At 65.4% G+C, this 115,343-nt stretch carries 81 protein-coding genes, 1 tRNA gene, 2 other RNA genes and 8 pseudogenes (1 of these 92 running past the window's edge); 53 read left to right on the top strand and 39 right to left on the bottom strand.

The window, feature by feature from the left end; genetic code table 11:
* The 6 genes from XBLMG947_RS06780 to XBLMG947_RS06755 all read right to left on the bottom strand — a co-directional run.
* Positions 1-1,566: the 5' portion of an IucA/IucC family protein gene (locus XBLMG947_RS06780; protein WP_065467135.1), read on the bottom strand. It extends 204 nt beyond the left edge of the window; 1,566 of the gene's 1,770 nt are visible here — the first part of the coding sequence; its start codon is at positions 1,564-1,566; its stop codon lies off the left edge, out of view.
* A complete protein-coding gene (locus tag XBLMG947_RS06775; protein WP_065467133.1) occupies positions 1,544-2,740 on the bottom strand; it encodes an MFS transporter in 1,197 nt (398 codons plus the stop codon). The genes XBLMG947_RS06780 and XBLMG947_RS06775 overlap by 23 nt, the downstream gene beginning before the upstream one ends.
* Positions 2,737-4,539, bottom strand: coding sequence for an IucA/IucC family protein (locus tag XBLMG947_RS06770; RefSeq protein WP_065467132.1), 1,803 nt, complete (start codon positions 4,537-4,539; stop codon positions 2,737-2,739). The genes XBLMG947_RS06775 and XBLMG947_RS06770 overlap by 4 nt, the downstream gene beginning before the upstream one ends.
* The gene (locus XBLMG947_RS06765; RefSeq protein ID WP_065467131.1) at positions 4,536-5,762 is read right to left on the bottom strand and encodes an ATP-grasp domain-containing protein; all 1,227 of its coding nucleotides are present in this window, start codon (positions 5,760-5,762) and stop codon (positions 4,536-4,538) included. The genes XBLMG947_RS06770 and XBLMG947_RS06765 overlap by 4 nt, the downstream gene beginning before the upstream one ends.
* Positions 5,763-5,997: 235 nt before the next feature.
* The gene (locus XBLMG947_RS06760; protein WP_065467128.1) at positions 5,998-8,139 is read right to left on the bottom strand and encodes a TonB-dependent receptor family protein; all 2,142 of its coding nucleotides are present in this window, start codon (positions 8,137-8,139) and stop codon (positions 5,998-6,000) included.
* Entirely contained in the window at positions 8,140-8,901 is a 762-nt protein-coding gene (locus XBLMG947_RS06755; RefSeq protein WP_065467126.1) for an HpcH/HpaI aldolase family protein, read from the bottom strand.
* A gap of 596 nt (positions 8,902-9,497) precedes the next feature.
* Between XBLMG947_RS06755 and XBLMG947_RS06750 the strand changes: the two genes are divergently transcribed.
* The 6 genes and pseudogenes from XBLMG947_RS06750 to XBLMG947_RS06735 all read left to right on the top strand — a co-directional run bounded on the left by XBLMG947_RS06750 (position 9,498) and on the right by XBLMG947_RS06735 (position 12,251).
* Positions 9,498-10,073 (top strand): hypothetical protein, encoded by a 576-nt coding sequence (locus tag XBLMG947_RS06750; RefSeq protein WP_065467217.1) that lies wholly within the window; start codon positions 9,498-9,500, stop codon positions 10,071-10,073.
* Positions 10,074-10,098: 25 nt separating this feature from the next.
* Positions 10,099-10,236 (top strand): hypothetical protein, encoded by a 138-nt coding sequence (locus XBLMG947_RS23530; protein WP_245228114.1) that lies wholly within the window; start codon positions 10,099-10,101, stop codon positions 10,234-10,236.
* A 24-nt stretch (positions 10,237-10,260) separates the two neighbouring features.
* The gene (locus XBLMG947_RS23525; protein ID WP_245228112.1) at positions 10,261-10,482 is read left to right on the top strand and encodes a phospholipase effector Tle1 domain-containing protein; all 222 of its coding nucleotides are present in this window, start codon (positions 10,261-10,263) and stop codon (positions 10,480-10,482) included.
* On the top strand, positions 10,483-10,635 hold the full coding sequence (locus XBLMG947_RS23150) for a hypothetical protein (protein WP_167352007.1): 153 nt from the start codon (positions 10,483-10,485) through the stop codon (positions 10,633-10,635). It begins immediately after the preceding gene.
* Positions 10,632-11,651, top strand: coding sequence for a DUF2235 domain-containing protein (locus tag XBLMG947_RS24020; protein WP_306345525.1), 1,020 nt, complete (start codon positions 10,632-10,634; stop codon positions 11,649-11,651). Before XBLMG947_RS23150 ends, XBLMG947_RS24020 begins: the two co-directional genes overlap by 4 nt.
* Before the next feature lie 28 nt (positions 11,652-11,679).
* Positions 11,680-12,251: pseudogene (locus XBLMG947_RS06735) on the top strand (relaxation protein).
* A gap of 142 nt (positions 12,252-12,393) precedes the next feature.
* On the opposite strand, the gene ybaL reads toward XBLMG947_RS06735, so the two are convergent.
* On the bottom strand, positions 12,394-14,091 hold the full coding sequence (gene ybaL, locus XBLMG947_RS06730; RefSeq protein WP_065467124.1) for a YbaL family putative K(+) efflux transporter: 1,698 nt from the start codon (positions 14,089-14,091) through the stop codon (positions 12,394-12,396).
* A gap of 770 nt (positions 14,092-14,861) precedes the next feature.
* Between ybaL and XBLMG947_RS06725 the strand changes: the two genes are divergently transcribed.
* Positions 14,862-16,055, top strand: a complete 1,194-nt coding sequence (locus XBLMG947_RS06725) for a cytochrome P450 (RefSeq protein WP_065467122.1) — start codon at positions 14,862-14,864, stop codon at positions 16,053-16,055.
* Positions 16,056-16,262: 207 nt separating this feature from the next.
* On the opposite strand, the gene XBLMG947_RS06720 is transcribed toward XBLMG947_RS06725, so the two are convergent.
* The 4 genes and pseudogenes from XBLMG947_RS06720 to XBLMG947_RS06705 form a co-directional block, all read right to left on the bottom strand.
* Entirely contained in the window at positions 16,263-18,662 is a 2,400-nt protein-coding gene (locus XBLMG947_RS06720) for a TonB-dependent receptor plug domain-containing protein (RefSeq protein ID WP_065467120.1), read from the bottom strand.
* Between the two features lie 341 nt (positions 18,663-19,003).
* A complete protein-coding gene (locus XBLMG947_RS06715; protein WP_065467118.1) occupies positions 19,004-21,391 on the bottom strand; it encodes a TonB-dependent receptor plug domain-containing protein in 2,388 nt (795 codons plus the stop codon).
* 274 nt (positions 21,392-21,665) lie between these two features.
* Positions 21,666-22,087: pseudogene (locus tag XBLMG947_RS06710) on the bottom strand (VOC family protein).
* A 572-nt stretch (positions 22,088-22,659) separates the two neighbouring features.
* Positions 22,660-25,053: a TonB-dependent receptor plug domain-containing protein gene (locus XBLMG947_RS06705; protein WP_065467116.1), complete on the bottom strand. Its 2,394-nt coding sequence runs from the start codon at positions 25,051-25,053 to the stop codon at positions 22,660-22,662.
* A 180-nt stretch (positions 25,054-25,233) separates the two neighbouring features.
* On the opposite strand from XBLMG947_RS06705, the gene XBLMG947_RS06700 reads away from it, so the two are divergent.
* Positions 25,234-27,153 (top strand): ABC-F family ATP-binding cassette domain-containing protein, encoded by a 1,920-nt coding sequence (locus XBLMG947_RS06700; protein WP_065467115.1) that lies wholly within the window; start codon positions 25,234-25,236, stop codon positions 27,151-27,153.
* A 98-nt stretch (positions 27,154-27,251) separates the two neighbouring features.
* Positions 27,252-27,705 (top strand): annotated as a pseudogene (locus XBLMG947_RS06695) (YcxB family protein).
* Positions 27,706-27,756: 51 nt separating this feature from the next.
* Here the strand turns inward: XBLMG947_RS06695 and XBLMG947_RS06690 are convergent.
* Positions 27,757-29,022 carry a lytic murein transglycosylase gene (locus tag XBLMG947_RS06690; RefSeq protein ID WP_065467113.1) on the bottom strand — a complete coding sequence of 422 codons (1,266 nt, stop codon included), beginning with the start codon at positions 29,020-29,022 and terminating at the stop codon, positions 27,757-27,759.
* A 130-nt stretch (positions 29,023-29,152) separates the two neighbouring features.
* Complete coding sequence (gene ampR / locus XBLMG947_RS06685) at positions 29,153-30,022, bottom strand: LysR family transcriptional regulator AmpR (RefSeq protein WP_065467111.1); 870 nt, start codon at positions 30,020-30,022, stop codon at positions 29,153-29,155.
* Positions 30,023-30,122: 100 nt separating this feature from the next.
* Here ampR and bla point away from each other — a divergent pair, with 100 nt between their 5' ends.
* From bla to XBLMG947_RS06670, 3 genes are all read left to right on the top strand, one after another.
* The gene (gene bla, locus XBLMG947_RS06680) at positions 30,123-31,016 is read left to right on the top strand and encodes a class A beta-lactamase (protein ID WP_065467109.1); all 894 of its coding nucleotides are present in this window, start codon (positions 30,123-30,125) and stop codon (positions 31,014-31,016) included.
* 115 nt (positions 31,017-31,131) lie between these two features.
* The gene (locus XBLMG947_RS06675; protein WP_065467107.1) at positions 31,132-32,079 is read left to right on the top strand and encodes an alpha/beta hydrolase; all 948 of its coding nucleotides are present in this window, start codon (positions 31,132-31,134) and stop codon (positions 32,077-32,079) included.
* A gap of 164 nt (positions 32,080-32,243) precedes the next feature.
* Positions 32,244-32,319, top strand: a non-coding RNA gene (locus XBLMG947_RS06670) — sX9 sRNA.
* 4 nt (positions 32,320-32,323) lie between these two features.
* On the opposite strand, the gene XBLMG947_RS06665 is transcribed toward XBLMG947_RS06670, so the two are convergent.
* From XBLMG947_RS06665 to XBLMG947_RS06655, 3 genes are all read right to left on the bottom strand, one after another.
* On the bottom strand, positions 32,324-34,471 hold the full coding sequence (locus XBLMG947_RS06665; RefSeq protein WP_065467105.1) for a phosphocholine-specific phospholipase C: 2,148 nt from the start codon (positions 34,469-34,471) through the stop codon (positions 32,324-32,326).
* 339 nt (positions 34,472-34,810) lie between these two features.
* Positions 34,811-37,222 (bottom strand): TonB-dependent receptor, encoded by a 2,412-nt coding sequence (locus XBLMG947_RS06660; RefSeq protein WP_065467103.1) that lies wholly within the window; start codon positions 37,220-37,222, stop codon positions 34,811-34,813.
* Positions 37,223-37,835: 613 nt separating this feature from the next.
* Positions 37,836-39,080 carry an MFS transporter gene (locus XBLMG947_RS06655; RefSeq protein WP_065467101.1) on the bottom strand — a complete coding sequence of 415 codons (1,245 nt, stop codon included), beginning with the start codon at positions 39,078-39,080 and terminating at the stop codon, positions 37,836-37,838.
* Positions 39,081-39,514: 434 nt separating this feature from the next.
* Between XBLMG947_RS06655 and XBLMG947_RS06645 the strand changes: the two genes are divergently transcribed.
* Complete coding sequence (locus XBLMG947_RS06645; protein ID WP_065467097.1) at positions 39,515-39,808, top strand: FmdB family zinc ribbon protein; 294 nt, start codon at positions 39,515-39,517, stop codon at positions 39,806-39,808.
* Positions 39,809-39,977: 169 nt separating this feature from the next.
* Here the strand turns inward: XBLMG947_RS06645 and XBLMG947_RS06640 are convergent, their stop codons facing one another.
* Positions 39,978-40,757, bottom strand: a complete 780-nt coding sequence (locus XBLMG947_RS06640) for a DUF3011 domain-containing protein (protein ID WP_065467095.1) — start codon at positions 40,755-40,757, stop codon at positions 39,978-39,980.
* A 157-nt stretch (positions 40,758-40,914) separates the two neighbouring features.
* Here XBLMG947_RS06640 and aspS point away from each other — a divergent pair, with 157 nt between their 5' ends.
* From aspS to queE, 18 genes and pseudogenes are all read left to right on the top strand, one after another.
* Entirely contained in the window at positions 40,915-42,666 is a 1,752-nt protein-coding gene (aspS, locus tag XBLMG947_RS06635) for an aspartate--tRNA ligase (protein WP_065467092.1), read from the top strand.
* A gap of 584 nt (positions 42,667-43,250) precedes the next feature.
* Complete coding sequence (locus tag XBLMG947_RS06630; RefSeq protein WP_065467090.1) at positions 43,251-43,778, top strand: GNAT family N-acetyltransferase; 528 nt, start codon at positions 43,251-43,253, stop codon at positions 43,776-43,778.
* A gap of 62 nt (positions 43,779-43,840) precedes the next feature.
* Positions 43,841-43,916, top strand: a non-coding RNA gene (locus tag XBLMG947_RS06625) — sX9 sRNA.
* Positions 43,917-44,090: 174 nt separating this feature from the next.
* On the top strand, positions 44,091-44,768 hold the full coding sequence (locus XBLMG947_RS06620) for an alpha/beta hydrolase (protein ID WP_065467088.1): 678 nt from the start codon (positions 44,091-44,093) through the stop codon (positions 44,766-44,768).
* 89 nt (positions 44,769-44,857) lie between these two features.
* Positions 44,858-45,586, top strand: coding sequence for a YebC/PmpR family DNA-binding transcriptional regulator (locus XBLMG947_RS06615; protein ID WP_065467086.1), 729 nt, complete (start codon positions 44,858-44,860; stop codon positions 45,584-45,586).
* A gap of 128 nt (positions 45,587-45,714) precedes the next feature.
* Positions 45,715-46,239, top strand: a complete 525-nt coding sequence (gene ruvC, locus XBLMG947_RS06610; protein WP_065467084.1) for a crossover junction endodeoxyribonuclease RuvC — start codon at positions 45,715-45,717, stop codon at positions 46,237-46,239.
* Between the two features lie 118 nt (positions 46,240-46,357).
* Complete coding sequence (gene ruvA / locus XBLMG947_RS06605) at positions 46,358-46,942, top strand: Holliday junction branch migration protein RuvA (RefSeq protein ID WP_065467082.1); 585 nt, start codon at positions 46,358-46,360, stop codon at positions 46,940-46,942.
* 198 nt (positions 46,943-47,140) lie between these two features.
* Positions 47,141-49,048: a potassium transporter Kup gene (locus tag XBLMG947_RS06600; RefSeq protein ID WP_065467080.1), complete on the top strand. Its 1,908-nt coding sequence runs from the start codon at positions 47,141-47,143 to the stop codon at positions 49,046-49,048.
* A 2-nt stretch (positions 49,049-49,050) separates the two neighbouring features.
* Positions 49,051-50,170: pseudogene (locus tag XBLMG947_RS21225) on the top strand (SMI1/KNR4 family protein).
* A gap of 39 nt (positions 50,171-50,209) precedes the next feature.
* Positions 50,210-51,250 carry a Holliday junction branch migration DNA helicase RuvB gene (gene ruvB / locus XBLMG947_RS06590; RefSeq protein WP_065467078.1) on the top strand — a complete coding sequence of 347 codons (1,041 nt, stop codon included), beginning with the start codon at positions 50,210-50,212 and terminating at the stop codon, positions 51,248-51,250.
* 52 nt (positions 51,251-51,302) lie between these two features.
* Positions 51,303-51,761, top strand: a complete 459-nt coding sequence (gene ybgC / locus XBLMG947_RS06585; protein WP_065467076.1) for a tol-pal system-associated acyl-CoA thioesterase — start codon at positions 51,303-51,305, stop codon at positions 51,759-51,761.
* 11 nt (positions 51,762-51,772) lie between these two features.
* Positions 51,773-52,552 carry a protein TolQ gene (gene tolQ, locus XBLMG947_RS06580; protein WP_003482569.1) on the top strand — a complete coding sequence of 260 codons (780 nt, stop codon included), beginning with the start codon at positions 51,773-51,775 and terminating at the stop codon, positions 52,550-52,552.
* A 157-nt stretch (positions 52,553-52,709) separates the two neighbouring features.
* Positions 52,710-53,159 carry a protein TolR gene (gene tolR, locus XBLMG947_RS06575; protein ID WP_005913652.1) on the top strand — a complete coding sequence of 150 codons (450 nt, stop codon included), beginning with the start codon at positions 52,710-52,712 and terminating at the stop codon, positions 53,157-53,159.
* Positions 53,149-54,189, top strand: coding sequence for a cell envelope integrity protein TolA (gene tolA, locus XBLMG947_RS06570; protein ID WP_065467074.1), 1,041 nt, complete (start codon positions 53,149-53,151; stop codon positions 54,187-54,189). The genes tolR and tolA overlap by 11 nt, the downstream gene beginning before the upstream one ends.
* Before the next feature lie 253 nt (positions 54,190-54,442).
* The gene (tolB, locus tag XBLMG947_RS06565; protein WP_065467072.1) at positions 54,443-55,762 is read left to right on the top strand and encodes a Tol-Pal system beta propeller repeat protein TolB; all 1,320 of its coding nucleotides are present in this window, start codon (positions 54,443-54,445) and stop codon (positions 55,760-55,762) included.
* A 57-nt stretch (positions 55,763-55,819) separates the two neighbouring features.
* A complete protein-coding gene (gene pal, locus XBLMG947_RS06560) occupies positions 55,820-56,338 on the top strand; it encodes a peptidoglycan-associated lipoprotein Pal (RefSeq protein ID WP_029220381.1) in 519 nt (172 codons plus the stop codon).
* Between the two features lie 6 nt (positions 56,339-56,344).
* Positions 56,345-57,163: a tol-pal system protein YbgF gene (ybgF, locus tag XBLMG947_RS06555; protein WP_065467070.1), complete on the top strand. Its 819-nt coding sequence runs from the start codon at positions 56,345-56,347 to the stop codon at positions 57,161-57,163.
* 44 nt (positions 57,164-57,207) lie between these two features.
* Positions 57,208-57,891, top strand: a complete 684-nt coding sequence (gene queE / locus XBLMG947_RS06550) for a 7-carboxy-7-deazaguanine synthase QueE (protein WP_065467068.1) — start codon at positions 57,208-57,210, stop codon at positions 57,889-57,891.
* A gap of 235 nt (positions 57,892-58,126) precedes the next feature.
* Here queE and XBLMG947_RS06545 read toward each other — a convergent pair.
* Positions 58,127-58,202 (bottom strand) — tRNA-Lys (locus tag XBLMG947_RS06545).
* Positions 58,203-58,249: 47 nt separating this feature from the next.
* Positions 58,250-58,924, bottom strand: coding sequence for a 7-cyano-7-deazaguanine synthase QueC (queC, locus tag XBLMG947_RS06540; protein ID WP_065467066.1), 675 nt, complete (start codon positions 58,922-58,924; stop codon positions 58,250-58,252).
* Between the two features lie 276 nt (positions 58,925-59,200).
* Between queC and XBLMG947_RS06535 the strand changes: the two genes are divergently transcribed.
* A complete protein-coding gene (locus XBLMG947_RS06535; protein ID WP_065467065.1) occupies positions 59,201-60,208 on the top strand; it encodes a sensor histidine kinase in 1,008 nt (335 codons plus the stop codon).
* Complete coding sequence (locus XBLMG947_RS06530; RefSeq protein WP_065467064.1) at positions 60,205-60,564, top strand: response regulator; 360 nt, start codon at positions 60,205-60,207, stop codon at positions 60,562-60,564. The genes XBLMG947_RS06535 and XBLMG947_RS06530 overlap by 4 nt, the downstream gene beginning before the upstream one ends.
* A gap of 268 nt (positions 60,565-60,832) precedes the next feature.
* Here the strand turns inward: XBLMG947_RS06530 and XBLMG947_RS06525 are convergent.
* From XBLMG947_RS06525 to XBLMG947_RS06515, 4 genes and pseudogenes are all read right to left on the bottom strand, one after another.
* Positions 60,833-61,165: pseudogene (locus tag XBLMG947_RS06525) on the bottom strand (LysR substrate-binding domain-containing protein); the annotation flags it as partial.
* A 223-nt stretch (positions 61,166-61,388) separates the two neighbouring features.
* Positions 61,389-63,567, bottom strand: a pseudogene (locus XBLMG947_RS23920) (methyl-accepting chemotaxis protein).
* Between the two features lie 234 nt (positions 63,568-63,801).
* Positions 63,802-64,047 carry a hypothetical protein gene (locus tag XBLMG947_RS23345; RefSeq protein ID WP_181093167.1) on the bottom strand — a complete coding sequence of 82 codons (246 nt, stop codon included), beginning with the start codon at positions 64,045-64,047 and terminating at the stop codon, positions 63,802-63,804.
* Positions 64,048-64,069: 22 nt separating this feature from the next.
* Entirely contained in the window at positions 64,070-64,276 is a 207-nt protein-coding gene (locus XBLMG947_RS06515; RefSeq protein WP_065467063.1) for a hypothetical protein, read from the bottom strand.
* A gap of 230 nt (positions 64,277-64,506) precedes the next feature.
* On the opposite strand from XBLMG947_RS06515, the gene XBLMG947_RS06510 reads away from it, so the two are divergent.
* Complete coding sequence (locus XBLMG947_RS06510; protein ID WP_065467062.1) at positions 64,507-65,217, top strand: rRNA pseudouridine synthase; 711 nt, start codon at positions 64,507-64,509, stop codon at positions 65,215-65,217.
* A 2,015-nt stretch (positions 65,218-67,232) separates the two neighbouring features.
* Here the strand turns inward: XBLMG947_RS06510 and XBLMG947_RS06500 are convergent.
* The 4 genes from XBLMG947_RS06500 to XBLMG947_RS06485 form a co-directional block, all read right to left on the bottom strand.
* Entirely contained in the window at positions 67,233-67,637 is a 405-nt protein-coding gene (locus tag XBLMG947_RS06500) for a response regulator (protein WP_065467059.1), read from the bottom strand.
* A gap of 78 nt (positions 67,638-67,715) precedes the next feature.
* Entirely contained in the window at positions 67,716-68,198 is a 483-nt protein-coding gene (locus tag XBLMG947_RS06495) for a DUF2059 domain-containing protein (RefSeq protein ID WP_065467057.1), read from the bottom strand.
* Between the two features lie 138 nt (positions 68,199-68,336).
* Positions 68,337-70,133, bottom strand: coding sequence for a DNA helicase RecQ (gene recQ, locus XBLMG947_RS06490; protein ID WP_065467055.1), 1,797 nt, complete (start codon positions 70,131-70,133; stop codon positions 68,337-68,339).
* A gap of 292 nt (positions 70,134-70,425) precedes the next feature.
* Positions 70,426-70,974 carry a Dps family protein gene (locus XBLMG947_RS06485; protein ID WP_065467053.1) on the bottom strand — a complete coding sequence of 183 codons (549 nt, stop codon included), beginning with the start codon at positions 70,972-70,974 and terminating at the stop codon, positions 70,426-70,428.
* 105 nt (positions 70,975-71,079) lie between these two features.
* Here XBLMG947_RS06485 and hrpA point away from each other — a divergent pair, with 105 nt between their 5' ends.
* Complete coding sequence (gene hrpA / locus XBLMG947_RS06480) at positions 71,080-75,201, top strand: ATP-dependent RNA helicase HrpA (RefSeq protein ID WP_065467051.1); 4,122 nt, start codon at positions 71,080-71,082, stop codon at positions 75,199-75,201.
* Between the two features lie 158 nt (positions 75,202-75,359).
* Here the strand turns inward: hrpA and XBLMG947_RS06475 are convergent.
* From XBLMG947_RS06475 to pqqA, 7 genes and pseudogenes are all read right to left on the bottom strand, one after another.
* Positions 75,360-76,892: pseudogene (locus tag XBLMG947_RS06475) on the bottom strand (PhoPQ-activated pathogenicity-related family protein).
* 432 nt (positions 76,893-77,324) lie between these two features.
* Positions 77,325-77,837, bottom strand: a complete 513-nt coding sequence (locus XBLMG947_RS06470) for a hypothetical protein (protein WP_065467214.1) — start codon at positions 77,835-77,837, stop codon at positions 77,325-77,327.
* Between the two features lie 62 nt (positions 77,838-77,899).
* Positions 77,900-79,027 carry a pyrroloquinoline quinone biosynthesis protein PqqE gene (gene pqqE / locus XBLMG947_RS06465; protein WP_065467050.1) on the bottom strand — a complete coding sequence of 376 codons (1,128 nt, stop codon included), beginning with the start codon at positions 79,025-79,027 and terminating at the stop codon, positions 77,900-77,902.
* A complete protein-coding gene (pqqD, locus tag XBLMG947_RS06460) occupies positions 79,024-79,302 on the bottom strand; it encodes a pyrroloquinoline quinone biosynthesis peptide chaperone PqqD (protein ID WP_065467045.1) in 279 nt (92 codons plus the stop codon). Before pqqD ends, pqqE begins: the two co-directional genes overlap by 4 nt.
* Positions 79,299-80,051, bottom strand: a complete 753-nt coding sequence (gene pqqC / locus XBLMG947_RS06455) for a pyrroloquinoline-quinone synthase PqqC (protein WP_065467044.1) — start codon at positions 80,049-80,051, stop codon at positions 79,299-79,301. The genes pqqD and pqqC overlap by 4 nt, the downstream gene beginning before the upstream one ends.
* Positions 80,048-80,947 (bottom strand): pyrroloquinoline quinone biosynthesis protein PqqB, encoded by a 900-nt coding sequence (pqqB, locus tag XBLMG947_RS06450; protein ID WP_065467043.1) that lies wholly within the window; start codon positions 80,945-80,947, stop codon positions 80,048-80,050. The genes pqqC and pqqB overlap by 4 nt, the downstream gene beginning before the upstream one ends.
* Positions 80,948-81,030: 83 nt before the next feature.
* Positions 81,031-81,111, bottom strand: coding sequence for a pyrroloquinoline quinone precursor peptide PqqA (pqqA, locus tag XBLMG947_RS21215; protein ID WP_002812057.1), 81 nt, complete (start codon positions 81,109-81,111; stop codon positions 81,031-81,033).
* A 290-nt stretch (positions 81,112-81,401) separates the two neighbouring features.
* Here pqqA and XBLMG947_RS06445 point away from each other — a divergent pair, with 290 nt between their 5' ends.
* Both XBLMG947_RS06445 and XBLMG947_RS22505 read left to right on the top strand, forming a co-directional pair.
* Positions 81,402-83,588: a RelA/SpoT family protein gene (locus XBLMG947_RS06445; protein WP_065467038.1), complete on the top strand. Its 2,187-nt coding sequence runs from the start codon at positions 81,402-81,404 to the stop codon at positions 83,586-83,588.
* 282 nt (positions 83,589-83,870) lie between these two features.
* Positions 83,871-85,313, top strand: a complete 1,443-nt coding sequence (locus XBLMG947_RS22505; protein WP_065467212.1) for a hypothetical protein — start codon at positions 83,871-83,873, stop codon at positions 85,311-85,313.
* A gap of 327 nt (positions 85,314-85,640) precedes the next feature.
* On the opposite strand, the gene XBLMG947_RS06435 is transcribed toward XBLMG947_RS22505, so the two are convergent.
* Positions 85,641-87,743: a glycosyltransferase gene (locus tag XBLMG947_RS06435; RefSeq protein WP_065467036.1), complete on the bottom strand. Its 2,103-nt coding sequence runs from the start codon at positions 87,741-87,743 to the stop codon at positions 85,641-85,643.
* A 239-nt stretch (positions 87,744-87,982) separates the two neighbouring features.
* Between XBLMG947_RS06435 and mrcB the strand changes: the two genes are divergently transcribed.
* From mrcB to tsaB, 4 genes are all read left to right on the top strand, one after another.
* A complete protein-coding gene (gene mrcB, locus XBLMG947_RS06430) occupies positions 87,983-90,427 on the top strand; it encodes a penicillin-binding protein 1B (RefSeq protein ID WP_065467034.1) in 2,445 nt (814 codons plus the stop codon).
* 13 nt (positions 90,428-90,440) lie between these two features.
* Positions 90,441-90,962, top strand: a complete 522-nt coding sequence (locus XBLMG947_RS06425) for a hypothetical protein (RefSeq protein WP_065467032.1) — start codon at positions 90,441-90,443, stop codon at positions 90,960-90,962.
* A 214-nt stretch (positions 90,963-91,176) separates the two neighbouring features.
* Entirely contained in the window at positions 91,177-93,201 is a 2,025-nt protein-coding gene (gene yoaA, locus XBLMG947_RS06420) for a DNA repair helicase YoaA (protein ID WP_065467030.1), read from the top strand.
* A 12-nt stretch (positions 93,202-93,213) separates the two neighbouring features.
* Positions 93,214-93,933, top strand: coding sequence for a tRNA (adenosine(37)-N6)-threonylcarbamoyltransferase complex dimerization subunit type 1 TsaB (gene tsaB / locus XBLMG947_RS06415; RefSeq protein ID WP_065467028.1), 720 nt, complete (start codon positions 93,214-93,216; stop codon positions 93,931-93,933).
* 274 nt (positions 93,934-94,207) lie between these two features.
* Here tsaB and XBLMG947_RS06410 read toward each other — a convergent pair whose 3' ends face one another.
* Together XBLMG947_RS06410 and gshB are read right to left on the bottom strand one after the other, a co-directional pair.
* A complete protein-coding gene (locus XBLMG947_RS06410; RefSeq protein WP_065467027.1) occupies positions 94,208-95,083 on the bottom strand; it encodes an energy transducer TonB in 876 nt (291 codons plus the stop codon).
* Positions 95,080-96,030, bottom strand: coding sequence for a glutathione synthase (gshB, locus tag XBLMG947_RS06405; protein ID WP_065467026.1), 951 nt, complete (start codon positions 96,028-96,030; stop codon positions 95,080-95,082). The genes XBLMG947_RS06410 and gshB overlap by 4 nt, the downstream gene beginning before the upstream one ends.
* Before the next feature lie 236 nt (positions 96,031-96,266).
* Here gshB and pilG point away from each other — a divergent pair, with 236 nt between their 5' ends.
* The 8 genes from pilG (at position 96,267) to XBLMG947_RS06365 (ending at position 109,524) form a co-directional block, all read left to right on the top strand.
* Positions 96,267-96,668 carry a twitching motility response regulator PilG gene (gene pilG / locus XBLMG947_RS06400; protein WP_065467025.1) on the top strand — a complete coding sequence of 134 codons (402 nt, stop codon included), beginning with the start codon at positions 96,267-96,269 and terminating at the stop codon, positions 96,666-96,668.
* Between the two features lie 17 nt (positions 96,669-96,685).
* Positions 96,686-97,048: a response regulator gene (locus tag XBLMG947_RS06395; protein ID WP_065467024.1), complete on the top strand. Its 363-nt coding sequence runs from the start codon at positions 96,686-96,688 to the stop codon at positions 97,046-97,048.
* Positions 97,048-97,578: a chemotaxis protein CheW gene (locus tag XBLMG947_RS06390; protein WP_065467023.1), complete on the top strand. Its 531-nt coding sequence runs from the start codon at positions 97,048-97,050 to the stop codon at positions 97,576-97,578. The genes XBLMG947_RS06395 and XBLMG947_RS06390 overlap by 1 nt, the downstream gene beginning before the upstream one ends.
* Positions 97,579-97,617: 39 nt before the next feature.
* Entirely contained in the window at positions 97,618-99,654 is a 2,037-nt protein-coding gene (locus XBLMG947_RS06385; RefSeq protein WP_065467021.1) for a methyl-accepting chemotaxis protein, read from the top strand.
* Between the two features lie 113 nt (positions 99,655-99,767).
* Complete coding sequence (locus XBLMG947_RS06380) at positions 99,768-106,982, top strand: Hpt domain-containing protein (RefSeq protein WP_065467019.1); 7,215 nt, start codon at positions 99,768-99,770, stop codon at positions 106,980-106,982.
* A gap of 7 nt (positions 106,983-106,989) precedes the next feature.
* On the top strand, positions 106,990-108,183 hold the full coding sequence (locus XBLMG947_RS06375; protein ID WP_065467017.1) for a chemotaxis protein CheB: 1,194 nt from the start codon (positions 106,990-106,992) through the stop codon (positions 108,181-108,183).
* A gap of 33 nt (positions 108,184-108,216) precedes the next feature.
* Complete coding sequence (locus XBLMG947_RS06370; RefSeq protein ID WP_065467015.1) at positions 108,217-108,693, top strand: chemotaxis protein CheW; 477 nt, start codon at positions 108,217-108,219, stop codon at positions 108,691-108,693.
* A gap of 231 nt (positions 108,694-108,924) precedes the next feature.
* Entirely contained in the window at positions 108,925-109,524 is a 600-nt protein-coding gene (locus XBLMG947_RS06365) for a GNAT family N-acetyltransferase (protein ID WP_065467013.1), read from the top strand.
* Here the strand turns inward: XBLMG947_RS06365 and XBLMG947_RS22500 are convergent.
* Positions 109,516-110,049: a hypothetical protein gene (locus XBLMG947_RS22500; RefSeq protein WP_139074363.1), complete on the bottom strand. Its 534-nt coding sequence runs from the start codon at positions 110,047-110,049 to the stop codon at positions 109,516-109,518. The genes XBLMG947_RS06365 and XBLMG947_RS22500 overlap by 9 nt on opposite strands.
* 188 nt (positions 110,050-110,237) lie before the next feature.
* Between XBLMG947_RS22500 and XBLMG947_RS06355 the strand changes: the two genes are divergently transcribed.
* Both XBLMG947_RS06355 and XBLMG947_RS06350 read left to right on the top strand, forming a co-directional pair.
* Complete coding sequence (locus XBLMG947_RS06355) at positions 110,238-111,302, top strand: glycosylasparaginase (protein ID WP_065467012.1); 1,065 nt, start codon at positions 110,238-110,240, stop codon at positions 111,300-111,302.
* Positions 111,299-112,030 carry a copper homeostasis protein CutC gene (locus XBLMG947_RS06350; protein ID WP_065467011.1) on the top strand — a complete coding sequence of 244 codons (732 nt, stop codon included), beginning with the start codon at positions 111,299-111,301 and terminating at the stop codon, positions 112,028-112,030. Before XBLMG947_RS06355 ends, XBLMG947_RS06350 begins: the two co-directional genes overlap by 4 nt.
* A gap of 100 nt (positions 112,031-112,130) precedes the next feature.
* Here the strand turns inward: XBLMG947_RS06350 and xopL are convergent, their stop codons facing one another.
* On the bottom strand, positions 112,131-113,864 hold the full coding sequence (gene xopL, locus XBLMG947_RS06345) for a type III secretion system leucine-rich repeat domain-containing effector XopL (protein ID WP_065467010.1): 1,734 nt from the start codon (positions 113,862-113,864) through the stop codon (positions 112,131-112,133).
* 416 nt (positions 113,865-114,280) lie between these two features.
* Here xopL and XBLMG947_RS06340 point away from each other — a divergent pair.
* Together XBLMG947_RS06340 and XBLMG947_RS21200 are read left to right on the top strand one after the other, a co-directional pair.
* A pseudogene (locus XBLMG947_RS06340) lies at positions 114,281-115,008 on the top strand (copper homeostasis protein CutC).
* A 195-nt stretch (positions 115,009-115,203) separates the two neighbouring features.
* On the top strand, positions 115,204-115,343 hold a 140-nt coding region (locus XBLMG947_RS21200; RefSeq protein WP_139074362.1), incomplete at its 3' end, for a transposase.

Raw genomic sequence — 115,343 nt, 5'->3', positions numbered from 1 at the left:
CCACAGGTGTGCTTCCAGCGCGGCATCGCCTTCGGTGAGATGAAAGATCGCCTCGGCCAGGTTGTTGACCAGCGCGCAATACGCCACCCGGTTCCAGCCCTGTTCGGGCGTGTAGTACAGCGATTGCCGTGCACGCTCACCCACGCCGTGCAGGCGTGCGGCAGGCCAGTGATGGGCGAGCAGCTTGGTGCCCTCCAGGTCGCGGATCCAGACGCGCGTCGGCCAGCCGTCGGTAAAGCCAATCACGGTGTTCTGCAGGTGCGGCTCCAGCGCGATGCCGTGCTGGAACAGTGCGCTCCACACCCCCTCCAGCAGTAGTCCGGCATAGGCGCGAAACCAGAGCGCTGTCGCCGTTTGGCGGTCCATCTGCGTGCTGCCCAGCGCCTGCAAGCGTGCGGCGCACACGTGACTGCCCTGCGCATCGCAGGTGAACAAGGCCGCAGCCACCTGCGGTTGCCAACGGGCACGCTGGGCGGCGGGAATGGTGTGCCGATACAGAATGCCGAAGCTCTCCGACAAGGCGCGCGCCGCCAGCGGGTCGGCGTCGTGCAGTGCGGGGTCGACCTGGGCGATGTCCAATGAGGTGGCCGCCGGCTCCAGCATCACATCGAAACCCGGCACCTGCGCGGCCAGGGCGCGCCAGCTCGGGGCCAGCAGCTCGGTGAGCGCAACCGCACTTTCCAGCTCGTACCAGGCGTTCTTGCGCACGCAGTTGGTGAGCCGCACATGCACCGAACACTTGAGGAAATAGTCCAGTTCCGGGTGATACAGCGTGCGCACCGACGAGGTCGGCCGCACGGCATCGCCCAACGGGCCGACCGGCGTGATCATGCCGCGGGCCTGCAAGTTACGCAGCAAGGGGGCATCGAGCAGCCGCTGTGCTTCCCATGGATGGCAGGGGTAGAGTGCGTCGCTGCCGGACAATTGCTTCAAGGTGGCGCGTACATCGCGCCCCTGCATGCGTAGCAGGCGCGGGTCGATGCGGAACCAGAACAGCTGGAACGCTGCGCGCGCTTCCGGCGCGCAGGCCAGCACCTGGTCCAGATCCACGCCTTCGCGGCTCTTGGGCGTCGGGTGCAGTGCGTGCCCCCACAGCATCGATTGTTCTGCGTCGATCATCGCCTCGCCGGTGGCGGCGGTGGCTTGCGCCTGCCGCAACAACGCAGCGGTGACTGCCACGCTGTTGGCGCTTTGCGCGAGCAGCTCCGGATTGACTGCCTGCGTGCTGCCCAACGCGCGTAACAGGCAGCGTGCCAGTGCATCCGCATCCAGGCAATGCCACGGCTTGCCGGCACTCTTGAGAAACGGCGTGGAGGCGAACCGGCAGCGGCCCAGGCGATCGGCATAGGCAATCCGCACGCACAGCGCGCCGGTCTCGCCCAGATCGATGCGTAGCCAGCGGTGCTCGGCCACGCGCGGGCCGGGGCGATCCAATCCGCGATAGTCGAACGCCACGGCGCGCTGCGGAATCGCAAATTCGCGCAGATAGCAATTCAACCAGCAGCTGCACGCCTGCGCGTCGGCCATGCTGTCGTACCAGGGGTCATGCATCGTGTGCGGCGACATCGGCAGTTCTCTTCGAAGGGAAGCACACCAGAACGGTGAACGTAGCAGCGGCCGCTGCAAGCGCGCCCGCCAGGAAAGGGGTAGCGGGGCCGGACGCCTGCGCCAATGCACCGGCAGCGGCACCGGCGAGCACACCGGCCCATTTACCGCAGGCATCGAAGCGGCCGAACAGGCGCCCGGCGCCTTGCCCGTTGGCAATGCGTGCCAGGCTGCGGTTGAGCCCACGCAAGCCGAACAACATGCCGACGCCGAACAACAGCCGTGCTGCCGCCAGTGCGACGGCATCGTGCAACAGCGCCTGCCACAGGCAGGCCAGCGCGAACAACGCCAGACCCCACACCAGCCACGTTTCGCCATCGCCGCGTCGCCACCACGGCAGCACCACCAGATAGACCAGATGCGGCAGGCTGTAGAGCAGGCCGGCAAGCGCATCGTGGCCGGCGCCGCGCGCAAGCGCGTAGGGGATGAAGTAGGGAAACGTCACCACCATCGCGAAACAGAACAAAAACTGGGCGAGCAGCAAGGCCGGCCACAACGGCGCTGTGATCTTTGGCGACGCCGCGGACGATGAGGCTGTCTGCGTCGAAGACGTCGAAGCGTTGCCCGCAGGGTGTGGCCGCGCGGCTGGCTGATCGGCCGGCAACCGCCAGGTCAACGCAAACGCGATCAACGGCAGCAACGCCAGTGCGCGATACAGCGATTGCGCCGGGCCCAGCGCCAGTGCGAGGCCCAGCAACGCAGGCGCGCTCACCATGGCGAGGCGCGCCGAATACTGCGTCCAGTCCAACGCACGCGCCAACGGGCCGGCCTGCGGCTGGCTCGCCAGATACGCGTTGGCTGCCGCCAGCGAGCCACCGCAGGTGCCTTGTACCATCAGGCCGATCACCAGCCAGGTCAGCGACGGCGCGAAGCCGGCCATCGCAAAGCCCAGCGCCAGCCCCAGCTGGGCGCGCAGCAGCGAGCGCTTGCGTCCATAGCGGTCGGCCAAGCGCCCCCAGGTGCTCGCCGTCAACGCCGTGCAGAGCGTGGGAAGCACATACAGCACGCCGCTCCAGCCCACCGCGGCCGATGGCGCAAGTTCGGCCAAGACCTGGGGCAGAAACAGCGGCATGCCTAGTGCCGTGAATGCCGCCAGATAATGCGCAGCCAGCACCGGGCCAAGGATGCGCCTCATCGCTGCGCGCCCGTTTGCTTGCGCGGCATCTGCTGCGCGTCAGCGAACGCATCGCCGAATGGATTGGGCGCGCTGTTGCCGTAGAACTTGTTGATGTCGGTGGCGCCGGTCAGCTGCTTGCTGAGCAGGCTGCCGGCACTGAGCAGGTACTTCACCGGTAGCCTTGGCATAGCCCACAGGCGCCGCGCCGGGCCGGTATCGATGCCGTCGTGTTCCAGTTGCGCCAGCGTCGAAGCGAACTGGGCCTGCAACTGTGCATACAACGGCGCGCGCAGCGCGGGCTGCCATTCGGCCAGGCCTTCCAGCACCGCCTGCAGGTCCAGCTGCAACACGATGGTGCAGAACATCTGCGCCAATGCCTGTGGATCGTCCACTGCAATCCGCGCATCCTGCAGCGTGCCCAATGCATCCACCTCCGGCAGCGCTGCACGCAACTGCGGCAGTGCGATCCGCGCGGCATCGTTGTCTTTCATCAACAGGCGCGCTGGCCTGCCGTCGGCATATACCAGCACGCTGTTCTGCTGGTTGGCTTCCAGTGCGATGCCGTAACGCAGCCACAGGCGCAGATGCACGGCAAGCAGCAGCTCGATGTAGTCGCGCCACCACTGCTGCACATCGTCGTGCGCAAAACGCTCCGCCAGATGGATCGCCATCGGGCGGCCATCGGGCATCAGCGCGCCTAGCGCCGCTACGGGTACCAGCGTGGCATCGTCCAGCGCCGGGTAACGCCGCACCAGATAGGCCAGATGCCGCGTCTGACCGACATGCCCGCCGTGCGATTCATCGACGAACACGCAGCGCCCTTGCAGCGCAGGATCGATCGCATCGATATGGCGCAATGCGCGCTCCAGCCAATGCCCGTCGTACAGCGTGGACGGTTTGATCAGACGCAGATTCAGTGCGCCCAGCGTACGCATCGGGATGGGGAGCTTGAGATGCAGTTGCGGATGGTGCAGCGGCACCAGCGTGCGCACCGACAGTGTCGGACGCACGTCCAGCCAGGGCTGCGGCGCGCGCAGCACGCCCTCGGGTAGCGCGAAACCCTCCTGCTCCAATCGCTCCCACACCAGCGGATGCACCGGCCAGGCAACATGCGTGGCGGCCAGCTCGGCCGGCAGGCTCAGGCTTTCGAAATCCGGCCATAGCTCGGCCGGCGGGGCGTTGCTGCATTGTGCAAACGCCTGTGGAATCGCCAGCCAGCGCAGCGCGAAGGTGGGTGCGAATTCCGGTGCGTAGTGGCGGAGTTCGTTCGCATCCAGCCCGGCCTTGGCGCGGGCAGTGGGGTAGAACGGATGGTCGCGGTAGCTGGCCAACTGGTCGCAGCGGTATGCGCGCTCGGCGGCATCGGGGTGCTGCAGCGCATTGAGTAATGCCGGTGCCTGCGCGCGGTACGCCTGCCGCGCCAGCCCGCGATGCGCAGCGGCGCAATCGGCTTCGTCGGCGTAGGCGTGATGCAGTCGTTGCGTTTCGGCATCGAGTTCGGCGCTCATCCGCTGCAGCCACGCCGGTGCACCACGTTCGACATGTATGCCGTCGGCATTCTGCACGATCCAGCTGTCGCCGCAGGCGCCGATGTCTTGCAGCACGCCCTGCCGATGGATCGGTAGCCACACCGTGCCGTCGGGCAAGTGGGCGATGCACCACCAGCCTTCCACCGGGCTGGGGTCGGTCCACGTCGCCAGCACGCCGGCATCCGGTGTTGCGGCACTGCCGCGTGTGGCAATCCCACGCAGGTCTTCGCGCAGGCAGGCATCGATGATGCGGGTGGCGATATACGCTTGGTCGGCTGCGCTGCTCATGCGTGCAGCTCGGCGCCATCGATGCGCCACTGCAGGCCGGCTTCGGCCTGCACCACGGCCTGTTGCAGCGCCTGTGCATCGCTGGCCAGTGCGCTCAGCACACCCAGGTAATCCTTGTTGGAATGGCTCAGGCGGATGCGCTCGCCCGGTACGCGCATCCGCCGATACTGCACATCGCTGTGCGCATCGTGATGGCGGCGGTCTTCGCTGGCGGTGATCAATTCGCCATCGTGCTCGGCCACGTAATAGCGCAGCAATGCATGTGCACGCGCGCTGCGCAGTTGCGGCAATGGCAGGCCCAGATGCGGTGCCAGCGCGGCGTTGAACCATTGCCTGGAAAACATCTCGTCGAGCAGAAATTCGCGACGGTCGCCGATGCTGCGGTAATTGATCTCCACCAGCACCGGTCCATCGGCGGTGAGAATGAATTCGCTATGGCACAACCCCAAGCCGACACCGAACGCACGTAGTTGTTGCAGCGCCTGCGCGACCGCCGGCGTGTCCACATCGGCATCCCATTGCGCTTCGCATTCGACGAAATGCGGCGGTGGCGACACCCGGACCTTGAAGCCGCCGATGGCGTGCAGGGCGTTGCCATCGCCCAGCGTCTCCAGCGTAAACAGCGCACCTTCCAGCATGCTTTCCAGCAGCACGGTGCGCTGCGGGTGGCGCTGCCACACATCGTCCAGATAGGCCTGCAATTGCGTGGCGTCGGCGCAGTGGCGCACATCCAGGCTCGCGACGCCTTCGCGCGGTTTGGCCACCACCGGCCACGGCATCTGCGCCGGCAGCGCGGCGCCCGGCGCCAGTGTGCAGAACCATGGGCAGGGCAGGTCGTGTGCACGCAGGCGTTGGCGCATCGCGGCCTTGTTCTTGGCGGCGTAGCACACCTGCCAGTCCTTACCCGGCAGGCCCAGCGCTGCGGCCACCAGCGCGGTGCTGGTCTGCAGATGGTCGCTATTGCTGAACACCGCGCGCGGCGCGATGTCGGCATCGTGCAGGACATCGAGCACACCGAGCGGATTGAACACATCGCATTCGATCACCCGCTGCGGCGCATGCGCGGGATGCTCACGGAAATAGGCCAGATGATCGAGCCGGTGATCCGTCAGCAACCACACCGGCAGGCCCCGCGCGTGCGCGGCCGGGAGAAAGCCTTCGGTGATGGCCGGATGGCAGACATGGGTGAGGATCACCAACGGTGCAGCGGATGTCGCAGTCATGGCAGCTCTCGTTCAACAGGACGGTGGGAAAACCGGTACTGAAACGGGCTGCCTGGCGCCGTCGTGGCGTTGGGTGGCCTGCGATACGTCGATCGCATGCCGCGTGCTGCGGCAGTGATGCGTGCCTCATGCACGCCGTGTTGTCTGAGGCGGTCGCCAGCGCGACCGCCGGTGCTCTCAGGCGCGACCAACGCCCCTGTGCGTCGGTCGTGTGCAGCAGCCTAGTGATGCAGGCTTAAAACGTGTATTCCAGCCCGGCGGTGACGGTCCGTGCCGGTGCGGCCTGACGCCCCCACGGGCTGGTATCGACACCGCGGAACCAGTATTGCCGGTCGAACAGATTGTTGATCGCCAACGATGCGCTGAATTTTTGCCCATCGCGTTCGAACAGGGTGTGGCTCACCTGCGTATTCCACACCAGATAGGCCGGCAACTGGCCCACTGAAGCGATGGCATTTTCTTGCACGGTGTTGGCTGCGTCGCTGAAGGCCTTGCTGAAGTAATAGCCGGAAAGCGCGACAGTGGTGTGACCGAGCGCGTAGGTGCCGCCCAGGGTGATCTGGTTACGCGAGGTATAAGGCACGCGGAAGCCACGGAATGCGCCCGATTCCTGGCTCGCATCCAGATAGGCATAGCTGGCATTGAGGGTGAGCGCACGCAGTTGCTCCGGGCTCCATTGCAGTTCCAGCTCGCCACCCTGGTGGCGGGTCTTGCCCAGGTTGCGGAACACGCGCGTGGTGTTGTCCAGCTGAATCTGCTGATCGAAATCGATCAGATAACCGCCCAATTGGATGCGGGTGCGCTCATTGGGCTGGTAGCGCGTACCGGCCTCGTAATTCCATGCCAGCTCGGCGTCCAGGTTGTTGCCGAAGATGATCTGGGTGACCTGCGGCGCGCGCATCGAGCGCTGCCCGTCGGCATAGAAAAACCACTGTTCGTTGGCCTGGAAGCCCAGTGTCAGCCCCGGCAAGACATCGCGGGTCTGGTTGAGCGTGCTGACGCCGGTGGCACGGTTGAAGTAACGCGAATCCAGACGCTCGTAGCGCAAGCCCGGTGTCATCGTGACGCGCTCGTCGGGCAGGGTGATCGCGTTGCTGACGTACGCGGCCAACGCGCGGTCTTCGAACTGCCAATCGCGCACGCTGGTGAATAACCCGTCGCGCAGACGCAGATTGCCGACCAGGAAATCGATGTCCTCGCGTACCGCGCGCACCCCAGCGGTCCACTGCTGACGCACGCCACCGGTATCGCCCATGGTCCAGCTCAAACGCGGCTCGCTGCCGACCACGCGGAAGTCGCGCGGCGCGGTCTGACGCAATTGTGGCGGCAGGTCGGAACGCCAGGTTTCGGTAGAGGCCTGACGCATGCCGACAATGAAGTTACGGCTGCTGCGCGCGCTGAAGTTGGTCCAATCCAGGCGGACGTTCTGCATCGGGCCCCAATCGCCCAACAGCTGTTCGTAGCTCAGCGACGCGCGCGTGGTGCGGCCATTGAAACTGTCCAGCGGTCGCGTGGACTGGCGCGGGACGCGCTGGTAGTCGGTCGGGCTGAGCGCGCCGGCCAGATCCATGTCGACCAGATAACGCTGCACGCTGGCCTTGAGCAGCTTGGTGTCGTCCAGCCACCACTCCGCGCGCACGCGCAGATTGCTGATGTCGGTGTCGCTGTGTGCGCGCCAGTATTCGCCCCAGGTGCGGTTGGCATCGACCTGCAGGCCGAAGTTGTCGGTGAGATAGCCGCCGCCGCTGAGCGCGCTGTCGTACAGGAACTGGCCGGCGCCACCGGCGGTGACCTTCTGCGCCAGCGTGGTGCTCCACACGTTCGGGATCTCCTTGCTGACCAGGTTGATCACCCCACCCACGTTGTTCGGCCCGTACTGCACGGCCGCGCCGCCACGTACGATGTCGATGCGGTCGATCTGGTTCAACCCCACCGGGAACAACGACAGGCTGGTCTGGCCGTACGGCGCGAGTGCCAGCGCAATGCCGTCTTCCAGCACCTGCACGCGACCACTGCGGCTTTCGTACAGCCCGCGCAGCATCAGCTGCGGCAAGGCGCCGGTGCCGGTTTCATCGAAGATCTTGATGCCCGGCACGCGTTGCAGGGCATCGTCCAGCGAACGGTTGCCGCCGTTGCGCAGCTGCTCGCGGTCGATGACCTGGCGGCTGCCTGCGTAACGTTGCACATCGTCGGGTTTGGAGTGCCCGAGCAGGCTGCCTTGCACCTGGATCGCATCCAGCGCACGGATCGACGTTTCGCTACCGACGGCATCAACGGCATCGGTCGCCGCTGTGTCGGTTGCGTACGCCAGCCGCGGCATGGGCAGCGTGATCGCTGCGATGGCGATGACCAGGGCGTGGAAACGGAACGTCGACATCTACGGCGTGCTCCTGCAGGCGGTTGGTGAAGTGGGGGCGGAAAAACTGGCCAGATGGCCGCGCAATGCACGTTGAATCAGCGCGCGGTCCTCGCCGGCCAGCAGCCAGCGCAGTTCCGGTTGCTGCAGCCAATGCGCGCGTTGCGCATCGGTGCGTGGGTTGGGGCAGAACGGGACGTTGGCGGCAACGCAGTGCGCATGCAGTTGCAGCAGTCGTTCCCACACCTGCGGGTGGGTGGGCTGCGGGCCCAGGCCCAGATCCAACGCAAGATCCAGCGCGCCTTCCATCACCAGGGCCACGCCGGGCACCTCAAGAATGTGCGGAAGTGCGGCAACCCCGGCGGCACTTTCGATCATCGGCACGATGCGGATGTCGGCATTGGCCTGCGCGATGTAGGTGGGCAGATCGACAGTGCCGAAGCCGGTGACACGGCCGCCGGTGATGCCGCGCCGGCCCAGCGGCGGAAAGCGTGCCGCGGCGATCGCGTCGGCGATCTGCGCCGCAGACTCGGCGCGCGGAATCACGATCCCGCGCGCGCCGGCATCCAGCACCCGGCCGATCAGTTTTTCGTCCACCTCTGGCACGCGGACCCAGGCCTCGCAGCCGGACAGCTCGCAGGCACGGATGGCATGTTCCAGCGCTTCGGGCGCACGCAGCACATGCTCCAGATCGAGCACCACGAACCCATAGCCGATGCGGCCTAGCAATTCGCTAAGCTGCACGCTGGGCAATGCGTTGAGAATGCCGACTGCAACCGCCATGCAAGAGGCCGCCAAGGAAACGGGCGCTCATCCTGCGCTTGATGGGAATGATTATCAAGTCTGTCTGGTGGCGGTTCCCTTCTCCGGTGGTGTTTCGAGCAACGTGCGGGCAGGCTCAATGCCTGAACACGGGAATCGCCGCACAGCCTTGCTGGCGCCGAGGAATCGTCCCGCGCACGGCGTGCACGCGCGCGTGGGACGTCTGTGGAAGTGAGTGCGAAGCGGCCTGTGACGCGGTGAGGCAAGGCGCGCAACGCTGGATCGGCGCGGCATCGGCCGGTTCCGCAAGCAGTTGTCTTCAGCGCACGTCACGTGCACCGCGCGGTTTGCCCTGGCGCCAGCCAAGCCCGCGCCACGCGATACCCGCTCCACAACGCTGACGACCAACGCATCTCCTGTCGACGGGCATGACACGCTCCAGACTGCGGCAGACCGCTACCGCGCTACCCTGAGCAACTTGCCCGGCGGTAGGCTGTCCTTCCGTTTCCACAGGTGGCTCCATGGCTGTGCGACCTTCTTGCATCCCGCAGCACCGTGCAGCGCTCCCGCTGCTGCTGTGCGCCGCCTTCGCCAACTTTCTGATTGGATGTTCGCGCATGAACGCGCCTGTCAACGATCCATCAGGTATCCACCTGATCGGCAATATTCCCGTTGATGCCGATAACACCGTGCATATCGATACCCGCAAGCCGATTCCATTTGCTGATCATGCGTTCGGGGCAATGTGTTATGACACCTATGGTTGCAAGGTGCTGTATGACGGCAGGTACAAAGCCCACGATCCAGACGATGTCAAACAAATATCATCAGCGTCAGTGGGAGATGGTTACCCTGGTAACCTTGACGCTGGTACTATCGGCATACGCAATTTCCCGCACTTTTCGCCCCCCGCCGAGGTGACTTGGCGCTCCAAGGATGGTCAGTCTCATCACGCCCTGGTCGATCTCGAGGCCATCTTCAAGAATAAGGTAGTACTGCACCACGTCCCACAGGATCAGCTGCCGCCGATCCTGCAGGCCGATATCTCTCCGCACATTATCCTGGAAGTGAACGACCGCACCATCAATGTATATATGAAGGCGATGGTGCAGACGACCGTGCTGCAGAAGCCAGGTAACCAGTACAGCGATTTCCGCAACGACCTGATCCTCGCTTACACCAAGACCTACTGACGGCGTCTTCGCCCGGGAGCACGTAATGGCTAACGGTCGTGATACTGCAAAGACATGGGTCGATGGTATTGAGGCCTATCCGGCGACTGCGCAGGATTTGTCTGCCTATGAACATAGCCGCCATGCTTTGGCGCAGTTCAAGGCGCCAACGCTGGTGGGCTAGCAGTACCCGCACACGCGCTTGTTCGTGGCCTGCTTTGATGGCACCGGCAACGACAAGTACAAAGATCCTGAGCACATCACCAATATCGGCGTCATGTACGATCAATTGCAGGCTGCTAAAAAATCAGGCATTCGCAATATCGGGGGCTACTACGTCCCCGGTGTGGGGACGCAGGACAGTGCTGCGGAACGTACCTTAGACGGTATCGCTGGCTACAGCTACGGGCCACGGATGGAGAAGATGTAGTTGGAGCTCGTCAACCAAGCCAAACAATGGCGAGACGAGGACCCCAAAGCAGAGATCAGTATTGTCTCCACAGGCTTCAGCCGAGACGCGGTCACTGCCGCCATGTTCACCCGCATGGTGCACGAGCGCGGCATCCAGAATCGGCAGACATGAAGATCGAGCGTGGCCAAGACGGCGAAATCCTCAAACTCACCCCCACCCGTCCGCCGTTAGTACCACCCGGTCGCACCGCGCAGGCAGTGGGCTTGCTGGACCCGGTGGCCACTGGCGACATGAACCTGCGCGACACGCGGCTGCCGCCCTCGGTGGTGTCGGGCCTGCAACTCACCGCCCGCGACGAACGCCGCGATACCTTTCCGGTCAAGGACATCATCGATCCCGGCCGCACCCCTGATGGTCGCCTGCTCAATCTGGTCAATCCGGGCGCGCATTCGGATATCGGCGGTTCCTACCTGCTCGATGGTCTGTCGGTACGCAACGGCAACCTGCTCACCGATTACGTCAATAGCCTCAGCGACAAGCCGTTCCTGCAACCGCGCACGGTGTCCTCTGCGCCGGAAATGAACGTCATCCACCGCTCCGAACAGCACCAGTCCTTCTACACCACCGGCATGGCGACCGTGCTGGGCCAGCGTGTGCATGTGAAGGACCTGGCGGGTAGCGCGCTCAGCTTCAACCGTACCGATGCCGAAGACCTGGATACCGGGTTGCGCACACAGTTCCCCATGCGCCCGGTGGCGGTGTCGCCGGAACGCAGCGATCCCTCGGTGCCCGCGTTCGCGCTGCACAATGGTGCGGCCCACGCACCAGGCTGGCAGCAGCAGATGCATCAAATGCAGCATGAGCGCGAGCGCAGCCATGCGCCGCAGCAGTGGCAGGTGCCGATGAAGGCCGATGCGCAGCAGGCGCCTGCTGCGGCCGACAAACCGCCATCCTTGCATGACGACCCGCACGCAATCCTGGACCGCATTTTGGCTGCCGGACAGAACGGCGACCGCGATCAATTCCGTCAGATGACGCAGATCCTGGCCAACGAACCACCTGGCCGCGCGTTGCGCGCCGAATCCATCGAGGCGGTGAACCAGCAGGAGCAGCATGCAGCCCAGCAGGCGATGCAGCAGCAACAACAACAGCAAGAAACGATGCGCATCGGTGGGCGCAGCATGTAATGCTCATCAGCAGAAGGCAGGATGCACGATGAATGCGAATGACCCGCTGACGTTGGTCGGCAAGACCGCCTCGCTCATGGAGCAGTTCGAGCGCCGATGCAGTGAGATAGAACAACAGCAGCGCCGCGTGGCGCAGCAGTTGGAGCAGGTGGCGCAATCGTTGCCAAGCGTGATGACGCGTTCGGCCGAACAGACATTGCAGCGCGTGCCCGACACGTTGATTCGCAGCATCCAGCAGGGGCTGGACCAACCTGTCGCCGGTTTCGAAAAGCGGCTACAACATGCCGGTGGCTTGATCGGCGAAGGCGCGCAGTCGTTGTCCAGTCAACTCAAGCGCATCGAGCGCGGGCAGCGCCTGCTGTTGTGGAAAGGTGCTGCGGTCGTCCTGGGAGGTCTGCTGCTGGTGTTGGGCGGCGGCGCGTGGTTGTGTTGACCCAGTATCGCCATGAGATCCGCGACAATCAGTTGCGCGCCGAACTGCTACGTGCCTACAACGGCGCCGACGTCATGCTATGTGGCGACCGCTTATGCGCGAACGTGGACACCAAAGTCGCCGCTTACGGCGATCGTCGTCAGTATCGACCGGTCAAGCCACGCTGACACCGGAGGCGACTGTCGTGTGTCGTGGTGACCGCCTCGTGGCGAGGCAATTCGCGTACCGCTCCCTGGTAATGGACGCATAGCCTCATTTGCTTTCGCATTCGCGCTGAGCAGCGGCGTCATCGGATATACGTAATGGCTATTACGACGCCGGCACGTTCAACGCGCGGTACGGCGGGGTGGACATCACCATCTCGGCTAGCGAATAGGCCAGTTCGCGTTCGGCCAGGACGGCGCCGTCGGCGCCGTGGTCGAGCAGATGCTTGACCTCGGCATCGCTGTGGGCGCGCGCCAGCAATGTCAGCGAGGGATTGATCGCGCGAAGTTTGGCCAACGCTTCGCCGGCTTCCAGCGGCTGCGGAATGGCCAGGATCGCGATCTTGGCGTGCTCCGGGCGCGCCTCGGCCAGCACGCGATCGGCCGCGGCGCTGCCACGGATGCCGGGAATGCCCGCGGCATGCGCCTTGGCCACGTGCTCGCCGTTGTCGTCGATCACCAGCACCGGCACGCCGCGGCTGCGTAGCAGTTGCGCCAGCGCGCTGCCCACGCGGCCGTAGCCGATCACGATGGCATGGCCGTCCAGCGGCAGCGCCGGGCCGGGCGGCAGTTCCGGTTCCACTGCAGCCGGCGTGTCCTGGATCTGCCGGGCCTGCCAGCGATCCAGCCAGGAGAACAGGAACGGGTTGGCGATGATCGACAACAGCGCGCCGGCCAGGATCAGGTCGCGCCCGGTTTCGGGCAGGATCGCCAACTGCACGCCTAGCCCGGCCAGGATGAAAGAGAATTCGCCGATCTGCGCCAGGCTGGTGGAAATGGTCAGCGCGGTACCGGTGGGGTGGCCGAATGCGCGCACGATCACGAATGCCGCCAGCGATTTGCCCACGGTGACGGTCAGGAAGGTGGCCAGCACCTGCCACGGGTGCGCGACCAGAATCATCGGGTCGAACAACATGCCGACCGACACGAAGAACAGCACCGCGAACGCATCGCGCAACGGCAGCGAGTCGCTGGCTGCCTTGTGGCTGAGTTCCGATTCCTTGAGCAACATGCCGGCGAAGAACGCGCCCAGCGCGAACGACACGCCGAACAACTTGGCCGAGACGAACGCCACGCCCAGCGCGATGCCGAGCACGGCAAGGGTGAACAGTTCGCGCGAGCCGGTGGCGGCGACCTTTTCCAGCGACCACGGAATCACCCGCCGGCCGACCACCAGCATCACTGCAACGAATGCGACCATCTTCAGCACGGTCACACCGAGCGCGGCCAGCAGCGACGTCGACTCGCCGGTGTGTGCGGCCACCGGTGCGCCGGTGCCGAGCACCTCGGCCAACGCCGGCAGCATCACCAGCGCGATCACCATCACCAGGTCTTCGACGATCAGCCAGCCGACCGCAATGCGGCCGCGCTGGGTGTCGAGCAGGCGGCGTTCTTCCAGCGCACGCAGCAGCACCACGGTACTGGCCACCGACAACGCCAGGCCGAACACCAAGCCATGCATCAACGACCAGCCCATGCTCCAGGCCAGCGCCCAGCCGAGCAGGGTGGCGACCACGATCTGCGCCAATGCGCCGGGCACCGCGATCCACTTCACTTCCATCAAATCGTCGAGCGAGAAATGCAGGCCCACGCCGAACATCAGCAACATCACACCCAACTCGGACAGCTGGTTGGCCATGGTCTGGTCGGCCACGAAGCCAGGTGTGAATGGCCCGACGCAGACACCGGCCAGCAGATAACCGACCAGCGGCGAAAGTTTCACTTTCTGTGCAAGCGTGCCCAGCACGAAAGCGACCGCGAGGCCGACGGCGATGATGTCGATGAGGCTGGTGTCGTGATGCATTCCAATCCGTTGTGAGCGTGTCCGAAGTGATGAAACGGCGTGACCAGCCAAACGGCTACGCCGGGCAGCGCCTGCGGGCATCGCGAATGAAGTGCTGAAATCCGGCGCGGGGGAACAGGGCCGCAGGGCGGTCCGGTTGGCCGGACGACCATAGTACACAGCGCATGATTAACGCGATGCGACACGTGGCGCATGCAGGCGTGCTGGGCAAACCGCAGAAGGCTGCAGGCATATCGAACCAGTGCCGCGCAATGCCCAGCGACAGACCGAGACGGCTGCAACCTCATCCCAGCGCGCATCCACCCACAGCGGCCGCCATCGACAATGTGTTGCGACGGCGCAACAGGGCGAAACAGCGCGAAACAGCGCTCAGAACTGCACCGCCCCATGACCATACCGTGATGCACGTCCTCAGGTGACCGGCGAGGGGTGCGGATTGTGCGTGCACCTTTTTGCAGATCTCGGGCTGCAGCAGACGCGATGACTCACGGCATGGTTGCGCTCGTTGTTCGCAACGCGCGATGCGCGTGCCGTTGCGCAGGCGATGCCGCAAGCGTTGGCGCGTAGACGTGCTGCCATCGATGCGCACGCGCACTGACGCAGCTGCGCCGACGCACAGCCGTTGAAGTTTGACGACAAGGCTTCGCGCCTGCGCAGGGCAGGTGCGCGGCGACGCAGGACAATCTTCGCGTCGCTTCGCGCAAGCGATCTGCACTCCTTCCCTGACGTCCCATCGCGCATCCCGAGATCACGCCCAACGAGCCCAGATCATGCATCTCAGCGACTTCGAAACAGAACAGTTTCGCCAGGACCCGTATCCGACGTATGCACAGCTGCGCGCCGAGGGGCCGCTGGTGAAGGTCGCAGAACGTCGCTTGATGACCGGCCACTATGCGGTGGTCGACAGCCTGCTCAGCGACCGGCGCGTCGGCCGCGATTATCTGCAGAGCATCCGTCTGCGTTATGGCGCCGCGGCCGCGGAGATGCCGCTGTTTCAAGGCATGAGCCGCATGTTCCTGCTGCTCAATCCGCCGGTGCACACGCGTCTGCGCGGGCTGATGACCCAGGCATTCAGTGCGCGGCAGATGGAGTCCATGCGCGAGGTGGCAAGCGACACCGCTGCAACGTTGATTGCGGGCTTCCGCGCAAACGGCCACTGCGATTTGCTGCGTGATTTCGCTTTTCCGCTGCCCATCCGCATCATCTGCCGCATGCTGGACATCGATCCTGCCGACGCCACGACGGTCGGGCATGCGACCAGTGCGTTGGCCAAGGTATTCGACCCGATGATGACGCCCGAGCAGTTCGAGGCCACCAATGCGGCGTATCTGCAGCTGGAACGCTACTTTCATGCGGTGATCGAGGCGCGTCGAAGCAGCGACGGCGACGACCTGATCTCACGCTTCATCCGTGCAGAAGACGATGGTCACCGGCTGAGCAGCGACGAGATCGTCTCCAATGTGATCCTGCTGTTTTCCGCCGGCCACGAGACCACCTCCAACATGATCTGCAATGCCTTGGTCGCGCTGCATCGGCATCCCGAGCAGTTGGCGCAGCTGCAGGCCAACCCGGCATTGCTGCCGAATGCGGTGCTCGAATGCCTGCGCTACGACAGCTCGGTGCAGATGGTCGCACGCACGGTGCTACAGGATTTCGAGCTCGCCGGGAGCGCGTTGCACGAAGGCGAGATGGTGTATCTGATGCTGGGTGCGGCCAATCACGATACGGTGCAGTTCAGTGACCCGCAGGTGCTGGATATCCGCCGTAAACAGGGCCGCGCGCTGTCGTTCGGCGGCGGTATCCACCACTGCCTTGGCAACCGGCTTGCGTTGATCGAGATGGAAGCCGCGCTTGCGGCGTTGCTCACGCAGTTGCCGGCATTGCGGCTAGACCAGCTTGAGACGCTGATATGGAACGACCGCGCCAATCTCCGCGGCGTGGACGCCTTGCTGGCGTCCTGGTAACGCAGCATCCCCGCATGGGTTGCCGCGGCCTTCGGTGTACGCGCATCGGCGAACATATCCCAAAAAAGGCACCGCCGAGTGCTCGGTGGTGCCTGTTGCGTGCCTGCATCGGGCTCAATCGCGATCAATGCAGGCATCTGGAGTGGCGAAAAACGATGATGCGGTGGCGATGCACGCCACGCGCAGCGCTCCGGTCTGCGCGCTTTCTCAGAAGCGGTAGGTCACCCGGCCGTACCAGTAGCGACCGTTGAAGCCGAACGGCGACAGCGACGAGTACTGCAGGCCGCCGGCGCGATCGTCGTAGCCGGTGGTCAGCTGCGCCTTGGTCGGATACTGATTGGTGAGGTTGTCTGCGCCCACGGTGAAGGTGAAGGCGTTCCAGGTCTGGCTGGCAGCCAGGTTAACCAGCCAGCGTGCGTCGTAGGTCCGGTCCTGGCTGCCATCGGCCGGGTCGCTGATGCGCTTGATCGCGCCATAGCGGGTGGCGTTGAGATTGAGCGCAAAGCCGCCGATCGACCAATCCGCGCCGGCCGTGTACTTGGTGCGCGGCGTGGCATCGGTGAGCAGGCCTTGGCTTGCGCGGCCGAAGTTGGGGTTGGATAACTCCAGGATGGTGGTCTTGTTGTAGTTGGCGCTGGCGCTCAGATTGAGCTTGCCGTAGTTGCCCAGATCGGCCTGGTAGCTGTTGATCCAGTCCACGCCGCGGGTGCGGCTGGTGGCGCCGTTGACGAAGAACTGCACCGCCGCCACCTGGCCGATCGGTTGCGCCAGCTGCAACTGATCCGAATACAGGATCTGGTCCCAGATGCGGATCTGGTACACGTCCAGGCTGGAGGTGACGTTGGCGGTGGGTTGCCACACGCCGCCCAGGCCGTAGTTGGTGGATTTTTCCGGGCTCAGCGCGCGCGCGCCCAGGGCGATGGCCACTGGATCGGAGGTGCGGTAGGTACCAACCTGCACCAGCTCGCCGTCCTGTATCAGGGTCACCACCGAGGCGTAGTTCTGCTGTGCCAGTGACGGCGCGCGGAAGCCGTTGGAGACGGTGGCCCGCAGCGCGAACGTGTCGGTGAAGGCATAGCGCGCCGACAGCTTGCCCGAGCGGGTGGAGCCGGCATCGCTGTAGTTCTCGAAGCGGCCGGCAATACCGCCGGAGAGCTTGTCGGTCAGATCTGCTTCCAGGTTGGCGTACACCGCGTTGCTGTGGCGGCCAAACCTGCCGGCCACCGAAGGCTCCAGACCGGAGAACACCTGTGCGCCACCGGGGTAGGACGCGCCGGTGTCGGGGTTGATGGTGTTGGGGTCGAAGAAGTACGAGGCCGGCGAGCCGGCGGTGATCTCGTAGCGGTCCTGGCGATGCTCGGCACCGAAGGCGACATTGACCGGATACGCCAGGCCCCAATCGAAGGACTTGTTGATATCCAGATTGACCACACCCTGCTCGGTCTCGAAGCCGCCGGAGTTGAAGCTGGTCGGCGAGCTGCCGGTGGTCCAGTACAGATTGGTGTTGATGCTGTCGAGGATGTTGAAGCTCATGTCGTTCTTGCCGTAGGTGGCCGACACGTCCCAGTTCCATTCGCTGGCGGTGGTGCCCTTCAGCCCCAGCACCGCCGAGCGGTCGTTGACCGGGTTGTAGATCTGCGGCAGGAAGCCATTCGGATACACCGCCTGCACGTTGCGGCTGGTGTTGTCGTAGGCGCGGTAATAGCCGTTGGAGGTGACCTCGCGCCGGCTCGCGCTGACATGGCCGTAGAGCTCCACGTTTGGCGAGAAGTCGTAGCCGAAAGCCGCCAGCCCCTGGTAGAAGGTCGAATCCGGATCGCCGTGGCGCTGGTAGGGCACGCCGCTGGGATTGGCCGCACCGGCGAGGGTGGTGGCGCGGTTGGTGTTCTCGCTGCGATTGGTGTCCATGGTGTTCTGGTAGTTCCAGGACAGCCGCACCCAGCCCGGCGCCTTATCGCCATCGGTGCCGCCGAACGGCAACCCGATCGAGCCGTCGATGCCGTTCTGCGCGCCATCGCCCTTGTCCATGAGGCCGCCATTGACCGAAAGGCTGTTGCTGCCGGCAGCGGCACCGTGCTTGAGCACGATGTTGACCACGCCGGCAATCGCATCGGAGCCATACTGCGCCGACGCGCCGTCGCGCAGCACTTCGATGCGTGCAATCGCCGACATCGGCAGCGAGTTCAGATCGGCCGGCGCCGAGCCGCGGCCCACGTACGGGTTGTAGTTGATCAGCGAAGAGGTGTGATAGCGCTTGCCGTCCACCAGCACCAGCACCGCATCCGGCGACAGGCCGCGCAACGTGGCCGGGCGTGCGGCATCGTTACCGTCGGAAATCGCCGGGCGCGGGAAGTTCAGCGATGGCAGCAGCTTGCCCAGCGCGGTGGCGACGTCGGTAGCGCCGGTGGCCTGCAGCGATTGCTCGTTGATGATGTCGATCGGCGATTGGGATTCGGCCACGGTGCGGTCGCTGACACGGGTGCCGGTGACGATCAGGGTGTCGAGGGTTTTCTGCGGCTCGGTCGATTGCGACTGCGCACTGGCAGCGAAGGAACAGACGGTGAGTGCGACTGAAATCGCCAGCGAGAGTGCGTTGGAGGTGTGCATGGGGATCAAGGCTCAAGAGGGATGATGGACGTAGCGACGAAGCACCGTAGATACCTGGGGAATGCAACTGCGTACGGAGAATCGGTGATGCCTGCGCGCCGCATGCTGCCGGAGTGCGAAGCAGTGTGCGCAAAGAGGGCAGCAATCGACAACGCGCGGTATTGGCGCCTCGCGCACTTTGCTGCGCGCATCCTTGCTAAAGCAGTGCAGCGTGCAGCGGAGCGTCCGGCCGAGCCACCCTCACGTGCGCGAGGGTGACCAGGGACGGTGGCGTCGGCAGCACGCAAACCTGCGGTGCCGCGCGACGCAAGCGCCGGTCGTTGCCAACCGGCGCTTGAGAGTTACCACTTGTAGTTCACGTTTGCATAGACCAGCGCACCGTTGAAGCCGAACGGCGAGGCGCTGCTGTAGGGCAGATAGGTGCGCGTGCCCAGACCCGCTTGCTGGCGGTCCGGATATTCGTTGAGCACATTGTCGCCACCGACGGTGAAGTTCCACGCGCCCAGCTTGTAGGACGCGGCCAGGTCCAGCGTCCACTTGGCCGCATAGGTCTGGTCGCTGCCAGCGTTGGTGCCGAAGGTGCTGAATTCGCCCCAGCGCGTTGCGGTGCCGGTGAACGACCAATTACCCGGCGACCAGGTGCCGCCCAGGAAGAACTTGTCGCGCGGCGTACCTTCGGTGATGCGACCGAGTTCGGCACGGCCGATGCGTACCGCACCCGGGTCGATGGCTTCCAGCGCAGCCGGGTTGGCGGCGATGCGTTCGACCTCGGTCTTGTTGTAGTTGTAGCCGGAGGTCAGCTCCGCGCTGCCGCCGTCCAGTGCCCAACGATAGGTGCCGACCGCATCCACACCCTGGGTCTTGGTGTCGACCGCGTTGGTGAAGTAACGTCCGCCGCCGATGCCCGGGAAGCCATTGGCCTGCAGATAGTTGCGCGCCGCAGTCGAGGTGAGGTTCTCCGACAGCACGATGCGGTCGTCGATATCGATGCGGTAGGCATCGACGGTGATGTACAGGTTCTCCACCGGCTGCAGCACCACGCCCAGCCCGTAGTTCTTGGACTCTTCGGCCTTGAGCGGCTCGGCGCCGAGCGCGATGGCGGCCGGATTGTCGGTGCGGAAGGTGCCGATTTCGAACGGAGTCGCGGTGACCGAGCCGTTGGGCTGCGCCACGTTGAGGAACTGGGTGGAGATCGACTGGAAGTTCTGCTGCTGCAGCGAGGGCGCACGGAAGCCGGTGGATGCAGTCGCGCGCAACGCCACCTTGTCGGTGAACGCATAGCGCAGCGACAGCTTGCCGGTGGCGGTGTCGCCGAAGTCGCTGTACTTCTCGTAGCGCCCGGCCAGGCCGGCAGATAATTTCTCGCTCAGATCCGCTTCCAGATCGACGTAGGCCGAATGGCTGTTGCGGTTGTAGTAACCGGCATCGGAGAGCTTGAAGCCCGGAAACACCTGTGCACCGGGAAGCAACGCGCCATTGGCGGAGGGAATGCCGCCGTTGGCCGACGAGGCCGCGTCGCCGGGCGACTGGTTGAACTTCTCGCCACGCCATTCCGCGCCGAAGGCCAGCATGACCGGATAGGCCAGGCCCCAATCCAGCGTCTTGGTGAAATCGGCATTGAGCACGTTCTGCGTCACTTCCAGCGTACCGGCATGGAAGTCGGTGGGGCTGGTCAGGCCCAGGCTGTTGTTCAGGCTGTTGCGTACATCGAAGGTGAGATTGTTCTGGCCGTAGTTGTAGCTCAGATCGATGTTCAACCCGCCTTCGGTGGAGGTCTTCAAGCCGCCCACCCACGACACGTCCTTGCTGACGTTGTAGATCTGCGGCAGGAAGCCGTCCGGATAGATTTCCGGACGGTTACGGTTGTCGCCGGCAAAGCGGAAGTAGCCGTTGGACAACACTTCGCGCCGGCTGACCATGCCGAACGAGTAGAAGGTGAGGTAATCGGTGGGGCTGTATTCGCCGTTGAACGAGATGGCGCCCTGGTCGATATCGGGGTCGCCGTAACGCTGCTCCACACGGCCCTGGAACGGCAACGCGCGGTTGGTCTGGTCCGAATGGCCGGCCTGGGCGGCCAGATGCACCTTGCCGGTACCGGCGAAGCTGAAACCGGCATCGCCGGACAGCTGATACTGCTCGCCGTCGCCGGCGCTGTACTTGCCGTAGCGACCGTTGAGGCTGCCGCCTTCGCCGCTGCCCTTGAGTACCACGTTGATCACGCCGGCGATCGCGTCCGAGCCGTATTGCGCGGATGCGCCATCGCGCAGGACTTCGATGCGCTCCACTGCGGCGATCGGAATGGTATTGAGGTCGGCCGGCGAAGAGCCGCGCCCCTGGGTGTCGTTGAGGTTGATCAACGCGGTGCTGTGATAGCGCTTGCCGTTGACCAGCACCAGTACCTGGTCGGGAGAGAGGCCGCGCAGCTGCGCCGGGCGCACTGCGTCGGAACCGTCGGAGATGGCCGGGCGCGGGAAATTGAGCGAGGGAATCGCGCGTGAGAGCGCGGTCGCCAATTCGGTGGTGCCGGTCGATTCCAGCGCCTGCGGCGAGATGATGTCGATCGGCGATGCCGATTCGGCGACCGTGCGATCGGCCACGCGCGTGCCGGTCACGATCAGGGTGTCCAGTGTTTTCTGGGTCGGCGCCTGCGACTGTGCGGATGCCGTTGAAGCGGAAAACGATAGTGCAAGAACAACGGCAAGTGCGAGTGGACTGGTCTTGCAATTCATGCGGTGACAACTCCGAGTGGGGAACGGATGCAGCGCAGAGGACCCCCTCCCAGGCCGCGTCCATCGCGGCAGCTGCGTTGCGCTCTCAACCATTAACCACGCGTAACCACATGTCAAATTTCGGTTACGTTGCGCAAGCAACTGTCACGGCCGTTATGCTAATGACAGCGGTGTCATCGTGCACCAAAGTGATGCATTGCTTGCACCAGCCCTGTCGGCGTAAGAGCTTGCCTGCACCATAGTGGGCAGCAATACCAGCTATGAAACTTCTGCATCAAAACGTGATCTGCACCGCATTCGCACTGCGTTGCGCAACACCGTGGAAGACCGCTTCCATATTGTTTCCGTCTGGATCGAGCACGAACGCAGCGTAGTACTGGGTGATATGCGCGCAGGCCGGGCGCATCATCGTCGCGACCACCATGGGCGAGCGCAGCCCGATGGAAGGCATGCGCCATCGCCACGTCGCCGGCCTGAAATGCCAGGTGATGGCGGCCGGTCAGCACACCTTGTGCCACCATGTCGCGGTCGGAGACGAACAGTTCGTCGGCGCAGAAGAATCCTTCGCCTGCGCCGCCGATCAACACGCCGAGCACGTCGAGCACGGCCTGATAAAAACGCCGGCTTGCCGGCAGTTCCTGCACCACCAAGGGCATGGTCGATCAAGCGTCCACGGCTCAATTGCGATGTTTCCATCTGCATGCTCCGGCAAGGACAGGAACACCGGCGATAGCACTGAGCCGGCGCAGGCGTCGTCATGAGCATCGGCCTGGTCTGTGTGGCGCGCTGCGCGATGCGGGATGTAGACCAGCAGGCGAGCCCATCATGATGCGGGTTGCTGCAGCGCCTGGTGACCGCGTTGGCAGGTGCGCCATTCATGTGGTCGGTGGTGTTCGGTTGGGTGCGCGTGGTAAATGCGCAACACAACGCAAACGCCCCGGGCAAGCCGGGGCATTTGGCGGAACGAGCGTGCTGCCAATGCAACACGCACGCATTGGCTGAAATCTATTGCGCGATCATTGGACGAGGGCGGTCGTTATGCAGGGCGTACCGGCATTGATCGTGTGCCGAGGCTGCCTCTACGCCAGCCAGGCGCTGACGAACGAACAACCCGGCGGATGACGTGCTTCAAGCCCGCTCGCCGCGTGCAGTCGCATCCACAACTCACGCAATCGACCGCAGCTGGCCCAAGCCGAGGTCGGCATCACCGCCACCGACCTCACGACTGCAGCAGCTACCTGCGCAGCGCCTCTGCAAGGACGCAGTGCTTACCAACGGTAGTTGATGCGCCCATACACGTACGCACCATTGAAGCCGAACGGTGAGAGGTTGCTGTATGGAAATTGCCCGCTGGTGGAATTGGCGAAGTTGTTTTCGTCCGGGTATTCGTCCAGCACATTGTCGGCGCCCAGCGTCAGCGTCCAGCGATCGATCTTGTAGCTGGCCGAGGCATCGACTACCCACTTGGCGTCGAAGGTCTGGTCATTGATCGCGTCGGACGGGCGGGTGCTGAACTTGCCATAGCGCGTGGCGCCCAGCGCCAGCGTCCAGTGCGCGAAATTCCAGCTGCCGTTGATCAGGAACTTGTCGCGCGGGAAACCTTCTTCGATGCGGCCACGCTCGGTGCGGTCGATGCGCTCCAGGCTTAGCCCGTTGGCCGACAACGCTGCCGGGTTGGCGGCCACGCTACGCACTTCGGTTTCCGAATAGTTGTAGCCGGCGGTCAGGTCCACGCTGCTGGCGGCCAGCTGCCAGCGGTAGCTGCCCACCACGTCCACGCCGCGCGTGCGCGTATCCACCGCGTTGGTGAAGTAACGCCCGCCGTTGATGCCGAAGATGCCCTGCGTTTCCAGCAGGCTGCGCACGCCCGCACCGGTGAGGTTGGACGACAGCACGATGCGGTCGTCCACATCGATCTGGTACGCATCCACGGTGAGATAGAGCGCATCGGTGGGCTGCAGCACCAGGCCCAGGCTGTAGGACAACGAGGTTTCCGCATCCAGCGGTTCGGCACCGAAGGCGCGTGCCACGTTGCTGTCGGCCGGGAAGGTGCGGATCTCGAACGGATTCGGGTTGCCGGCCAGGAAGGTGGTGCTGGTGGACTGGAAATACTGCTGCGCCAGCGACGGCGCGCGGAAGCCCGAGGCCACCGTGCCGCGCAATGCGATCTTGTCGGTGAACGCATAGCGCGCCGACGCCTTGCCCGAGGCCTGGCTGCCGAAATCGTCATAGTCTTCGTAGCGGCCGGCCAGGCCCGCGGAAAACTTGTCGGTGAAATCGGCTTCCAGGTCGGCGTATAGCGCGTAGCTGTTGCGCGAATACTGGCCCGACACGCTGGGGGCGAATCCGCCGTAGCCCTGCGCGCCGCCGGCCAGCGTGCCGGCCTGGAAGTAGGAGCCCACTTCGCCCGGTGACTGGTTCCACTTTTCGTTGCGGTATTCGGCACCGAAGGCCACGGTCACCGGATAGGCCAGGCCCCAGTCGAAACCGCGCTTGACGTCCAGGTTGACGATGTTCTGCGTGGTTTCCAGCGCGCCGTCGTAGAAAGAGGTGGGCGAGGTCGGCCCCAGGCTCACGTTGAGCGTGTTGCGGGTGTGGAAATCGATACGGTTGTAGCCGTAGTTGTAGCTGGCATCCCAGTCCCAGCCGCCGGCGGTGGAGCCGCGCACGCCGGCCACCAGCGAGCGGTCCTTGGCGTAGCTCTGGATCTCCGGCAAAAAGCCCTGCGGGTAGACCGACAGGATGTTCTGGCTGCTGCCTGGCGCGCGGAAGAACGCGAACGAGGTGATGTCGCGGTTGCTGGCAGTGGCGAAGGCGTAGCCGGTGATGCTGTCGCTGAACTGGTATTCGGTATTGAGCGAGGCGGCCTGCGCATTGACGTCCGGGTCGCCGATCTTGAATGCCTTCTGGCCCACGGCCGGCTGCGAGACGCTGGGCGTGCCGGCATAGCCGCGTGCGCGGTCGGTCGGGTCCTGCTGGTTGAGCTGGGCGGCCACGTGCAGCCAGCCACGGTCGCCGCCGTAGGCCACGCCGGTGTCGCCGGACAGTTCGTAGTTGTTGCCGTCGCCGGCCGAATACTGGCCGAAGCCGGCCTGCAGGCTGCCGCCCTTTTCCGCGCCCTTGAGCACGATGTTGACCACGCCGGCGATGGCATCGGAGCCGTACTGCGCCGAGGCGCCGTCGCGCAGCACTTCCACCCGCGCGATGGCCGCCACCGGAATGGTGTTCAGATCCACCGCCGCCGCGCCGCGGCCGATGGTGCCGTTGAGGTTGAGCAGCGAGGAGGTGTGGCGGCGTTTGCCGTTGACCAGCACCAGCACCTGGTCCGGCGACAGGCCGCGCAGCTGCGCAGGGCGGATCGCGCTGGTGCCGTCGCTCAGCGCCGGGCGCGGGAAGTTCAGCGAGGGCAGCGCGCGTGCCAGCGCGGTGGCCAACTCCGGGGTGCCGGTGGCCTGCAGCGATTCGGCGCTGATGATGTCGATCGGCGACTGCGATTCGGCCACGGTGCGGTCGGAGACGCGGGTGCCGGTGACGATCACCGTATCCAGGGTGTTGGCGGTGCTGGCCGGTGCGGTTGCAGGCGCAGCGTCCTGCGCCAGGGCGGGAGAGGCAAGCAGTGCAGCGACCACGGCGGTCGCAAGCGCGGAAAGGGGGGTGTTCATGACAACTCCGAAAACGTGGGTCCAGGCAGGACGAGGCAAGGCTAGGCAGGAGGCGGTCGCAGGACGGCGAAGAAGGCGACGGCCAAGCTAAAGGCGCTAATTATTCGTTAACGCTAGAATGGCGTCGCAGGAATGCTGCTCATCTGCTCATTCCTTTTCGTTCTATCGGACTGTCCATCAATGATTTCCCTGCGCAACTTCTCCATGCGACGCGGCGAGCGTCTGCTGTTGTCCAACGTCGACCTGACCATGCATGCCGGCTACCGCGTCGGCGTGGTGGGCCGCAACGGTACCGGTAAATCCAGCCTGTTCGCCGCGGTAAAGGGCGAGCTGGAAGCCGACAAGGGCGACGTGGACCTGCCCGGCAAGGTGCGCACCGCCAGCGTCTCGCAGGAAACCCCGTCCTTGCCGGACCCGGCGCTGTCGTTCGTGCTCGGCGGCGATATCGAGGTCTCCGCGGTACTGCAGGAAGAGGCCGCCGCCACCGCCCGCGAGGACTGGGAGGCGGTCGCCAATGCGCACCAGAAGATGGCCGAACTCGGCGCCTACGATGCCGAGGCGCGTGCCGGCAAGCTGCTGCACGGCCTGGGCTTCCCGGCCGATACGCACCACCGCGCGGTGTCCTCGTTCTCCGGCGGCTGGCGTGTGCGGTTGAACCTGGCGCGCGCGCTGATGATGCCCAGCGACCTGCTGCTGCTCGACGAGCCGACCAACCACCTGGACATGGACGCGGTGCTGTGGCTGGAGCAGTGGCTACTCAAGTACCCGGGCACTTTGCTGTTGATTTCGCATGACCGCGAGTTTCTGGACAACGTGGCCACCCACACGCTGCACCTGCACGGCGGCACCGCCAAGCTGTACGTCGGCGGCTACACCGATTTCGAGCGCCAGCGCATCGAGCACCTGCGCCAGCAGCAGATCGCGCACGACAAGGAACAGGCCGAGCGCGCGCATCTGCAGAGCTTCATTGACCGTTTCAAGGCACAGGCCAGCAAGGCCACCCAGGCGCAGAGCCGCATGAAGCGCCTGGCCAAGATGGCCGGCACCGAGGCGGTGCGCGCCGAGCGCGAATTCCGCATCCAGTTCGCCCAGCCCAATCGACTGCCGTTTTCGTTGATCCGCTTGAATCATGTGCAGGCCGGCTATCCGGCTCCGACCTCCCTTCCCCCGCGTGCGGGGGAAGGTGCCCGAAGGGCGGATGGGGGCGACGCTGCCACGGTCATCCTGCACGATGTCGGTTTCGGCCTGGAAGCAGGCGACCGCATCGGGTTGCTGGGTCCTAATGGCGCGGGTAAGTCCACGCTGGTCAAGACTTTGGTGGGCGAGCTGGCACCGCTGGCAGGCGAGCGCAGTGCGCATCCGGACCTGCGCATTGGCTACTTCGCCCAGCACACGGTGGAATCGCTGCATGAAGGCCAGTCCCCGATGGATCACTTCCGCGATCTGTCGCCGGATGGTTCCAATCAGGCGTTCCGCGACTTCCTGGGTAAATGGAATTTCGCCGGCGACCGCGCCTTCGAAGTGGTGGACGGCTTCTCCGGCGGCGAGCGCGCGCGCCTGGCGCTGGCGCTGATCGCCTGGCAACAGCCCAACGTGCTGCTGCTCGACGAACCGACCAACCACTTGGACCTGGAAATGCGCGAGGCGCTGGCTGAGGCACTGAGCGATTTTGAGGGCGCCATCGTGATGGTTTCGCACGACCGCCACCTGATCGGCCTGGTCTGCGACAGTTTCTGGCGCGTGGCCGATGGCGTGGTCGAGCCGTTCGATGGCGATCTGGACGAATACGCCGCCTGGTTGCGCAGCCGCCCGGCCGCGCAAGGTACCAAGCAGAAGATGGCCGAAGTGGCACCGACCCCGCCGCCGCCGACCAAGCCGCTGCCGCCGAAAAAAGCCGTCAACCCGCACAAGCTGGCCAGCGCCGAAAAGCGCGTCGGCGAGCTGGAAGCCGCGCTGGCAGAGTTCGACCGCGAGCTGGCCAATCCGCGCAACTACGCCGACAGCGACAAGATGGCGGTGCTGGGCCGCGACCGCGAGGCCACCGCACAGCAGCTGGCCGCAGCGGAAGCGGCGTGGATGGAGTTGATCGAGGGCGCGTAACGCGCGGGCGTTACGCTACGCATCAGGCCAAGCACAAGGACGTAGCGAGCATAACCAGCGCCACCCTCAGTCTGGACGACCATCTGGCCGCATAGCGGCTGCATGCGCGACAGACGGCCAAGGTCTTGATCGTGATCCTGGTGGTCCTGCTCCTGATCGGGGTAGGCATGCTGCAACTGATCGGAGCTGGCGACATCCTCGGCCCGGTGCTGGTCGGTGCCGGTGGTGGCGGCTTGATCGGCCTGGCGTTGTTGCACCTGTGGGGCTTGCCGCGGAAGATCAAACGCCTGCACGCCCAGCAGGCTGCGCTGCGGCATACCTACACCTTTGGCGTGGGACCAGACCGGGCTGGAAATCACCTGGGCGGACGGGCGGCTGCGTCGGCCCTGGTCCGATGACATCCGCTACCGCGAGAACGAGCGCGTGCTGCTGCTGTATCACAACGACCGTTTGTTCGAGCTGTTCGCCCCGCACTGGTTCGCCGATCAAGCGCACTACGAGGCGTTTCGCCGCGTGGCGGTGCAGGGGATCGAGGCGTCCGCGCGCCGCTGAGCGCAGCGCGTCGCTTCGCAGCCTCCAATCACTTGGCGTGGTTTTCTGCCCTCACTTCGACCGCAGACGCGCCAGCAACGAGGTGCTGGCGTAAGCATCCTGCGGTAACCCCTGGCTGCGCTGAAACGCACGGATGCCCTGGCGCGTCTGCGGCCCCAGCGCACCGTCGACCCCGCCGACGTCGAAGCCCTTGTCGGTCAGCCGTTGCTGCAGTTCGGTAATGGCATCCACGCTGTTGAGCGGTGGATCGTCCTTAGGCCAGGGCTGTGCGATCCCGGCGGCGCCCGCATAGCCATCGGCCAACAACCCCACCGCCAGCGCATAGGCCATTGAATTGTTGTAGCGGAGAATGCTGCGGAAATTGTCGAACACCAGGAAAGCCGGCCCGCGATAGCCGGTGGGCAGCAGCACCGATGCCTGTTCCTGCGCCAAGGCCGGCGCAATCGGCTTGCCTGCACACAGCACGCCCTGGCGCTGCCAATCGGCGACGGTCTTCTTGATCGTCATATCGGCCTGCGCGTAGTCGAAGTCGGCGGCCAGGCGCACCTCCTGGCCCCAGGGCAGGCGGCTATTCCAGTTGCTCTCGTTGAGATAATTCGCGGCAGAGCCCAACGCGTCTGCACTGGAGTGCCAGACGTCGCGCGTGTGATCCCCATCGGCGTCAACGGCATAGTCGCGGTAAGTGCTGGGAATGAATTGCGTTTGCCCCATTGCACCCGCCCATGACCCCACCAGTTGTGACCGGTCGACACCTTTCTCCGTTTGCAGGATCTGCAAGGCGGCGAGCAGTTGCGTATTGCCATAGCGCGTACGCCTGCCCGAGTGGGCCAACGTTGCCAGTGAGCGGATCACGTAGCGGTCGCCGATCTGCGCGCCGTATCCGCTCTCCATACTCCAGATTGCGGTCAGGATGCGTGGATCCACGCCGTATTGTCTCTGTAGCTGCTCGAACAACGTGCGCTTGCTGACCAGCAGTTGCTGGCCCTGCTGGATGCTCGAGGGCGTGACGCGGTCGTCGAGGTATTCCCACAGGTATCGGGTGAACTCGGGTTGCTGCTGATCCAGCGCATGTACGGACGGGTCGGCGGTGACGCCGGCAAACGCGGTGTCCAGCGTGGTGGTCTCGATGCCTGCAGCAAGCGCGCGCTGGCGAAAGTCGACGAGCCATTGTTCAAAGCTTTCGGTCGCCGCAGGATTTTGCTCGGCAGCCTCGGGAGGTGCAGAGGAGGGGGCGGTGACTTGCGCAAAGGCGTGGGTCGCTGTCACGCATGTGCCGGCAAGAAGCCATACACGAAGATGCTGCAAGGGGAGTTTCATGGGCATGCCTCGGACTGACGATGGCGGTCATGTTAGTCGTCAGGATGCCGAAATAAAGCCATGGCAGCTATTCGTTTTTGTGGTGTATTTCAAAGCGGAATCAATCGCCGCGTGCGGTTGCCCGCTCCGGTCACGTCGACAGTGTGCGCACCAGCCAGCGATGAAAGCCGAGCGCAGGGCCGTCGGCCGGCCGCGAACGTAGATGCGTCAGCCAGTAACGCCCGGCGTCGATCTGGATCGGGAACGGGCACACCAGCCGCCCGGCGTCCAGATCCTGGCGAAACATCGGCAGTGGCAGCAATGCCACGCCGGCACCGGCCGCCGCTGCGCTGGCCAGCGTCAACGAGGAATCGAACATGGCCCCGCGTGCGGCGACCTCGGCCACGCCGGCCGCGCGAAACCAGTGCGGCCATTCGTCCACGCGGTACGAGCGCAATAACGGCAGCTGCGTCAGATCGGCCGGCGTGCGCAGGCCGCGCGCCATGCTGGGTGCGCACACTGGCGCAAACGGTGCTTCCATCAATGCATGCGCGATCTGGCCCTGCCAGTCGCCATCGCCGAAACGGATCGCCAGATCCAGCCCTTCGGCGGCCAGATCGACCCGGTTGTTGTGGGTGGACAGGCGCAATTCGATATCCGGATGCGCGGCATGAAAGGCCGGCAATCGCGGCAGCAGCCAGCCGGTGGCGAAGGTGCCCACCACGCCCACGCTGAGCACCTCGCGATAGCGCCCATCGGCGAAGCGCTCCAGGGTGGCGGCGATGCGGTCGAAGGCCTCGCCCAGCACCGGTGCCAGCGCCGCGCCCTCGTCGGTCAACGCCACCCCGCGTGGCAGGCGGTGGAACAGGCTGGTGCCCAGCTGTTGCTCCAGCGCCTTGATCTGGTGGCTGAGCGCGGCCTGGCTGACGCACAGCTCGTTCGCCGCACGGGTCAGGTTTTGATGGCGCGCGGCGGCTTCGAATGCGCGCAGGGCATTGAGCGGGAGGCGAGGGCGGGGCATCGGCAAAGATTAATTCAATTCATGCCTGTGATCGAAACATCGCGATGGTCGGTTGCGTCGTACGCATCGATACTGCGGGCTCCCTCAAGGAGGCAACCGCATGTTGAATCGGCGAGAGTTCTTGTACGCAACCGGCGCGGGCATGCTGTTTGCGGCGTCCAGACCAGCCCTGGCGCTCAGCCCGGCGGTGAATATGGACGACCTGCTGCGGGCACAATGGGCGGACATCGAACGTGGCACCGGTGGTCGCCTGGGTATCAGCCTGCTCGACAGCGCCACCGGCTGGCGCCTCGGGCAGCGCGAGAACGAGCGCTTTCCGATGTGCAGTACCTTCAAATTTGTATTGGCTGCCGCTGTGCTGCAGCGGGTGGATGAGGGCAAGCTCACGCTGGCGCAACCGGTCAAGATCCGTGCCTCGGACATGCTGGAGCATGCGCCGGTGACCGAGCGCCATGTCGGAGGCGCGCTGAGTGTCGGCGAACTGTGCCGGGCCACGATGATCTATAGCGACAACCCGGCCGCCAACCGGTTGTTCCCGCTGGTCGGTGGCCCGCCCGGCGTGACCACCTTCCTGCGCAGCATCGGCGACGCCCAGACCCGCAGCGATCGCCACGAGCCGGAGATGAACCGGTTCGCCCCGGATGATCCGCGCGACACCACCACGCCTGCGGCGATGGCCGCCACGCTGCGCACGCTGCTGCTTGGCGACGCGCTGCAGCCAGCCTCGCGCAAGCAGCTGACCGACTGGATGATCGACAACCGCACCGGCGACGATTGCCTGCGTGCGGGGCTCACGGCCGACTGGAAGATCGGCGACAAGACCGGCAGCAACGGCACCGATACCCGCAACGACCTCGCCATCCTCTGGCCGCCGAAGGGCCGGCCGCCGCTGCTGCTGACGACGTACTTGAACGGTGCCAAGGTCGACGATGCTGCACGCGATGCGGCGTTGAAGGCGGTGGCGGTCGCAGTGCGCGAAAACATATTGGATTGAGCGCAAAGGCCCGGATCTCCCGCATGTCACGTCGCGCCTTGGCTCACGACATGCTTCCCGTTTCCCTTCGGCTTCTTGAGGATCGACAGTGCAAATCAGGCGGTGTCAATGGTGTGTGGCAGTTGCGTTGCTGCTTGTTTACGGGCTTGCACTTGCTGGTACCTGGCAACCAGCGCCTGGCCAGGTAGAGATACCGCTCTGGCCAGGTGCGGTGCCAGACGCGGTGCGCCACGCGAAGCCCGAATCGGTGGGCACCGGCAAGGGGCGTTTCCCATGGACCAAGGTGAGCGATGTCAGCCGCCCGACGATGACGGTCTATCCGCCCAAAGGTCGCAACACCGGTGCGGCGGTGCTGGTGTTCCCCGGCGGTGGCTATCAGGTCCTGGCGATGGATCTGGAAGGGACGGACATCTGCGACTGGCTGACCGCACGCGGCATCACCTGCGTGCTGTTGAAATACCGCGTACCGAACTCGGGGCCGACCTGGCGCAACGACCGCCGCTACTACCCGAAGGTGCAAACGGCCCTGCAGGACGCCCAGCGTGCACTAGGACTGGTGCGTGCGCAGGCGGACCAGTTGGACGTGGACCCGCACAGGATCGGTGTGATGGGCTTCTCTGCCGGTGGTCATTTGGTGGCCGCGATCAGTACCCATTTTGCAACGCGCACGTATCCGCCGGTGGACGCTTCCGATGCGCAGAGTTGCCGGCCGGACTTCGCCATTGCCGTCTATCCGGGCCATTTGTGGGCGCACGAGGACGAAGACCGCGCCACCCGCGATCCAACCCATCTGTCGCTGCGGCCGGACATCACCGTCACCGCGCAAACGCCGCCGACCTTTTTGCTGCAGGCCGAGGACGATGCGATAGATGGCGTCAGCCAGTCGCTGGCCTACTACGTGGCGCTCAAGCAGGCTGGCGTACCGGCAGAAATGCATCTCTATACTGAAGGCGGGCACGCATTCGGTCTGCGCGCGGGCACGTTGCCGATCGCGCAATGGCCGCATCTGGTCGAAACCTGGTTAGGGACGATCGGCATGCTGGACGCGGCCGGCGCGCGTTGAACGCGATCATGCGCAAGCCTGCGGATCACGCAGCAACATGCGCCCGACATGGTGCTCGCCTGCGATCTGTTATTTCTCGCCTTATGCCTGTTTGCGAGGCTTAGAGCAGCTAACAAAACTACTGCGCCCACCGCCAGGCGGGCGCGGCCGGTGCTCGGTGCGGCATGTACCACTCGGACACTCCGGTTCCTCCGCGCCGTCCGCACCCAGCTGACGACCGCTCGCCACGTTCTGTTAGCCGCTCTTAGCCAAGCTCGCCGATCACCATCGGTTCGTCCTGCTGCAGTCGCGCCGGCCCACCCATGGCGGGATCGCTGACGCTCTCGGCGCCGGTTTCGATACGACCAGCCAGGCGCTGGGCCGCGCCGTCGTGGTGTACCCACAGGTCGTACCAGCCGCCGGTTGCTGCCGCTTTCCAACGGCGCTGCTCGGTCGCGCCGGGCGCAATGCTGAGACGCTCGTGCGGCTGCGCGGCTGCATAGGCACCCGGTTGTAGCTCCACCTGCACGGCAGCGCTGCCGCCATTGCGCAGCGATAGCAACACGGATGTGGCGTCGTTCGGATCTTGTGCGATCTCAGCCACCAGTAACGGTGCGCTCAGGTCGCCACGATAGTGACGATGGAATCCGTTTGGACCGATCAGCCACAGATCGTAGCGGCCATCGTCGGTGGTCCACTCGCCGTCCAGCGTGGCACCGTTACCCACCGTGTAGCGACGCGGGATCGCCGCCAGGTCGTAGCGGTTATAGACATGCAGCACCGCCGCCGCGCCGCCGTTGTGCATGCGTAGCCGGACCTCGCCACGCTCGGGCACATGCGCCAGTTGCAAGCTCGGGCGATACGGCACGGCGCGCGAACGGCGCACGCCGAACGGTTGCGCGGGCGGCTGCAAGGTGGCCGGCAGCGGCGGCAGCGTGTGCTCGCGCAGGGCTGCTGCGCGTGTTGCCGCATCGCCCACATCGGGCAGCGCCGCGACGAACGGGCGTGCATCGGCGTTGCGGAAGTCGAACGCATTGGTCAGGTCGCCACACACGGCACGCCGCCATGGCGTGATCTCCGGGGCCTGCACGCCAAACCGCCGCTCCAGCAGGCGCAGTACAGAGGTGTGGTCGTACACCTGCGAATCCACCCAGCCACCGCGGCTCCACGGCGAAATCACATACAGCGGCACGCGCGGACCCAGTCCGTAGGGACGGCCGTGCAGTTCGGGCAGATCCACTTTCTGCTCGCCCGGTGCAGGCTGGCGATGGTAGTCGTCGTCGGTGTCCACGCTGGAAGCGCCGGCAAAGCCGCCCGCCGCGCTCGGGTCCGGCGATGGCGGCGCAGGCGGCGGCATGTGATCGAAGAAGCCGTCGTTCTCGTCGAACATCAGCAGCAACGCGGTGCGGCTCCACACCTGCGGATCGGCAGTGAGCGCATCCAGCACGCGCGCGGTGTAGGCCGCGCCCTGGGCGGGGCTGGATGGATCCGGATGCTCGCTGCCGGCCGCATCGGCAATGACGAAACTCACCGACGGCAGCCGTCCGCCCACCACGTCCGCGCGTAACTGCTCCACGCCCCGCGTGCTGACGCCACGCGCGCGCAGCTGTGCATCGTGCCCCGGCGCGTTGCGGTAGGCCTGCCGAAACGTCTCGAACCCGGCCAGCGGGTTGTCGGTGAAGTTGTCGGCCATGTCCTGGTAGATCTGCCAGCTCACGCCCGCGCGCTGCAGGTGTTCGACATAGCTGGTCCAGCGATACGGATCGGCAAAACCGCCCAGTTCCGGAAAGTTGTCGTGCGAGTTGCCGATCACCGGCCCGCCCGCACGTGCGTTGGGATCGTTGCCGCCGGTCCACAGGAAAACGCGATTGGAATTGGTGCCGGTCTGGATCGAGGCGTGGTACGCATCGCAGATGGTGAACGCATCGGCGAGCGCGTACTGGAAGGGAATATCCGCACGCCCGTAGTAGCCCAGCGCGTGATTGTGCTTGGCCGCCGCCCAGTGGCCGAGCCGGCCATGGTCCCAGGCCTGCTGCGCATCCGGCCAGCTATGCGGGGTGCCCTTGATGCGCATGAAGCCAAACTGCGCGGCCGTGTCCAACGCGAACGGTGTCAGCCATTGACGGCCGTCCTCGCTGGGCTGCAGCCACACCGTGCGCGCTGGTGCGCCCGGTCGTGGCGGCGCAGGAATCGGGAAACGGTCGCCGAACCCACGCACGCCGGGCAGCGCACCGAAATAATGATCGAACGCGCGGTTTTCCTGCATCAGGATCACCACGTGTTGCAGGTCCTCCAGCGTGCCGCTGCGACGGTTCGGTGCGATGGCTGCGGCACGCGCGATGCTGGGTAGCAGTGCCGTCGTGCCGGCGCTCAGTCCGGCCTGCAGGACGCGGCGGCGGGGAAGATCGATCATCGTGTCACCTGATTGGCTGAACCCTCACGAGTCCCTTCCACCGCCTGCGGGGGAAGGTGCCCGAAGGGCGGATGGGGGCATGGTCGGCATAAGCTGCTAGTTGCAGGCGTAGGCGCGGGCTTTCTGGACCCCTGGTGTCTAAGCCCCGCCGGCCCCGCCCTCATCCGGCGCTACGCGCCACCTTCTCCCGCCAGCGGGAGAAGGGAAACGCTGCCTTCCACCGCCTGCGGGGGAAGGTGCCCGAAGGGCGGATGGGGGCGCAGCACCCGCACCTAAAAAATCTCTCACTAGCGTAAGTCAGCAGCAGCGCCCGTGCACCACGCACCGGTCGATCCGCCGTTACAGATCCAGCGTCAGCGTCAGACCGACCGTGCGCGGCGCGGCAATAAATGCACTATCGCTGCCATCCACGCCTTCCAGATACCGCTTGTCGGTGAGATTGCTGACATTGAGCGCCAACTGCATGCCCTTGAGCTGCGAGGACAGCTGGGAGAGTTCAAGGCCGAGGTTGGCATCGAAGGTGGTCACGCCGTCGAGCGCGGCACGGTTGGACGCATCCAGATAGCGTTTGCCCAGGTAACGCCCGGACACACCGAAGCGCCATGCCTGGCCGCGCCAATCGGCCGACATCACCAGCGTGTTGCGCGGCTGGCCGATCACCTGCGCACCGGGTGTGATCTCCAGCGCGGTATCGCGCGCCGCATCGCCGCTGCCGAGATAATCGGCCTTGTTGTAGGTGTAGGCGCCGTTGATGCGCCAACCGTTGTCCCAGCCGTAGCCCAGCGCCGCTTCCACGCCGCGCGCATGCACGCCGCCGAAGTTTTCATACACGCCATCGGTTTCGCCCAGGTAGTCGATGCCGGTGACGAAGTTGGCCGGCACATACACGATGCGGTTGTCGAAGCGGATGTCGTAGAGCGTGACGCTGCCGGTCATTGGCCAGCGGCTGACACGCAAGCCCAGTTCGATGTTGTCGGCGGTTTCCGGCTTCACCCGGCTCAGTGCGACCGGGTCGGTTTCGCCCAGCACACCGGACGGAATCGCTGCGAAATTCTGCGAGTAACCGGCAAAGGCTTCCATGCCTTGTACCGGCGTGGTCCAGGTCAGGCCGGCCGACAGCAATGGGTCCGAATGCGCATCCGATTCCACATGCTGCGCATCGCCGATACGGCGGTCGCGGGTCTGGTCGACGAAGAATTGCTTGACGCCCACGCGCCACGCGAACGCGCCATAACGCATCACGTCTTCCACGTAATACATCTGCTCGTCGGTCTGGTAGCTGTCCTTGAACTGCACCCAGTACGGCTGATGATCGAAGGCGATATTGGTGCCGACGTTGAGCAGGCGGTGCCAGTCGCGGGTGACGCTGCGGTCGTAACGCTCCAGCCAGGCGCCGGCACGCACGGAGTTGTCGATGGCGCCGAGATCGGTGCGCCATTCCACGTCGGCCATCGCGCCGGCACGGTGGTTGTCGTAATGGCTATGCCGATACGATTGCACCGGCACCGAACCGGCCGGATAGCAGGCCGGATTGGATTCGGCCGGTACCGCATCGCTGCCGGCGCAACCGGCCAGCATCGTGGCGGCTGCGCCGCCTGGGGTCAGGTAATACAACTTACCCAGATCGCTGCCGCCATACACGGTGTTGCCGCCGCGCGCCTCCGCTTCCGGCGCACCGGCGCCCTCGTTGGTGACGTCCACCAGATACGGCGGAATCCAGTCGCCACGACCTTGCATGCGATGCGCGTAGCCGGTGAGCGTGGTCTTGAACCCGTTGCCGCCATCGAAGGCGCCGCGCAGGTAGCCAAAGGTGTTCTTGCGCAAGGCGCGCGAGCCGGAGCGGTAGTTCTGGTCCAGATACGGAATGCCGGTGAGCGTGCCGGTCAATAGATCATGTTCGGGGGCGCGCGCGAACTGCTCGGGCGTCACGCTGGTGTATTCGGATTCGTCGGCATCGTCGTAGGACAGATAGCCGCTCAAGGTCCACTTGTCCACGGCGCTGACGAATTTGCCGGCCAGATGATCGCGGCTGGTGTGGCCGCTGCCGTCGATCCAGTCGTCGTTGCGTGCCGACGAGCCGCTGATCCAGGCGCGCGTGGTTCCGCCGAGTACGCCGGTGTCATAGCGCGCGTAGTACTTGCGCGCCTGGTTGTCGCCGATACCGCCGATCACCCGCACACGCTGTTCTTCCAGCGGCTCGCCGGTGAGGTAGTTCAGTGTGCCGCCCAACGCCTCGTTCGAGCGCGAGGCGATATCCGCGGTGCCCTGGCTCACTTCCACCGTTTCCAGGTCCGGCATGTCGATGAAGCGGTTGGCCTTGGAGCCGCCTCCGTATGCCGAACCGCCATTAGGCACGCCGTCGATGGTGGTGCCGATCTGCTGCGTGTCGCGGTTGCTGACGAAACCACGCATGCTGATCTGGGTGCCCCAATCCGACGAGCCGAACGCGTCGGCTTCGGTCACTACCACGCCCGGGAGTTCGTTGAGCGCGTCGTTGACGCTGCCCAGTACGAACTGGCGGTCGAGCATTTCCTTGCTGACGGTGGTCTTGGAATAGGTCATCGCTTGTCCGACGACCTGTACCTGATCGAGCGTGGACACCTGCTCGCCACTGGCAGGCGCTGCTGAACTTGGCGATGCCGGCGTGGTGCCATCGGGTGCCTGCTGCGCGTAGACGGGCAGGCCGAATGGAACCAGCAGCAGGGCAAGCGTGGCCGGATGGCGCACGCGTGGGCAGGTAGTCGAATCCATTGCAATCCAACGAGCGGGGAGGTGGCCGCAGACTGCCGTGCTTGCATTGCGTGATGATGACCGCGCTACAGGTGGGCTGCGATCACGCGGTGGATGTGCGCAGCTTCTCTGCTCCTGGCCGAATACGATTTGGCGCTACTTGGAGATGCGTAAGCAGCATCGTCGGGTGGTCAGGGGTGCGGTGTCCTCGCTGCGCGCGATTCAACGCTGTTTGGGGGATGCGCAAGCTGCGAGGACACCGCACCATGCAGCTAGCTGACTGTTTTATTGAACGCGGTGCACACCGATCAACTCGGCTGGTCCTTGCCCGCCCACCGTCGCGTGACCCTTGGCGGCATGGATGCCGCCAAGGACCTAACAGGGACGTACTTGCAGCGTGTCCTGCGATGGTGGGCGGCCGAGGGCCCTGCAGCAGAGTTGCAGATCTATCGCTCTGCAATCGACGCATGCAAAGCGTCCGCCCCCATGCAACGGGCGCTCACCGTTCGAAGCGGCCGACAAACCATCGCCAGCAGCTGTCATGGCGTGTAGGCAACGTAGGCCCGATATATGCGCGGGAGATGCCGCACAAGCGCACCCGCGTCGCCCGCCCGACATCCGCAGCATCGTGGTGTCAGCGGTTCTTGGCGCGCGGCGCCGCTTCGGTTTGCTGGGTTTCCGGCATCAATTCCAGTGCCGACGGCGTGGTGCGCAGCATCGGGCGGAACGCGATGGGGTGGGTGCGGCGGCGCGCAAACCGCAGCAGCCGCGTCAGCGTGAAGCCGGCCAGCGCCAGCAGCATCACCGCAAAATAGACCGGCAAGGCTGCCGGGCCGAACTTCTGCATTGCCCCGCCGGCCAGCGCCGGGCCGATCGCCGCGCCCACGCCATGCACCAGCAGCAGGCTGCTGCAGCCGGATAACAGGTCTTCGCGCGGCAGATAGTCCAGCATGTGCGCCACCGCAAACGGATACAGCGAAAACGCCAGCCCGCCATACACGAAGAACAGCACAAACAGCACCGTGGTCTGCGTCTGCACCATCGGCAGTGCGGCAGCGATGGCGACGCCGGCGGCCAGCACACTCACCGCCACCAGGGCGATGCGGCGGTCATGCCCGTCGCTGATGCGCCCGATCGGCCATTGCAGCACCGCACCGCCCACGATGGCGGTCAGCATGAACATCGCAACGCCGTCTGAATCCAGCCCGATCCGGTTGGCATACACCGGCAACAAGCCCCAGAACGCACCCATCGCCAGGCCGGAAAGGCCGGCGCCAATCGTCGCCACCGGTGCCAACGCATACAACGTGACCAATCGCAGCCGCGAGACCTGCGGTACCTCGGGCGGGATCAGCCGCGTGGTCATCACCGGCATGACCGCTGCACAGAACAGAATCGCCGTCAGCGTAAACATCGCCGGTGCGCCTGCATCGCCGATGGTGAGCAGGATTTGCCCCAGCGCCAGCGCCGACAGATTGATCGCCATGTAGAGCGAAAACACCCGGCTGCGCCGGCGCGCATCCGGCTCGGCGTTGAGCCAGCTTTCGATCACGGTGTACAGGCCGACCAGGGCCGCGCCGGTCACCAGGCGCAGCACCCCCCACCCCCAGGGGTTCAACCAGATCGGATGCAGCAACACCGCAATGGCCGCCAGTGCCGCATAAAACGCAAACGCGCGGATATGCCCGATGCGGCGAATCAGCGGTGGTGCGAAGAAGGTGCCGAGAAAGAAGCCGGCGAAGTAGCCGGACATGATCAGACCCAACGCACGCGCATCGAAGCCGGCCTGCTCGCCGCGCACGGCGAGCAGCGTGCCGAGCAGCCCGCTGCCGGTGAGCAACAGGGCAACGCCCAGCAATAAGGCAGTCAGCCGCAACATGGATGCGGCCCTGGTGGAGGGGAAGGCGCGTCGATCACGTGCGCCAGTGTACCAGCCGAGTCAGTGCAGCTCGATCGAAGCCGTGGGCGTGTGCGTCGTTTCGGCGATCGCTACGTGACGATGGAGGTGTCGACGGTGCCGGGTTTTTGCGGTTGCCCGCGCTTCGCGTCGCTGCCGCCACCCACGCACGCGTGTCGCTTGCGTGGGTGGCGGCATGCAGATCGTGCACGTGGAGGTGGGGCATCGCATCGGTGCGCGGAGCCATCAGCATGTAAGGCGCCGCAGCTGCGATCGCAGCGCTGACGTCGCCCGTCGCTCGCCGTGCACATGCATCGTCGGCTGCCTGCTGCCGGTCGCACAGGCCGCGCACTGCACCTGCCAGCCCGCATGGGTCTAGAATCTGCGCCCCTGCATCGTCTTCAGCTGATCCTGCCATGCCCATCTACGGTTTCCAGTGCACTACCTGCGGCCACGCATTCGACCGTCTGCAGAAGATGGCCGACCCGGATCCGCAGACCTGCCCGGCCTGCGCCGCGGCCACGGTCAAGCGTCAGGTGACCGCGCCGTCGTTCCGCCTGTCCGGCAGCGGCTGGTACGAGACAGACTTCAAATCGGCCGGCGAAAAAAAGAAAAACCTGACCGAGAGCAGCAGCGCCGGTGGCGATGCCAAACCGGCGGCAGCGACAGAGAGCAAGCCGGCGGCCAAACCCGCCGCCGATCCGGCATAAGTCGCCGCGACATTGCGCGTGTTCTTTTCTGCCGCACCTCTACGGTCGCTTCGGCTGGATTCGACAACTGCACCGGCCTGGATGCATACAGTCGTCGACACCAAGAGCGCCGGTGCCTTACCGACGCGCGCAGGCCGATCTCACAACGCTGGCCTGCGCGACCAGTGCATCAACGCGCTTCGAAGCGCGCCCGGCAACCATCGTTGACCCACACCGTGGCGCGGCGATCGTCATAGCCCCAACTGCGGCCTTCCTCACAGCGCGTGTCGGATAGCTGGCGGGTCAGCACCGGGCGGCCATAGCGGCCGTCCCAGGCGCAGGTGCGCAGGCGACGGTCGTCGCTGGCGCAGGTGATGGCGTAGTCGTTGCGGGGGCGGTCGTCGCGGCCGCCATCGCCGCCGTCGCCGGGATCCCATCCACCGCCACCGCGGGCCTGTGCAAATTCGCCCCGGCAGCCGTCGTCCACCCAGATCCGGCCACCTTCCTGGCGCCAGTTGCGGCCTTCCACGCAGGGCGTGTTGGACAGTTGGCGTGCCAACATGGCGCGGCGCCAGCCGGTATCGCAGATCTTCTGGCGCTGGTCGTTGCTTTCGCAGCGCACCGTCCCAGCGACCCCACCGAAGCCACCACCTGGGCCATTGCCGCCGGCCCAGCCGCCGCCGTTGCGGCCGTCGACAAAACGACCGCGACAGCCGTTGTCCACCCAGACCCGGCCGCGGTCGCTGCCCCAGTTGCGGCCCTCGATGCAGCGTGTGCCGGAGATGTTTTCCACCAGCACCGCGCGGCCGCGGAATGGCGTATCGCACTCGCGGCGGCGGTTGTCGTTGCTGGAGCAGATGATGCTGGGGCCGTCCCAGCCGCGTTCCTGCGCGCTGGCAGTGGTGCCGGCAATCGCGCCGGTCAGGGTGATCAGGCCGAAGCCGGAGAGCAGCAGGGCAGTGCGCAGCATCGTGTCGTCCTTGGTGCAGAAGGGGCGTGACGCCTATTCAGCCGGGCGCTGACTTAAGCGCCGGTGACCGTCACCACATTTGCTCCTGCCGGCCGCCGGCCCCAGAATATCCGGCTTTCCGGCGCTGCCCTGTGTCGGGTTTTCAGCGGAGCTTTCGATGCGTACCCACTTCTGCGGCCTGGTCGACGAGACCATGATCGGCCAAACCGTCACTCTCGCCGGCTGGACCGACGTGGCCCGCAATCTGGGCGGGGTGTGCTTCATCGACCTGCGCGACCACGAAGGCATCGTGCAGGTGACGGTGGAGCCGGAGAACGCCGAGGTGTTCCCGGTGGCCGCCAGCCTGGGCTACGAGGATGTGCTACAGGTCGAAGGCGTGGTGCGTGCGCGCCATGCGGTCAACGACAAGCTGCGCAGCGGCAAGGTCGAAGTGATCGCCTCGCGCATCACCATCCTCAACAAGGCCGCGCCGCTGCCGTTCCATGCGCACGAAAATCCGGGCGAAGAAACCCGCCTGAAGTATCGCTATCTGGACCTGCGCCGCCCGGAGATGCAGCGCATGCAGCGCACCCGCATCAAACTGGTGCAGGCGCTGCGCCGGCATCTGGATGCGCGCGATTTCCAGGACATCGAAACCCCGATCCTGACCAAGGCCACCCCGGAAGGCGCACGCGACTTCCTGGTGCCGGCGCGCATGCATCCGGGCGAGTTCTACGCCTTGCCGCAGAGCCCGCAGCTGTTCAAGCAGATCCTGATGGTGGCCGGCTTCGACCGCTACTACCAGATCGCGCGCTGCTTCCGCGACGAAGCGCTGCGCGCCGATCGCCAGCTGGAATTCACCCAGCTCGACATGGAATTCGCCTTCGTGCGCGAGCGCGACGTGCAGGATTTCGTCGAAGACATGATCCGCGCCATCTTCAAGGAAGTGGTGGAGGTGGACCTGGCCGCGCAGTTCCCGCGCATGACCTGGGCCGAGGCGATGCGTCGCTATGGCTCGGACAAGCCGGACCTGCGCATCGCGCTGGAACTGGTCGATGTGGCCGAGCTGGTCAAGGCGAGCGAATTCCCGGTGTTCACCGCCGCCGCCAACGATGCCGATGGCCGCGTCGCCGCGCTGCGCATCCCCGGCGGTGCCACGCTGTCGCGCAAGCAGATCGACGAATACGCCGCACACGCCGCCAAATACGGCGCCAAGGGTCTGGCCTACATCAAGCTGTCGGAGACCGGTGAGGTCAGCTCGCCGATCGCCAAGTTCTTCTCCGAAGACGCATTTGCCGCGTTGCTCAAGCACGTCGGTGCAGGTAATGGCGACATCGTGTTCTTCGGTGCCGGCGGCTACAACACCGTGTCGGACTTCATGGGCGCGCTGCGCCTGAAGGCCGGCAAGGACTTCAAGTTGATCGCCGATGGCTGGGCGCCGCTGTGGGTCACCGACTTCCCGATGTTCGAATGGGACGACCAAGCGCAGCGCTACGTCGCCCTGCATCACCCCTTCACTGCACCGGCGGTGGACGATATCGCCGACCTGCGTGCCAATGCCCGCACTGCTGTGTCGCGAGGTTACGACATGGTGCTCAACGGCAATGAAATCGGCGGCGGCTCGATTCGTATCCACCGCCCGGACATGCAGAGCGCGGTGTTCGAGTTGCTGGGCATCGGTGCAGAAGAAGCGCGCGCCAAGTTCGGCTTCTTGCTGGATGCGTTGAATTACGGTGCACCGCCGCACGGTGGCATCGCGTTCGGTATCGACCGCATTGCCGCGCTGATGGCCGGCACCGAGTCCATCCGCGACGTGATCCCGTTCCCCAAGACCACCGGCGCGCAGGACCTGATGACCGACGCCCCGTCGCCGATCGCCGCCGACCAGCTGGCCGAAGTGCACGTGCAGGTGCGCCCCAAGCAGCTCTGACCCGCGACCAGGCGAGGCCACGCCCGGCGCGTGGCCGTGTCGCGCACGATCGGCTGGCAGCGCCCTGCCGGAACCTTGGCGACCAATCCGCGCACTACGCACAAGTCCTGTCTCGAAAAGCTGGATGCGCAGCCGGCTGCGCATCGGGCGCGACCCGGCCAACAAGGCGCCGCGCTTTTGTCAGCACCGGTAGCGGTTGTGTAGAAGCTGCACGCCGATTCATGCCCCGCATCCAGACGTCAGGATGCGCATCGGCCGCATCGGCCGCTTACCCAGTCATGGCGCACTGTGACTTTTTTCGGAATCGGTAGCGCCTGTGAAGGAGCTGCGCGTTGGCTCAAACCTCCGGTGCAGCGTGCCTTTCGCTACGCCGCCGACATTCCGACGCAGGTGGTGCTCAGACTAGTGGTGCTGCGACCTACCCGCCACGCCGGCACAACCATGCCCGAATCGCAGGATGCTCTCCGATTCCCGATTCCCGATTCCCCATTCCCCATTCCCCATTCCCCATTCCCCATTCCCCATTTGCAGAATCGCCGCCGCATGCGAGAAGCTGCCACGTCCACCCGGCACGAGAGTCCCGCATGACCCGCATCCGCCGCGCCACGCCGGACGATGCCGAAGCATTGTCGCTTCTGGCCGCGCAGACCTTTACCGAAACCTTCGGGCATCTGTATCCGGAAGAAGACCTGCATGGTTTTCTGGAAGAGACCTATGCGGTGGAGCGCGCGCGCATCGTGCTGGCGCACCCGGACTATGCGATCTGGTTGCTGGAGCTGGACAAGCTGCTGGTCGGCCACGCCGCCGCCGGCCCATGCGGTCTGCCGCACGATGAGGTCCGCCAGGGCGACGGGGAACTCAAGCGCCTGTATCTGTTGAAAGACTACCAGAGCAGCGGCTGGGGGAGTCGGCTGTTCGAAACCGCATTGGACTGGCTCGAACGCGACGGCCCACGCACCTTGTGGACCGGCGTATGGTCGGAGAATTTCGGCGCACAGCGCTTCTATGCCCGCTACGGCTTCGAAAAAATCGGCGAATACGATTTCCCGGTGGGCAAGATCGTCGACCGCGAGTTCATCCTGCGGCGCAAGCCGATTGTTGCGGCCGACTAAGAGCCGCCAGCAAAACGACTGCGCTCACCGCCAGGCGGGCGCGGCCGGTGCTCGGAATCGGCATCTACCAGTCGTACACTCCGGTTCCTCCGCGCCGTCCGCACCCACCCGACGACCGCTCGCTATGTGTTGTTAGCCGCTCTGAGCCAGGCATTCGTACGAAGTGACGCCGCGTTCGCTCAGCCGTGCGCGGCGTTTACCGCACGATCGGCATAGCGCATGTACCCGTTCATGACCCGCGATGTTCACTGCACACCGTACGCGCGTCAGGCACCCGCCTGACGTTTGCCTCCCCTCCCGGTCACCACGCCTTTGTCCAGCCCATCGTCGGCCATCCCGGTCATTCCCCGTCGCAGTCCGCGCAAGCACGCGGTCACCGCCACCGCCGACGTGTTGCTGGTGCACGGCATCTGGAACACCGTGTACTGGCTGCTGCCGCTTGCATACCGGATGCGCGCCGATGGGCTGGCACCGGCGCTGTTCGGCTATGCCAGCGTGCTCGGCGGGCCGGCGCAGGCCGTGCCGCGCTTGATCGAACGCCTGCGCACCAGCCGCGCGCAATTGCTGGTCTGCCACAGCCTGGGTGGGCTGATGGCCTTGCAGGCCTTGTGCGATGCCCCCGACCTGCCGGTGCGCCGCGTGGTCTGCCTGGGCTCGCCCCTGTGCGGCAGCGCTGCCGCGCGCGGGCTGGCCCGGCGTGGCGGCGTCTGGGCGATGGGCCGTAGCGCCGCCCTGTTGCAGCAAGGGTTTGCGCGCTGGGACGGGCAGGCGCAGATCGGCCAGGTGGCCGGGTGCGTGCCGCGCGGCGTCGGCCGCTGGCTGGCGCCGCTGGCCGAGGGCTCGGACGGCACCGTGGCGCTGGCCGAAACCCGTCTGCCCGGGCTGCAGGACCATTGCGTGGTGCACGCCAGTCATAGCGGTCTGTTGCGCTCGCCCGAGGCCGCCGCCCAGGCGCTGTCCTTCCTGCGCAGCGGTCGGTTTGCGTCTTGAACATCCGCTGCCGGATGTCGCGGCTCCGGTGAGTGCAAGCAATCAGGTAAAATCCGCGCCCTGTCATCCAAGCCAGTCCGGAACCACCCATGGGTAGAGGTCCCTCGATCGAAGGCCGCAAGAACGCCTCCGACGCCAAACGCGGCAAGATGTTCACCAAGATCATCCGCGAGATCAGCGTGGCCGCGCGCGCCGGCGGCGGCGATCCGTCCAACAACCCGCGCCTGCGCACCGCCATGGACAAGGGCCTGTCGGCGAACATGTCCAAGGACGTGATCGAACGCGCCATCAAGAAGTCCACCGGCGAGCTGGAAGGCGTGGAGTACGAAGAGGTGCGCTACGAGGGCTACGCGCCCGGCGGCGTGGCGGTGATCGTGGACTGCCTGACCGATAACCGCGTGCGCACCGTGGCCGACGTGCGCCATGCCTTCAGCAAATGCGGCGGCAACATGGGCACCGAGGGCTCGGTGGCTTTCATGTTCAAGCGCCTGGGCGTGCTGAGCTTCGCAGCCGGTGCGGATGAAGACACGCTCACCGACGCGGCGATCGAAGCTGGCGCAGACGACGTGGTGGTGTACCCGGAAGACGGCGCCGTCGACGTGCTGACCGCACCGGACGCCTTCGCCCAGGTCAATGACGCCCTGGCCGCCGCCGGCCTGGAGCCGGCCCATGCCGAAATCACCTTCCGCGCCGAAAACGACATCGCCGTCGACGGCGACACCGCCGTGCAGGTCCGCAAGCTGCTCGACATGCTCGAAGACCTGGACGACGTCCAGGACGTCTATTCGAACGTCGATCAAGCGGCGCTCGGCGCGTAAGCGCCGGGAATTGGGAATGGAGAATCGGGAATCGAAAAAGCCGCTCCTGGCGAGACTGGCATGACTAGGGACGCCAACGCTCTGCTTTACCCATTCCCGATTCCCGACTCCCCAATCCCGGCCCCTCGATGACCCGCATCCTGGGCATCGATCCCGGTTCGCAGCGCACCGGCATCGGCATCATCGATATCGACGAGGGCGGTCGCAGCCGGCATGTGCATCACGCGCCGCTGATATTGCTGGGCGAAGGCGATTTCTCCCAGCGGCTCAAGCGGCTGCTGCAGGGACTGGGCGAGCTGATCGAGACCTACCGGCCGGATGAGGTGGCGATCGAAAAAGTGTTCATGGGCAAAAGTGCCGCCTCGGCGCTCAAGCTCGGCCACGCCCGCGGTGCGGCAATCTGCGCCGTGGTCATGCGCGACCTGCCGGTGCACGAGTACGCGGCCACCGAAGTCAAGCTGGCGCTGGTCGGCAAGGGCGGCGCGGACAAGGTGCAGGTGCAGCACATGGTCGGCATCATGCTCAACCTCAAGGGCAAGCTGCAGCCCGACGCCGCCGACGCACTGGCGGTCGCCATCACTCACGCCCACGTCCGCGCCACCGCGCAACGCTTGGGCGTCAATACCCAACAGGCCTGGAGCCGTAAAAGATGAGAATCGGGAATCGGGAATCGGGAATCGGGAATCCCAAACGCAGGGTCCACGACAGCGCGCGCTGTGTCGATTCCCCATTCCCGATTCCCCAATCCCGGCACCGCCGCGGCGCTGCCCAATGATCGGCCGTCTGCGCGGGATCCTGGCCTACAAGCAGCCGCCGTGGCTGGTGATCGACGTGGGCGGGGTGGGGTATGAGCTGGAGGCGCCGATGAGCACCTTCTACGACCTGCCCGATGTCGGCCGCGACGTCATCCTGTTCACCCATTACACGCAAAAGGAAGACAGCGTCGCGCTGTACGGCTTCCTGCGCGAAGGTGAGCGGCGGCTGTTCCGCGATGTACAGAAGGTTACCGGTATCGGTGCCAAGATCGCGCTGGCGGTGCTGTCCGGGGTCAGTGTGGACGAGTTCGCCCGCCTGATCACCAGCGGCGACATCACCGCGCTCACGCGTATTCCCGGCATCGGCAAGAAGACCGCCGAGCGCATGGTGGTGGAACTGCGCGACCGCGCCGCCGATTTCAGCAGCGGCGCGCCGATCACCGGCCAACTGGGTCCTGACGCCGTCTCTGAAGCCACCGTGGCCCTGCAACAACTGGGTTACAAGCCGGCCGAGGCGGCGCGCATGGCGCGCGAGGCCGGAGCAGAAGGCGACGAAGTCGCCACGGTTATTCGCAAGGCGCTGCAAGCCGCGCTGCGTTGAGCGCAGCCGCCAAAATGACTGCCTAGTCGCCAAACGGGCGCGGCCGTCACTCGGAATCAGGGGGGGCGGCTCGTACACTACGCATCCTTGCATGCGGCCGGCCCTTACGCTGGTGGCCTGCGACGTTCGTGCGGACGCCTTCGGCAGGCGCTGTGTCCCTCACCATCTTCACGCTGTCTGGCGAAAATTGCTTACCTCATGTCCCACACCCCTACATCAGCAGCCGGCTCCACCCACGCGCCCGCCAATAGCCAGACCGCCTTGGTCATCGGCGCGATCGGCGTCGTCTTCGGCGATATCGGTACCAGCCCGCTGTATACCCTGAAGGAGGCGTTTTCACCCCATTACGGGTTGACCCCGGACCACGACACTGTGCTGGGCATCCTATCGCTGGTGTTCTGGGCACTGATGCTGGTGGTCACGCTCAAATACGTCACCGTCATCATGCGCGCCGACAACGACGGCGAGGGCGGCATCATGGCGTTGACGGCGCTGGCGCAACGCACCCTGCCGGGCGGTTCGCGCTCGATGTACGTGGTCGGCATCCTCGGCATCTTCGGGGCCTCGCTGTTCTTCGGCGACGGCGTCATCACACCGGCCATCTCGGTGCTGTCGGCGGTGGAAGGCCTGGAAGTGGCCGCCCCCAAGCTGGAGCCGTTCGTGGTGCCGATCACCCTGGCGGTGCTGGGAATGCTGTTCCTGGCCCAGCGCTTCGGCACCGAGCGCGTGGGCAAGGCGTTTGGCCCGATCACCCTGGTCTGGTTCTTCGCGTTGGGCGCGATCGGCGTCTACAACATGGTGCAAGCGCCGGAAGTGCTGCATGCGCTGAACCCATGGTGGGGCGTGCGCTTCTTCGCCGAACACAACTGGCATGCGGTGTTCGTGCTTGGCGCGGTGGTGCTGGCGGTAACCGGCGGCGAGGCGCTGTACGCGGACATGGGCCACTTCGGCGCCAAGGCGATCCGCCGCTCCTGGCAGTTCGTGGTGCTGCCGATGCTGACCCTGACCTACCTGGGGCAGGGGGCGCTGGTGCTGCGCGATCCGTCCGCGGTCAGCAACCCCTTCTACGAGGCGGTGCCGGAGTGGGCCCTGTACCCGATGATCGTGCTGGCCACTGCGGCCACGGTGATCGCCTCGCAGGCGCTGATCACCGGCGCCTATTCGGTGGCCAGCCAGGCCATGCAACTGGGCTACATCCCGCGCATGCACATTCGCCACACCTCGCACTCCACCATCGGCCAGATCTACGTGCCGGCGGTGAATTGGTGCCTGCTGGCGATGGTGGCGGTGGCGGTGATCGGTTTCGGTGATTCGACCTCGCTGGCCACCGCGTACGGTGTCTCGGTGACCGGCACCATGCTGATCACCACCGTGCTGATGGTCATCTATGCGCGTACCAATCCGCGCGTGCCGGCGCCGCTGCTGTGGCTGTTCGCGCTGGTGTTCCTGGCGGTGGACTGCGCCTTCTTCTACGCCAACATCATCAAGTTCCTGGACGGCGCCTGGTTCCCGCTGCTGCTGGGCCTGATTCTGTTCACGCTGATGCGCACCTGGCGCCGCGGCCGCAAGCTGCTGCACGACGAGATCCGCAAGGACGGCATCAAGCTCGATACCTTCCTGCCCGGGCTGATGCTGGCGCCGCCGGTGCGTGTGCCCGGCACGGCGGTATTCCTGACCGCCGACCCGATGGTGGTGCCGCACGCGCTGATGCACAACCTCAAGCACAACAAGGTGCTGCACGAGCGCAACGTGTTCCTGACCGTGGAGACTCTGCAGGTGCCGTACGCGGCTGCCGGGAAACGGCTGAAGATCGATGCGATCGGCGATGAGTTCTACCGCGTGCATGTGCGCTTCGGTTTCATGGAAACCCCGGACGTGCCGCTGGCGCTGATGCGCTCCTGCGACCAGGGCGGGGCCTACTTCGATCCGATGGACACCACGTATTTCGCCAGTCGCGAAACCATCGTGGCCAGCGCCAACCGCGGCATGCCGATCTGGCGCGACAAGCTGTTCGCGCTGATGCATCGCAATGCCGCCCCGGCCACCGGGTTCTTCCGCATCCCCGGCAACCGCCTGGTCGAGTTGGGTGCGCAAGTGGAGATCTGAGCGTGGCCGCGCTCAAGTGGATGGTCTACGGGTGCTCGCCGAGCCTGGAGACCTTATGGGATGAAGCGCTCAACCTCGGGCGCGTGCCGGCAACCGAGGCCGCCTCGCCACGATGGAAGCGCGTCTCGGTGTCCGTCTGCCAGCCTGGCTATGTGAGTGTTGTACGCACGCTATGACGGCGGCGCGGTGCGGATGGCGCGTGGTCAGTCCCTTGAGGAGCCGGACAACTGGCTCAAGGCCGAATGGCTGATCCCGCGTGCCCGCCTGCTTGGCAGCACGGAGCTGTTTTCCTTTGCGCAAGTGCGCGCCTGCGAGGACTTCCGCGACGACGCCTTTGCCGGTCTTGCCAGCGGTGGTGACGATCACCGCCTGATCGTCATCGCCGCCGATGACCGTTCGCCGAGCCGGGCGCTGTGCCTGGACTATTCGGCAGCGGATGCCGAGCCCACCCTGGCCTACGTCGATGCAGCCAACAAGTGCCGGCTGGCGCTGTTCGCCAACGTGGACGCGCTGCTCTCGCAACTGGTCGATGTCCACTACTGGTCACCCGCCTTGCAGGCCACGCACGACGGAGATGTGGTGCAGTGGCAACCGCAGCCGCCCGCAATGACCACGTTCTGGAGTGGCCCCGGGCACTGGAGCGAGCACGCAGCCGCTGCCCACGCCGATGCCTTCGCCGCTGCCGAAGCGCGGCTGGGCGTGCGACTGCCGGAGCTGTTCAAGCGCCTGTATGCGGTGCAGGACGGCGGCGACACCAGCTGGTGCTGGGTGCCGCGAACCCGCTTTCCGTCCGATCGTTACGTGGATTGGGAATGCGTGCTGGTGAATCGCGATCTGCCGCCGCTGGCGCAGATCGGCAGCGTGCTGGATCTGGCCGCAGGCTTCGAAGACCCACCCGACTTCCGCGCGGCGGCCTGCCTGCACGCTGGGCTGGATCAGGTGCTGGTGCTGTCGTGTCACAACGTGGATAGCCTGTTGTGCCTGGACTACCGCGCACGCGGCCCGCAGTGCGAGCCGGAGGTGGTCTATTTCGAGCTCTGGGAGCAACTGGTGCCCACCTGGCGCCCATGCAGCTTCGACGCGTTCTTCGGTGTACTGCGGCAGGCCGAGCTGGATTGCTAGAGGCTGGGCCATCCGCGCGCAGCATGCGAAGATGGCGGGATGACCGAGCAGCGCATCATCGCCAGCAGCGCCACCCGCGAAGACGATGCCGCCGATGCGAGCATCCGCCCCAAGCGCCTGGCCGATTATCTTGGCCAGCAGCCGGTGCGCGAGCAGATGGACATCTACATCCAGGCCGCCAAGGCGCGCGGCGAGGCGATGGATCACGTGCTGATCTTCGGCCCGCCCGGGTTGGGCAAGACCACGCTCAGCCACGTCATCGCCAACGAGCTGGGCGTCAGCCTGCGCTCCACCTCCGGGCCGGTGATCGAAAAGGCCGGCGATCTGGCTGCGCTGCTGACCAACCTGCAGCCGCACGACGTATTGTTCATCGACGAAATCCATCGGCTGTCGCCGGTGGTGGAAGAAGTGCTGTACCCGGCGATGGAAGATTTCCAGATCGACATCATGATCGGCGACGGCCCGGCCGCGCGCTCGATCAAGATCGATCTGCCGCCGTTCACCCTGATCGGCGCCACCACCCGCGCCGGCCTGCTGACCGCACCGTTGCGCGACCGCTTCGGCATCGTGCAGCGGCTGGAGTTCTATTCGCCGGCAGAGCTCACCCGCATCGTGATCCGCTCGGCGGCGATTCTGGGCATCGACTGCACGCCCGAAGGCGCGGCGGAAATCGCGCGTCGCGCACGTGGCACCCCGCGTATCGCCAACCGGCTGTTGCGGCGCGTGCGCGACTACGCCCAGGTCAAGGCAGCCGGACATATCGATCTGCCGGTGGCGCAAGCGGCCATGCAGATGCTGAAAGTGGATCCGGAGGGCTTCGACGAGCTCGATCGCCGCATGTTGCGCACCATCGTCGAACACTTCGATGGTGGCCCCGTCGGCGTGGAATCGCTGGCCGCCTCGCTGTCGGAAGAGCGCGGCACGCTGGAAGATGTGATCGAGCCCTACCTGATCCAGCAAGGCTTTCTGATCCGCACCGCGCGCGGCCGCATGGTCACCACCAAGGCCTATCTGCACCTGGGACTGAAGCCCCCGCGCGACCGCGCTCCGGCCATCGGCGAACCGGGAGACCTGTTTTGATGGCGCTCCGTTGCTCACTCGCCCGGGCGGTCCCGATCGAAATTTCGTGCCCATGACCATCGAATTCCGACTCCCAACTCCCGAATCCTCGTCTGTATTCAGTTGGCCGACACGCGTCTACTGGGAAGATACCGACGCCGGCGGGGTGGTCTACCACGCGCGCTACGTCGCTTTCATGGAACGTACGCGCACGGAGTGGATGCGCGCGCTCGGTTACGGGCAGGAGCGCATGCGCCAGGAGCACGGTCTGGTGTTTGCGGTCCGCTCGATGCAATTGGATTTCCTCAAGCCGGCCCGGCTCGACGACGCGCTGTCAGTGTCGGCGGTGCTGCTGCGATGCAGACGGGCTAGCCTGCTGTTCGCGCAATCGGTCCGTCGCGAAGGCGAAGTGCTGCTGACCGCCGAGGTGCGCATTGCCGCACTGGATGCCAGCGACTTCCGCCCGCGCGGCATGGACGATGCGCTGTATGACGTGTTGAAAGCTTTAGAAACCACAGAATCCGATTACTGAGGAACGAACGGATGTCGATTGCATTGCTCCTGGCCCTGCAGGACACGGTAGTGGAAGCGCTACCGCAGGACGTCGCCGCTGCTGCGGCGCAGACCGCCAGCGTGGCGCACAACAGCAGCATCAACTATGTAGACCTGATCCTGCGCGCCAGTATCCCGGTCAAGATCATCGTGCTGCTGCTGCTGATCGGCTCGTTCATCAGCTGGGTGATCATTTTCCGCAAGGCGCGTGCATTCAAGCAGGCCAACCGCGAGGCGGACGAGTTCGAAAACCGCTTCTGGTCCGGTGCGGATCTGGCCAAGCTGTACGCCTCGGCAACCGACCGCAACCGGACCGTCGGTGGTCTGGAATCGATGTTCGAAAGCGGCTTCCGCGAGTTCTCGCGTCTGCGCGACCGTCGTCGCCTGGATGCACGCGTGCAGTTGGAAGGCGCACAGCGCGCCATGCGGACCGCGTTTACCCGCGAAGTCGATCAGCTCGAGCGCAATCTCGAACTGCTGGCCAACATCGGCTCCACCGCGCCTTATGTCGGCCTGGTCGGTACTGTGTTCGGCATCATGGTGACGATGCACGACATGGTCAGCAGCGGCGAACAGGCTGGTATCGCGGCCGTGGCGCCGGGCATCTCCGAAGCATTGTTCGCCACCGCCATCGGTCTGTTCGTCGCGATCCCGGCCGTGTGGGCGTACAACCGCTTCACCACGCGCGTGGAGCGGCTGTCGGTGCGCTACGAAACCTTCGCCGACGAGTTCAGCTCCATCCTGCAGCGCCAGGCTGGCGCGGACGAGTGATGCGCGCTCCCGGCACGCACCCGCACGGCGTTACGCGGGAAGCGGTCGGGAAAGCCAGTCGTGTCGGTGCGCAGCGCGATCTGCAGGTGTCCCTCACCCGGGCACTGTGCGACCACGCTGCCGCCCGGCGCCGAGGACTAATGAGGAACGTTTCGCGATGATCTCCGGTATTTCCCGCCGCAAGAAGCGCAAGCTCAAATCCGACATCAACGTCGTGCCGTATATCGACGTGATGCTGGTGCTGCTGATCATCTTCATGGTGACCGCACCGTTGCTGACCCTGAGCACCGACGTCAGCCTGCCCAGCTCGCGCGCCAAGGCGCTGGAGAGCAAGCAGGACCCGGTGGTGGTGGTGGTCGCCGCCGATGGCAAATTGGCCCTGCAACTGCCCAAGGGCAAGCCGCAGGCGATGGACGTGGCCGCACTGCAGGCGCAGCTGGCTGCCATCGTGGCGCAAGACAAGGATGCGCGCGTGGTGGTGGCCGGCGATCGCGCTGCGCCGTACCAGAAGATCATGGACGCCATCGATGTGCTCAAGCAGGCCAAGGTCGAGAAGGTCGGCCTGATTTCCGACTCCGGCGGCACTGCAGGCAGCGATGCACGCTGACGCACTCCCCACTCAAAGTGCGCGCGAAGACGGCTGGTTACGACCGGTCGTCCTGGCATTGGTCGTGCACGTGCTGGTCGCTCTGGTGTTCATTGCCGGCTGGCTGTGGTCGCCCGAACGCTCGGTCGAGCCGGCAGCCGGCGACCCCAGCATGGAAGCCTCGCTGGACGTGTCCGCCGCCGATGCGCGTGTTGCGCGCCAGGCACTGAAGGCCACGCCCGTCGAGACACCGCCCCCGCCCGCGCCGTTGCCCGAGCCCGCGCCGGAAGACAGCGTGCCGCCGCCGCAGCCGATCCCCGAGCCGCGGCCGCAGGATGCGCCCACGCCACAGCAGGCGCAGGCACAGGAGCGCGTCGCCCAACCCGACAAGGTCGATCAGGACAAGGTCGACGCATTGGCCATTTCCGCCGAAAAGGCCAAGCAGGAACAGGAAGCCAAGCGCCGCCAGGAACAGATCGATCTGACCGAGCGCAAACGCCAGGAAGAGGCCGAACAGAAGTTGCGTCTGGCCAAGCAGCAGGAAGAAGCCGACGCCAAGAAGAAGCAGGCGGCCGCACAGCAGGCGGCGGAAGACGCCGAGCGTCAGAAGAAGATCGCCGACATCCGCCGCCAGCGCGCGCAGGCCGATAAGGACGCGGCGCTGGCCGAGCAGAAATTGCGCCAGGTCGCCGCTGCACGTGCGCAGCAGGCCTCGGCGGCCGCTGCGACCAGCGCGCAGCCGACCGCAGGGCAGGGTGGTACCAGTACCGATCTGTCGGCCAAGTACGCCGCGGCGATCCAGCAGAAGGTGTTGGCGCAGTGGGTGCGCCCGCCGTCGGTGCCGCCGGGCCAGAAATGCACCATCAACATCCGTCAGTTGCCGGGTGGCAGCGTGATGGAGGCCAAGGTCGCGCCGGGCTGCCCCTACGACGAGGCAGGTCAGCGCTCGATCGAGGCGGCGGTATTGAGCGCGCAGCCGCTGCCGTATCGCGGATTCGAATCGGTGTTCCAGCGCAATCTGACTTTCGTGTTCACCGCGCAGGATCAGTGACTGTCGTCGTGCTGCGGCTGCCCTTGGCGCCGCAGCCTGGTGGCGGTGAGAGGGTTATTGGTCTTGGTGTGCACGCGGCTCCCCCGCGCGACAGCCTGCGAGTCGCCACGCCAACGCGACCGGGCAATGGTGCCGCCTATGTCGGTACACGATCGCTCGCTCCATTTTCACGTCACCTCATTCACGATTGCGAGTATGTTCACCCGCTGATTGCTATCCCTTGCACACTTTTCCTGCCCGATCCGAGCCGTCCATGAAAAAACCGCTGCGTTGGCTAGCTGCCTTGACCGCCCTGTTGTTGCCGCTGAGCGCGTTCGCGCAGCAGCAAGGGCTCACTATCGATATCGTCGGCGGTAGCGCCTCGGCCACGCCGATCGCTGTCATTCCGATGCCGTATCAGGGCTCCGGCACCGCGCCGCAGACCGACGTGTCAGCCGTGGTTGGCGCCGATCTGGACCGTTCCGGCCAGTTCCGTACGCTGCCGGCCGCGCAGATCGTCGAAAAGCCGACCCGTGGCACTGAGGTGCAGTTTCCGACCTGGCGCACGCTCAAGCAGAACTACATCGTGGTCGGCCGCGTCATGGACGCCGGCGACGGCGCCTATCGCGTGGAGTACGAGCTATTCGACGTGGCCAAGGGCGAGCGCATGCTGGGCCTGGCGATGACCGCGCGTGCCAACGCCATGCGCGATGTCTCGCATCAGATGGCCGATGCCATCTACGAAAAGATCACCGGCGTGCGCGGCGCGTTCTGGACCCGCATCGCGTATGTGACCGCCAGCGGCAAGGGCGGCGCCATGCGCTATGCGCTGATGGTGGCCGACTCGGATGGCTACAACCCGCAGACCATCGTGCGCTCGGCCGAGCCGTTGCTGTCGCCGAACTGGAGCCCGGACGGCAAGAAGCTGGCCTATGTGAGCTTCGAGCGCGGCAATTCGTCGATCTACCTGCAGGACATCGCCACCGGCGCACGCGAACTGGTTTCCAGCTTCCGCGGCATCAACGGCGCACCGTCGTTCTCGCCCGACGGCCGTCGCCTGGCGCTGGCGCTGTCGCGCAGCGGCAATCCGGAAATTTACGTGATGGACCTGGGCAGCAAGCAGCTGACCCAGCTCACCAACCACTTCGGCATCGACACCGAGCCGACCTGGGCGCCGGACGGTGGCAGCATCTACTTCACCTCCGATCGCGGCGGTCGTCCGCAGATCTACCAGGTCGCCGCCAGCGGCGGCAGCGCCAACAGGGTGACCTTCCAGGGTAACTACAACGCCACCGCCAGTGTGTCGTTCGACGGCAAGAAGATTGCCGTGGCGCAGGGCAGTGGTAACAGCTACCGCATCGCAATGATGGACCGCAGCCTGGGTTCGCCCAGCTGGAGCTCGCTGTCGCCGGGTTCGCTGGACGAATCGCCGAGCTTCGCGCCTAACGCCAGCATGGTGTTGTACGCCGCGCGCGAAGGCGGCCGTGGCGTGCTCTACGCCGTCTCTTCCGACGCTCGAGTGCGCCAGCGTCTGGTTCTGGCCGACGGTGATGTGAGAGAACCTGCATGGGGGCCTTACCGAACCGCGCATTAATGTTAATATTTCGCTGCGTTAAACCACTCATTGGCCCAGAGCCTCCATAGGTATCCCATGAACAAGTCCACCCGCGTCTTGCTTGTCTCCCTGTTGTCCGTCGCCGTGCTGGCTGGTTGCTCGAAGAAGGTGAAGGAAACGCCGCCTCCTGCAACCGACACCACCGCTGGTTCCTCGGTTCCCACCGGCCCGTCCACCTCCGGCCTGTACGGTCCGGGCGACCTGGATACCGATGCCTGCCTGCGCCAGCGCGTTGTTTACTTCGATCTGGATCAGGACTCCCTGAAGCCGGAATTCCAGGCCATCATGGCTTGCCACGCCAAGTACCTGCGTGACCGTCCTTCCTCGCGCATCACCCTGCAGGGCAATGCCGACGAGCGCGGTTCGCGTGAGTACAACATGGGTCTGGGCGAGCGTCGCGGCAATGCCGTGTCGTCGGCGCTACAGGCTGCCGGTGGCTCGGCCAGCCAGCTGACCGTCGTCAGCTACGGTGAAGAGCGTCCGGTCTGCACCGAAACCAGCGAAAGCTGCTGGTCGCAGAACCGTCGCGTCGAAATCGTGTACACGGCTCAGTAAGAAGCGATGCGCTTTCGAGTGACATCCCTGTTCGTCGCGGCGGCCCTTGTGGTCGCCGCGCCGGCATACGCGCAGCGAGCCAGTCTCGCTGATCGTGTGACCGTGCTTGAGCAGCAGCAGGCCAGTAGTCAGGCCAATAACGATCTCCTCAACCAGCTGCAGCAGGCGCGTTCGGACCTGCAGGCGTTGCGGGCGACCGTCGAACAACTGCAGCACGACAACGAGCAACTCAAGCAGCAGTCCAAGGACCAGTATCTGGACCTGGACGGACGTCTGAATCGGTTGGAAGGTGCAGGTGGTGCGACTCCGCCAGCGCCCCCAGCGACCGGCAGCGTCACCCCGGCCCCGGCACCTGCCGCGCGGCCTGCAGCGGCGGCAACTTCCGAGAAGCCGCCCACCGTTCATGGCGACCCAGGCACCCTGGCTGTCAGCGGCGACGAACGTACTGCCTACAATGTGGCGTTCGACGCGTTGAAGAACGGCAAGTACGACGATGCATCGCAGTTGTTCCTGAGCTTTCTGGAGCTTTATCCCAACGGCGTCTACACCCCCAATGCCCTGTACTGGCTGGGTGAGAGTTACTACGCCACCCGCAATTTCCAGCTGGCCGAGGCGCAGTTTCGCGATCTCGTCAGCCGTTATCCCACGCACGACAAGGCCGCTGGCGGCTTGTTGAAGCTCGGCCTGTCGCAGTATGGCGAAGGCAAGAGCGACGAAGCGCAGCGGACCTTGCAGCAGGTCGCCACGCAGTATCCCGGCACCGACGCAGCACGCGTTGCGCAGGAACGCGTGCAGTCCATCCGCCTCGGCCAGCAGTTGCGCTGAGCCGTGCCGCGTCGGTGCCTCTCGGCACGGCGCATACTTTGCCCATGAACGCCGCCGCCGTCCCCAGCGAGATCATCCAATCGCCATTGCCGCGATTGAAGATCACTGAAATCTTCTTGTCCCTGCAAGGCGAAGCCGACGCCGCCGGCTGGCCCACGGTCTTCGTTCGCCTGACCGGCTGTCCGTTGCGCTGCCAGTATTGCGACACCGCCTACGCCTTCCATGGCGGCGAGTGGCACGACATCGACGCCATCGTCGCCGAAGTCGCCAGTCATGGCGTGCGCCATGTCTGCGTGACCGGCGGGGAGCCATTGGCGCAGAAGCGCTGTCTGGTACTGCTGCAGAAACTCTGCGATGCCGGTTACGACGTGTCGCTGGAGACCTCCGGTGCGCTGGACGTGTCTGCAGTCGATCCACGCGTCTCGCGCGTGGTCGACATCAAAACGCCCGCATCCGGCGAGCAAGCGCGCAACCGCTGGGAAAACCTGCCGCTGCTGACTGCGCGCGACCAGATCAAATTCGTGATCTGCAGCCGCGCCGATTACGAATGGTCGCGCGAAATCGTCGCCGCGCACGCGCTGCACCGCCGCTGCACGGTGTGGTTTTCCCCCAGCAAAAGTGAGGTAAGCCCGCGACAGCTGGCCGACTGGATCGTGGCCGACCGCTTGCCCGTGCGCTTCCAGATGCAGCTGCACAAGCTGCTTTGGAATGACGAGCCTGGGCGCTGAAAGTCAAGGCGCGTAGCGCGGCGTATTAGGCTAGTGCGTCACGTTGACGAACAGATCCAGACGGTGCGTTGTTCTGCTCAGGCAGCGGGCGATCCTGCAAAGCGACAAAGACCCGGAAGCCACAGCGACGTTGACGCATTAGCGTCGCGGCACACCTGTGTCCGCGCGCTTGCACGGTCCACCTGAAACTGCGCAATTGCGGAGCAGAGAACATCGCTGAAAGCAATGCCGCGTGTGGTGGGCCGTGATGGATTCGAACCATCGACCAAAAGATTAAAAGTCTTCTGCTCTACCGACTGAGCTAACGGCCCACTGACCCGACATTGCGTCGGGGTGCGCAGTCTACCCTACGTGGGCGTCAAGACAAAATGGCGTAGTGCGTGGGATCGGGGATGCCGGCGTCGGCGAAGCCGGCGGCGCGCAGGCGGCAGGCGTCGCAGTGGCCGCAGGCGCGCCCGTCGGCGTTGGCGCGGTAGCAGGAGACGGTAAGGCCGAAGTCCACACCCAGGCGCATGCCTTCACGGACGATGTCGGCTTTGCTGAGGAACTGCAGCGGTGCGTGCACGCGCAGACCCGCGCTTTCTACGCCTGCCTTGGTTGCCAGGTTGGCCAGCACTTCAAAGGCGCGCACGAACTCGGGACGGCAATCCGGGTAGCCCGAGTAATCCACCGCATTGACGCCGCAGAACAGGTCGTTTGCACCGATGACCTCGGCCCAACCGAGCGCCAGCGACAGCATGATGGTGTTGCGCGCGGGCACATACGTGACCGGGATGCCGTCGCCGCCGGCATCGGGGACGTCGATGTCGTCGGTCAGCGCCGAGCCGCCGATGCTACGCAGATCCACGTCGACGACCTTGTGGGCGATGACGCCCTGCGCGGCGGCAACGCGTGCGGCGGCGTCCAGTTCTGACGTATGGCGCTGGCCATAGCGCACGCTCAGCGCGTAGACGGCAAAGCCCTGCTCCTGCGCAAGTGCGATGACGGCGGCGGAATCCATGCCACCGGACAACAGAACAACGGCTTTTTTCATGACAGATCGGCGATGACTGCGGAATAGGGCCGAAGGCTATCAGGGACGGCGGTGCAGGGCGACCGGGCGGTCGATCGCCGGTCCGGATTCGGCTGGTGGAGATTCGGCCTGTGCAGGCACGGACGGGTGGGATGCGCTTGCGCGATCGGGCCGATCGCTGCCCGTTTTCTCGGACGGCGGCGGGCGCTTTACGCTCCATTCGCGCGTCAAATCCGCATGATCGGGCGTTCACGTGGGTCCATTTATCGTTCGCTTCAATTTCAGGACCATGACGTAATGGCCGAGCATCAGGAAGACGCAGCGAAGTCGCGCATTTACGAGGCTCTGCTACAGGCGACACCGGATCTTTTATACGTATTCGATCTTCAGCACCGCTTCGTCTACGCCAATCAGGCACTGTTGACGATGTGGGGCATGCGTTGGGAAGACGCTTGCGGCAAGACCTGCCTGGAATTGGGGTATGAGCCCTGGCATGCGGCCATGCACGATGAGGAAATCGAGCGGGTGATCGCAACAGGCCAAACGGTGCGCGGCGAAGTGCCGTTTCCGCATACGACCAATGGCCTGCGTTTCTACGACTACATCTTTACCCCGGTATTCGGGCCCGATGGCAAGGTCGAAGCGATCGCCGGCGCCACGCGCGACATCACCGAACACAAACAGCACGAACAGCATCTGCAGTTGTTGATCAATGAGCTCAACCATCGGGTCAAGAATTCGTTGGTCATGGTGCAATCGTTGGCGCGACAGTCGTTCACCAACGCCACCAGTATTGCCGACGCACAGGAAAAGCTCGATGCACGCTTACTGGCGCTGTCGCGGGCGCACGACACGTTGACGCGCGAGAACTGGGTCAGTGCCGACATCCAGGAGCTGACCCGCGATGCTGCTGCGCTGTATGAGTCGCACGACAGTCAGCGCTTCACACTGCAGGGCGGGTCCTGTCATCTGGATCCGCGGCGCGCACTGGCGCTGTCGATGGCGTTGCACGAGCTGTGTACCAATGCGCTCAAGCACGGTGCATTGTCGGCGCCGGATGGGAATGTGCTGGTTTCCTGGAGGCGCAGCACACGCGGGGAGCAGGAGCTGCTTGAGCTCATCTGGCAAGAGGCTGGTGGGCCGCCCGTGCAGCCGCCCACGCGCAAGGGGTTCGGCACGCGTCTTCTGGAGCGTGGCTTGAAGCACGACCTCAAGGGCGAGGTGGATCTGTCCTTCGACCCGGCCGGCGTGTGCTTCCGCATCTCCATCCCGTTGCCCCTCGAGCTTGCCGAGGCACGGCCATGACCATGCGCGTGCTCCTCGTCGAAGACGAGTCGTTGGTGGCGATGCTGCTGGAGGACTGCCTGGCAGAGCTGGGCTACGAGGTGGCAGCAACCGTCGCCGACGTGGACGCCGCGCTGCAAGCGGTGCAGGCAGGCAATCTCGATCTGGCGCTGCTGGACATCAATCTCGGCGGCACCTTGTCGTTTCCGATTGCAGAAGAACTGGACGCGCGCGGCGTGCCTTACATCTTCGTGACAGGCTATGCGCAGTGCGGAATTCCTGAAAAGTACCGGCATCGGCATGGCCTGCAGAAGCCTTTCCATTTCCGCGATCTGGAACACGCGCTATCGCTGTTGCAGCAGTGCGGTGCCGAGTGATCCATCGTAGGTCGTGCCGTAGTTGAATGACATTGGTTGCGGGTGACGCGTTCGATATCGCGCACTGCCAATAGCGTCTTGGCGCACCTGACACCGCAGGCAATACACAGGCGCGGACGCCGTGCCTGGAGTAACGTCAGCGCGCGCCCTCCACACCGAGCACCCGGCTAACGAGGCGGATACCGACGACGCGTCGATTGGCACTGGCAAATGCGGCACGCCGTCGGCGCATGGCGGCCTGACGATGAGCCGGTAGTGATCCCGGCGGCTATCGTATTGATCTGCTGCCACGCAGGCTGGTGGCAGCCGCCTCGCGCAATGCCCGGCTGAGTTGCTGCAAGGCATTTGAGTGCACCGCGGCGTACTGCCAATAAAGCGGAACGTCGAGCCAGCGGGTGGAGTCGATGATGACGACCTGCTGGTTGCGCACCGCAGGCATCACCATCGCTTCGGGCGCCAGGCACCAGCCCAGCCCGCGTGCAGCGGCTTGGACAAAGCCGGTGGAGGTGGGCAGGTAATGCGTGAGCGGGGCTAACCGGGTACGCGTGATCCGCCTGACGAACCGGGCCTGCAAGGTGTCCTTGCGATTGAAAACAAGCATGCGCACGGGCGGTATGCACGTAATGGTTTTACGTCTCGGCTGTCTGCGGAGTCGCTGATGGAGCGCTACTTCTTGGGATGTCTACGGCGTAGCTGCAACCGCCCCGCGCGCCTCCGAGGGCGCGCGGTCGGCGTTAGCTGGTGTGGTGCGATTGCCGCTGACACCAGCGTCGATGCGTACACCAGCTGCGCTTTCTAGAGCAGCCAGTGCGCCGTGCAGCGGCTTATGCGTTGCGAACCTTGTTCAGTAGATGTGCAACCGGCGCAGCTGCGCGCGTGTCTGCCCGGCGTGCCTGCCGTGCCTGCCGTGCCTCGATCTTGAAGATGGCCATCGCTTCGGTGAGTTGCACGGCTTGTTCTTCCATCGAACGTGCAGCGGCAGTGGCTTCTTCCACCAGTGCCGCATTTTGCTGCGTCGCCTGGTCCATGTGGGTGATGGTGTGATTGACCTGTTCGATGCCGGCGGATTGTTCCTGCGATGCCGCCGAAATTTCGCCCATGATGTCGGTGACGCGCTGCACGCTGGCCACCACATCGCCCATGGTCTTGCCGGCGCTGTGCACCAGTGCCGAGCCTTCTGCCACGCGTTGGACCGAATCGTCGATCAGGTCCTTGATCTCCTTGGCCGCGCCGGACGAGCGCTGCGCCAGCGTGCGCACTTCAGAGGCCACCACCGCGAAGCCGCGGCCTTGTTCGCCTGCGCGGGCCGCTTCCACCGCGGCATTCAGCGCCAGGATGTTGGTCTGGAAGGCAATGCCGTCGATGACGCTGATGATGTCGGCGATCTTCTTGGATGAGGCTTCGATACCGCTCATGGTGTCCACGACCTTGCCCACCACATCGCCGCCTTGGGACGCCACGCGTGCGGCGCCGATCGCCAGCTGATTGGCCTGGCGTGCGCTCTCGGCATTCTGCTTGACGGTGGAGGTCAGCTCTTCCATCGAGGCAGCGGTTTCTTCCAGATCTGCCGCTTGCTGCTCCGTTCGCTGTGACAGGTCCTGGTTGCCGGCGGCAATCTCGCTGGCCGCCGCGTTGATCGACACCGCCGACTGTTGGATGTTGCCAACAATCTGCGCCAGCTGGAGCGCCGTTGCATTGGCGTTGTCGCGCATCTGCGCGAACACGCCGCGGAATTCGCCGCTCATGCGTGCGGTGAGGTCGCCCGCTGCGATGGATTGCAGCAAGGCCGACAGCGCTTGCAGATTGCCGTCTGCAGTGGACATCAGGTGGTTGAGGCTCTCGACCATGATGCGGAAGTCGAACTGGAAGCGTTCGACATCGCCACGCGCTCCGAAATCGCCGTTGGCCGCTGCCTGCGCAAGATGCTTGATCTCGTGATTCATCGCCGACAGGTTGAGCTTGACCTGCGACATGGTGTTGCTGAAGACGGCCTTTTCGCCCGGCAAGGGCTGCATGTCTTCTGATAGTTCGCCGATGGCATAGCGCCCCATGATGCGCGCCAGATCGTTCTGTACCGCGACATGTGAGTCGACCAACAGGTTGGTGTCGTTGGCCATGCGACCGTAATCGCCCGGAAACGCGGAGGTGTCGATGCGGAAACTGATTTGGCCGTTGTCGTGATGCCTGGCCATGTCGGTCTGTGCCGCGATCAGGTTGCGCAGCTGCAGTTGCATCTTGTCCATGGCCTGCAACAGACAGACCGGTTTCATCCGTTGCGATGGTGTGCACATCGTTGTGCAGGTTGCCTGCCGCAATGGCTTCGGCAGTGCGTGTGGCCTGGCTCAACGGCGTGGTCAGGCTGCGCGTAATCAACCACGCGAGCAGTGCGCTGATCATCAGCGCAGCGATACCGCCGCTGGCCAGGACGATTTTGCCACGGTGCATGGATGCCACCGCAGCTGCATATTCCTCCTTGCTGAGCCGACGTTCCAGTGCGGCATTGGCGCGGATGGCAGCTTGTTGTTCGTTCATCGCCGTCGCGGCAGCGCCTTGCAGCAACGCCTGCGCTTCCCGCTTCTGGTTGCGCATGCCGTCGTCGAGAATCTGGTTGTTGAATTTGACCGAGACGTCGCGCTTTTCCTGGACGCGCTTGAGTGCGGCCTTTTCCAGGTCGTTGCTCGGCATCGCTGCCAGCGCGTCGTGGGCTTGGTGATAACGCGTGCGGTTCTGCTCGATCATGGCAAGGGCTACGCGGTTGGCTGCATCGCCGGAAGCCATCACGATGTCGTGCAAGCCGATTGCCACGTTGGTGTTGGCATCGAGCATTTCGGAGGACAGCCGGATTCTTTCCATGTTGTTGTTGACGATGGCATCCAACTCGTAACGGGCATTGGACATGGTGATCAGGCCGGTCGCCACCAGCAGGCCCGAGAGCAGGATCAAGATGCCAAACGCCATTCCGAGGCGACGGCCGACATTGAGGCGTTGCAGAAAGTCATTCATGACCGCGTCCAGGTAGCGCAACTGAGCAGCTCGGTGGATGCGGGGTGCATCGACTCCAGCGTCTTACCCAGCTAGCGGCCGGATTGTGCGTGGCTAAAGGCCATTAGTCGGAAATGCTTACGGATGATTCATTACAGATAGAAATTTTCCCGACAGCAATTCCCAGGTCCTGACATACACGCTGCAATGCATGCATTCATCAGGATGTGGGTGTATCGCGGCATGCCATCGACGTCACGATTTTCCGACGTTTTGCCGACGCAGCATCACCCGAGTGACGTGCGCGACACGAATGGACCGCAACGCATGGTCGAGTTCGTCGGCGATACCGGGCAGCCCGTCCTTGCCGATCGGGCATTGCCTGAGCCATGCGGAGCGCCGGCAAGCGGACGCGCGTGCAAACCCGAAGTATTGCCGCGTCGCAGCACGATGCCATGCATCACGCGCGGCACTGCGACCCATCGCGCGCGCAAGCGGCACGGCGCGATGGGGGATCGCTCGCTCAGGCTTCGAGCGCGGCGAGCACGTCGGCATGTAGCTGCTCTGCGCCACTCTCGCTATTGAAGCGCGCAATCACCTCTTCGCCGGAGATCAGCCCGACCCGAACCGAGTGGCAGTAGGATCCGAAGCTTTCGCCTGCGTTGAACGGGTCGCTGATGACGGAGATATGGTTGAGGCGGACCCGGGAGGTCCCGAACTTGATGAACATCTGTAATCTCCTGTGTGGGCGTCAAGTTTCCCACTTTGTCGCGCGGCACAGAAGCGCTTGCCATTGTCTGGTGCACACGGCGTGCGCAGTTGCGCTGGCCACACGCAGCTGCGCGCTGTGCATGTGCGTCATCGGATGCATCGGTGGGGTGATCCATCGTGCCATGCAGCGACTCACGCAGGCGAGGATCCAGCACGTACACTGCCGTGCCCTGATGCTGAGCTCGCCCGATGTCCGAACCGATCCGTCTCGATAAATGCGTGGCTGCCGCCTTCGGCTGCTCGCGCGGCGAGGCCCAGCAGTACATCGAGGGCGGTTGGGTGAGTGTGGATGGGGTGGTCACCGAAGAACCGCAGGCACTCGCAACCGCGGCGCAGGTGACCCTGGCCGAAAATGCGGTGCTGGCGCCTGCCGAGCCCGCCACCTTGTTGCTGCACAAGCCGGCAGGCGTATCCGCCGATGCCGCGCTGGCGCTGGCCACGCCGGCAACGCGTAGCGCACTGGATCACTCCGACACGCGCATGCTGAAGCGGCACTTCCTGCGGCTCACTGCGCCGCTGCCACTGGAAGACGCGGCAAGCGGCCTGCTGATCCTGAGCCAGGACGGCCGCGTGCTGCGCAGGCTGAGCGCCGATGCCAGTTCCATCGAGCAGGAATTCCTGGTCGAAGTGCAGGGCGAATTGCGCCCTTACGGCATGGCGCGGCTGGCGCATGGGCTTGTCTACCAGCAGCGCAGTCTGTCGCCGTGCAAGGTGAGCTGGCAAAACGAAGACCGCCTGCGGTTTGCAATCAAGCACGTGCAGCCGGGCCAACTGCGCTACATGTGCGGCGAAGTGGGGCTGGAGGTGGTCAGCATTCGCCGTTTGCGCGTGGGCCGGGTGTCGCTGGGCAAACTGGCGATCGGCGAATGGCGCTATCTGCCGGCGGGCGAGCGGTTCTGAGCACAGCATCGACGTGTGCGATTGCGTCGCTTTCGTTGTCACGTTGGCTTGTATGGAGCGAGAACAGGTGCAGTGCTGTCAGCGCGGTCTTTATTGGCACTTGCGGGCTTCATGCAAGCAGGAGACGGGCGTGAGCCTGAGCGCGGCGCAAGCTTGTTCGTTGGATGAAGATGCGAAGCGACCTGTTTGATCAAGCAAAGGCCGACTAAAGTCGACCGCCGCCTGAGTGACCTGCAATGACGCCACTGCTGTGTCGGAAGCGCAATCACTCGTGCGCGTCAGTGCATGCGCGGGTTAGTCCTTGTTGCGCTTTTTCTTGGCGCGCGTGACCAGAAACAGCACAACGGCAATCACACCGATGACCAGGATGATGAAGGCCGGTGATAAAAACGAATTGTCGCCCATGAAGAACTCCTGACAGTCTTGTGCAGCCCAATGCCGCAATGACGTCAGCCTAGCGAGCAGCCTGCTTGATCGCGTGAAATGCTTGGCTTGCTGCAGTGACGAGTCGGGGTGTTCCCGCTGCGTCGTTGACGCAAGAGTGCTGTTTTCGACGATCTACGTGTCGCTCGGAATCCTGCATTGGCTTGCCGCGATCAATGCAAGCATGAACTGGCTGCCTTGCTCTATGGGGCGCGCGTGTCTGCTGTGTCATTCGAGATTGAGGACAGCTGCGCGTGAGATCGCGGCCAGGCTGACGCTTGCGGGGTGAATGCACGCAGATCAGCACGCTGCGCGGATGGAGTGTCAAGGAACTGCTACGCGACCGCGATGGCAGTTGAAGGGCGGCCACATTGCAGCACCACGCAGATCTTCCAAATATCGGACCCGGCGGCAATCGCTCCGCGCTAAGACGACTGCACGGAAGCACGCACGCGCAGATCGAAGGGAGGCTGCGACACCTTTGCATCGGGTCTACGCACAGCATCGGTGTTCCGGCAGGGGCGTGCTCAGCGCCCCACGAGTTGAGCGGCCAACTGGCCTCGCGTCCGGTGGCTGTAGTTTAAATAAGACGCTTTTCAAGTAAATCGGGGGCGCGCCGACAGGCCGTCGGGGCGTTCCCGACAGCCGTCGCACGTACGCGTAGGTGACAGCTGGCCGTGCGCATCACGCTGCTTGCTGCCGTCACTGAAACGTGGAGGTGCAACGCAAGCCCGAGCAAACGATCTGCAAGGTGCAGCGCCGAAGCGCGCGGCACTGGTGGCCTGTACAGTGCCGCACTGCAAGCCGTTGCCGATGCGCTGGGCGTGGCTCGCCGCCGGCTCGCTCGACATGGCCGGTCCCGCAGGCGTAGTGCTCACGGGTGCGGCCGTAACGCCTGCCTGTGCGGAGAGCGCCGGTTCGTTTGCCAGCGGCAGGGTGACCGGCGCGTCGTGTGCGCGGCTGTTTGAACTGGCATTTGCAACGGCAACACCTTGCGCGTTCTCGCCCTGTAACGGCTGGCTCCGGTCTTCGCGATGGCGGTCGAAACTCAGTGTTTGCCCGACACCAGCTGGACCCAACTCGGGTAGATGTAGCTGGTGCCCCTGGTGTGATCAACGATGGCGTCGATCGCCTCACCGATCAAGATGTTGCCCTAGATGCACATGCTGGCGTGGGAAATGGAACGGCCAGCGACATCGCACTAGCCGGCCGGGCAGGACCCACGTCACATCCAGATCGCGCGCGGAACGGTGTACCTGTGCGGTCTGGCCGGACTCAGCGCCAAACTGCCATAGCGTTGCAGATAAAGCAGTCTGGGCCGGCGATGAATCCCGCTCGGCCGTCTTGGTGTCGACGCGAATCTGCTGGGTTGCGTCAGTTATGACCATGGCGCAACCGCACAGCGCAGCCATGGCGACGGTCACTCGATGTTTCGTGTTTCCCCTGGCATAAGCCACGGCTGCACCAAGCCGACAGCGTGCCGCGTCGCTGGTACTGCTGTGTCATGGTCAATCCCCGTGCCAGCGCATCGCGCGACGGCTGGCATTTCGTACCGGGATTATGCGGGCGCCGCCCAGTCGCGGCCGCTAGTGCTACGCGACCGGGGTTGCCAGCACGCGGTGCTTGGCCATCACGCTGCGGATCGCGCTCAGCAATTGCTCGGGGGTATAAGGCTTTTCCAGGAAGGCGACGCCGTCGGGCAGGATCTCTTCCACGTATTCCACCGCCAGGCCGGAAGTCAGCAGCACTGGCAAGTTGTAAGGCGCATACGCTGTCTTGAGCGCCAGATCCACACCCGTCAAGCCGCCAGGGAAGTGGATGTCGGAGAACAGCACGTCGACGCGCGGGTCACTTTCGATCAGGGTCAATGCTTCTTCGACCGAGCCGGCACTGCGGCAGGTGAAACCGTAGCTCTCCAGCACAAGGCAGCTCAGTTGTCGGGTGCCATCGCCGTCTTCGACAACGAATACCACCGGCCGTTCCTTGTTCTGTGGCATGAGCAGGTCTCGTAAGGCAAGACACATTCTCAACGATGCGGCAGTGAACCCTCCGTCAACGCAGACGGAACTGTATGGCTACCAACCGAATGGGCCGGGGCCGTAGCCGCCGGGTACGTAATGCGGGCTAAAGACCGGGCCTTCGCCGCGCCCGACACTGATGCTGACGCCGATCTGATGCGCCTTGCCGTCGTCGTCGTAGTAGGTCTTGCAGGAATTCAGGTTGACCGCCTGCCAGTTGCTGTTGCCGCCGCGGTTGGAATAGCCCAGGCCGGTTTCGACCGCGCCATGCAGCTTGCCCTGGCATTGCTCGGCGCGCTCGGCAGCGATGGATGCAGCGCTTGGCCGGGCCAGCGCAGGCTTGGGGCCGCTCTTGTCGCCGTAGAAGGTGCCCGGCGGGTCGGTGCTGTATTCCGGATCCGAACGCAGCTGCACCGGGGCCTGCGGAATACTCAGGTCCAGCGAGCGCGGTGCCGCAGTCTCGGCTTTGCCATCGCTGGTTTGGGCGAGTGCGCTGCCGGTGGCGAACAGCGTGACCAGGAGAAGCAGGCTGCGTTTCATCGGTTGGACTCTACGAAGAGGGGCTGGCAGCGCGTGCCAACTCGCTGTACGAAGCTAGCAACGGCTGATTGAATGCGCGCTGTCGATCTTGCAGATCGTTGTGCCGTCTGCAGTCTTGTTTCGACACACGCCGCTGCCTCAGCCCTGTTCGCGCACGATCTCGATCAGTTGCGCGCCGTAACGCGCCAGCTTGCCGCCGCCGATGCCGCCCACCCGTGAGAGTGCGTCGATGCTGGTCGGCCGTTGTTCGGCGATGTTGCGCAACGTGCTGTCGTGGAAGATCACGAACGCCGGCACGTTCTGTTCCTTGGCCAGTTCCGCGCGCAGGCCGCGCAAGGCGTTGAACAGCACCAGATCCTGCGCCTGCACGGGCAGGCCGGTGCGTTGCGCGCTGCGGTCGCGCCCGGCAGCCGGATTTTCGCGCCGCATCATCACCTGGCGCTCGCCCTTGAGCACCTGGCGGCTGGCATCGGTGAGGCGCAGGCCGCCGTGGCCCTCGCTGTCCACTTCCAGCAGGCTGGCGGCCACCAGTTGGCGAAACACACCGCGCCAGGTGCGTTCGTCCAGGTCGCGGCCGATACCGTAGGTACTCAACTGGTGGTGGCCAAGCTGTTTGATGCGCTCGTTTTCGCTGCCGCGCAGGATGTCGATCAGATGGCCCACGCCGAAGCGCTGGCCGCTGCGATAGACGCAGCTGAGCGCCTTCTGCGAGGCCACCGTGGCGTCCCAGGCGGCAGCCGGTGTCAGGCAGTTGTCGCAGTTGCCGCAAGGTTTGGGGTAGGTCTCGCCGAAACCGGCCAGCAGCACCTGGCGGCGGCATTGCATGGATTCGCAATAGCCGAGCAGGTGATCGAGCTTGGCGCGCTCCAGGCGCTTGCGCTCTTCGGCCGCTTCGCCCTGTTCGATCATCTGCTTGAGCAGCACCACATCGCCCAGGCCGTAGCAGAGCCAGGCTTCGGCCGGGTCGCCGTCGCGTCCGGCGCGGCCGGTTTCCTGGTAGTAGCCCTCCAGCGACTTGGGCAGGTCCACATGCGCCACGAAGCGTACGTCCGGCTTGTCGATGCCCATTCCGAAGGCGATGGTGGCGGCCATGATAATGCCGTCCTCGCGCAGGAAGCGCCGCTGGTTTTCTGCGCGCACCTCGGCCGGCAGGCCGGCGTGATAGGGCAGGGCATTGAAGCCTTGCGCACACAGCTGCTGAGCGGTTTCTTCGACTTTGCGCCGCGACATTGCATAGACGATGCCGGCCGAGCCGCGATAACGCCCCAGGAACTCCTGCAGCTGCTTGCGCGCGTTGTCCTTCTGCACCACGGTGTAGCGGATGTTCGGGCGGTCGAAGGAGCTGACGAAGTGGCGTGCCTCCACCAGGTCCAGACGCTCGGCGATCTCGCGCTGGGTGGGCGGGTCTGCGGTAGCAGTGAGCGCCATGCGCGGGATGTGCGGCCAACGCTCGTGCAGCACGGTGAGCTGGCGGTATTCGGGGCGGAAGTCGTGGCCCCATTGGGAGACGCAATGCGCTTCGTCGATGGCGAACAGCGCGATGCGGCTGCGTTCCAGCAAGGAGAGAAAACGCTGGGTCAGCAGGCGCTCCGGCGCGACATACAGCAGGTCCAGATCGCCGGACAACAACGCGCGTTCGACGCGCTGGGCGTTTTCTGCATCCAGGGTGGAATTGAGAAATTCGGCGCGCACGCCGAGCTGGCGCAGGGCTTCGACCTGATCCTGCATCAGCGCGATCAGTGGCGAGACCACGATGCCGATGCCATCGCGCAATAGCGCCGGCACCTGGTAGCACAGCGATTTGCCGCCACCGGTGGGCATCAGCACCAGGGCGTCGTTACCGGCGGCGACGTGTTCGACAATGGCCTGTTGCGGGCCGCGGAAATCGTCGTAACCGAAGACGCGACTGAGCAGTTCGTGGGCGGGAGAAGACATCGGCCTAGGATACCGCGCGGGTCAAGGCCTGGTCGGGTGGCGTGGCGTCAATCGTGCGCGATGGCAGATCGGAGATTGCCGCGATGTGCTGTGTGTCGGAGCGCGGGGTACGCACTGAAGGCTTATGCGGTTGGGATGACGCGGGCTTCGCCCCGTACCCTCACCCCAACCCCTCTCCGCGCCCCGGCCCGCGCTTGCGGCGCGGGCGCTCCAAGGCACGCGCGCCAGCGGCGCGCAAGCTGTGCCTTCTCGCCCCGGCGGGAGAGGGGCTCAAACGCGAAGCCCGAAGGGTTTACTGCAGCAGCGAGCGCAGCATCCAGGCGTACTTTTCGTGGGTCTGCAGGCGCTGGGTCAGCAGGTCCACGGTCGGATCGTCGCCGGCGTCGTCGGCGGTGCCCAGTACCTTGCGCGCGGTGCGGCAAACCGCTTCGTTGCCGCTGACCAGCTGGCGCACCATCTCGCGCCAGTCGGCGCTATCGCTCAGGCCCGGTTCTTCCGGGATCGAGGTCAGGGCGACGAACTCGCGGTACGAGCCCGGTGCGTTATAGCCCAGGGCACGAATGCGCTCGGCCACTTCGTCCAGTGCCGCCCACTGCTCGGTGTACTGGGTTTCGAACATGGTGTGCAGCGAGTTGAACATCGACCCGGTGACATTCCAATGGAAGTTGTGGGTCTTCAGATACAAGGTGAAGGCGTCAGCCATGTAGCGGGCAAGGCCGTCAGAGATCTGCTTGCGATCGCTGTCCTTGATCCCGATATCGATATGCGGCGCCGATGCAGCAGCCGCCGGCAGGGCGTCGTTGACGACGACGGGCTTGTTGGCGTTCTTTTTCTTTGACATGGGATGGTCCTTACCGAGGGTTGGATGTCTGGTGGAACGGATATGGCGTCACAATAGACAGGCTAAAGGATCAAACGTCATTCACTCTTTCACACTCTTCAATCAATGAGCGCTATCGACACCGATCTTGCCAACATCTTGCGCGAGCGCCGCCGAGCCGTAGATGGCGCGATGAGCCGCGATCGTGGCCGCTTGTTGGGCCTATGGTCGCGCTGGCAGGGCAAGCCGGGCAACCCGCAGGTGCGCGACGCGTTCGAGCAGGCGCTGGCAGCGTCGCAGGCGCAGCGGCAGGCGCGGGCCGAGCAGCAGCCGGCGATCACGCTGGACACGCAACTGCCGATCGCGCGCGAAGCCGAGCGCATCATCGGGTTGATCCGCGACCATCAGGTGGTGGTGATTGCCGGCGAAACCGGCTCGGGCAAGACCACCCAGCTGCCCAAGCTGTGCCTGGCGGCCGGGCGTGGGGCTGCCGGCATGATCGGCTGCACCCAGCCGCGCCGGATCGCCGCGCGTGCGGTGGCCGCACGCGTAGCCGAGGAGTTGAAGACGCCATTGGGCACCACGGTGGGCTTCCAGGTGCGCTTCACCGACCGGGTCAGCGAGCAGTCGCGCATCAAGTTCATGACTGACGGCATCCTGCTGGCCGAGATCGCCAGCGACCGTTGGCTGTCGGCCTACGACACCATCATCGTGGACGAGGCGCACGAGCGCAGCCTCAACATCGATTTCCTGCTGGGTTATCTCAAGCAGCTGCTGCACAAGCGCTCCGATCTCAAGTTGATCGTCACCTCGGCCACCATCGATACCGAGCGCTTCGCAACGCATTTCAACGATGCGCCGGTGATCAATGTGGAAGGTCGCACCTTCCCGGTCGAGGTGCGCTACCGCCCGCTCGAAGGCGATACAGGAGAAAGCGACGACAGCGAGCACAACAACGGCCGCGACGGCGAGCGCAGCGTCAACGATGCGATCGTGGCGGCCATCGACGAGATCACCCGTATCGACCCGCGCGGCGACGTGCTGATGTTCCTGCCGGGCGAGCGCGAGATCCGCGATGCGCACCAGTCGCTGGAACGGCGCAAATACCGCGAGACCGAAGTGGTGCCGCTGTATGCGCGGCTCTCTGCCGCCGACCAGGACCGCGTGTTCAATCCCGGCCCGCGCCGGCGCCTGGTGCTGGCCACCAACGTGGCCGAAACCTCGTTGACGGTGCCGCGCATCCGCTATGTGGTGGATCCGGGCTTTGCGCGGGTCAAACGCTACAGCCCGCGCCAGAAGCTGGACCGCCTGCATATCGAGCCGATCTCGCAGGCCAGCGCCAACCAGCGCATGGGCCGTTGCGGGCGCATTGCCGAAGGCATCTGCTACCGGCTGTATGCCCAAGCCGATTTTGCCGCGCGCCCCGCGTTTACTGACCCGGAAATTCGACGTTCCTCGTTGTCCGGCGTGATCCTGCGCATGCTGCAGCTGGGGCTGGGCCGGATCGAAGATTTTCCGTTCCTGGAAGCGCCCGACGAACGCGCGGTGGCCGATGGCTGGCAGCAGCTGCTGGAGCTGGGCGCGATCGATGCCGAGCGGCGTCTGACCGCAACTGGTCGCCAGATGGCGCGCTTGCCCGTAGACGTCAAGCTGGCGCGCATGCTGGTGGCCGCGCAGCAGCACGGGTGCCTGCGCGAGATGATCGTCATTGCCGCCTTCCTGGGCATCCAGGACCCGCGCGAACGACCGCCCGAAGCGCGCGATGCCGCCGACAACGCGCATGCGCTGTTTGCCGATGCGCGCTCTGAATTTGTGGGCATCCTGCGCTTGTGGGACGCGTACCGGCAGGTCCATGAAGATCTCACCCAATCCAAGCTGCGCGATTGGTGCAACCGGCATTTCCTCGGCTTTTTACGCATGCGCGAGTGGCGCGAGCTGCATCGGCAACTGCGGTTGCTGTGCGAAGAACTCGGTTGGAGCGAAGAGCCGGCCAATGTGATGCTGGCACCGCTGTTGGCCGGTGCCAGTGCGCCCGCCCGCGAAGATGGCCACAACGCCAACCGGCCCACGCGTGGCCAGCTGCATCGTGCCGCGCGGCTGGCGCGCGAAGGCAGGCCCGATCCCAACGCAGCGCCCGCGGCACACGCGCCTGCGGCGACGAACAAGCAGGCCGACGCTGCCGACGTCTCGGCACGCAGCAGCGAGCGCGAACGTGCGGCGGCCTATCAGTCCCTGCATCGCGCGCTGCTGGCGGGGCTGCCGACGCAGATCGGTCATCGCACCGAAAAGGGCGATTATCTGGCCACGCGGCAACGCCGTTTCGTGCCGTTCCCCGGCTCGGCGTTGGCGCGCAAGCCGCCGCCGTGGATTCTGGCGGCCACGCTGTTGGACACGCAAAAAGTCTGGGGCATGACCAACGCTGCAATCGAGCCGGATTGGGCCATCGCCGAACTGGGGCATCTGCTGGCGCGCAAGCACTTCGACGCACATTGGTCGCGTGCGCAGGGGCAGGTGGTGGCGTCGGAACAGATCAGCCTGTTCGGGCTGGTGCTGGCGCCGAAGAAGCCAGTGCATTTCGGCAAGATCGATCCGGCCGCAGCGCATGACCTGTTCGTGCGACAGGGCCTGGTGACTGGCGAAATCAACACGCGTGCCGCATTCGTAGCCGATAACCTCAAGGTGCTCGATCAAGCACGCGAAGAAGAAGCCAAGCTGCGCCGTGCCGGCATCATTGCCGACGAAGGCTGGCAGGCGCGCTGGTATCTGGATCGCATTCCCGCCGAGCTGCATTCGGCCAGCGGTCTGGATGCGTGGTGGAAGACCTTGCCACCGGATAAGCGCCGTAGCCTGCATTGGTCGTTGAACGATTTGTTGCCCGGCGAAGGCAGCGAGGCCGATCGTTTCCCGAAGTATTTCCCGCTCGGCGATGCGCGCTTGCCGTTGCAGTACCGTTTCGAGCCGGGTGCCATCGACGACGGCGTGACCCTGGATGTGCCGCTGCACCTGCTCAATGCGCTGGATCCGGCGCGCCTGTCGTGGCTGGCGCCGGGTTTCGTCGCCGACAAGGCATCGGCGTTGATTCGCAGCCTGCCCAAGGTGCAGCGGCGCAATTTTGTGCCAGCACCGGATTTCGGGCGTGCGTTCTACGAGGCCTACAGCCTGCCGTCGGCCGACGATATCCGTGGCGAGCTGGCGCGCTTTCTGTCCAAGGCGACCGGTGTGCAGGTGGCGGCGCTGGAGTTCGACGAAGAATCGCTGGACACGCATCTGCTGATGAACATGCGCCTGCGCGACGACGACGGTAAGGTGCTGGCCGAGTCGCGCGATCTGGATGGGTTACGCGCGCGCTTTGGCGAACGTGCCGGACAGGCGTTTGCGGCGCGGGCCGGGCGCGCCCTGGCCGCCGAAGGCCTGCGCGATTTTCCGGCAACGCCGATTCCCGAACAGGTGGCGGGCGAGGCCGGTGTACCGGCGTACCCGGCGCTGGTGGATCAGGGCGATAACGCGGCGCTGCGTATCTTCGCCGACCGCCACGAGGCGGCGCGGGCGCATCCGCGCGGCGTGCTGCGATTGCTGGAAATCGCGTTGGCCGACAAGATCAAACAGGCACGCAAGCAACTGCCGGTGTCGCCCAAGACCGGTCTGCTGTATGCGGCCATCGAATCGCAGGAACGTCTACGGGGCGATCTGGTCGATGCCGCGCTCAATGCCGTCCTTGCCGATGGCCTGGCCGCCATTCGCGACCCCGGTGCGTTTGCGCAGCGCCGCGATGATGCGACCAAGCGGCTGTTCGGCGAAGCGATGGAGCGGTTGACGCTGGCCGAAAGCATTCTGGGCGCGGTGGCTGAACTCAAGCCATTGCTGGAAGCGCCGTTGATGGGCTGGGCACGCGGCAATCTGGACGACATGGAGCAGCAGTTGCGCGCGCTGGTGCATGCGGGCTTCCTGCGCGATACGCCGGCCGAAGCATTGGCCAATTACCCGCGCTACCTCAAGGCGATGATCCTGCGTACCGAGCGCGCAAAGCGCGATCCTGCGCGCGACCAGGCGCGCATGCTCGAGCTCAAACCGTTTGTGGATGCGGTGGATGAGGCTGCCGCACGCGGTTTGCAGAACCGCGAGGAATGGCAAGCGTTGCGCTGGGATCTGGAAGAACTGCGGGTATCGGTGTTTGCGCAGGAGCTAGGTGCCAAATCCGGCGTCTCGGCGAAGAAGCTGTCGCAACGGGTCGCTGCATTGCGCAGCTGAGCGGTGAGGTAAGGCCGTGCATGCCGCGTACGCCGCGGCAGCGGACAGGCGATGACGCGGCGTTGCGTCATGCAGCTCGCACACGGCGTTATACAGATACAGCATTGCGCTCAGCTGATTCAGACACGATCCAGTCGGCTACGCCACTCACCCATGTTTCAGCGCCTGCTTTCGCGCGCAGCAGCATCGCTGAGCACGCCAGGCACCGTGCTACAGGCCGCGTTGTCGGTGGGCGGTGCCTGGCTGGGGTAGCGCTGCTTGCCGAGAACGTAGGTCTGGCTGGTGGCAACGAATCCATCCGCATAGATCGCTTCGACGAAATACGCGCTCCAGCCGGCGTCAGGAACCTGCACCGGTACCGAGACCGTGCTGCCACCGGCGAGCGCAATGGGCGTGGCGGTGTAGCGAACGCCGCAGGCATAACGGAAGTCGCGCGCCTGCGGATTGTGTGCGCTCCACAGCTGCATGTGGGTCGGCCGCTTGGATGAGCGTAAGCGGATCTGCGGGGCTTTGCCCGTACGCAACACATCGCTCACCTGCGGTAACGGTGCAGGCGCGTGATAAACGGCGCCAAGGTGTCGACGATGGAGGCGCGGAGGTTGTGCGCGCTATTGGGCAATACGCGCAACGCCTTGCTGCCGGGTAGCGCGTTGTAGAAGAACTGGGTGTTGTCCGGCAGAAAGAAGTCGTCGCCGCTGGCATTGACGATGTACTTGGGTACCGCCAGCCGCTTGCGGTACGGCGTGCGCACATAGCTCAACGGATCCTGCAGCTGCATCAGTTGCGCGAAGGCCGGCGTCTGCAGTTGCGAGGTGATGCCCTGCTTTGCATAGGCGTTGAAGGCAATCGGCCCATTGCCGCCATAGGTGTGGGACATATGCTCCAGCACTGCCGGCATGTTGAGAACGTCGATCACGAACGGCACCACCGCCTCCACGCGCTGATCGGCGATGGTGGCGTGCCAGCTGGCCCAGCCGCGCTTGGAGGCACCGGCGAGGATGAAGCGGTGGATCTGCAAAGGAGCCAATTCGCGCTCGGCCAGGCTCATGGTGCGTGCAATTGCGGCCGCCATCGGCACGTGCAGCGGCATGGTCTTGCGCTGCTGCGGCGCCTTCAGGAACAGCGACCAGCTGTAAGCGACGCTGTCGTCTTCGCGACGTGGAGTGGCATCGCCTCGATAAGTCAGCGCCTGGTTGGGGAGATCGCTGAGCGCGATTACCACGGTGCGCGTGCGTGGCGCCAATACCGCCAGCGCCTCGGGCGTCAACTCGCTGGCCGGCTGCGCTGCGCTGCCATCCAGCGGATGACGCGTGCCGTTGGTTGAGATCAACACGGCGCGTGTGTGCAAGGCATCCTGTGGCACATAGATCGCCACGTCATGCTGCCAGCGTGCCAGCGTGCCAGCGTGCCGGCGTGACCAGTCCTTCGGGCGACCAGTCTTGCGAGGTCGGCAGGTAATCGCGCCGCTCGACACCGGCGACGCTGCTGGTCGCAATGCGTGTGTAGATCAGCGGTTGCTGTTCGATGGCATCGTGGTAACACACCAATGCTTGGCCGAAGCCAATCTCGGGTGCACTCGCGCAGCGCTCCACCGGTGATGCAGCAGAAACGGATGAAGAAGCGTGCGCGACGCCTGCGAAAAGAGTCAGGGACGCCAGCAAAGCGAGGCTGCCGCGGGTCATCGAGCGCATGCATGTTCTCCAGGGGCCGTGCGTTTGTCAGTGTGTTCTGCTGGCCAATCGCGCAGGAAAGGCGTGGACACCCGCCGCGTCGCCTACGTGTCGATGGCACGGTTTGAGCAGGAGCGTACGCGCGGTACTTATCGATACCGAGTACCGCATCTATCGCTGCCGGGCATGGGCTGCGTCAGGGCGATGCTGCGTGCGAAGATTCGATGCGCCGCTTCGCCTACGCAGAACGTGGCTGCTGCGCGGCTCCGTTTGCGGCACGTCTGCCAGGACCAGCGCTAGCTTGCCCATGCACTGCACCGCAACGAGCGAAAGAAGCAGCGGCTGCAGTTCCCATGTCGCGGGCGCACTGCTCAGCGGCGGGGTCCGCGTGGTGCGTGCCGATTCCGAACGTGGTTGCCGCGATGGGCAACCACGCAACGTTGGATGGTGCGCTTACTTGATCCGCCGCACCTTGGCCTGTGTGTTGTAGCCCTCGATCTGCAGATACCACACGCCGACCAGACCCGGCTTGATCTTGACCTTGGGTGCGTCCTTGCGCACGCCGGACAGGCTGGCCGCATCGGTCTGTTCCCACTCCTGACCGTTGGCCAGCGTATAGACGCGCCCTTTCGAAAACCCCTTGAATTCCCCAACGATCGTGCTTTCGATCGGCTCCTTGCTGCCGAAGTCGAAGAAGCCGCGGTTCTTGACGATCACTTCCTGGCGGCCGGCTTCCTTGGCCTGTTCGACCACCACCGCCGCCTCTTTGGCGACCTTGCCCTGCAGCCAGTCGTTGAGCGCGGCCAGTTCACTGGCATTGAGCTTGTCCAGGCCGGCGGCCTTGAATTGCTCGGCACTCATTTGCGACTGCAGATCGCCTTGCACCGCGCGTTGCGCCAGGGCGGGGGCGGCATGCAACGCCAGGGTCAGACAGGCCAGCAAGGGAATGCGGCGCGCGAGCGACATGGACGCCATCCGAGGAAGAAGAGACGGCTAGTGTAGACGCTGTTGGCGCCGGCCGATGCGGCCTACTCCAGCGTGTCGGCGCTGGCGGTTGCCGAGCGGTCGGAGCGGGCCGGCCGGCGGTAAACGAACTCCGGTGCCGGTGCAGCTGCCTCGCGCTCGGCGGTTGCGCGCACCTGTGCATGTGCGGGCGAACGTTCGCACACCGGGTCCAAGGTGGCGGCGTCGCCGCTCAGCGCCAGCGCCTGGCAGCGGCAGCCACCCCAGTCGATCTCGCGCTTGGGGCAGCCCTGGCACACCTCGGGCATCCACGCGGTGCCGCGGAAGCGCACGAACGCCTCGCCGTTGTTCCAGATATCGGCCAGCGAGCGCTCGCGCAGATTGTCGAAGCGCATGCCCTCGATGGTTTCGGCGGCATGGCAGGGCAGCACGTCGCCGCGCGGGGAAATATTGACGAAGCGCTGGCCCCAGCCGCCCATGCAGGGCTTGGGCTGGCGCGCGTAGTAATCGGGAGTGACGAAATCGATTGCCAGACGGTCGCCGACCTCGCGGCGTGCGGTTTCCACCGCGTCGATGGTGGCCATCAGCTGCGCGCGGCTGGGCATGAGCGCAGCGCGATTGCGCAGGCCCCAGCCGTAGTACTGGGTATGCGCCACTTCGATGCGCTCGGCCTGCCATTCCAGCGCGAGCGCGATCATGCCGTGCACGTGCTCGGCGTTATGGCGGTGCAGTACTGCGTTGATCGTCAGCGGCAGGCCGCGCGCGCGGACGGCAGCGGCGAAGCCGCGCTTCTTCGACAAGCTATTGCGATAACCGGCGATGCGGTCGGCCCCGGCTGGATCGACGTCCTGCACGCTCAGCTGCACGTGTTCGAGCCCGGCAGCCTGCAATTGGTCCAGCATCGGCTCGCCGCCAGCGACACCGGAGGTGATCAGGTTGCTGTACAGCCCCAGCGTGCGCGCATGCGCCACCAGCTCGGGCAGATCTTTGCGCAACATCGGTTCGCCACCGGAGAAATGCGCTTGCAGCACACCCATCTCGGCGGCCTGCTCCAGCAGCGAGCGCCAGCCGGCGGTGTCCATTTCCTCGCGCAGCGCCGCCAGCGCGATCGGGTTAGAGCAGTAGGGACAGGCCAACGGGCAACGGTGGGTCAGCTCCAACAAGACCGACAGCGGTGGTGGTGCGAGGCTCATAGCCGCAGCAAGCGTTTTTGATGCAGGGTGTCGGTGAGTTCGATCACGTCGGCTTCGATATCCGCCGCGTCCGTATCGAACTCTGCAGCCAGCTCCTGCGCGATCTGCGCCAGCGAGCGCGTGCCGTCGTAGCGCTGCGCTACCACCAATGCGATCTCGTCCAGCTCGACCACGCGTTCGGGCGCCAGCAGTACCCACTGGTCACGTGCGCGGTCGTGCTGCAGGCGCACGCCTGCACGCAGGGCCGGTTGGCTATCGCGGGAGATACCGCTCACGCCGCAACCTGGCTGGCGTCGCGGTCCGGCACGAAGGCGTCCGGCCACACGATGCCTGGCGTTACGTAGGCCACATGCAATGCATCCAGCTGCGCCCACAGCACCGAGCACTTGAAGTGCAGTGCGGCCTTGACCAGCGCCTGCTTTTCGACCGTATCGGCATGCTGTTTGACGTAATCCAGCGCGAAATCCGAATCGCGTGGCGCTTCGGTCAGGCGATGCTCGAAATAGGCCAACGCTTCGGACGATACGAAGTCGTAATGCTTGAGCATGCCGGCCACGCGCTGGCCGATGATGTTGGGCGCGAACAATTCGGTTAGCGACGAAGCGATCGCTTCGAGCAGGCTTTTTTCCCGTACAAACTGCAGGTACGCCTGCACCGCAAAGCCGGTGCCTGGCAGTAGCGCTCGCCCGGACTCCACCAGCGTGCGGTCCAGGCCGAGCGCGTCGGTGAGATGCAGCCAGCGCGCAATGCCGCCATCGGTGGCGCTATTGCCATCGTGATCGAGGATGCGTTGACGCCAGATCCGCCGCAGCGCCGGGTCTTCCATGCGCGCCAGGATCGCCGCATCCTTCAGCGGAATGCAGCGTTGGTATTCGAAGCGGTTCAAGGCCCAGGCCTGCACTTGTCCGCGGTCGAGCTTGCCATGGTGCAACAGCGCATGGAACGGGTGCTGGTCGTGATACAGACGCGCGCCGATGGCACGCAGGTCTGCTTCCAGTTGGTCGGGGCCGAGCAGGTCGGTCACAGGGCGATCTCCAGGCCGTCGTGCGCAACTTCCCACCCGCTGGCGCGCGCATCGGCGAACTCGGGTGAGTGGGTGTTGAGCACCGGATTGGTGGTGTTGAGATGGATGAAGATCTTGCGCGCCACGTTCAACGGCGCGAACGCAGCGATGGTGCCGTCGGGGCCATCAATGCTCATGTGGCCCATGCGTTGGCCGGTCTTCTGGCTGATGCCGAGCTGCACCATCTCGTCATCGCGCCACAGCGTGCCATCGAAGAACACCAGCTCGGCGCCTTGCAGGCGCGTACGCAAAGCGTCGGTCATTGCAGCGCAGCCCGGGATGTAATGCATGCGGTGCTGGCCATCGTCGATGGTGAGCCCGAGTGTCTCTTCATTGGAGCCAGCCAGATCCCCGCCACTGCGCGATTCCATGAACAACGGCACCTTGCCGGGCACAGAGAACGGCGTAAGCTGCAACCCGCACAGCGCCAACGGCGTCTCCAGTGCGAATGGCTGCCGGCTCACGTACTGCGGGTTGACCGCATCGAAGATTGGGTTTTGCGTGAGCAGGTCCAGCACGCGACTGCTGGCGTGCAGCGAAAATGGTTGGCTTTCACGCATGGACAGCAGTCCGGCGATGTGATCGATCTCGCCGCTGGTCAGCAGCACCGCCTCGATCGGCGAATGCCGCAGTCCCCGCTGCGGCCACAGCGCAGGCGTTGCGAGGATCTGCTGGCGGAAATCGGGTGAGGCGTTGATCAGCACCCAGCGCTCGCCATCTGCACTGACCGCAATGCTGGCCTGGGTACGACGCTGGGCACCATCTGCTTGCTGCCACGCCCGCAGACTCGCGGGGGTGTGGCAATTCCACTGCGGGTGCCCACCGCCGGCCGCCGATCCCAAAACGATGATGCGCATGGAGAACTGTTACCTAATCTGCCGGCGGGTGCCGGTCATGCATCAAGAGAAAGCGCGGCAAGGTGAGCGTGAAGCGTGCAGGATCAAAACTCGCCGGAGACGTAGCAGTTGATTTCGGCGCCACAATTGACTTCACGGACGACAGGCTTCTTCCAGGTCTTCATTCGGCTACCTCGCAGTTGGGAAAAACGTCTCCGGTTGCCGGATGCAACAAGCGACGTAGTCTGAGCATAGGCAGGTGGTCCCGCGCAGTTGTAAAGGGCATGTAAAAAGGTGCGTCGTTACCGATTTCCGTTTGCCGCACGATGCTGCTTTCCGCGCCTGGCGGTTACGAATCAACGCGTTGTCGGGTGAACCTGGCATAAGCCCAGGCGCCGTCGCGCGCACCGATCCTGCCAGTCACACGCGTTGTGAAGAAGGTGACGCGCACGTTACCGTAGTCATCAGCCCTTCGTTGTTGCCCGCCGCCGTGTCCACCGCTGTGCCCCTATCTTCACTCGATCGCCTGCAGGCCTTGCTGCAGCGTCCTGCCGTGGCCTCGGTCGCGCCCGCATTGCGCGATGCCTTGGCGCGGGCCTGGCAGGACCTGCCGCCCACGCAGACCGATAGCGTGCCTTGGGGCTTGCTTGGCGACACCCTGGATGCGCTGGCGTTGTTGTCCGCCGACGAGGCCACCCTGATCGCGGCGTTGCTGTTCGATTTGCCCGCCTTGCGCGGTGCGGTTGCCGACCTGCCGTGGCAACCCGCGGAGCGGCGGGTGGCAGTGGAAGGGTTGTTGGATGGTCTGGATGCGGCCGACCAGGTCTGGGCGCTGCACGCTGGGCGCGAGGCTGGGCGCAACAGCGAGGGGCTGCGGCGGTTGCTGCTTTCCATCATCCACGACTTGCGCGTGGTGCCGGTCCTGCTGGCACGACAGCTGGCGCGCATGCGCGTGGCCGACCGTCACAGCGAAGAACAGCGCCGCGCGCTGGCCCAGCTGACCCGCGACATCCATGCGCCGTTGGCCAACCGGCTGGGCATCTGGCAGGTGAAGTGGGAGCTGGAAGACCTGGCGTTCCGGCATCTGGAGCCGGACACCTATCGCCGCATCGCCCGCGAAGTGGATGAAACCCGCGTGGCGCGCGAGCGCTACCTGGAAGCGGTCAAGCGCACCTTGTCTTCGGCGCTCGCGCAGCAGGGACTGCGTGCAGAGGTGAGCGGGCGACCCAAACACATCTACAGCATCTGGCGGAAGATGCAGAAGAAGCGGCTGTCCTTCGACCAGTTGTACGACATCCGCGCGGTGCGGGTCATGGTCGACGACGTAGCGGCCTGCTACGCCGCGCTGGGCGCGGTGCATTCGCTGTGGACACCGGTGCCCACCGAGTTCGACGACTACATCGCCCGGCCCAAGGCCAACGACTATCGCTCGCTGCATACCGCGGTAGTCGGCCCGGAAGGGCGCACGATCGAAATCCAGATCCGTACCCACGAGATGCACGCCCAGGCCGAACTCGGCGTAGCCGCGCACTGGAAATACAAGGAAGGCGGCAAGGGCGGCGAAAAGGCGTTCGACCGCAAGATTCTATGGATGCGCCAGCTACTGGAGCAGGTGCAGGAGGGCGAGCATGGCGAGCTGGCCGGCGCGCTGGATGCCGAGCTGATCGAAGACCGCGTGTATGCGCTGACGCCCAAGGGCGAGGTGATCGATCTGCCGCAAGGCGCCACCCCGCTGGATTTTGCGTATCACGTGCACACCATGGTCGGGCACCGCTGCCGTGGCGCGCGCGTCAACGACCGCATCGTGCCGCTGACTTACCGGCTGCGCAGCGGCGACCGGGTGGAGATCATGACCGCCAAGGAAGCCGACCCGCGTCGTGACTGGCTGCTGGCATCCAACGGCTTTCTGGCCAGCGGGCGTTCGCGCGACAAGGTGCGCGCCTGGTTTCACAAGCTCGACCGCGCGCGCAATGTGCAGGCGGGCAAGGACTTGCTCGATCGCGAGCTCAAGCGCCTGGGCCTGCAGCATGCCGACCTGAGCGTGGCCACGCGTAAATTCCACGCCGACACCATCGACGATTTGTATATTCAGGTAGCGCTGGGCGATACCGGCCCGAACCAGGTCAGCCGCGCATTGCTGGAAGCCGAGCGCGCCGCCTCGCAGCCGGCGGTACCGGCGCCCCCGCGGCCGACCGCGCGGCGCGATGGGCTGGGTAAATCCAAATTCACCGTACAAGGCGTGGGCAACCTGCTGGTACAGCTGGCGCGGTGCTGCCAGCCGGTGGCCGGCGAGCCGATTGCCGGCTACCTCACCCGCGGCCGTGGCATCACCGTGCACCGCACCGACTGCGCGGCGTTGGCGCGGCTGGCGGCCACCCACCCGCAACGCGTGTTGCCAGTGGAGTGGGGCAAGGCCGGCAGCGGATACGAAGTGGATGTGCAGGTGCGCGCGGTGGATCGCCGCTGGCTGCTCAAGGACATCACCAACCTGATCGCCCAGGAAGACGCGCACGTGCTGGAAATCAATAGCGACAATGTGCGCGACACCGGCAGGGCGCAGTTGCGGTTGCGCTTGAAGGTCAGCGACTACGACCAGCTGTCCGGTCTGCTTGGCAAGCTGGACGCGCTGCCGGGCGTAAGCGAGGTGCGGCGGCTGGGCTGAGTGCGCCACACACCTTGCACGCACCATCGGTTGGAAACACACAGCACATCAGGGGCATGAGTTGTGTTTGCCTGACGATTCCCGATTCCCGATTCCCGATTCCCGATTCCCGATTCCCGATAAAGCCCACACCGTCTTCGCAACACACACCGCTACCATAAGTCGGTGAACGCGTCCCCGTCAGGTCGCGCCAAGGATGGACGCCGCCGCATGTCTCCGCTTCCTCGCTGGGCCAGATCGCCCCGCCTCTGGGCGCCATTGCGCAGTCGTGCGCTCTGTCGCGTGGTGTTGGCACTGTGCGCGTGTCTGTTGCTGACCGTGGTGGTGCTGCGCCAGCCGCTGGCCGATTGGCTGTGGCCGGACACGCGTCTGCAGCAATTGTTGCAGCGGGGCGATGCGGCGTTGGCGCGCGGCCAGCTCAGCGCCGCCAACGGTAGCGGTGCGCGCGAACTGTTCGCCGCCGCACTTGCGCTGGATAGCGACCGTGGAGAAGCCCGTGCCGGGCTCGCGCGGACCGGCGCTGCTGCAGTGGTGCAAGCACGTGCTGCAGTCGCGGCCGGCGATGCTGCAGCAGCGCAGCGTGCGCTGGCGCTGGCAACCGCCCTGGAAGCGCCGCAGGCGCAGATCGCCCCGGTGGGCGCGCGGCTGCGCGCGCTGCAGGCGCGCCGGGTCGGGCTGGATGCCTTGCTGGCGCAGGCGGCGCTTGCCCAGCAGCAAGGCCGTCTGGACGGCACGCCAGACAGCGCGCTGCCGCTGTATCAGCGCATCCTGACCCTGGCGCCGGACCGCACCGACGCACTGGAAGGCCGCGAAGATGCCTTGACCGATCTGTTGGCGCAGGCACGTCACGCATTGGCGCACGATGCGCTCGGCGACGCGTCGGCGTTGCTGGCCGCGGCCAAGCGTTACGACGCCGGGCATGTCGACATGCCGCTGACCGAAGGCCGTTACCACCGCGTGCTGGAACAGCGGCGGCAACGGGCGCAGGCCTTGCTGCGACGTGGCCGCCTGGCCCCGGCCGCGCGCGATTTCAACGCGGTGCTGGCGGCCGAGCCGGACGATGCAGTCGCCCAGCGGGGTCTCGATCAGGTGGCTGGCGAGTACGCCGCACAGGCCGGCCGGCAGGCGGCGGATTTCCACTTCGACGATGCGCTGCAATCGTTGCGGCAGGCGCAGCTCCTGGTGCCCGGCGCCGCGTCGATTGTGCAGGCCGAGCAGGCGATTGCGCGCGCGCGCGATGCTCAGCGCGGCCCAGACGCGGGTTTGTCGCGTGGCACGCGCGAGCGCCGTCTGCGTGCCTTGCTGCAGCGCGTTGCCGATGCCGAAACGCAGCAACACTGGATGACTCCGCCTGGCGCCAGCGCCTACGACGCCGTGCGCGCCGCGCAGGCGCTGGCACCGCGCGATCCGCGTGTGCTGCAGGCCGCCGCGCGCGTGGTACCGGCCAGCCAACGCTGTTTCGAGGACGAGCTGCGCAACAACCGCTTGCGTGCCGCGCGTGGCTGCCTGGATGCCTGGCAGGCGCTGACACCCAATGCCGATGCGCTGGCAGGCGCACGTCGCCGTCTTGCACAACGCTGGGTTGCGGTGGGAAGCGAACGGCTGGGCCAGGAGGACGCGGCATTCGCCCGCCGCGCGCAGGACGAGGCGCACCAGCTGGATCCCGAATTGCCGGAACTGGCCGAGTTCACGCGTCGGGTCAAGGCCGTGGCCGAGCAGCGCTGAGCGATTGCCGGCGGTGTCGGCACCTTCAGCGTGCGCCGAAGCTGCAGCGCAAACCCGCGCGTTCAAGCCGGATGTGGTTGCCCCCCGGACGCAGGGCGCGCTTGCGTTGCACGGCAGGCATGCGGTGCAGCGTCTGAACGAGGACGCGAGGACACGGCGTAATCTGCTACGCGCACTTCTTTCCCCCACCGGGAGAAGGCGCCCCGAAGGGACGGATGATGGCGCAAGCGAGGCCTGCCGATCCGGCGCGATGCTTCGTTAGGCTGATCACACAGCACGGTGCATTGCGTTGCGTGGACCGCCAACACCCTGCACCCGACCGCCTGCTCACTCAGCAATAAACAACGCACGCACGGTATCGCGCGCTGCATCCAGCGAAAAGTGCTCGGCCACGTTGCGCAAGCCGTTGTCGGCCAGGCGCTGCCATAGCGCCGCATCCTGATACAGCCGCACGATCGCATCGGCGAAGGCGTCCGCATCATCGGCCACGCACACGTCCTCGCCATCGTGCAGGTGCATGCCTTCCACCGCGCAGGTGGTACCGACCACCGGCTGGCCGTGCGCCATGCTCAGATTGATCTTGCCTTTCACGCCGGCGCCAAAACGCAGCGGTGCCACCGCAATGCGTGCGCTGTCCATGAATGGAACCAGATCCGGGACGTGACCATGCAACTGCACGCCGGGGCATTCGTCGGCCAACAATTTCAAGGCGTCGGGCAGGTCGGCACCGATGCAGTGGAACACCACATCGGGTAGCTGCGCACGGACCTGCGGAAAGACTGTGCTGATGAACCACTGCACCGCATCCACATTCGGCGGATGACGAAAGCCCCCGACGAACACCAGGTCGCGGCGTTGCGCGAAGCTGTGGCCGCTGCCGGCGACTTCATGCAGGTTGGAAAGCAGAGCCGTGCGGATGGTTGGCGCATCCGCATGCAATTGCGCTTGTTCGGCGGCCGACACCAGCAGGGTGACATCGGTGGCCGCCATGATCTGCAGTTCGCGCAGGCGGGTGCGCTCCGCGCCACGCAGCAGACTGGCATCGCCGGCCAACTCGGCGCCGCGGCGTTCGCGCAGGTAATGCAGATCGACGGTATCGAACAGGGTGCGCGCCTGTGGCGCATATTGCTTGAGTAACGGCAGGCAGGCGTGCGCCACGTGGTGGCGTACCAATAGCACCACCGCAAACCGCGCGCCATGCGTGCGCAGCCAGCTGCCGATGCCTTCGAGAAACGGTGCGTACCAGACTTCGACGCCGAGCTGCTGCAATACCTGGGTGTGGCGCCCTGCGTGTTCGCGGCGGGTCGGCACGAAGACGACATGCGCGCCTTCCTCGCGCAGCAGGCGGATCAGGTTGAACTGCCGCAGCGAGCCGGAATCGCGGTCCGGCTGCGGCACGCACTCGTCCAGGATCAAGACCTGGCGCTGGCCGCGGTGCAGCAGCGCAGGGCTGGGGACGGTGCCGACCGACAACTGTGCTTTCAGCGGCTGCTGCCATTTTTCGGCAAAGACCCCTTGATTGCGCACCTGATAGGCCTTCACCCCGGTACGCGTATCGGTGCCGTTGCTGGTGCCCTCGTCGTGCACCACCACGCTGGCCGGCTGCACCAGCACCTGATATCCGGCCGCGCGGACCGCAAACGCCAGATCGGTATCTTCGTAATACGCCGGCATGTAGCGCCGATCCAGCCCGCCCAGCGTCTGCAACAGCGCCCGCGGCATTGCAATCGCCGCACCCGAGCAGTAGTCCATCGCGCGCACATACGCATAGCGCGGGTCGTCGGCCGACTCGAAGCGCCCGTAGCTCCACGCGCTGCCGTCGTCGAACACCACGCCGCCGGATTCCTGCAGGCGTCCGTCCGGATACAGCAGTTGCGCGCCGACCAGGCCTGCAGCCGGGTGCTGGGCAAAGGTGTCGATCAACCGATCCAGCCAGCCGGGCTGCGGAATGGTGTCGTTGTTGAGCAGCACCACGAAATCGCCACGCGCCAGCGCGATGCCGTCATTGCAGGCGGCGATGAAACCGCCGTTGCTCGCACGCAGGTGATAGTGCAGGCCGGCAATCTGCGGCAGTTGTTCCGCGGTGGCGTCGCTGCTGCCGTCGTCCACGACGATGATTTCCACGTCCACCAGCGGCGGATGCGCTGCCAGCGCACGCAGGCAGGCCAACGTGTGCGCGATGTGGTTGTAGACCGGAATCACCACCGTCACGCGCGGCGTCGTGCTGTGCGGCAGCGCAAACGCAGCGAACGGGGTGGGCTGTGGCAACCATAATGGCGTGCCGAGCGCGACCGGCGGCGCTTGCGTATGCACGCGAATACGCTGCCAGGTGGCGCGCCAGCCGCGCGTGCGCATGCTGGACACGCTGCGGTGGATCAGGCCGAGGACGCGATTGAAAAGATAGCGCGCATCGGCCAAAGACATCGACATTGCGTTGGAACTCCAGCGTGGTATGGCAGTGGAACGTGGCAAGCAGGGCGCGGGTGGAGGCAATCGGTGCGTCTGCCCGCGCAGTGTACGAGCCGTGCCAGCTGCTGCCGAGAACAGGTCGCGCCAAGCGAAGCTGCATCGGCAGTTTGTTAGCCGCGCTTAACGGTCGACGGGTCCGGTGGGTCACAGCCACGACAGCGCTGCGCTAGACTCGCCGGACTCTACATTCTCGCATCCCTGTGCCCCGACGCCACGACAACGACGCTCCCGACGATTTCGAGGACGATACCCACGAGCAAGGCTCCCGCTGGCAACGCAGACTCATCGTCTGGGGATTTGCCGCGTTCGCGCTGGCGCTCGGTTTCCTGATTCCCTATACGGTGTATCTGAACAAGCAGGTCACCCAGCGCTTCGGCGAGCTGCGTTGGCAGATCCCGACCCGCGTGTACGGCCGGCCGTTGGTGCTGGTGCCCGGCACCGCGCTGGATGCGGCCACTCTGAAGACCGAGCTGGATGCAGCGTCCTACCGTGACGATGGTCAGGCGAAGTTGCCGGGCACCTATCAGCAGGACGGTAGCCGCTTCACCATCGCCAGCCGCGGCTATAACGATGTGGATGGACGTGTGCCAGCGCGCCGTATCGACGTCAGCCTGGCCGGCGGGCGCGTGGCCACGCTACGCGACGCCAGCGACCGCAAAGCGCTCAAAAGCGCACGTCTGGACCCGGCGCGCATTGCCACGCTGTACGGGCAAAAGCAGGAAGAGCGCCGTCTGGTGCGCATGGAAGAAGTGCCGGAGCTGCTGGTCACCGGCCTGCAGGCAGTGGAAGACCGCGACTTCAACCGCCACCACGGCATCGATCTGAGCGGCATGGTGCGTGCGGCCTGGATCATGGCGCGTTCCGGTGGCCAGGTTCGCCAGGGTGGCAGTACGCTGACCCAGCAGCTGGCACGCAGCGGCCTGCTCGGCATCGGCAAGGAACAGACGCTCACGCGCAAGTTCAACGAGATTCTGTACGCGGTGATCATGGAGGCGCGCTACGACAAGCGCACCATCCTGGAGGCCTATCTCAACCAGGTGTATCTGGGCCAGCGCGGTGGCCAGGCGATCCACGGTGTGTCCTCGGGCGCCGAGCTGTGGTTCGGCCGCGAGCTCAACTCGATGACCACCGAGCAGATCGCGTTGTTGATCGGGCTGGTCAAGGGGCCGTCGTACTACGACCCGCGCCGTAATCCGGAACGCGCGCTGGACCGGCGCAATTTCGTGCTCGGCAAGCTGCACGAAAACAGGCTGATCGACGACGCCGAGTTCAAGCGCGCGCTGGCTGCGCCGTTGGGCGTGCCCACCGAACCCGGTCTGGTCGCGGCCAACCGCTTCCCGGCGTATGTGGATCTGGTGCGACGCCAGCTGGCACACGATTACCCGGAAGGCGTGCTGCAAGGCGCCGGCATGAGCGTGCTCACCGGTATGTCGCCGTCTGCGCAGGCGTATGCCGAAGGGGCAGTGAACGGCACCATCAAGCGGCTGGACAACAAGAAGCGCCCACCGCTGCAGGCGGGCCTGGTGCTCACCGACGTGCATAACGGTGATGTGCTGGCGGTGGTCGGCAGCCGCGATGTGGCCAAGCCCGGCTTCAATCGCGCGGTGGAAGCGCAGCGGCAGGTGGGTTCGTTGCTCAAGCCGTTCGTCTACATGCTGGCCTTGGCCTCGCCGGACCGCTGGGCGCTGTCCAGTTGGGTCGACGATTCGCCGGTCACCGTGCAGCTCGGCCGCGGCAAGACCTGGTCGCCGGGCAATTCCGACAACCGCAGTCACGGCACGGTGCGTCTGGTCGATGCGCTGGCGCATTCCTACAACCAGGCCACGGTGCGGGTGGGCATGCAGGTCGGTGCAGACCGCATCGCGCAGCTGATCCAGGTCTTGGCCGGGATCAAGGCCGAGCCCAATCCGGCGTTGATCCTGGGCACCACCGACCAGAGCCCATATGGCATGGCGCAGCTGTATCAATTCCTGGCGGCGGGCGGCGAGATCCAGCCGCTGCACGCGGTGCGCGGCGTGCTCGACCCGCAAGGCAAGTTGCTCAAACGGTACGACAAGACCCCGGCACCGGCCCAGGAGGGCGATTCGGTCGCCGCCAACCTGATCAGCATCGGCTTGCAGCAAGTCGTCAGCGGCGGCACCGCGCGCCAGCTCATGGGCGATGGCCTGGGACGCCTGTCGCCGGCCGGCAAGACCGGCACCTCCAACGACGGTCGCGACAGCTGGTATGCCGGCTACACCGGCGACCATCTGGCAGTGATCTGGATGGGCAACGACCAGAACGCCGAGACCGGCCTGTATGGCGCCACCGGTGCGATGCGGGTGTGGTCGAGCATCTTCGCCCGTCTGCCGAGTGCGCCGTTGAAGGTCAGCGGCAAGGGACTGGATTGGCAGTGGGTGGATGCCAGCGGTGTCGGCGTGACCGACCCCGGTTGCCCGGGCGCGCGCCAGTTCCCGTTCGTGGTCGGTTTCACGCCGGCCTACGCCCCGTGCGCCGGCAATGCCCCGTCGATCGAAGCAGCGTCCGGCGAAGCGGCCGCACCTGCCGAACAATCCAGCGGCGGTGGCTGGCGCCGCTTCTTCGGTCTTGAAAAGAAGCCCGAACAACCCGCCACGGCGCCTGCCACGGCGCCACCCGCGCATTGATTGGAGTGACCCTATGAACCGAATGCACCGTTTGCTCGCCCTGAGCGGCGTCCTGGCCGCGCTCACTGCCTGCGTCAGCGCACCGCCGCCGCCGCCGCCGCCGGTGGACCCGACCACGCCGACCCAGCGCCTGTTGCTGATCGAACGCGAAGCCGGCGTGGACGACACCGAACTGTCGGTGCAGCCGCTGCGCGATCCACAGGTGGATGATTTGCGCGAGACCGCCAAGAGCAAGCGCCAGGCCGGCGATCTGGCCGGCGCCGCTGCGGCCCTGGATCAGGCGCTCGGCCTGGTGTCGGGCGACCCGGCGGTGCTGCAGGAGCGCGCCGAAGTGTCCGTGCTGCAGGCCGACTGGCCGGCGGCCGAGCGCTTCGCCAAGCAGGCGATCGAGCTTGGCTCCAAGACCGGTCCGCTGTGCCGCCGGCATTGGGCCACCATCGAGCAGTCGCGGCTGGCGCGGGGCGAGAAGGAAAACGCTGCGTCGGCCAAGACCCAGATCGCCGGTTGCACGGTGCCGGGCGTGAAGCGTTACTGAGACCGGCATCCGGCATCCGGCATCCGGCATCCGGCAATGCGCACCGCGTGCCGGCATCCCGCTGACGGAATCGCCTCTGGCGTGAGGCGGTTGTCGGAGACGCTGTGCAGGCAGCGCGCCTGCTCCTGACAGCACTCCCGCACGCACACCCAGGCCTGCATCACCGCGCACGCGCTAGGCTGTGGCGCTTCCCGTCCGCTTTCCGCTTGGTCTCATGTCCCAACTTGCCACTGCCAGCATCGAAGCGCTCAGCGAGGGCGGGGCGCTTGCGCGTCAGCTCGACGCCTTCGCGCCACGTGCTGCGCAGTTGCGGCTGACCGGGGCCATCGCCGAGGCGTTCGAGCAGCGCGACGTATTGCTGGCAGAGGCCGGCACCGGCACCGGCAAGACGTACGCCTATCTGGTGCCGGCGCTGCTGTCCGGGCTCAAGACCATCGTCTCCACCGGCACGCGCGCGCTGCAGGACCAGTTGTTCCATCGCGATCTGCCGCGTGTGCGCGCCGCGCTGGGCGTGGGGCTGCGCAGCGCGTTGCTGAAGGGGCGCGCCAACTATTTGTGCAAATACCGCACACAGCAGGCGCGTGGCGAACCGCGCTTTGCCACGCCCGAACAGGTCTCGCAGTTCCAGCGCATCGTGGCCTGGAGCGGGCGCACCCAGTTCGGCGACATGTCCGAGCTCGACGCCTTGCCGGACGACTCGCCACTGTTGCCGCTGGTGACCTCCACCGTCGACAACTGCCTGGGCACCGACTGCCCGTTCTACAGCGAATGCTTCGTGGTGCAGGCGCGCCAGCGCGCACAGGCGGCCGATCTGGTGGTGGTCAACCACCATCTGCTGCTGGCCGATCTGGCGCTCAAGCAGGAAGGCTTCGGTGAAATCCTGCCGGGTGCGCAGGCCTTCATCATCGACGAGGCGCATCAGCTGCCGGAGCTGGCAGCCAATTTCTTCGGCGAAAGTTTTGGCATGCGGCCTTGGCAGGAACTGGCGCGCGATTGCATGGTCGAAGCGCGCCTGGTCGCTGGTGCGCAAGCCAGTCTGCAGGCACCGATCCTGGCCCTGGACGAGGCCTTGCGCAGCCTGCGCGCCGGCATGGAAGGGCTGCCGCCGCGCGGCACGCAATGGCGTGCGCTGGCCAAACCGCAGGTGCGCGAAGGGTTTGATGCCGTGCTGTCGTCACTGGCGCGGTTGGGCGAATCGCTGCTGCCATTGCGCGAGGCCTCCCCCGGCTTCGATGGCTGCACGGCGCGTGCGCAGGAGGCGTTGAATCGCCTGTCGCGGTGGTTGGGCGAGGACCTGCCGGTGGCCGATTTTGCGCAGGATCTGCCCGAAGAGTCGGTCGACAACGACGTGCTCTGGTATGAGCTCAGCCCGCGCGGCTTCCGCTGCCAGCGCACGCCGCTGGATGTGTCCGGCCCGTTGCGCGACCACCGCGAAAAATCGCATGCGGCCTGGGTGTTCACCTCGGCCACGCTGGCGGTGGGCGGTGAGTTCGATCACATCGCGCAGCGTCTGGGCTTGAGCGATCCGGTGACCTTGCTGCAACCCAGCCCGTTCGACTGGGCGCGTCAGGCATTGTGCTACTTGCCGCCGAATCTGCCCGATCCGGCCGCACGCGGTTTCGGCACCGCGCTGATCGGCGCGCTGACACCGGTGCTGGACGCCTCCAACGGCCGCGCGTTTTTGCTGTTCGCCTCGCATCGCGCGCTGCGCGAAGCGGCCGAGGCCTTGCGCGGCGCACCGTGGCCGTTGTTCGTGCAGGGTGAGGCGCCGCGTGCGACCTTGCTGCAGCGCTTTCGCGATTCCGGCAACGGCGTGTTGCTCGGCTCGGCCAGTTTCCGCGAGGGCGTTGACGTGGTCGGCGATGCCTTGAGCGTGGTGGTGATCGACAAGTTGCCGTTCGCCGCGCCCGACGACCCGGTGTTCGAAGCGCGCCTGGATGCGATCCGCCGCGAGGGCGGCAACCCGTTCCGCGACGAGCAATTGCCGCAGGCGGTGATCGCGCTCAAGCAGGGCGTGGGGCGGCTGATCCGCAGCGAAACCGACCGTGGGGTGCTGGTGCTGTGCGACCCGCGGTTGGTGAACAAAAGCTACGGCCGCACCTTCATGAAATCGCTGCCGCCGTTTGCACGCACGCAGGCCATTGCCGATGTGCAGGCGTTTTTTGGCGTTGAAGAGGCAGTGGGCGACAATGGCGTGCGCGCGTTGCCGGTCGGCGACGATCGATCTTCTTCCTTCTGACTGCGGCCTGCCATGAACGTCCTCGCATTCGAGACCTCCACCGAAGCCTGTTCCGTCGCCTTGCATGTCGACGGTCGCGTGATCGAGCGCTTCGAACTGGCGCCGCGTCGCCATGCCGAACTGGCGCTGCCATGGGCCGAGCAGCTATTGGCTGAGGCAGGCATCGCGCGGCGTCAGCTCGATGCGATTGCGGTCGGCCGAGGGCCCGGTGCCTTCACCGGCGTGCGTCTGGCGATCGGCATCGCGCAAGGCATTGCGCTGGGCCTGGATCTGCCGGTCCTGGCGGTGTCCACGCTGCAGGTCCTCGCGCTGCGCGCGCCTGCCGACGCAACGCATGTCCTGTCCTGCATCGATGCACGCATGGGCGAGGTGTATGCCGGTGTCTTCGCGCGCAATGGCGACACGCTGCTGGAACTGGCGCCGGAAGTGGTGTGCGCACCGGACACGCTCGTGCTGCCCGAGATGGCGGTGCGGATGGCCGGTGTCGGCACCGGTCTGGTGGCTGCCGATGCGCTGCTGCAGCAACGTTTTGCCGCGCGCTTGAGCAGTGTCGATGCAACCGCGCTCCCGCATGCCGCCGATCTGCTCACGCTCGCGGTGCCTGCATTGCTGCGCGGCGAAGGCATCGCGCCGGAGCGGATCGCGCCGGCCTACCTGCGCGACAACGTCGCACTCACCCTGGTCGAGCAACAGGCCGCCCGCGCGGCGAAGGCGGCTGGCGCGACGCCATGACCGAGGCTGCCCAGCGCGCCCGTTTTCGCGGGTGCCTGCTTGGTCTGGCGGTCGGCGATGCGCTGGCGTTGCGCATGCTGCTCTCGATACGCAAACGATGACGCATTGAGTGCGCCGCCGGATGGATGCGTACGCCGTTGCACGTCACGTACCGGACAGCGCGAGGATCGTGTCCGTCGCCGCAACCGCGTGTCGATGTATCGCCATTTTCCGGCATGGTCAGGGCTGCTTGCCAAGCCGCCGCGCGCTGCGCAACCAATCTGGAGGCGTAGCGTCAGCGATCGTCGTGCAACTCGCCGCCGGGCAGGAACAACCAGGTGCGCGTCACCTGCAGGATGTCCACATCGTCCTTGGTCTTGGGCAGCGGCGGGAACGGCTGTGCCAGCTGCACCACGCGCAACGCGGCATCGTCCAGCAACGGAACGCCGCTGGAGACCAACACGCGGCTGCTTTCCACACTGCCGTCGCGGCGTACGCCCACGCTGATGACCACCTTGCCGCCCAGCCGGCGGCGGCGTGCGTCGTCCGGATAATTCAGATTTCCCACGCGCTCGGCGCGGTCCACCCAGGCGCGCAGATAATTGGCATAGGCGTATTCGCGGGTACTGGCAGAGACGAACTTGCGGTTCGGGCGCTTGGCGTATTGTTCCGAACGCAGATGCACCTCGGCCGCCAGTCGGGCCATTTCTGCATCGCGCTGCACGCGTTGCGCATCGGTGGGAGTGAGCGGGTCGGTCTGCGGATTCGGTTGCGGTGTCGGCACGGCCTGCTCGCCGCGACGGCTGCTCACCACGCGTGTCTGGGTCGGCTCCGGGGCCTGCACGCTGGTGGCGCGCTGCGCCTGCGGCGCCAGGCCGGTGCGATCCTGCGGCACTACGCCTGGCTGGCTGTCGCGCGGGCGCTGCGCGGTGTCGTGGTCGCCGCCGCCCTGCTGGTTGGCCTGGGCCAGGAAGTCGGCCTGCTTGGGCGTCAGCGGCGTGCTGGTCTGGCTGAAGATCACGTCCAGGGTCGGAACCAGCGGCGCATCCTTGCTGACCGCAAAACCCACGCCCAGAATCAGCGCGCCGTGCAGCAACAGCGAGATCGCCAGCGTGGTGGTCAGCCGCCGGCGTTCGTCCATCGCTGGCGGCAGGGACGCGGCCGGACTCATTGCGCGGCGCCGGCCTCGATCGCATCGAACAGCAGCCCGGCGATGTTCAAGCCGAACTGCGCATCCAGCTCGCGCACGCAGGTGGGGCTGGTGACGTTGACTTCGGTCAGGTAATCGCCGATCACGTCCAGGCCGACGAAGCGCATGCCGCGCCGGCGCATTTCCGGGCCCACCTGCGCGGCGATCCAGCGGTCGTGCTCGGACAGCGGGCGGCCTTCGCCGCGGCCGCCGGCGGCCAGGTTGCCGCGGAACTCGTCGCCCTGCGGGATGCGCGCCAGGCAATAGTCCACCGGCTCGCCGTCCACCAGCAGGATGCGCTTGTCGCCGGCGGTGATGTCCGGGATGAAGCGCTGTGCCAGGGTCAGCTTGCGATTGCCGTCTGTCAGTGTTTCCAGGATCACGTTGAGGTTGGGGTCGCCGGTACCGCTGCGGAAGATCGAACGCCCGCCCATGCCGTCCAGCGGCTTGAGCACCGCCTGGCCGTGTTCCAGTACGAAGGCTTTCAGTGCGGCCGCATCGCGGCTGACCAGGGTCGGCGGGCAGCACTGCGGGAACAGCAGTGCGGCCAGTTTCTCGTTGTAGTCGCGCAGGCCCTGCGGGTCGTTGACGATCTGCGCGCCGGCGCGCTGCGCCACGCTCAGCACCTGGGTGTCGTAGACAAATTCCGCATCCACCGGCGGGTCCTTGCGCATCAGCACCACCTGGCCGGGTCCGAACGCCAGTTCGGCGAACTCGCCCAGCGTGAACCAGTCGGTCTTGTCGTCGCGCACGCTCAGCGGCGCGACCTGTGCCACCGCGCGGCCTTCGCGCAGGCTGAGCCCGCCCGGACGCACGTAATGCAGGCGGTGACCACGGCGCTGGGCTTCCAGCAACATGGCAAACGTGGTGTCTTTGGCGATCTTGATGGAGGCGATGGGATCCATCACCACAACGACGTCGAGCGACATGGGACTAAACCTTTCGAACAGGCTGCCGATGGTAACTTCAAGCGATGGGTGATGGCGCGCCCGTTGGGTCGTAGTGCGCGACTCGCCGGCCGGGAGGCACCCAGACGTAGTCGGAACGTCCGCCTGGCGGGGCCCCGGCAATGCGCCCTTGACAGTCGATGCCGGTCTTGGGATATACATGCAGTTTCGCAGCGACGTCGGAAGGGATGAAGCGTCGCGCGCCCGGGGATATTTGCATGAGTGACAACATTGCTGCGGGTGGGGAACTCGCAGGACTGAAGGTGATGGTCATCGATGATTCGAAAACCATTCGCCGCACCGCCGAAACGCTACTGAAGCGGGAAGGGTGTGAAGTAGTGACAGCAACGGATGGTTTCGAGGCACTGGCCAAAATTGCGGACCAGCAACCTCAGATCATTTTTGTCGACATCATGATGCCGCGCCTGGATGGGTACCAGACGTGCGCGTTGATCAAGGGCAACCAGCTCTTCAAATCGACGCCGGTGATCATGTTGTCGTCCAAGGATGGCCTGTTCGACAAGGCGCGCGGCCGTATCGTCGGCTCCGAGCAATATCTGACCAAGCCGTTCACCCGTGAAGAACTACTGAGCGCGATCCGCACGTACGTCCACGCCTGACCAGGGGGAAAGGCAACATGGCTCGAATTATATTGATCGAGGACTCGCCTACCGATCGGGCAGTCTTCAGTCAATGGCTGGAAAAAGCTGGCCATACGGTCGTCGCCACCGACAACGCCGAAACGGGACTTGAGCTGATTCGCAGCCAGGCGCCCGATCTTGTGTTGATGGATGTGGTGCTGCCCGGTATGAGCGGCTTCCAGGCAACGCGTGCACTCGCGCGCGACCAGGCCACCAAGGACATCCCCGTGATGCTGGTCAGTACCAAGGGGATGGAAACGGACAAGGCCTGGGGTTTGCGACAAGGTGCCAGCGACTACATCGTCAAGCCGCCGCGCGAAGACGATCTGATCGCGCGCATCAGACAATTGGTGCGTTGATGCGCTCTCCATTCGACATTCTCGAAGACTACGAGCGTCGTAGTCTTGCGCACGCCACGCCGCTGCCGGAACGCCAGTTCTCCGCAGACATCTGGCGCGGCGTGGGTTATCGCGTCGGTACCCGGCGATTGGTCTCGGATTTTCGCGAAGTGGCGGAAATCGTGCCGATGCCGCCGGTCACCCCGGTGCCGGGCGCACAGCCCTGGCTGCTGGGCGTGGGCAACCTGCGCGGCAATCTGTTCCCGGTGATCGATCTGAAGCAGTTCCTGGAGGGCCGTCGCACGGTGCTGCAGGAAGGCCAGCGTGTGTTGATCATGCGTCAGAGCGGCGGCGACGTCGCGCTGACCATCGATGAGTTGTACGGCCAGCGCAGCTTCGAACAGTCCCAGGCGGTCGAACCCGGCGAGTTGGCCCAGGGCCGCTACGCCCACTTCATCGATCGTGCTTACCGCAACGAGACGCAGGACTGGGGTGTGTTCTCCCTGGCGTTGCTGTCGCGCACTCCTGAATTCCGGCAGGCCGCGGCCTAAGCCGCGACCCCGCCACGTCATACAGATCGAGGTCGAACCATGAGTACCGCCCCGGACGCCCGCAAGACCAACAAGCTCGGCAGCGTCAGCACCAGCTTCTGGCTTGGCTTGCTGGTGTTGTCGATGATCGTGTTTGGCGCCAACACCGGCGTCGCGACTTGGCAGGGCAGTCGTCTTGCCGGTGCCGGCACCGGCGCGGCCGACTTGCAGGTGCTCTCGCAGCAGCTGGCCAACCAGGGTCGCGAAGCGGTCTCCGGTGACGCCAAGGCGTTCGTTGCCTTCAAGGAAACCAAAAGCCGCATCGACAGCACGGTCAGCGAGCTGGATGGTCGCTACGGTCGGGAAAGCTCGGTCGCCAGTCCGATGGCTCAACTCAAGGCCACTTGGGTCCCGCTCAACAAGAATGCCGATCAGATCATCGCCAGCGAGCCGGCGGTGCTGGCGCTTGCGGGCAATGCCAAGCGCTTCTCCGACAATGTGCCGCAGCTGCAGGCGCAGTTGAACGAAGTGGTGCGCGCCATGACGGTCAGCGGCGCGCCGGCCGCACAGATCTACAACACCTTGCAGCAGGTCGTGGTGGCCGGAACCATGGCCCGTCGCGTGACCGAAATCCGCGCCGGCGAGGACAATGCCGCCGCGTCCGGCGATGCGCTGGCACGCGACTCGGTGGTGTTCACGCAGATGCTCGAAGGCCTGCGCGCAGGTAACGCGGAACTCGACATCGTCGCGGTCCGCAACCCGGCCGCGTTGTCGGCGCTTGAGCAGTCGCAGGCGCAGTGGACGACGATGAAGAAGGACGTCGACGCCATCCTCGCCAGTTCGCGCAACCTGTTCGCCGCGCAGTCCTCGGCCGCTGCGCTGACGGCTGGCTCCGGCAAGATGCTCGAGGACAGCAAGAAGCTGTTCGATGCCTTCTCCGCGTTCGGTTCGGTGCGCGACACGCGCCTGTTCCCGAACTTCTGGCTGGGCGTGGTGTCCGGTCTGGTCGCGCTGCTGGCGATCATCGGCTTCGTGTGGAGCTCGGTGCGCGTGCGGACCCGCGAGCAGGATGTGCGCTACCAGTCGCAGGTGGAATTCAACAGCCGCAACCAGCAGGCGATCATGCGGTTGCTGGACGAAATCAGTTCGCTCGGTGAGGGCGACCTGACCGTGAAAGCCTCGGTGACCGAGGACATGACCGGCGCGATCGCAGACGCGATCAACTACGCCGTGGACGAACTGCGCCACCTGGTGACCACCATCAACGACACCTCGGCGAAGGTGGCGGTGTCGACCCAGGAAACCCAGGCCACGGCGATGCAGCTGGCCGAAGCGGCCGGCCAGCAGGCCAACCAGATCACCACCGCCTCCGAGCGCATCAGCGAAATCGCCGCCAGCATCGAACAGGTGTCGCGCAACTCCACCGAGTCGGCCGAAGTGGCGCAGCGTTCGGTGGTCATCGCTGCCGAGGGTGCGGGCGTGGTGCGCGAGACGATTCAGGGCATGGACCAGATCCGCGACCAGATCCAGGAAACCTCCAAGCGTATCAAGCGGCTGGGCGAATCCTCGCAGGAGATCGGCTCGATCGTGGAACTGATCAACGACATTTCCGAGCAGACCAACATCCTGGCGCTCAACGCCGCGGTGCAGGCCGCATCGGCCGGCGAAGCCGGTCGTGGTTTCGCTGTGGTGGCCGACGAAGTGCAGCGCCTGGCCGAACGCACCTCCGGTGCGACGCGACGCATCGAAGGTCTGGTGCAGACCATTCAGGCCGACACCAACGAGGCGGTCAGCTCGATGGAGCAGACCACTTCCGAAGTGGTGTCCGGCGCGCGCCTGGCCGAAGACGCCGGTACCGCGCTGACCGAAATCGAGCGCGTGTCCAACGCCTTGAACAACCTGATCAAGAACATCTCCATCGCCGCGCACCAGCAGTCGGCTGCGGCGACGGATATCACACAGACCATGGGCGTGATCCGACAGATCACCAGCCAGACCTCGCAGGGTGCGGAGCAGACGGCCGAGTCGATCGGCAACCTGGCTCAGCTCGCTGCCGATCTGCGCCGTTCGGTCGCCGACTTCAAGCTGCCGGCGTGACCACGACGCGGAACGGGAAAGGATCAGCAGATGGCGCGTAGTCGCATTACGTCGATGCAGGAAATGACCGGTAGCCGCGCGAGCGGTGTGCCGGCCGTCGTCAGGGGGCTGCAATGAGTGCGCTTCGCGATGCGATGAGCCACGCCGCACTGGGCTGGGTCAAGCCAGAGCTGGACGAGACCTTGCGCCAGGCGCGCAACGAGATCGAGTACTTCGCCGAAGAACCGTCCGACACCAGTCGGATGCGGTTCTGCGCCGGTTACCTGCACCAGGTGCAGGGCACCTTGCGCATGGTCGAGCTATACGCGCCGGCCATGGTGGCCGAAGAACTCGAGTTGCTGGCCCAGGCCGTGCAGGCCGGCGAGGTTGCCGACCGCGACGAAGCCTGCGCCATGCTGATGCGCGGTACCGTGCTGCTGCCCGATTATCTGGAGCGCTTGCAGAACGGTCACCGCGACATTCCGATCGTGTTGTTGCCGCTGCTCAATGAGATTCGCGCCACCCGTGGCCAGCCGGGTCTCAACGAAAGCGTGTTGTTCGCGTTCGATCCGCAGGCCGGTGTCGCCACCGAGGCCGAGCTGGATCACGCACGCGGCAGCTTGAGCGGGCGCAATCGCGAATTGCTCGACACCGTCGGCAATGCGGTCAAGGAAGAATTGCTGCGCGTCAAGGACGCGCTGGACCTGCATCTGCGTACCGGTGGCGACATCGCCGAGCTGCAGGCCCAGGTCAAGGATCTGGGCAGCGTCGCCGACACCCTGGGCATGATGGGCCTGGGCGTGGCGCGCAATGTGGTCGTGCAGCAACGCGATGCGTTGGCGCGTGTGGTCGATGGCCAAGTCCAGATGGACGAAAGCGTGCTGCTGGATATCGCCGGCGCGTTGCTGTATGTGGATGCCTCGCTGGACGACCAGGTCGCCAGCCTCGGCGCCGACCCAGGCGACGGCACCGGTGCCAGCGGCAGTGCCACTTCCTCGGAAGTGCGTCGCACGGTCGATGTGCTGGCGCAGGAAGCGATCGCCAACTTCGGCGCGGCGCGTGAGCATTTCGTCGCCTTCATCGAAACCAACTGGGACCACGCCCGTCTGGCCGACGTGCCGCACCTGCTCGGCGAAGTTGGCGGTGCCTTGCGCATTCTCGAATTGCCGCAGGCCGCCGATTATCTGGAAGGTGTGCGTCGCTATGTCGATCTGGAATTGATCGGCAAGCAGCGCGTGCCCAGCGGCCGCCAGCTGGATACCCTGGCCGATGCGATGGCCAGCCTGGAGTACTACCTGGAAGCCCTGCGCGAGCGCCGTCCCGGCCGCGAAGAGATTCTGGACATCACCCGCAACAGCCTGGAAACGCTGCGTTATTGGCCGCTGCCGTCGGGCCAGCTGTCCGATCTGCCGGTCGGTGCGGATCAGCCGGGTAGCGCGTTCGAGCCGCAGCCGGTGGCCGCTGTGCCGTTGCAGCAGGCCGACACGCCGCACGCCGCCAACGATGCTGCGCCCATCCCGTCGCTGGAATGGGCCAACGACACCGTGGTCGAAACGCGGTTCGCCGCCAGCAGGGTGCACGACACCGGCGCTGCCGCGACCGACACGATGTTCTCGTTCGACCCGGTGGCTGCCGAGGAAACCGTGTCCGGGCAGTCGCATGTGCCGTTCACCGTGGCGCCGCTGGATCTATCCGACGATGGCGCGCAGGCGCCTGGCGCCTGGCAGCTGGAAACCACCGAGCAGGCCGCGCCGATCGCCATCGTCGCGTTCGACCCGGTGTCGGCCGAGCAGGATGGCAGCGAGGCCGCGCAGGTCAGCTATACCGTGGACCTGAGCGCGCTGGAGCAGGAACACGCTGCCGAGCCAGTGGTTGCCGAGGACGCGCCGTTGCAGATCGAGCAGATCGATCTGCTGGGCGATGCCGATCAGACCGAAGCGCCGTTGGATTTCATCGCCGAAAACGCGGCGTGGCGCGCGCAGACCAGCATCGAAGATGCGTTCTCGCCGCTCCCCATTCCGCGGCAGGAACTGGACGACCCGTTCGTCGAATCCGCGCAAGAGCCGCAGGACGTTCCGTCCGAAGCAGCATCCGACGCGGGCGCACCCCGCGTGCAACACGCGGTGGTCAGCGAGTTCGAACTCGACGACGCATCCGCTGCGTTCCTGGCCCAGCTCGACGCGGCTGCCGCGCAGTTCGATGTGGAGCGCCCGCAGGCGCCGACAACCGCAGCCGATGCTGAAACCGCGCAGGCACCATCGGAAGCTGTATCCAGCGACAGTGCCCAGGCCGCGAGCGCTGCCGATGCCGGCATTTTCGGAGGCTTCGGCGACAGCGATATCGACGACGATATCCGCGACGTCTTCCTGGAAGAATTCGACGAAGAACTGGTCAACCTGGGCCAACTGTTGCCGGCGTGGCGCGCTGCACCTGCCAGCCCGGAGAACCTGCGCACGATCCGCCGCGTCTTCCACACCTTGAAGGGCAGCGGGCGTCTGGTTGGTGCCAGCGTGCTCGGCGAGTTCAGTTGGAAGATCGAGAGCATGCTCAACCGCGTGCTCGATCATTCGCGACCGGCCAGCCCGGCGGTTGTGGCGATGGTCGAACTGGCCTACGACGTGCTGCCGCAATTCAACGCCGCGCTCCGCAACCAGTGCCGCATCAACGCCGATCTGCCTGAAATCCAGGCCATTGCCGAGCGCGTTGCCGCAGGCGAAGAGGTCTACTACGTGCCCGCAGCCGCGGCGCCGGTGGCGGCTGCCGTCGCGATTCCGGCAACGGCAGGCGTTTTTGCCGCCAGCGGTGGTGGAACCCCGGCCTCGGTGGACAGCGTGCTGCGCGAGATCCTGGAAGCCGAGGTCGCCACGCATCTGGACACGGTGAACGGGTGGTTGCAGGCCAGCCAGGCCGAACCGCAGCTAGCGACCGAAGAATTGCTGCGTGCCGTGCACACGATGAGTGGCGCCTTCGCGATGACCGACGTGCCGGAAATCACCTTGGTGACCACGCCGGCCGAAAGCTACGTCAAGCGTTTGCTGGCCGCTGCGGTGACGCCGTCGGCGGACGGGCTCGATGCAATCGCCGCCACCGCTGCCGCCATTGCCACCACGGTGACTGCGCTACGCGACGATGCGCCGTTGATTCCGTCGTTCGCCCCGTTGACCGAGCGCTTGCGCGTGCTTGTAGACAGCTTGCCGGAAGCGCAGTGGCCGCCGCAGGTGTTCCTGGACGAGCTGGACGATATCGACGCGCCAAGCGATACGGTGGGCGACAGCGATGCCGCGGTCGAGCTGACCGGTGCGCAGGATCTTTCGCAGTATCTGGACGCCCGTGCCCTACCGTCCGACGCGCCCGCACAGACGCCAAACGGCGAAGACGCACAGCCGCAGTCGGTCGACGCGCCGATTGCAGTGGACGAGCTGGCCGAGGCAGAAGCCGAACACGATTCGGCGCTCGCACTGGACGCACCTGCATCGCATGCGGTCGACGATGCCAGTCGCGCTGCCTCGCACGAGCACATCGACGCATTTTCCGAAGCTGGCCATGCATCGAGCGACGAGGCGCTGCTCCCGGTTGCCGCGTCCGAGCAGCTCGCCGACACGCTGCATGTCGATGCCACACAGCACGAACAGGCAGGCCTGGCCGCATCGCAGGGCACCGATGCGCACGACACGTCGGCCGACGAGCCGCTGGTCGGAGCCGATGCCTGGGACGCGACCGAGCTGCAACATGCGCAGGCCGCATCGTACGACCACGCTGTCGAGGCGCCGAATGCGGCATCCGCTGACGGCGTTTCCAGCGCGCATGACGCCACCGCGAACGGCTTGCTTGCTGACGCCACCGTGGCGGTAGACGAACTGGCCGATGCAGAAGCCGCAGTGGGCGAGACGCAGACGCTGGCTGCGGCCGATACCGAACAGGTAACGGACACGCAGGCGCACCACGCAATGACGCACGACGGGCAGTTTGCAGCGAGCGCTGACGACGCGGTCGAGAGCATCGACGCGCTGGAAGCCGTGCATGCAGACACAGCCTTGGCTGAACATGCCAACGCAACGAACGCGGAAGCGTGGACACCGGAAACAGAAGCGCTGGACAGCGTGCCGACCGCTCAGGACGGCCATGCAGGCGATCAGGTCGGCGACGAACGCGCGGATACGCAGCAACACTCCGGCGAACAGACCGCAGACGAGGCGGTGCAGCACAGCGACGCAACACTGCCGCACGCTGGCCAGACGCATGCGGACCAACAGCAGCACGCCGAAGAAGCCGCGCAGCTGGGCGAGCATGCAGACGTGGAAGCGCACGCCGCTTCGAAGCAGCAGCTGGATTCGGGCGAGTCCGCCGCTTCGGACGCGCAGCAGCACGCAGGCGAGCAGGTGCAGTCGGAGCAGGACGTCGACTCCAGCGAGCAACGGCAGACGGGCACGCACTCCTACGCACACGCGGGCGAAGCCGAGCACGCGACGGAACACGAGCGCGCCGAGGCCGAGCAGTCCGACGCACAGCACTCCGGAGCTGGGCATGCTGGAGCCGATCACGCCGACGCGCATCATGCGGAGGCCGACAGCGCGCACACCGAGCAGGCCGACACCGAAGCCATGCCCGATCACACCGTCGAATCGGTGCAGGCCTTCGAAATGGCGCATGCAGCCGATCAGGTCGAGGAGGCGGGCGATCCGCAGTCCGACACCGCGCCGGAATTGCACGATGCACAGGCCGTGACGTCCGACGACGTGGCGCACGCCGATGAGCATGCCGTGGTCGATGCGAGTGCCGTGGCCGAGCACGCAGAACATGTCGAACGCGCAGCGCAAACGGAAGCCAGCGACCAGGCCGACGCCGATCAGTACGCCGATCACGCCGCAGATCACCACGCAGCCGCCAGCGAGCACGACGCCAGCGACCACGGCGCAGTCGAGCCGGAAGACACCACCACCGCGGCCTTCAGCGCGCCGGTGGAAGAGGCTGCGCGTGCCGATACCGCAAGCAACGATATCGGCGCCGCGTTCGATATCGGCCCGCTCAACTTCGATCAGCTCGACGGCGAACTGGTCGACATCTTCGTCGAGGAAGGCCGCGACCTGCTGGACCATTGCGATGGCCTGATCGCCCGCATGCGCGAAATGCCGGAAGACCGCGATGTCCTCAACGGACTGCAGCGCGATCTGCACACGCTCAAGGGCGGTGCGCGCATGGCCGGCATCAACGCCATCGGCGACCTCGGTCACGCGATCGAATCGCTGCTCGAAGCCGTGGCGGCCAACCGTACCGATATCGATCGCGACGACGTGCGTCTGTTCGAGCGTGGCTTCGACCGGTTGCATCAGTTGCTGACCCGTACCGGCATGCACCGCGCGGTGGCAATGCCCACCGACCTGGTGGAAGCCTTCGAAACCCGCACCCGTGGCCGCGATGCCGCCCCGCCCAGCGAGGCCGATGTCCGCGCGATCGCCAAGGCGTCGGTGGAGCCGGCGCCGCTGTCGGCACCGATTCCGGTGGACGGCCAGAGCGAAGAAGACTTCCTGCCGCGCGTGCAGCAGGAGCAGGTGCGCGTGCGCGCCGACCTGCTCGACCGTCTGGTCAACCACGCCGGCGAAGTGGCGATCTACCGCTCGCGCCTGGAGCAGCAGTTGGGCGCGTTCCGCGGCGCCATGGGCGAACTGGATCGCACCAACGCGCGTTTGCGCGATCAGTTGCGGCGTCTGGATCTGGAAACCGAAGCGCAGATCGTGGCGCGTTATCAGCGCGAACAGGACCAGGGCGATCGCACCTTCGATCCGCTGGAACTGGACCGCTTCTCCACCTTGCAGCAGCTCAGCCGCGCGTTGAACGAATCGGCGGCCGACTTGGGCGGTCTGCAGGGTGTGCTGGAAGACCTCTCGCGTCAGTACGACGGCTTGCTGCAACAGCAGTCGCGCGTCAGCTCCGAGCTGCAGGACGGCCTGATGCGCGCGCGCATGGTGCCGTTCGACGGTCTGGTGCCGCGTCTGCGTCGTGTGGTGCGTCAGGCGGCCACCGATACCGGCAAGCACGTGCATCTGGTGCTGGAAGGCACCCAGGGCGAACTGGATCGCAACGTGCTCGATCGCATGGTCGCGCCGCTGGAACACATGCTGCGCAACTCGGTGGCGCACGGGCTGGAAACGCCCGAGCAACGTCGGGATGCGGGCAAGCCGGAAGAAGGCAGCATCGCGATCCGTCTGCGCCGCGAAGGCTCGGAACTCGTGCTGGAAGTGGCCGACGACGGCGCCGGGCTGGACCGCGAGGCGATCCGTCATCGCGGCGAGCAGCGCGGCCTGATCGAGCCGGGCCAGGAGCTCAGCGAGGCCGAACTGGATGGCCTGATCTTCGCCTCCGGCTTCAGCACCTCCGAGCAGGTCAGCCAACTGGCCGGCCGTGGCGTGGGCATGGACGTGGTGCGCAACGAAGTGCGTCAGCTCGGCGGCTCGGTGGATATCCACTCTGTCCGCGGCCAGGGCGTCACCTTCACCCTGCGCCTGCCGCAGACGCTGGCGGTCACCCAGGCGGTGTTCGTGCGCATCGGCGAGACCACCTTCGCGGTGCCGGTGGGGTCGGTCAGCGGTATCGGTCGTATCTCGCGCACCCGTTACGAGTCGGGTGAGGGCGGTTACCACTACGCCGGCGAAGAGTACGTGCTGCACGACCTGGGCTCGTTGGTCGGACAGCCGGTTGCGCGTGCCGATGGCCAGGCGCAGGTGCCGTTGCTGCTGGTGCGTGCGGGCGACCTGCGCGCGGCAGTGGCGATCGACCAGGTACTGGGCAACCGCGAAATCGTGGTCAAGCCGGTGGGCCTGCAGATCGCCTCGGTGCCGGGTATCTATGGCGCCACCATTACCGGCGATGGCCGCGTGGTGGTGATTCTGGACGTCGCCCCGCTGGTACGTCGCTACCTCAGCCAGCCGGCACGTCCGACACTGGAAACGCAGGCTGCAGCGCAGCGTCAGGTGCCGCTGGTGATGGTGGTCGACGATTCGCTGACCATGCGCAAGGTCACCAGCCGCGTGCTGGAACGCCACAACCTGGACGTCACCACCGCACGCGACGGTGTCGAGGCGCTGGAACTGCTCGAAGAGCGCGTGCCCGACCTGATGCTGCTGGATATCGAAATGCCGCGCATGGACGGTTACGAACTGGCGACCGCGATGCGTGCCGACCCGCGCTTCAAGGCGGTGCCGATCGTGATGATCACCTCGCGCAGTGGCGAGAAGCATCGCCAGCGCGCCTTCGAGATCGGCGTGCAGCGCTATCTGGGCAAGCCTTACCAAGAGTTGGATCTGATGCGAAACGTGTATGACCTGCTGGGGATCGCCCGTGTCCGAGACTAATGGCGCAATGGGAACGCCGGTCGCCCTGCTGGGCCGGCCGGGTGAGGCGCGCGAGCGCCTGCGCGAAGCGCTGGGTCTGGCCGGTGCGCAGGTGGTGCTGGAAGACGAGCCTTCGGCGGTCGACGTGCAGATGCTGCGCGATGCCGAGCCGGTGGCGGTGCTGGTCGCACTCGAGCCGTCGATCGAAGACGCACTCGAAGCGCTGGAGCCGGCCTTCAACATGCCTGGCGTCACGGTGATCTTCGACGAGGCCGAGCTGACCGTGCGGCGCGAAGGCTGGGAAGCGCAGCGCTGGGTGCGCCATCTGGCCGCCAAACTGCACGGCCACGCCGACGTCCTGCCGCCGGGCACCGAAAGCGAACCGGCGCTGCAGCCCGAGCCGGGTCTGGCGCTGGCTCCGCGCCAGCACTCGGACCTGCAGCTGGATCAACATCTGGAAGCGGCCGCGCATGCGTTCGAAAGCGTGCCCAGCGATGCCTTGTTCGCACGTGTATCCGCGCATGACGCTGCGCCAGCCACTGTGGAAAAACCGGGTCTGAGCCTGGGCGATTCCAGCACCTGGGGCTTGGTGGACGACGTGGCCGTGGTAGTGCGCCCGCGCGCCGAACCGGGTATGGCCGCGCTGTCGACCGGTGGATTGTCGTTGGTGGATATGGAGCACAGCGGCAACGGCAGCGTCACCGGGGTGGTGTTGGTGATGGCCGGCATCGGCGGGCCGGATGCGATCCGCCGCCTGCTGTCGGCATTGCCGCCGGAATTCCCGCGTGCGGTGCTGGTGCGCATGACCCTGGATGGCGGCCAATACGGCAACCTGGTACGGCAGATGGGGCGTGTCTCCGCATTGCCGGTCGAACTGGGCGAAGCGGGGCAGGCGATCGCACCGGGCAAGGTGTATGTGCTCTCCGACGAGGTCGGCGTGCAACAGCATTCTGGCGCGCTGGCGTTCGTGACGCAGACCGACGCGGCCGGGCTGATCGCCGCGCTGCCGCCGGCCGACAGTGCGGTGCTGATGCTCAGCGGTGCCAACGAGGCACTGGTGGAAGCATCGCTGGCATTGGCGGAGCAGGGCGGCTGGTTGGCCGGGCAATCCACCGACGGTTGTTACGACCCCGCGGCCGCAGCACGTCTGGCGCGGCGAGGCATTCTGACCGGCGATCCTGCGCAGTTGGCGCGGGCGCTGGCACAACGTTGGCCGGCATAAGCCGGGCGCTCCCTTTCGAATCGGAATCATGCGATGAGCTACGCCAATAACGACGAAATCCGCGGCGTCCTGATCCAGGCCGGCAGCGAGCGCGTGCTGCTGCCGAACGCGACGGTGGCCGAGGTGATGTCGCGCGTGGCGGTCGAGCCGCTGCCGGATATGCCGCGCTGGGTGGTGGGACGTATCGACTGGTACGGCTGGAAAGTCCCGCTGCTGTCGTTCGCGCGCCTCAGCGGCATGGGCGAAGAGCCCACCGCGGTCAACAACAAGGTCATCGTGTTGAAGGCGTTGGGCGGCAATCCGGCGTTGCCGTATTTCGCGCTGCTGACCGCCTCGTTCCCGCAGCTGATTTCGGTGCCGCGCGATGGCCTGCTGGCCGACGCATCGGAAGACGCGCTGCCCGACGGCGTGCATATGCGCGTGCTGCTGGGCGAGCAAAGCGCTTTGTTGCCGAACCTGGACGCCATCGAAGCGCAGGTCGGTCAGGCATTTGCGGCCGCTGCCGCCTGAGAGCGGTTGCACCCACTGCGCTTGCCGACAGGCGGGCGCAGTCGCCCCATGCAGTGGATGGCGTTTCGTCCTGAGTAATCGGCAGCGAAGGCGTTGCTCGCAGCCGGACGCTCCATCTCCCGCACCGGATGACGCACTGCTTTTCGGAGATGGCTTGTGGGGCGTGATCTCCATGCATCGGCCGGATGCACATTGCAGCGAGATGGCACGCATGTGTGAGGTGCGGCGGTCATGAGTCTTCCGGTCTTCGCGCCTGTCCAGCATAGCGGCGGCGTGGTGCTGTGCGATCTGGCCGTGGTCGACCCGGCTGCAATGGCCGACTACCACACGCGTAACCGCGCGCATCTGGCCGATGCGATGCCGCTGCGGCCGCCTGCGTTCTATACCGTCGAGGGTTGGCGCCGCCTGTGTATCGCGTACCGCAGCGCGGTGCCCGGCGAACGTGAGTTGCAACTGGTGTTGCTGCAGGACGAGCAGGTGATCGGCACCACCGGGTTCACCCAGATCCAGCGCGGTGCCTTCCAGGCCTGCCACATGGGCTACGGCCTGGACGCTGCGCTGCAGGGGCGTGGTTTGATCCACTGGGCAGCGACGCAAGGAATGGCATTTGCGTTCGGCCCGCTCGGCCTGCATCGGGTAATGGCGCAATACGTTCCGGAGAATCTGCGCAGTGGGCGCGTGCTGCAGCGGTTGGGCTTTCAGATCGAAGGCTACGCGCGGCGCTACCTGCAGTTGAACGGCCATTGGCGTGACCATGTGCTGACCAGCAAGTTGCGCGAGGACGATACGACTGGCCAAGGCGCTGTCGGTCGTCCGCCGGCTTCAGGGTAAGGCGCTCAAGGTCTCGAGCCATAGTTGATCGCTGGAAAGACTGCTGTCTTGCGCAAGCTCGATGTGCGTTGGCCAGCCACGTTGCGTGAGTTGATCGCGCAACTGCATCACCCAGCTCCGCACTGCCGCCGCATTCGGCATGGCAGCCGTGATGCGGATCGTGACCGGTGCCTGCTTGCCGTCACACGCGGCGTAGCCCGCAAGCCACTCGCGTGGCGATGTGGAGAGCGTCAGCGACGTAGTGCGGTGTGTCTTGCTGCGCGTGTCTTCATCGCGCTGCGGCTGCGCCGGTCTGGTAGCGGTCGTGCCGGCCGGTTGCGGCGACGCGGTTTCGCGATCTGTTTGGGGCTGCGGTTTGCCGACCTGCCGCTCCCGTTCGAGCGCAGTTGCAGCCGTTTGCGCCGCGAGCGGCGCCGCACCGGATAGCGGTATTTCGTTCGTCGGCGCGTTCGCAGCCGTGCGCTCGACGCGCAAGGCCTGCTCCAGCGACGGTGCCGGTAAAACGATCGGCGTCGTCGCAGGCACTGCTGCACGCTTGGCCGGTAACGGTGTAGGTGCGCCGCTGTCCGTGCCGGCCGCGAGCGCGCAACGGTTGTGCACGGATCCGCGCACGACAACGCCGCAATGAGGTTTATCCGCACGCGGCGCTGCCGCATGATGGAAGGCTAGTGCCGCATTGTGCGGCCGCTCGTTTCCATCATGGAGTTGCCCACATGATTCAGCGTCGTCACTTCCTCAAGAGCGCCACGTTAGGCGCGATCGCTTCCGGGCTCGCTGGCTGGGGCGCCCGCGCGCACGCCGCGATGGGCGCCACGCCAGCCGTGCGTCCGTCGGCACTGCCGCGTGGTGCGGCGCGGGTGATTTCCACCTGGGACTTCGGCGTTGCCGCCAATCAGGAGGCGTGGAAGGTTCTCAGCAGCGGCGGTATCGCGCTGGATGCGGTGGAAGCGGGCGTGCGCGTGCCGGAAGCGGACCCGACCAATCACACGGTTGGACTGGGCGGTTATCCGGACCGCGATGGGCGGGTGACGCTGGACGCCTGCATCATGGACCACCTGGGCAATTGCGGCGCGGTGGCGTCGCTGGAAGATGTGGTGCATGCCATTTCGGTGGCGCGCGCGGTGATGGAGAAAACGCCGCACGTGATGTTGGTCGGCGATGGTGCGCGTCAGTTCGCGTTAGCGCAGGGCTTCCCGAAAACCAAGTTGCTGACCCCGAGCTCGGAAGCGGCCTGGAAGGAATGGTTGAAGACGTCGAAGTATTCGCCGGAAGCCAATGTCGAAAACCGCGCCTGGCGCGATGCCAAGTTGCCGGGTGGCAAGGACAATCACGACACCATCGGCATGCTGGCGCTGGATACGCACGGCAATCTGTCCGGTGCATGCACGACCAGCGGCATGGCGTGGAAAATGCATGGGCGTGTGGGCGACAGCCCGATCATCGGTGCTGGCTTGTACGTGGACAACGAAGTGGGCGGCGCGACCTCGACCGGCGTGGGCGAAGAGGTGATCCGCAATGTCGGCAGTTTTGCGGTGGTGGAAATGATGCGGCAGGGCAAGTCGCCAGCCGATGCGTGCCGCGAGGTGGTGATGCGGCTGATCCGCCGCAAGCCGGAATTGACGCGGACCTTGCAGGTCGGGTTCCTGGCGATGAACAAGCGCGGCGAAGTGGGTGCGTTCGCGATCCAGAAGGGCTTCAGTTACGCGGTGTGCGATGCGCAGCGGCAGGATCTGCTGGTGCCTGGTGAGAGCCATTACACCAGCGAGCCGGCGGCATGAGCGCATTAGGTCTTGAAGTGGCGGCCGATTCGGTGGCCTCGGCGTTGGCCGCGCAAGCAGGCGGGGCGATGCGCGTGGAACTGTGCGGCGGACTCGATGGCGGTGGGCTGACGCCGTCGTTCGGCACCTTGGCGGTGGTGCGCGAGCGTTTGCGGATTCCGCTGCATGTGCTGATTCGTCCGCGCGTGGGCGACTTCGTGTTCGACGCTGCAGAGGTTGAGGTGATGCGCCGCGATGTGGAGCAATGCGTGCGGCTTGGGTGCAATGGCGTGGTGCTGGGCGCGCTGGACCGGCATGGGCAGGTCGATCTGGCCACGATGCGTGTGTTGATCGAGGCAGCGGGGTCATTGGGTGTGACGTTTCATCGTGCGATCGATGTCAGTGCCGACCCGTCGCGCGTGCTGGAAGATGCGATCGCGCTGGGCTGTGAGCGGGTGCTGACCTCGGGTGGACGTGCGAGTGCGCTGGAGGGAATCGACACCATCGCCGCGTTGGTGCAGCAGGCAGGGGAGCGCATCGACGTCATGCCCGGTGCCGGACTCTCCGAGTACAACCTTCGCAGCGTACGGCAGCACACCGGCGCCCACGAATTTCATGCTTCGGCGCGTTGCGTGATTGCCGCCCAGGTGCCGTCGCCGCACCCGTATATCCGCGATCTGGGAGGGGACTATCAGCGGACCGATATCGTGCGGGTACAACGGATGGTGGATGCGTTGCAGCAAGATTGAAACGCGCGCAACGGGTCGTTTCGTCCGGGTAGACGCTGCTCGACTTGCTCCGGCACGGAGGGCGCTGCTCGGCTCGCCGCTCTGCATGTCGGGTTTTCCGCTACAGCTGGCGTGAAGGTTCCGAGATCGTTTGCCGTTCGCTATCGGCGTCGTCGCTGACCTGCTCGGGAATGTGCAGCGTGAAAGAGGGAAAGCGTGCCCGGTCTTCCGGGTGTGCATCGACAATCAGTTCCCGGGTCTTCCACATCTGGACTGCCTTGGCCAGCGTCGCTGCGTCGAGCTGGCTTCCTTCGTGATAAACGTACTGGCCGAGATCATTGACGATGCCCAGATGCGCGCTCTTCTGCGCCTTCCAGTTGCTGACGTCCGTGTAGTGGCGGCTCAAGCCTTCCTGCGTCCGATCCTGGATTCTGGGGGAGGGGCCTGCCATGTCGCTTACCCGTGCCAGGAAATGGCGATCCCTGCTTTCTTTCAGCATTTTTTCCAGTGCCGGAATCTGACCGAAGGTGGTGGGAATTCCGGGCGGGCGCTTGTCTGGAAGATAGGATGGGGCGCCTTCCAGAAAGGGATTTCTTTCCTCATCAATGACCGTGCTCAGCATGGACTGGGCGGTGTCTTCGATGCGTTCGAGCGCAACCTTGTGCAGTTCGAGCGCAACCTTGTGCAGGAGTTCGGTTGTGGTCACCGAGGAGGATGCGCTGGCTCGATTGCCGGCAACAGGGGGCAATGGAACTGGAGTGGCCGTGCCAGCCCGCTCTGGTTCGGCGGGCGCAATCGGACGATGCTGGTCGAGTTGCGCTTGTAAATGCGGCGGCACCAGGATGATGCAACTGGCAGGTAATCCGGCAATCGACGGGTGCAGCGACCGCAGATTTTCGCAGCCTCGCAGATCGAGTTCTTCGAGTTGCGTCAGGCTGTGAATGTCCAGCGGCAGCGTGCGCAGGTTGCTGCAGTCTTTCAGGTTCAGTCGCTTCAATGGCGCAGTGCCGCCTAAAATCGGCGGGTAGTTGCCCAGGGCAGTGCAGCCTTGCAGATCCAGTTCCTCCAGCTTTGGCATTCGATGGATGGCCGGAGCAAGGGTGGACAGCGGCGAATTGCGTACCTGTAGCCTTTTCAGGTTTTGCAGGCCGGTGATGGAAGCCGGGAGCGACCTGATCCCGGTCTGTTCCAACTGCAGGCTCTGCAGGTTGACCAACCCCTCGTGCTCGCCGGAGACATTGGTGCTCGCCAAGCGTTCGGGAAGTTGCTTCAATTCCGGGCAGTCGAGGATGGAAATCTCGCGCAATCGGCTGAGGGTTGAGATGGATGCAGGCAGCGATCGAAGCGGATTGCGTGCAAGCGTAAGGGTTTCCAGGCCCGCGAATTGCTGCATCTCGGCGGGAAGCTCCATCAACCCTGCCGCATCGATCGTCATGTGCTGCAGATGAGAAAGACGATATGCCTGCTCCGGAAATTGTGGAAGCGGAACTGAGCGCAGTTCCAGCGATACCCGTTCCCCGAGGGCTGCGTCCTCCAGCATGTCCGCTGTCGCCTTCAGCGCCAGGTCTGTCCTTGTTGGGGCCGCCGGGTTGTCGCTGTTGGCCTGGCGCCATGCGTCGTGCCAATGGGTGCGGTCTGCATGGTAGTGTCGTTGCCATTGCGACAAGACGTCGCTGTAAGGGCGAAGCGCTGTGGAGCGCCGGAATGGTGGAGCGCCCACGGCGGGGTCCACCGGGGGGGGCACCGGCCGCAAGGTTTGCGAACCTGCGGTCACGGAATGAAAGCGAGAGCGTTCTATGTCGCTGAGCCGTGGCAGTTGCGGCGTCTGCGAAGGCGCTTCAGGCGCCTCGTTCATCCGCGCGGCGCTGACCGATCCGCTGTGGGGCAAAGGGCGCGCGGATGTGGTTGGTCGGCTGGAGGTCTCGGCAGAGGCAGACGTTGCTGGCGGACGACCAGACCGATAGCCAGGCACATATCTGATCAGCCCGCCGAGCATGCCTCTAGGGCGCTGGGGGGCGGAGTGTGCGGGTGGGTCATTGCGCCCGAGCGCATTTGAATGGGACCCGGTCTGCTCCGGCAGTTCCACAGGCGTGCCGGTCAGGCGTGGTTGATCGACGCGTCGCATCGCGTTCCTCGTCTTGGCTGTCGCTCACTGAAGATGATCGGCATGCAACGTGACTGGCGAATTCCCAGGGGCGAAGCCATCGCCATCGCGACGAAGGATCGGCGGCGTGGCCGCATGCCGTTGTACAGCTCGGACGAGCCGGCGGCATGCGCACATCAGGATTCGAGGTAACTGCCGATTCGATGGTCTCGGCGTTGGCCGCGCAAGAAGGCGGTGCGATGCGCGTGGATCTGTGCGGCGGACTCGATGGCGGTGGGCTGAGACCGTCGTTCGGCACGTCGGCGGTGGTGCGCGAGCGCTTGCGGATCCGGCTGTATGTGCTGATTCGTCCGCGCGTGGGCGACGTCGTGTTCGACGCTGCCGAAGTTGAGTGATGCGCCGCGACGTGGGGCAGTGCATGCGGCTTGGGTCTCATGGGGTGGTGCTCGGTGCGCTGGACCGGCATGGGCAGGCCGATCTGGCGACGATGCGCGTGTTGAGTCAGGTGGCAGGGTCGTTGGGTGTGACGTTTCATCGTGCGCTCGATGTCAGTGCCGCCCCGTCGCACGTGCTGGGCTGTGAGCGGGTGCCGACCTCGGGTGGACGCGCGAGTGCGCCGGAGGCAAGCGACGCCATTGCAGCCTTGGTACGTCAGGCCGGCGTCCGGATCAGCATCATGTCGGGTGCAGGCGTGTCGGAACGCTCGGAATGCACGGTGCTGGCGCTGCGGGCCCACACCGGCGCGCACGCGTTTGTTGTGTCGTCACGCGGGCCGGTTGCAGCGCAGATGCATGCGCCACATGCCTACATCAGCGATCTGGGTAGCGACCATCAACGCACCGATGTGGCGCGCGTGCGGCGGATTCTGCGGTTGTTGTACGAGACCGCAGCGTGAGGTGTTTTTTGGATAGGCGCGTTCCCGGCCAGTTTGCTTAGCTGCTGGAGCAACGTGTGATCGGTCAACACAAAGCTGTCATCCGGAACACCGTCATGCCGATTTGATGATTACTGCGTTGGCGCATGTGCAGAGCGGCTAAGAGCCGCTAACAAAACCCTTGAATTTTGTTGAGTCGGCGGCCTCATTGTCGACATGACACGTCGCAAAGAGATCCCTATTGCGCTGTGGAAGCGCATCGAGCCACTGATTCCGCAGGTCAAGCCATCCCCCAAAGGTGGACGACCTCGTGTCAGTGATCAGCAGGCCCTCAACGGCATCGTCTATGTGCTGCG

Origin of the sequence: Xanthomonas bromi (genome assembly GCF_900092025.1) — a bacterium.
Lineage (GTDB): Bacteria > Pseudomonadota > Gammaproteobacteria > Xanthomonadales > Xanthomonadaceae > Xanthomonas > Xanthomonas bromi.
Note: the sequence above shows the minus strand (reverse complement) of the source record. Positions and strands in the feature narration are given on the sequence as shown.

Bases quoted from the DNA above. Each gene is read 5' to 3' on its own strand.
- XBLMG947_RS06775 (WP_065467133.1), bottom strand. From the start codon at position 2,740: ATGAGGCGCATCCTTGGCCCGGTGCTGGCTGCGCATTATCTGGCGGCA.
- XBLMG947_RS06770 (WP_065467132.1), bottom strand. From the start codon at position 4,539: ATGAGCAGCGCAGCCGACCAAGCGTATATCGCCACCCGCATCATCGAT.
- XBLMG947_RS06765 (WP_065467131.1), bottom strand. From the start codon at position 5,762: ATGACTGCGACATCCGCTGCACCGTTGGTGATCCTCACCCATGTCTGC.
- XBLMG947_RS06760 (WP_065467128.1), bottom strand. From the start codon at position 8,139: ATGTCGACGTTCCGTTTCCACGCCCTGGTCATCGCCATCGCAGCGATC.
- XBLMG947_RS06755 (WP_065467126.1), bottom strand. From the start codon at position 8,901: ATGGCGGTTGCAGTCGGCATTCTCAACGCATTGCCCAGCGTGCAGCTT.
- XBLMG947_RS06750 (WP_065467217.1), top strand. From the start codon at position 9,498: ATGAACGCGCCTGTCAACGATCCATCAGGTATCCACCTGATCGGCAAT.
- XBLMG947_RS23530 (WP_245228114.1), top strand. From the start codon at position 10,099: ATGGCTAACGGTCGTGATACTGCAAAGACATGGGTCGATGGTATTGAG.
- XBLMG947_RS24020 (WP_306345525.1), top strand. From the start codon at position 10,632: ATGAAGATCGAGCGTGGCCAAGACGGCGAAATCCTCAAACTCACCCCC.
- ybaL (WP_065467124.1), bottom strand. From the start codon at position 14,091: ATGCATCACGACACCAGCCTCATCGACATCATCGCCGTCGGCCTCGCG.
- XBLMG947_RS06725 (WP_065467122.1), top strand. From the start codon at position 14,862: ATGCATCTCAGCGACTTCGAAACAGAACAGTTTCGCCAGGACCCGTAT.
- XBLMG947_RS06720 (WP_065467120.1), bottom strand. From the start codon at position 18,662: ATGCACACCTCCAACGCACTCTCGCTGGCGATTTCAGTCGCACTCACC.
- XBLMG947_RS06715 (WP_065467118.1), bottom strand. From the start codon at position 21,391: ATGAATTGCAAGACCAGTCCACTCGCACTTGCCGTTGTTCTTGCACTA.
- XBLMG947_RS06705 (WP_065467116.1), bottom strand. From the start codon at position 25,053: ATGAACACCCCCCTTTCCGCGCTTGCGACCGCCGTGGTCGCTGCACTG.
- XBLMG947_RS06700 (WP_065467115.1), top strand. From the start codon at position 25,234: ATGATTTCCCTGCGCAACTTCTCCATGCGACGCGGCGAGCGTCTGCTG.
- XBLMG947_RS06690 (WP_065467113.1), bottom strand. From the start codon at position 29,022: ATGAAACTCCCCTTGCAGCATCTTCGTGTATGGCTTCTTGCCGGCACA.
- ampR (WP_065467111.1), bottom strand. From the start codon at position 30,022: ATGCCCCGCCCTCGCCTCCCGCTCAATGCCCTGCGCGCATTCGAAGCC.
- bla (WP_065467109.1), top strand. From the start codon at position 30,123: ATGTTGAATCGGCGAGAGTTCTTGTACGCAACCGGCGCGGGCATGCTG.
- XBLMG947_RS06665 (WP_065467105.1), bottom strand. From the start codon at position 34,471: ATGATCGATCTTCCCCGCCGCCGCGTCCTGCAGGCCGGACTGAGCGCC.
- XBLMG947_RS06660 (WP_065467103.1), bottom strand. From the start codon at position 37,222: ATGGATTCGACTACCTGCCCACGCGTGCGCCATCCGGCCACGCTTGCC.
- XBLMG947_RS06655 (WP_065467101.1), bottom strand. From the start codon at position 39,080: ATGTTGCGGCTGACTGCCTTATTGCTGGGCGTTGCCCTGTTGCTCACC.
- XBLMG947_RS06645 (WP_065467097.1), top strand. From the start codon at position 39,515: ATGCCCATCTACGGTTTCCAGTGCACTACCTGCGGCCACGCATTCGAC.
- XBLMG947_RS06640 (WP_065467095.1), bottom strand. From the start codon at position 40,757: ATGCTGCGCACTGCCCTGCTGCTCTCCGGCTTCGGCCTGATCACCCTG.
- aspS (WP_065467092.1), top strand. From the start codon at position 40,915: ATGCGTACCCACTTCTGCGGCCTGGTCGACGAGACCATGATCGGCCAA.
- XBLMG947_RS06630 (WP_065467090.1), top strand. From the start codon at position 43,251: ATGACCCGCATCCGCCGCGCCACGCCGGACGATGCCGAAGCATTGTCG.
- XBLMG947_RS06615 (WP_065467086.1), top strand. From the start codon at position 44,858: ATGGGTAGAGGTCCCTCGATCGAAGGCCGCAAGAACGCCTCCGACGCC.
- ruvC (WP_065467084.1), top strand. From the start codon at position 45,715: ATGACCCGCATCCTGGGCATCGATCCCGGTTCGCAGCGCACCGGCATC.
- ruvA (WP_065467082.1), top strand. From the start codon at position 46,358: ATGATCGGCCGTCTGCGCGGGATCCTGGCCTACAAGCAGCCGCCGTGG.
- XBLMG947_RS06600 (WP_065467080.1), top strand. From the start codon at position 47,141: ATGTCCCACACCCCTACATCAGCAGCCGGCTCCACCCACGCGCCCGCC.
- ruvB (WP_065467078.1), top strand. From the start codon at position 50,210: ATGACCGAGCAGCGCATCATCGCCAGCAGCGCCACCCGCGAAGACGAT.
- ybgC (WP_065467076.1), top strand. From the start codon at position 51,303: ATGACCATCGAATTCCGACTCCCAACTCCCGAATCCTCGTCTGTATTC.
- tolQ (WP_003482569.1), top strand. From the start codon at position 51,773: ATGTCGATTGCATTGCTCCTGGCCCTGCAGGACACGGTAGTGGAAGCG.
- tolR (WP_005913652.1), top strand. From the start codon at position 52,710: ATGATCTCCGGTATTTCCCGCCGCAAGAAGCGCAAGCTCAAATCCGAC.
- tolA (WP_065467074.1), top strand. From the start codon at position 53,149: ATGCACGCTGACGCACTCCCCACTCAAAGTGCGCGCGAAGACGGCTGG.
- tolB (WP_065467072.1), top strand. From the start codon at position 54,443: ATGAAAAAACCGCTGCGTTGGCTAGCTGCCTTGACCGCCCTGTTGTTG.
- pal (WP_029220381.1), top strand. From the start codon at position 55,820: ATGAACAAGTCCACCCGCGTCTTGCTTGTCTCCCTGTTGTCCGTCGCC.
- ybgF (WP_065467070.1), top strand. From the start codon at position 56,345: ATGCGCTTTCGAGTGACATCCCTGTTCGTCGCGGCGGCCCTTGTGGTC.
- queE (WP_065467068.1), top strand. From the start codon at position 57,208: ATGAACGCCGCCGCCGTCCCCAGCGAGATCATCCAATCGCCATTGCCG.
- queC (WP_065467066.1), bottom strand. From the start codon at position 58,924: ATGAAAAAAGCCGTTGTTCTGTTGTCCGGTGGCATGGATTCCGCCGCC.
- XBLMG947_RS06535 (WP_065467065.1), top strand. From the start codon at position 59,201: ATGGCCGAGCATCAGGAAGACGCAGCGAAGTCGCGCATTTACGAGGCT.
- XBLMG947_RS06530 (WP_065467064.1), top strand. From the start codon at position 60,205: ATGACCATGCGCGTGCTCCTCGTCGAAGACGAGTCGTTGGTGGCGATG.
- XBLMG947_RS06515 (WP_065467063.1), bottom strand. From the start codon at position 64,276: ATGTTCATCAAGTTCGGGACCTCCCGGGTCCGCCTCAACCATATCTCC.
- XBLMG947_RS06510 (WP_065467062.1), top strand. From the start codon at position 64,507: ATGTCCGAACCGATCCGTCTCGATAAATGCGTGGCTGCCGCCTTCGGC.
- XBLMG947_RS06500 (WP_065467059.1), bottom strand. From the start codon at position 67,637: ATGCCACAGAACAAGGAACGGCCGGTGGTATTCGTTGTCGAAGACGGC.
- XBLMG947_RS06495 (WP_065467057.1), bottom strand. From the start codon at position 68,198: ATGAAACGCAGCCTGCTTCTCCTGGTCACGCTGTTCGCCACCGGCAGC.
- recQ (WP_065467055.1), bottom strand. From the start codon at position 70,133: ATGTCTTCTCCCGCCCACGAACTGCTCAGTCGCGTCTTCGGTTACGAC.
- XBLMG947_RS06485 (WP_065467053.1), bottom strand. From the start codon at position 70,974: ATGTCAAAGAAAAAGAACGCCAACAAGCCCGTCGTCGTCAACGACGCC.
- hrpA (WP_065467051.1), top strand. From the start codon at position 71,080: ATGAGCGCTATCGACACCGATCTTGCCAACATCTTGCGCGAGCGCCGC.
- XBLMG947_RS06470 (WP_065467214.1), bottom strand. From the start codon at position 77,837: ATGTCGCTCGCGCGCCGCATTCCCTTGCTGGCCTGTCTGACCCTGGCG.
- pqqE (WP_065467050.1), bottom strand. From the start codon at position 79,027: ATGAGCCTCGCACCACCACCGCTGTCGGTCTTGTTGGAGCTGACCCAC.
- pqqB (WP_065467043.1), bottom strand. From the start codon at position 80,947: ATGCGCATCATCGTTTTGGGATCGGCGGCCGGCGGTGGGCACCCGCAG.
- pqqA (WP_002812057.1), bottom strand. From the start codon at position 81,111: ATGAAGACCTGGAAGAAGCCTGTCGTCCGTGAAGTCAATTGTGGCGCC.
- XBLMG947_RS06435 (WP_065467036.1), bottom strand. From the start codon at position 87,743: ATGTCGATGTCTTTGGCCGATGCGCGCTATCTTTTCAATCGCGTCCTC.
- XBLMG947_RS06425 (WP_065467032.1), top strand. From the start codon at position 90,441: ATGAACCGAATGCACCGTTTGCTCGCCCTGAGCGGCGTCCTGGCCGCG.
- yoaA (WP_065467030.1), top strand. From the start codon at position 91,177: ATGTCCCAACTTGCCACTGCCAGCATCGAAGCGCTCAGCGAGGGCGGG.
- tsaB (WP_065467028.1), top strand. From the start codon at position 93,214: ATGAACGTCCTCGCATTCGAGACCTCCACCGAAGCCTGTTCCGTCGCC.
- XBLMG947_RS06410 (WP_065467027.1), bottom strand. From the start codon at position 95,083: ATGAGTCCGGCCGCGTCCCTGCCGCCAGCGATGGACGAACGCCGGCGG.
- gshB (WP_065467026.1), bottom strand. From the start codon at position 96,030: ATGTCGCTCGACGTCGTTGTGGTGATGGATCCCATCGCCTCCATCAAG.
- pilG (WP_065467025.1), top strand. From the start codon at position 96,267: ATGAGTGACAACATTGCTGCGGGTGGGGAACTCGCAGGACTGAAGGTG.
- XBLMG947_RS06395 (WP_065467024.1), top strand. From the start codon at position 96,686: ATGGCTCGAATTATATTGATCGAGGACTCGCCTACCGATCGGGCAGTC.
- XBLMG947_RS06390 (WP_065467023.1), top strand. From the start codon at position 97,048: ATGCGCTCTCCATTCGACATTCTCGAAGACTACGAGCGTCGTAGTCTT.
- XBLMG947_RS06385 (WP_065467021.1), top strand. From the start codon at position 97,618: ATGAGTACCGCCCCGGACGCCCGCAAGACCAACAAGCTCGGCAGCGTC.
- XBLMG947_RS06380 (WP_065467019.1), top strand. From the start codon at position 99,768: ATGAGTGCGCTTCGCGATGCGATGAGCCACGCCGCACTGGGCTGGGTC.
- XBLMG947_RS06375 (WP_065467017.1), top strand. From the start codon at position 106,990: ATGGGAACGCCGGTCGCCCTGCTGGGCCGGCCGGGTGAGGCGCGCGAG.
- XBLMG947_RS06370 (WP_065467015.1), top strand. From the start codon at position 108,217: ATGAGCTACGCCAATAACGACGAAATCCGCGGCGTCCTGATCCAGGCC.
- XBLMG947_RS06365 (WP_065467013.1), top strand. From the start codon at position 108,925: ATGAGTCTTCCGGTCTTCGCGCCTGTCCAGCATAGCGGCGGCGTGGTG.
- XBLMG947_RS06355 (WP_065467012.1), top strand. From the start codon at position 110,238: ATGATTCAGCGTCGTCACTTCCTCAAGAGCGCCACGTTAGGCGCGATC.
- XBLMG947_RS06350 (WP_065467011.1), top strand. From the start codon at position 111,299: ATGAGCGCATTAGGTCTTGAAGTGGCGGCCGATTCGGTGGCCTCGGCG.
- xopL (WP_065467010.1), bottom strand. From the start codon at position 113,864: ATGAACGAGGCGCCTGAAGCGCCTTCGCAGACGCCGCAACTGCCACGG.